Origin of the sequence: Paenibacillus sp. FSL L8-0494 (genome assembly GCF_038003695.1) — a bacterium.
GTDB classification, from domain to species: Bacteria; Bacillota; Bacilli; order Paenibacillales; family Paenibacillaceae; genus Paenibacillus_AQ; species Paenibacillus_AQ odorifer.
The window spans coordinates 2,018,502-2,133,844 of record NZ_JBBOPQ010000001.1 but is presented as its reverse complement, the minus strand read 5'-3'; the positions used below and the strand labels follow the sequence as shown (position 1 = coordinate 2,133,844).

At 44.0% G+C, this 115,343-nt stretch carries 104 protein-coding genes (2 of these 104 cut by a window edge); 33 read left to right on the top strand and 71 right to left on the bottom strand.

What is annotated here, in order from left to right:
• The 3 genes from NYE35_RS09365 to NYE35_RS09355 all read right to left on the bottom strand — a co-directional run.
• Positions 1-821: the 5' portion of a cache domain-containing sensor histidine kinase gene (locus NYE35_RS09365; RefSeq protein ID WP_036683988.1), read on the bottom strand. It extends 949 nt beyond the left edge of the window; the window shows 821 of its 1,770 coding nt (coding positions 1-821); it begins with the start codon at positions 819-821; its stop codon lies beyond the left edge, outside the window.
• Positions 822-866: 45 nt separating this feature from the next.
• Positions 867-1,685, bottom strand: coding sequence for a carbohydrate ABC transporter permease (locus tag NYE35_RS09360; protein ID WP_036684144.1), 819 nt, complete (start codon positions 1,683-1,685; stop codon positions 867-869).
• A 90-nt stretch (positions 1,686-1,775) separates the two neighbouring features.
• The gene (locus NYE35_RS09355; protein ID WP_038569654.1) at positions 1,776-2,672 is read right to left on the bottom strand and encodes a carbohydrate ABC transporter permease; all 897 of its coding nucleotides are present in this window, start codon (positions 2,670-2,672) and stop codon (positions 1,776-1,778) included.
• Between the two features lie 236 nt (positions 2,673-2,908).
• Here NYE35_RS09355 and NYE35_RS09350 point away from each other — a divergent pair, with 236 nt between their 5' ends.
• Positions 2,909-5,449 carry a heparinase II/III domain-containing protein gene (locus tag NYE35_RS09350; RefSeq protein WP_341120741.1) on the top strand — a complete coding sequence of 847 codons (2,541 nt, stop codon included), beginning with the start codon at positions 2,909-2,911 and terminating at the stop codon, positions 5,447-5,449.
• 26 nt (positions 5,450-5,475) lie between these two features.
• Positions 5,476-5,796, top strand: coding sequence for a cupin domain-containing protein (locus tag NYE35_RS09345; protein ID WP_036683993.1), 321 nt, complete (start codon positions 5,476-5,478; stop codon positions 5,794-5,796).
• A 67-nt stretch (positions 5,797-5,863) separates the two neighbouring features.
• Here the strand turns inward: NYE35_RS09345 and NYE35_RS09340 are convergent, their stop codons facing one another.
• From NYE35_RS09340 to NYE35_RS09330, 3 genes are read right to left on the bottom strand one after another with little or no spacing between them, the layout of a single operon-like run.
• Positions 5,864-6,991 carry a glycoside hydrolase family 88/105 protein gene (locus NYE35_RS09340; RefSeq protein ID WP_038569650.1) on the bottom strand — a complete coding sequence of 376 codons (1,128 nt, stop codon included), beginning with the start codon at positions 6,989-6,991 and terminating at the stop codon, positions 5,864-5,866.
• 47 nt (positions 6,992-7,038) lie between these two features.
• Complete coding sequence (locus tag NYE35_RS09335) at positions 7,039-8,061, bottom strand: alpha/beta hydrolase family protein (RefSeq protein WP_341120739.1); 1,023 nt, start codon at positions 8,059-8,061, stop codon at positions 7,039-7,041.
• 17 nt (positions 8,062-8,078) lie between these two features.
• Entirely contained in the window at positions 8,079-8,969 is an 891-nt protein-coding gene (locus NYE35_RS09330; RefSeq protein WP_036683998.1) for a pectinesterase family protein, read from the bottom strand.
• A 73-nt stretch (positions 8,970-9,042) separates the two neighbouring features.
• On the opposite strand from NYE35_RS09330, the gene NYE35_RS09325 reads away from it, so the two are divergent.
• Complete coding sequence (locus tag NYE35_RS09325) at positions 9,043-9,924, top strand: helix-turn-helix transcriptional regulator (RefSeq protein ID WP_341120737.1); 882 nt, start codon at positions 9,043-9,045, stop codon at positions 9,922-9,924.
• Between the two features lie 6 nt (positions 9,925-9,930).
• Here NYE35_RS09325 and NYE35_RS09320 read toward each other — a convergent pair whose 3' ends face one another.
• Both NYE35_RS09320 and NYE35_RS09315 read right to left on the bottom strand, forming a co-directional pair.
• Complete coding sequence (locus NYE35_RS09320) at positions 9,931-11,385, bottom strand: glycoside hydrolase family 28 protein (RefSeq protein WP_341120735.1); 1,455 nt, start codon at positions 11,383-11,385, stop codon at positions 9,931-9,933.
• 19 nt (positions 11,386-11,404) lie between these two features.
• On the bottom strand, positions 11,405-12,970 hold the full coding sequence (locus NYE35_RS09315) for a glycoside hydrolase family 43 protein (RefSeq protein WP_341120733.1): 1,566 nt from the start codon (positions 12,968-12,970) through the stop codon (positions 11,405-11,407).
• A gap of 202 nt (positions 12,971-13,172) precedes the next feature.
• On the opposite strand from NYE35_RS09315, the gene NYE35_RS09310 reads away from it, so the two are divergent.
• From NYE35_RS09310 to NYE35_RS09285, 6 genes are all read left to right on the top strand, one after another.
• Complete coding sequence (locus tag NYE35_RS09310; protein ID WP_076213892.1) at positions 13,173-15,416, top strand: AraC family transcriptional regulator; 2,244 nt, start codon at positions 13,173-13,175, stop codon at positions 15,414-15,416.
• A gap of 320 nt (positions 15,417-15,736) precedes the next feature.
• Positions 15,737-16,717, top strand: coding sequence for an ABC transporter permease (locus NYE35_RS09305; RefSeq protein ID WP_051491306.1), 981 nt, complete (start codon positions 15,737-15,739; stop codon positions 16,715-16,717).
• A 12-nt stretch (positions 16,718-16,729) separates the two neighbouring features.
• Positions 16,730-17,614, top strand: a complete 885-nt coding sequence (locus NYE35_RS09300) for a carbohydrate ABC transporter permease (RefSeq protein ID WP_038569639.1) — start codon at positions 16,730-16,732, stop codon at positions 17,612-17,614.
• Between the two features lie 140 nt (positions 17,615-17,754).
• Positions 17,755-19,287: a DUF3502 domain-containing protein gene (locus NYE35_RS09295; RefSeq protein WP_076099988.1), complete on the top strand. Its 1,533-nt coding sequence runs from the start codon at positions 17,755-17,757 to the stop codon at positions 19,285-19,287.
• Between the two features lie 164 nt (positions 19,288-19,451).
• A complete protein-coding gene (locus NYE35_RS09290) occupies positions 19,452-20,069 on the top strand; it encodes a hypothetical protein (RefSeq protein ID WP_094902492.1) in 618 nt (205 codons plus the stop codon).
• Between the two features lie 238 nt (positions 20,070-20,307).
• Positions 20,308-20,859, top strand: a complete 552-nt coding sequence (locus NYE35_RS09285) for a glutathione peroxidase (RefSeq protein WP_341122446.1) — start codon at positions 20,308-20,310, stop codon at positions 20,857-20,859.
• 135 nt (positions 20,860-20,994) lie between these two features.
• Here the strand turns inward: NYE35_RS09285 and NYE35_RS09280 are convergent, their stop codons facing one another.
• Positions 20,995-21,246 carry a hypothetical protein gene (locus NYE35_RS09280; RefSeq protein ID WP_341120731.1) on the bottom strand — a complete coding sequence of 84 codons (252 nt, stop codon included), beginning with the start codon at positions 21,244-21,246 and terminating at the stop codon, positions 20,995-20,997.
• A 197-nt stretch (positions 21,247-21,443) separates the two neighbouring features.
• Positions 21,444-22,169, bottom strand: coding sequence for an HAD family hydrolase (locus NYE35_RS09275; protein WP_445321949.1), 726 nt, complete (start codon positions 22,167-22,169; stop codon positions 21,444-21,446).
• Between the two features lie 193 nt (positions 22,170-22,362).
• Between NYE35_RS09275 and NYE35_RS09270 the strand changes: the two genes are divergently transcribed.
• Positions 22,363-23,526, top strand: a complete 1,164-nt coding sequence (locus tag NYE35_RS09270) for a YhgE/Pip domain-containing protein (RefSeq protein WP_341120729.1) — start codon at positions 22,363-22,365, stop codon at positions 23,524-23,526.
• A gap of 96 nt (positions 23,527-23,622) precedes the next feature.
• Positions 23,623-24,132 carry a PadR family transcriptional regulator gene (locus NYE35_RS09265; protein ID WP_036684013.1) on the top strand — a complete coding sequence of 170 codons (510 nt, stop codon included), beginning with the start codon at positions 23,623-23,625 and terminating at the stop codon, positions 24,130-24,132.
• A gap of 103 nt (positions 24,133-24,235) precedes the next feature.
• On the opposite strand, the gene NYE35_RS09260 is transcribed toward NYE35_RS09265, so the two are convergent.
• From NYE35_RS09260 to NYE35_RS09225, 8 genes are all read right to left on the bottom strand, one after another.
• Positions 24,236-24,493: an AbrB/MazE/SpoVT family DNA-binding domain-containing protein gene (locus NYE35_RS09260; RefSeq protein WP_036684015.1), complete on the bottom strand. Its 258-nt coding sequence runs from the start codon at positions 24,491-24,493 to the stop codon at positions 24,236-24,238.
• A 601-nt stretch (positions 24,494-25,094) separates the two neighbouring features.
• Positions 25,095-26,612: a S8 family serine peptidase gene (locus NYE35_RS09255; RefSeq protein ID WP_036684017.1), complete on the bottom strand. Its 1,518-nt coding sequence runs from the start codon at positions 26,610-26,612 to the stop codon at positions 25,095-25,097.
• A gap of 96 nt (positions 26,613-26,708) precedes the next feature.
• A complete protein-coding gene (locus NYE35_RS09250) occupies positions 26,709-27,344 on the bottom strand; it encodes a DUF6033 family protein (protein WP_036684019.1) in 636 nt (211 codons plus the stop codon).
• Position 27,345: 1 nt separating this feature from the next.
• Entirely contained in the window at positions 27,346-27,630 is a 285-nt protein-coding gene (locus tag NYE35_RS09245; RefSeq protein ID WP_036684022.1) for a hypothetical protein, read from the bottom strand.
• 16 nt (positions 27,631-27,646) lie between these two features.
• Positions 27,647-28,756 carry a TIGR04066 family peptide maturation system protein gene (locus tag NYE35_RS09240; protein ID WP_179089047.1) on the bottom strand — a complete coding sequence of 370 codons (1,110 nt, stop codon included), beginning with the start codon at positions 28,754-28,756 and terminating at the stop codon, positions 27,647-27,649.
• Between the two features lie 11 nt (positions 28,757-28,767).
• A complete protein-coding gene (gene ccpM, locus NYE35_RS09235; RefSeq protein WP_217904434.1) occupies positions 28,768-30,225 on the bottom strand; it encodes a Cys-rich peptide radical SAM maturase CcpM in 1,458 nt (485 codons plus the stop codon).
• A gap of 40 nt (positions 30,226-30,265) precedes the next feature.
• The gene (locus NYE35_RS09230) at positions 30,266-30,445 is read right to left on the bottom strand and encodes a CLI_3235 family bacteriocin precursor (RefSeq protein ID WP_036684027.1); all 180 of its coding nucleotides are present in this window, start codon (positions 30,443-30,445) and stop codon (positions 30,266-30,268) included.
• A gap of 77 nt (positions 30,446-30,522) precedes the next feature.
• Positions 30,523-32,250 (bottom strand): ABC transporter ATP-binding protein, encoded by a 1,728-nt coding sequence (locus NYE35_RS09225; protein WP_036684028.1) that lies wholly within the window; start codon positions 32,248-32,250, stop codon positions 30,523-30,525.
• Positions 32,251-32,432: 182 nt separating this feature from the next.
• Here NYE35_RS09225 and NYE35_RS09220 point away from each other — a divergent pair, with 182 nt between their 5' ends.
• Both NYE35_RS09220 and NYE35_RS09215 read left to right on the top strand, forming a co-directional pair.
• A complete protein-coding gene (locus NYE35_RS09220) occupies positions 32,433-33,182 on the top strand; it encodes a LytR/AlgR family response regulator transcription factor (RefSeq protein ID WP_076104094.1) in 750 nt (249 codons plus the stop codon).
• Positions 33,179-33,970: a sensor histidine kinase gene (locus NYE35_RS09215; RefSeq protein WP_080742445.1), complete on the top strand. Its 792-nt coding sequence runs from the start codon at positions 33,179-33,181 to the stop codon at positions 33,968-33,970. The genes NYE35_RS09220 and NYE35_RS09215 overlap by 4 nt, the downstream gene beginning before the upstream one ends.
• 76 nt (positions 33,971-34,046) lie before the next feature.
• Here NYE35_RS09215 and NYE35_RS09210 read toward each other — a convergent pair whose 3' ends face one another.
• The 4 genes from NYE35_RS09210 to NYE35_RS09195 form a co-directional block, all read right to left on the bottom strand.
• Positions 34,047-36,140, bottom strand: coding sequence for a glycoside hydrolase family 36 protein (locus NYE35_RS09210; RefSeq protein ID WP_036684032.1), 2,094 nt, complete (start codon positions 36,138-36,140; stop codon positions 34,047-34,049).
• Between the two features lie 119 nt (positions 36,141-36,259).
• A complete protein-coding gene (locus tag NYE35_RS09205) occupies positions 36,260-37,570 on the bottom strand; it encodes an ABC transporter substrate-binding protein (RefSeq protein WP_036684033.1) in 1,311 nt (436 codons plus the stop codon).
• Positions 37,571-37,692: 122 nt separating this feature from the next.
• Positions 37,693-39,339, bottom strand: coding sequence for a response regulator (locus NYE35_RS09200; RefSeq protein ID WP_341120725.1), 1,647 nt, complete (start codon positions 39,337-39,339; stop codon positions 37,693-37,695).
• Complete coding sequence (locus tag NYE35_RS09195; protein WP_052097448.1) at positions 39,332-41,194, bottom strand: sensor histidine kinase; 1,863 nt, start codon at positions 41,192-41,194, stop codon at positions 39,332-39,334. The genes NYE35_RS09200 and NYE35_RS09195 overlap by 8 nt, the downstream gene beginning before the upstream one ends.
• A 197-nt stretch (positions 41,195-41,391) precedes the next feature.
• Between NYE35_RS09195 and NYE35_RS09190 the strand changes: the two genes are divergently transcribed.
• Positions 41,392-42,282: a carbohydrate ABC transporter permease gene (locus NYE35_RS09190; protein WP_036684044.1), complete on the top strand. Its 891-nt coding sequence runs from the start codon at positions 41,392-41,394 to the stop codon at positions 42,280-42,282.
• On the top strand, positions 42,282-43,115 hold the full coding sequence (locus tag NYE35_RS09185) for a carbohydrate ABC transporter permease (RefSeq protein WP_036684045.1): 834 nt from the start codon (positions 42,282-42,284) through the stop codon (positions 43,113-43,115). The genes NYE35_RS09190 and NYE35_RS09185 overlap by 1 nt, the downstream gene beginning before the upstream one ends.
• A gap of 1,216 nt (positions 43,116-44,331) precedes the next feature.
• On the opposite strand, the gene NYE35_RS09180 is transcribed toward NYE35_RS09185, so the two are convergent.
• The 5 genes from NYE35_RS09180 to NYE35_RS09160 form a co-directional block, all read right to left on the bottom strand.
• On the bottom strand, positions 44,332-45,336 hold the full coding sequence (locus tag NYE35_RS09180) for a CapA family protein (RefSeq protein ID WP_143761219.1): 1,005 nt from the start codon (positions 45,334-45,336) through the stop codon (positions 44,332-44,334).
• A gap of 133 nt (positions 45,337-45,469) precedes the next feature.
• Positions 45,470-46,129 carry a class I SAM-dependent methyltransferase gene (locus NYE35_RS09175; RefSeq protein WP_076124835.1) on the bottom strand — a complete coding sequence of 220 codons (660 nt, stop codon included), beginning with the start codon at positions 46,127-46,129 and terminating at the stop codon, positions 45,470-45,472.
• 157 nt (positions 46,130-46,286) lie between these two features.
• Positions 46,287-47,309, bottom strand: coding sequence for an SDR family oxidoreductase (locus tag NYE35_RS09170; protein WP_076274886.1), 1,023 nt, complete (start codon positions 47,307-47,309; stop codon positions 46,287-46,289).
• A 35-nt stretch (positions 47,310-47,344) separates the two neighbouring features.
• Complete coding sequence (locus NYE35_RS09165; protein WP_036684049.1) at positions 47,345-48,193, bottom strand: NAD-dependent epimerase/dehydratase family protein; 849 nt, start codon at positions 48,191-48,193, stop codon at positions 47,345-47,347.
• Between the two features lie 31 nt (positions 48,194-48,224).
• Positions 48,225-49,157, bottom strand: a complete 933-nt coding sequence (locus NYE35_RS09160; RefSeq protein WP_341120723.1) for an aldo/keto reductase family protein — start codon at positions 49,155-49,157, stop codon at positions 48,225-48,227.
• 174 nt (positions 49,158-49,331) lie between these two features.
• Here NYE35_RS09160 and NYE35_RS09155 point away from each other — a divergent pair, with 174 nt between their 5' ends.
• Positions 49,332-49,676 carry a winged helix-turn-helix transcriptional regulator gene (locus tag NYE35_RS09155; protein WP_036684053.1) on the top strand — a complete coding sequence of 115 codons (345 nt, stop codon included), beginning with the start codon at positions 49,332-49,334 and terminating at the stop codon, positions 49,674-49,676.
• 405 nt (positions 49,677-50,081) lie between these two features.
• Here the strand turns inward: NYE35_RS09155 and NYE35_RS09150 are convergent, their stop codons facing one another.
• The 8 genes from NYE35_RS09150 to NYE35_RS09115 all read right to left on the bottom strand — a co-directional run bounded on the left by NYE35_RS09150 (position 50,082) and on the right by NYE35_RS09115 (position 56,646).
• Positions 50,082-50,213 (bottom strand): hypothetical protein, encoded by a 132-nt coding sequence (locus NYE35_RS09150; RefSeq protein ID WP_254924624.1) that lies wholly within the window; start codon positions 50,211-50,213, stop codon positions 50,082-50,084.
• Positions 50,214-50,251: 38 nt separating this feature from the next.
• The gene (locus NYE35_RS09145; RefSeq protein WP_341120721.1) at positions 50,252-51,253 is read right to left on the bottom strand and encodes an anti sigma factor C-terminal domain-containing protein; all 1,002 of its coding nucleotides are present in this window, start codon (positions 51,251-51,253) and stop codon (positions 50,252-50,254) included.
• Positions 51,250-51,741 (bottom strand): RNA polymerase sigma factor, encoded by a 492-nt coding sequence (locus NYE35_RS09140; RefSeq protein ID WP_036684055.1) that lies wholly within the window; start codon positions 51,739-51,741, stop codon positions 51,250-51,252. Before NYE35_RS09140 ends, NYE35_RS09145 begins: the two co-directional genes overlap by 4 nt.
• A gap of 143 nt (positions 51,742-51,884) precedes the next feature.
• Entirely contained in the window at positions 51,885-53,099 is a 1,215-nt protein-coding gene (locus NYE35_RS09135; RefSeq protein ID WP_341122443.1) for an S-layer homology domain-containing protein, read from the bottom strand.
• Between the two features lie 200 nt (positions 53,100-53,299).
• Positions 53,300-54,436 (bottom strand): ABC transporter permease subunit, encoded by a 1,137-nt coding sequence (locus NYE35_RS09130; protein WP_036684057.1) that lies wholly within the window; start codon positions 54,434-54,436, stop codon positions 53,300-53,302.
• A 5-nt stretch (positions 54,437-54,441) separates the two neighbouring features.
• Positions 54,442-55,305: an ABC transporter ATP-binding protein gene (locus NYE35_RS09125; protein ID WP_076214345.1), complete on the bottom strand. Its 864-nt coding sequence runs from the start codon at positions 55,303-55,305 to the stop codon at positions 54,442-54,444.
• Positions 55,295-56,119 (bottom strand): hypothetical protein, encoded by an 825-nt coding sequence (locus tag NYE35_RS09120; RefSeq protein WP_038569608.1) that lies wholly within the window; start codon positions 56,117-56,119, stop codon positions 55,295-55,297. The genes NYE35_RS09125 and NYE35_RS09120 overlap by 11 nt, the downstream gene beginning before the upstream one ends.
• Positions 56,116-56,646 (bottom strand): RNA polymerase sigma factor, encoded by a 531-nt coding sequence (locus NYE35_RS09115; protein ID WP_051491311.1) that lies wholly within the window; start codon positions 56,644-56,646, stop codon positions 56,116-56,118. The genes NYE35_RS09120 and NYE35_RS09115 overlap by 4 nt, the downstream gene beginning before the upstream one ends.
• 318 nt (positions 56,647-56,964) lie before the next feature.
• Here NYE35_RS09115 and NYE35_RS09110 point away from each other — a divergent pair, with 318 nt between their 5' ends.
• Positions 56,965-57,495, top strand: coding sequence for a hypothetical protein (locus NYE35_RS09110; RefSeq protein WP_341042571.1), 531 nt, complete (start codon positions 56,965-56,967; stop codon positions 57,493-57,495).
• A 191-nt stretch (positions 57,496-57,686) separates the two neighbouring features.
• Here NYE35_RS09110 and NYE35_RS09105 read toward each other — a convergent pair whose 3' ends face one another.
• From NYE35_RS09105 to NYE35_RS09095, 3 genes are read right to left on the bottom strand one after another with little or no spacing between them, the layout of a single operon-like run.
• Complete coding sequence (locus NYE35_RS09105) at positions 57,687-57,917, bottom strand: hypothetical protein (RefSeq protein WP_341120716.1); 231 nt, start codon at positions 57,915-57,917, stop codon at positions 57,687-57,689.
• A 41-nt stretch (positions 57,918-57,958) separates the two neighbouring features.
• Positions 57,959-58,117 carry an RNA polymerase sigma factor gene (locus NYE35_RS09100; RefSeq protein ID WP_244886447.1) on the bottom strand — a complete coding sequence of 53 codons (159 nt, stop codon included), beginning with the start codon at positions 58,115-58,117 and terminating at the stop codon, positions 57,959-57,961.
• Positions 58,053-58,364 (bottom strand): RNA polymerase sigma factor, encoded by a 312-nt coding sequence (locus NYE35_RS09095; RefSeq protein WP_052096902.1) that lies wholly within the window; start codon positions 58,362-58,364, stop codon positions 58,053-58,055. The genes NYE35_RS09100 and NYE35_RS09095 overlap by 65 nt, the downstream gene beginning before the upstream one ends.
• Positions 58,365-58,667: 303 nt before the next feature.
• Between NYE35_RS09095 and NYE35_RS09090 the strand changes: the two genes are divergently transcribed.
• The 3 genes from NYE35_RS09090 to NYE35_RS09080 all read left to right on the top strand — a co-directional run bounded on the left by NYE35_RS09090 (position 58,668) and on the right by NYE35_RS09080 (position 61,498).
• Entirely contained in the window at positions 58,668-59,576 is a 909-nt protein-coding gene (locus NYE35_RS09090; protein ID WP_051491321.1) for an ROK family protein, read from the top strand.
• Between the two features lie 38 nt (positions 59,577-59,614).
• Positions 59,615-60,232, top strand: a complete 618-nt coding sequence (locus NYE35_RS09085) for a sugar O-acetyltransferase (protein WP_038569607.1) — start codon at positions 59,615-59,617, stop codon at positions 60,230-60,232.
• A 66-nt stretch (positions 60,233-60,298) separates the two neighbouring features.
• Entirely contained in the window at positions 60,299-61,498 is a 1,200-nt protein-coding gene (locus tag NYE35_RS09080) for an MFS transporter (protein WP_051491322.1), read from the top strand.
• A gap of 311 nt (positions 61,499-61,809) precedes the next feature.
• Here NYE35_RS09080 and NYE35_RS09075 read toward each other — a convergent pair whose 3' ends face one another.
• Together NYE35_RS09075 and NYE35_RS09070 are read right to left on the bottom strand one after the other, a co-directional pair.
• The gene (locus NYE35_RS09075; protein WP_341120714.1) at positions 61,810-62,217 is read right to left on the bottom strand and encodes an HAD family hydrolase; all 408 of its coding nucleotides are present in this window, start codon (positions 62,215-62,217) and stop codon (positions 61,810-61,812) included.
• 103 nt (positions 62,218-62,320) lie between these two features.
• The gene (locus NYE35_RS09070; protein ID WP_036684064.1) at positions 62,321-62,512 is read right to left on the bottom strand and encodes a hypothetical protein; all 192 of its coding nucleotides are present in this window, start codon (positions 62,510-62,512) and stop codon (positions 62,321-62,323) included.
• Between the two features lie 218 nt (positions 62,513-62,730).
• Here NYE35_RS09070 and NYE35_RS09065 point away from each other — a divergent pair, with 218 nt between their 5' ends.
• Positions 62,731-63,066, top strand: coding sequence for a potassium channel family protein (locus tag NYE35_RS09065; RefSeq protein WP_036684066.1), 336 nt, complete (start codon positions 62,731-62,733; stop codon positions 63,064-63,066).
• Between the two features lie 327 nt (positions 63,067-63,393).
• Here NYE35_RS09065 and NYE35_RS09060 read toward each other — a convergent pair whose 3' ends face one another.
• The 13 genes from NYE35_RS09060 to NYE35_RS09000 all read right to left on the bottom strand — a co-directional run bounded on the left by NYE35_RS09060 (position 63,394) and on the right by NYE35_RS09000 (position 75,783).
• On the bottom strand, positions 63,394-63,963 hold the full coding sequence (locus tag NYE35_RS09060) for a manganese catalase family protein (RefSeq protein ID WP_341120712.1): 570 nt from the start codon (positions 63,961-63,963) through the stop codon (positions 63,394-63,396).
• A gap of 50 nt (positions 63,964-64,013) precedes the next feature.
• Complete coding sequence (locus tag NYE35_RS09055; protein WP_036684069.1) at positions 64,014-64,280, bottom strand: spore coat protein CotJB; 267 nt, start codon at positions 64,278-64,280, stop codon at positions 64,014-64,016.
• Between the two features lie 3 nt (positions 64,281-64,283).
• A complete protein-coding gene (locus NYE35_RS09050) occupies positions 64,284-64,502 on the bottom strand; it encodes a spore coat associated protein CotJA (RefSeq protein WP_036684070.1) in 219 nt (72 codons plus the stop codon).
• A 207-nt stretch (positions 64,503-64,709) separates the two neighbouring features.
• Positions 64,710-65,735, bottom strand: coding sequence for an AI-2E family transporter (locus NYE35_RS09045; RefSeq protein ID WP_341120709.1), 1,026 nt, complete (start codon positions 65,733-65,735; stop codon positions 64,710-64,712).
• A gap of 47 nt (positions 65,736-65,782) precedes the next feature.
• Complete coding sequence (locus NYE35_RS09040; protein ID WP_076100017.1) at positions 65,783-66,277, bottom strand: DedA family protein; 495 nt, start codon at positions 66,275-66,277, stop codon at positions 65,783-65,785.
• Between the two features lie 7 nt (positions 66,278-66,284).
• Positions 66,285-66,809 (bottom strand): CDP-diacylglycerol--serine O-phosphatidyltransferase, encoded by a 525-nt coding sequence (gene pssA / locus NYE35_RS09035; RefSeq protein WP_036684073.1) that lies wholly within the window; start codon positions 66,807-66,809, stop codon positions 66,285-66,287.
• A gap of 42 nt (positions 66,810-66,851) precedes the next feature.
• On the bottom strand, positions 66,852-68,606 hold the full coding sequence (locus tag NYE35_RS09030) for a sensor histidine kinase (RefSeq protein WP_076274897.1): 1,755 nt from the start codon (positions 68,604-68,606) through the stop codon (positions 66,852-66,854).
• Positions 68,603-69,283: a response regulator transcription factor gene (locus NYE35_RS09025; protein ID WP_076100020.1), complete on the bottom strand. Its 681-nt coding sequence runs from the start codon at positions 69,281-69,283 to the stop codon at positions 68,603-68,605. The genes NYE35_RS09030 and NYE35_RS09025 overlap by 4 nt, the downstream gene beginning before the upstream one ends.
• A gap of 164 nt (positions 69,284-69,447) precedes the next feature.
• Positions 69,448-70,806 (bottom strand): hemolysin family protein, encoded by a 1,359-nt coding sequence (locus NYE35_RS09020; protein ID WP_036684171.1) that lies wholly within the window; start codon positions 70,804-70,806, stop codon positions 69,448-69,450.
• Positions 70,807-70,826: 20 nt separating this feature from the next.
• Entirely contained in the window at positions 70,827-71,963 is a 1,137-nt protein-coding gene (gene yfkAB, locus NYE35_RS09015; protein WP_036684078.1) for a radical SAM/CxCxxxxC motif protein YfkAB, read from the bottom strand.
• Positions 71,964-72,184: 221 nt separating this feature from the next.
• Entirely contained in the window at positions 72,185-73,297 is a 1,113-nt protein-coding gene (locus tag NYE35_RS09010; protein WP_036684079.1) for an HD-GYP domain-containing protein, read from the bottom strand.
• Positions 73,298-73,441: 144 nt separating this feature from the next.
• Positions 73,442-74,269: an undecaprenyl-diphosphate phosphatase gene (locus NYE35_RS09005; RefSeq protein ID WP_036684081.1), complete on the bottom strand. Its 828-nt coding sequence runs from the start codon at positions 74,267-74,269 to the stop codon at positions 73,442-73,444.
• Positions 74,270-74,343: 74 nt separating this feature from the next.
• Positions 74,344-75,783, bottom strand: a complete 1,440-nt coding sequence (locus tag NYE35_RS09000) for a bifunctional metallophosphatase/5'-nucleotidase (protein ID WP_036684085.1) — start codon at positions 75,781-75,783, stop codon at positions 74,344-74,346.
• A 137-nt stretch (positions 75,784-75,920) separates the two neighbouring features.
• Between NYE35_RS09000 and NYE35_RS08995 the strand changes: the two genes are divergently transcribed.
• The 3 genes from NYE35_RS08995 (at position 75,921) to NYE35_RS08985 (ending at position 78,777) form a co-directional block, all read left to right on the top strand.
• Positions 75,921-76,634, top strand: a complete 714-nt coding sequence (locus NYE35_RS08995; protein ID WP_038569590.1) for a molybdenum cofactor biosynthesis protein — start codon at positions 75,921-75,923, stop codon at positions 76,632-76,634.
• A 77-nt stretch (positions 76,635-76,711) separates the two neighbouring features.
• On the top strand, positions 76,712-77,752 hold the full coding sequence (locus tag NYE35_RS08990; protein WP_036684091.1) for an HD-GYP domain-containing protein: 1,041 nt from the start codon (positions 76,712-76,714) through the stop codon (positions 77,750-77,752).
• Positions 77,753-78,528: 776 nt separating this feature from the next.
• Positions 78,529-78,777, top strand: a complete 249-nt coding sequence (locus NYE35_RS08985; protein ID WP_051491314.1) for a DUF7667 family protein — start codon at positions 78,529-78,531, stop codon at positions 78,775-78,777.
• Positions 78,778-78,803: 26 nt separating this feature from the next.
• On the opposite strand, the gene NYE35_RS08980 is transcribed toward NYE35_RS08985, so the two are convergent.
• The 3 genes from NYE35_RS08980 to NYE35_RS08970 all read right to left on the bottom strand — a co-directional run bounded on the left by NYE35_RS08980 (position 78,804) and on the right by NYE35_RS08970 (position 82,880).
• Complete coding sequence (locus tag NYE35_RS08980; protein ID WP_341120705.1) at positions 78,804-79,049, bottom strand: hypothetical protein; 246 nt, start codon at positions 79,047-79,049, stop codon at positions 78,804-78,806.
• 205 nt (positions 79,050-79,254) lie between these two features.
• Positions 79,255-81,093 (bottom strand): ABC transporter ATP-binding protein, encoded by a 1,839-nt coding sequence (locus NYE35_RS08975; RefSeq protein ID WP_036684176.1) that lies wholly within the window; start codon positions 81,091-81,093, stop codon positions 79,255-79,257.
• A gap of 26 nt (positions 81,094-81,119) precedes the next feature.
• On the bottom strand, positions 81,120-82,880 hold the full coding sequence (locus NYE35_RS08970) for an ABC transporter ATP-binding protein (RefSeq protein ID WP_036684103.1): 1,761 nt from the start codon (positions 82,878-82,880) through the stop codon (positions 81,120-81,122).
• A 450-nt stretch (positions 82,881-83,330) separates the two neighbouring features.
• On the opposite strand from NYE35_RS08970, the gene NYE35_RS08965 reads away from it, so the two are divergent.
• Positions 83,331-83,879, top strand: coding sequence for a hypothetical protein (locus tag NYE35_RS08965; RefSeq protein WP_249267783.1), 549 nt, complete (start codon positions 83,331-83,333; stop codon positions 83,877-83,879).
• 96 nt (positions 83,880-83,975) lie between these two features.
• Complete coding sequence (locus NYE35_RS08960) at positions 83,976-84,416, top strand: hypothetical protein (protein ID WP_076104564.1); 441 nt, start codon at positions 83,976-83,978, stop codon at positions 84,414-84,416.
• A 145-nt stretch (positions 84,417-84,561) separates the two neighbouring features.
• Here NYE35_RS08960 and sufB read toward each other — a convergent pair whose 3' ends face one another.
• The 7 genes from sufB to NYE35_RS08925 all read right to left on the bottom strand — a co-directional run bounded on the left by sufB (position 84,562) and on the right by NYE35_RS08925 (position 91,019).
• Positions 84,562-85,959 carry a Fe-S cluster assembly protein SufB gene (gene sufB, locus NYE35_RS08955; RefSeq protein WP_036684335.1) on the bottom strand — a complete coding sequence of 466 codons (1,398 nt, stop codon included), beginning with the start codon at positions 85,957-85,959 and terminating at the stop codon, positions 84,562-84,564.
• A 24-nt stretch (positions 85,960-85,983) separates the two neighbouring features.
• Positions 85,984-86,415, bottom strand: a complete 432-nt coding sequence (sufU, locus tag NYE35_RS08950) for a Fe-S cluster assembly sulfur transfer protein SufU (RefSeq protein WP_036684339.1) — start codon at positions 86,413-86,415, stop codon at positions 85,984-85,986.
• Positions 86,402-87,628 (bottom strand): cysteine desulfurase, encoded by a 1,227-nt coding sequence (locus NYE35_RS08945; RefSeq protein WP_036684342.1) that lies wholly within the window; start codon positions 87,626-87,628, stop codon positions 86,402-86,404. The genes sufU and NYE35_RS08945 overlap by 14 nt, the downstream gene beginning before the upstream one ends.
• Positions 87,625-88,926: a Fe-S cluster assembly protein SufD gene (gene sufD / locus NYE35_RS08940; RefSeq protein WP_036684344.1), complete on the bottom strand. Its 1,302-nt coding sequence runs from the start codon at positions 88,924-88,926 to the stop codon at positions 87,625-87,627. Before sufD ends, NYE35_RS08945 begins: the two co-directional genes overlap by 4 nt.
• A 26-nt stretch (positions 88,927-88,952) precedes the next feature.
• Complete coding sequence (gene sufC, locus NYE35_RS08935) at positions 88,953-89,735, bottom strand: Fe-S cluster assembly ATPase SufC (RefSeq protein WP_036684347.1); 783 nt, start codon at positions 89,733-89,735, stop codon at positions 88,953-88,955.
• A gap of 280 nt (positions 89,736-90,015) precedes the next feature.
• Positions 90,016-90,477, bottom strand: coding sequence for a Dps family protein (locus NYE35_RS08930; RefSeq protein ID WP_036684350.1), 462 nt, complete (start codon positions 90,475-90,477; stop codon positions 90,016-90,018).
• 239 nt (positions 90,478-90,716) lie between these two features.
• Positions 90,717-91,019 carry a YunC family protein gene (locus NYE35_RS08925; protein WP_036684352.1) on the bottom strand — a complete coding sequence of 101 codons (303 nt, stop codon included), beginning with the start codon at positions 91,017-91,019 and terminating at the stop codon, positions 90,717-90,719.
• Between the two features lie 214 nt (positions 91,020-91,233).
• Here NYE35_RS08925 and NYE35_RS08920 point away from each other — a divergent pair, with 214 nt between their 5' ends.
• On the top strand, positions 91,234-91,761 hold the full coding sequence (locus NYE35_RS08920) for a hypothetical protein (protein WP_036684355.1): 528 nt from the start codon (positions 91,234-91,236) through the stop codon (positions 91,759-91,761).
• A 75-nt stretch (positions 91,762-91,836) separates the two neighbouring features.
• On the opposite strand, the gene NYE35_RS08915 is transcribed toward NYE35_RS08920, so the two are convergent.
• Positions 91,837-92,220, bottom strand: a complete 384-nt coding sequence (locus tag NYE35_RS08915) for a DUF423 domain-containing protein (RefSeq protein WP_076104488.1) — start codon at positions 92,218-92,220, stop codon at positions 91,837-91,839.
• A 170-nt stretch (positions 92,221-92,390) separates the two neighbouring features.
• Between NYE35_RS08915 and NYE35_RS08910 the strand changes: the two genes are divergently transcribed.
• On the top strand, positions 92,391-92,852 hold the full coding sequence (locus tag NYE35_RS08910) for a hypothetical protein (RefSeq protein ID WP_051491333.1): 462 nt from the start codon (positions 92,391-92,393) through the stop codon (positions 92,850-92,852).
• 535 nt (positions 92,853-93,387) lie between these two features.
• On the opposite strand, the gene NYE35_RS08905 is transcribed toward NYE35_RS08910, so the two are convergent.
• Positions 93,388-93,876 carry a hypothetical protein gene (locus tag NYE35_RS08905; RefSeq protein WP_036684361.1) on the bottom strand — a complete coding sequence of 163 codons (489 nt, stop codon included), beginning with the start codon at positions 93,874-93,876 and terminating at the stop codon, positions 93,388-93,390.
• A 200-nt stretch (positions 93,877-94,076) separates the two neighbouring features.
• On the opposite strand from NYE35_RS08905, the gene NYE35_RS08900 reads away from it, so the two are divergent.
• The 4 genes from NYE35_RS08900 to yhbH all read left to right on the top strand — a co-directional run bounded on the left by NYE35_RS08900 (position 94,077) and on the right by yhbH (position 104,596).
• The gene (locus NYE35_RS08900; RefSeq protein ID WP_051491334.1) at positions 94,077-94,721 is read left to right on the top strand and encodes a methyltransferase domain-containing protein; all 645 of its coding nucleotides are present in this window, start codon (positions 94,077-94,079) and stop codon (positions 94,719-94,721) included.
• Positions 94,722-94,839: 118 nt separating this feature from the next.
• Positions 94,840-101,577 (top strand): DUF7507 domain-containing protein, encoded by a 6,738-nt coding sequence (locus NYE35_RS08895; RefSeq protein ID WP_341120703.1) that lies wholly within the window; start codon positions 94,840-94,842, stop codon positions 101,575-101,577.
• Complete coding sequence (locus NYE35_RS08890) at positions 101,574-103,259, top strand: DUF11 domain-containing protein (RefSeq protein WP_094903393.1); 1,686 nt, start codon at positions 101,574-101,576, stop codon at positions 103,257-103,259. Before NYE35_RS08895 ends, NYE35_RS08890 begins: the two co-directional genes overlap by 4 nt.
• 173 nt (positions 103,260-103,432) lie before the next feature.
• Complete coding sequence (gene yhbH / locus NYE35_RS08885) at positions 103,433-104,596, top strand: sporulation protein YhbH (RefSeq protein ID WP_036684553.1); 1,164 nt, start codon at positions 103,433-103,435, stop codon at positions 104,594-104,596.
• 775 nt (positions 104,597-105,371) lie between these two features.
• On the opposite strand, the gene NYE35_RS08880 is transcribed toward yhbH, so the two are convergent.
• The 6 genes from NYE35_RS08880 to NYE35_RS08855 all read right to left on the bottom strand — a co-directional run bounded on the left by NYE35_RS08880 (position 105,372) and on the right by NYE35_RS08855 (position 113,824).
• Complete coding sequence (locus NYE35_RS08880) at positions 105,372-106,877, bottom strand: alpha-glucosidase/alpha-galactosidase (RefSeq protein WP_076103979.1); 1,506 nt, start codon at positions 106,875-106,877, stop codon at positions 105,372-105,374.
• Between the two features lie 121 nt (positions 106,878-106,998).
• A complete protein-coding gene (locus NYE35_RS08875) occupies positions 106,999-107,928 on the bottom strand; it encodes an AraC family transcriptional regulator (RefSeq protein WP_094903395.1) in 930 nt (309 codons plus the stop codon).
• A 152-nt stretch (positions 107,929-108,080) separates the two neighbouring features.
• Positions 108,081-110,135, bottom strand: coding sequence for a methyl-accepting chemotaxis protein (locus NYE35_RS08870; RefSeq protein WP_341120697.1), 2,055 nt, complete (start codon positions 110,133-110,135; stop codon positions 108,081-108,083).
• A 97-nt stretch (positions 110,136-110,232) separates the two neighbouring features.
• Positions 110,233-111,075: a sugar ABC transporter permease gene (locus NYE35_RS08865; RefSeq protein ID WP_036684372.1), complete on the bottom strand. Its 843-nt coding sequence runs from the start codon at positions 111,073-111,075 to the stop codon at positions 110,233-110,235.
• Positions 111,072-112,385, bottom strand: coding sequence for a sugar ABC transporter permease (locus NYE35_RS08860; protein WP_036684375.1), 1,314 nt, complete (start codon positions 112,383-112,385; stop codon positions 111,072-111,074). The genes NYE35_RS08865 and NYE35_RS08860 overlap by 4 nt, the downstream gene beginning before the upstream one ends.
• Before the next feature lie 107 nt (positions 112,386-112,492).
• Positions 112,493-113,824 carry a sugar ABC transporter substrate-binding protein gene (locus tag NYE35_RS08855; protein ID WP_341120694.1) on the bottom strand — a complete coding sequence of 444 codons (1,332 nt, stop codon included), beginning with the start codon at positions 113,822-113,824 and terminating at the stop codon, positions 112,493-112,495.
• An 842-nt stretch (positions 113,825-114,666) separates the two neighbouring features.
• On the opposite strand from NYE35_RS08855, the gene NYE35_RS08850 reads away from it, so the two are divergent.
• A protein-coding gene (locus tag NYE35_RS08850) for an alpha-glycosidase (RefSeq protein WP_341120692.1) crosses the window boundary here: on the top strand, positions 114,667-115,343 show its beginning. The gene runs 1,069 nt beyond the window's last position; only the first 677 of its 1,746 coding nucleotides appear in the window; its start codon is at positions 114,667-114,669; its stop codon lies beyond the right edge, outside the window.

Below are 115,343 nucleotides of genomic sequence, written 5' to 3'. Positions count from 1 at the left end.
TCTTTTGCATACCCTGAACTGGCATAGCTGAGCAGCATTGTCCCGTCACCAGCGGAATATTCAAAATTACCCCGGTCCGCCTCCCTCAGTTTGTCTAAAAACACAGAGTCCCGAGACCATTCCGGGCGTTCCCCGTCTCCGAAGACGCTTGTTCCCTCTTTATTGATCAGTAAAAAACGCGCGGAGCCAAGACTCCCGCCTCCACTTACAGTATCTTCAAGAATGTCCTCTTTTACATTAACGATCAAAAATAGATCAGGGACATAATTGTCTGTAAGCGGCTGCAAGACTAGGGAAATAACATGATGTTTCCCGGCAAATAGCTCGTCCCGATGGCTCTCCACCCAATTGGATTCAGGTTTCTCCTTAACCCGTTGGTACAGCGAAGATTCTAGAAATGGGGTCAAGGTTCTGCGCTGATTGCTGGTAGAGTAGAAATCCCCGTCTGGCGTACTGATCAAGATAGATTCAATAGAGTTTTCCGTCAACTCTACCTGCGTGAAGGGCGCTTGCAGCATAGAAAAATTGGCAAAAAAACGTTCCATATTATGAGCTTTAATATCCCGGATGGTCTGCTGATAAGCTTCGCTCAACATCATCGTGGAGGAAGCCACAATGATTTGCTTTAACTTCTGGTCTAGGACATTGATTGACTGATTCAGCACATTTTGATTTAACTCGACAGAGTTACGCTCCATCGCCCGAGAAGCAATGGAGTAAGCCAATAAACCGGTGACTGAAATACAGAATACCGTCAGTGCGGTAAAAGATAGCCATATTCTTTTCTTCAAAGAGGTACGATAAACCCAGGCCTTCAGCATGTATTCACATCCTTCTTGAATAGCTGTCCGAAGCCCGCCCCGAATTTAGCCCTTTACAGAGCCAGCTGTCATCTGCATGAACGATTTATTAGCGAAAATATAGACAACAATCATTGGCAACATGGACAGACATGCACCCGCGAGCATCAATTGAGGTTGCGCCGCATCGCCGATACCATATTTTAGCCCCGCCAATCCTACGGTGAGTGTCTGTAATTTTGGCTGAGTCATGGTAAAAACCAGCGGCAGAATATATTCGTTCCATGCTCCGCGGAAGGTCCAGAGCGCCGTGACTCCAAGGGCGGGCGTCAGAAGCGGTAAGATAACTCGAAAGTATACGCTATAGAAATTACAGCCGTCAATAAAAGCAGCCTCATCCAGATCCTTCGGAATCGCTCGTACAAAACCAATCAACATAAAAAATGCCGTAGCATGTGCACTAATCAGAATAATAATGACACCCCATAACGATTTCTGTAGATTAAGCGCTACCATAAGGTCAAATTGCGGCCGCAGCACCACAGCACCGATCGAGATGAACAGCGTACAGGACTGAATTACAACATATATGCGTTTCCCATAAAAATCGACTCTCGCTACCGCATATGCGGCCATCGTTCCAATTAATAGAGTGCCTAAGGTGGTAAAGATACTGATAAACACACTGTTCCATGTAAAGCGGGCAAAGTTAGCCGAATTCCAAGCCTGCGCGTAGTTTCCAATCTGCCAAGATTTAGGCAGCAAGGTGGTTCCTGTCGTCAACTCCAGATTGGTCTTAAGGGATCCGAAAAAAGCCAGAATAATCGGAAACAATGCAAAAGCCGCCACTATAAGTAGAAAAATCCACAGCAAGGTCCGGGACAGCACCGCTCGGGTCTTGAAGGATCGGACAGGCTGGACCGAAGTATTCTTCGTCTCCGCATGTAATGTACTCACTGTTCATTCTCCTCTCTTTTAATAGATATCATTTAGCTTTTTAGATACATAAAAGTAGACTAAGGTAATCAGACCTACAATAACTGCTGTGGCAAAACCAACCGCACTACCGTAGCCAAATTGCTGAATGCTTGTACCTCCACTGGATACAGGGAAGAACAGCTTATACAGGTACAGGTACATAACTTCTGTCTTGCCATAAGGACCGCCTTCGGTAAGCACCATAATACTCTCATAGCCTTTTAGGGAGGCGGTAATAGCGAGCATAATGATCATTTGCAATACAGGTCCGAGCATGGGAACGGTGATGTTCCACATTTTTCTGAAGGGTCCAGCTCCATCTATAGATGCCGCCTCATAGAGATCCTCAGGAATGTTCTGTAAACCAGCGATAAAGAGCAGCATATAGTTACCGATAGCCCCCCATATCGCAATCATAATAGCTGTTAGTAAGGCATATTTCGGCCCTAGCCAATCTATCGGAGCGGAAATAATTCCAGAGCCGACCAATAGCTGGTTAACCATCCCATTGTATGAATTAAAGATAACGTAGAATACGATGGCCATAACCGAAGCACTGATTACGGTCGGCATAAAGTAAATCGCTCTTAGCAGCTGCCGCCCTTTTAGTGCACGGTTAAGGACAACCGCCAGTAAAAATGATAATGGCAAGGTGATGAGCAGCTTGCCTCCAGCGTAGATAAAGGTGTTGACCACTGACTTCCAGAATTCCTGATCCCTTAATAAGCGCTCGAAATTCTCCAGTCCGATAAACAGGGGTTCGCCGAAGCCCTGGTAATCATAGAACATGTACTTCAGAGCCCAAAAGATCGGATATACTCCAAAAACCAGCGTCAGAATCAAACTGGGAGCAACGAAGGTCCAGGCGTTAATTTGACGTTTTGATAAATTCATTTATTGTTCCTCCTGTCCATTGGACTAAGCTTATGTCCTTAATGATAATTCTATCCGTTCGTAACGGTTAGGGAGAAAGCGACTGCGCTTGGGGGAGAATTTCACTTTTTCAGTTGCTTTGTCCCCTTTCCTTCATTTGTTTATCTATCCCGCCCTTCGTAAAGCCACGTTTATACTAATTAAGAGAAAGCTCACCCACGAAATATGACAACTTTACAAGGAGGTTAGAACTACCGATGATTTCAGCATATGGTGGCGGTACACGCCCCTTCGGGTGTTATACGGAAGGAGAGCTGGAGGGCATACGCCTTAGAATCGAACAGCTTCCCAAGGTCCGGCAAGAGTACGAAAGACAACGGCAGCTATCTGAACAATTTGCCAGCCGAGAAGCTGCTGCGCCACTCCATAAACTCGGCGTGTTCCGGGTAGAACCCTTTGTTTTTAAAACCCCTCCCAGTACGGCCTTCCTGAAGCTTTCTGTACAGATTCGGGGAAAGGGCACGGCACGCATCGGGGGCTTGCGTCTGACTCATTCGCAGCTTGGCTTGCCGGTTGAACTAGCGAATGGCGGTCTAGAATCTGGGATGCTGGGGTGGAGTCAGGACCGAGAAAACGGAAGCAAAGTATATCTAGAGAAATTGGCCAGCTGGCAGCAGGGTCTTCAGCCATCTGGTGTGACTCCATCTGGCGCTAGTCTGGCAGACGATTTGCAATGTATCTGCATCAGTAATGAGGAAGTGAAGGGATTGACAATCCTTCATTATGGAGAGACCATACCTGTATACGAAGGTGATCATTACAGCGTGCAGACAGCACTCAGTCTGGAAGCTCCTCTAGACGAAGGAATCTGCATCGGGGTCCATTTTCTAAATGCTGCGGGGCAGCCGTTGGGAACCGAGCAGCTCTCCCCGCTTTTTAATCGGCCGACGCTTACCAATTGGGCCTACCTGCTGGAGGCTACGGGAGCGGACGCCAATATGTATATGATCACGGGTGAAAGTGAATTTGCGGTTCGAGCCAAGCAAAAGCTCCAGTACATGCTTGCCGATATGCGGGTAGGCATGGATATTTTCCGTAGAGACGGCTGGCATGACGATGATACTTACGGCGCGGTGCATATCGGGAGGGGGCTCGCTGCTGCTTCGGTAATCTACGATCAGATTGCTGGCAGCAGTGTATTCCTCACTGGAGAAGAAACCGAACTTCTCGCTCATTTCCGGTATATCGCAGACATGATGATGGATACCCACTACTACCGGTTTGATCTGGAGACCTTCCCAGATGAAAAGGGAGGAAAACGCAGTAATTGGAATGCCGACCGGGCAACCGGACTGGGTGTATATGCCCTCCTCTTTCCCAATGAAAAACAAAGTGAGGCATATCTTGATCATGCCCTCTCTGTCATCAACTGGCAGCTGGCAGAAGTGGTGGATTCAGACGGCGCATGGCCAGAAAATATTCGCTACCATGGCGCAGTATTGCATCGCTATTTTCTCTTCTTCGTCCTATTAAAGCGTTTGAAGGGCATTGATTATTTCAAGCATGAAAAGGTTAAGGGCATGTACCGTTTCCTAATCGGCACAGTGACTGTACCCGATATTATTCAAGGAGGCTCTTCTGGCTCCCCCATCCTGCTTACACCAGCGGTCGGCGATGCCAATGTGCAGGAACAATGGTTTCGCCTGCTTGGATACGCTGCCCCATTCTATATGGACGAAGACCCCCAGCTTGCCGGGGAAATGCTCTGGACGTGGAAGCACGGCGGAGAACCGATTGAGGATAGTGGCGCATTTCCTCTGCCTCTGGTCGCGCTGTTATATCCACAGCCCGATTTAGCAGAACAAAGGCCTGCACTCGACTCCGTACATTATCCCGATATCGGTTATGTCATCTTCCGCAACGGAGAACAGAACCTTCAGCATTATGCAATCTACGAGGCTTCACCGCTGACTTATCACGCTCATCACGATGAAGGGCACTTCTCCATCTGGGCAGATGGTGTTCCAGTAACCCTTGATTCTGGAACGGGAGGTTACTATAACGGAGACCGGCATTGGTATGTGTCCAGCGCAGCTCATAATGTTGTTCAATTTACCGATTCATTCGGAAATTTTGCCAATGGGCCACTGCAAAGCACATGCAAGGAAGTACGCTTCTCAGAAGAGTTAGATCATGCCAGCAGTCTTATTCCAGATGCTAACGCCAGGGGATATGAGCGGAATTTCTTATTCATTAAAGCAGGCTTTAACGTCTACTTGATATGGGATCGAATCGAGGGAGCATCTAACAGCGTCTGGAATCTGCATACACTCAGTACTGATGCAAGTATAATGGAGCAATCCATTGATGTAGCTTGCCTGAACGGCAAGCACCTAAGCGCTTATATCGCCGAGCCAGAACTTCCAGTGATTACAATGGGAGAAGGCGCTGTAGCCGGGAATTATCCGCTGGTAGAGCAGCAACATTTCCGTGTTTATGGTGGTACAAGCGACTACGTCATTCTGCTTCATCCCCGGACAGAAGATGCTCCTTCACTACAGCTTGAACAGCTTGATTATGAAGAGGCTGTCGAAGGAGTACGCTTGTACAGGATATCCCGTACGGATGGAAAATGGTTTATCGCCGCCATCAACGGCACCAAGGAGGAACGCCTTGTTACTGTTCCGGGTCTCGGACCGCTTAGGCTTCTCGGAGAACCTGAGTCAACGTCCGGGCAACCTGAACCAACCCAATTAAGAATTGAGGCAGGCAAAATTCACATCGCCATGCCCCGATAACTATATAGAAGGAGGAAGATTAGAACATGAGCAATCTTGGAGTATGGGAACCAGCAGAACCGGGAGTTAAACGCTGTATCTTGAATGCTGCAGCCAGTCTGATGATGATGGAGGTTCATTTCGAAAAGGGAGCCGAGGGCTATGAGCATAGCCATCCTCACGAGCAGATGAGCTACTGTCTGCGTGGAAGCTTTGAATTTCGTATTGACGGCGAGAAGCATAAGGTAACCGCGGGGCAAAGTATTGCCATACCGCCAGATGCAAAGCACGGTGTAACCGCATTGGAAGCAGACTCCGCGCTGCTCGATGTCTTTACACCAATCCGCGAGGATCTGCTGAAACGCTAATAAATATATATCTGGCAGCAAAAAAAGGCCCAATCATTCCATTTCTTAGGGAATGATTGGGCTTCTGTTATTTTTCAGCTTGGTACCGTTCCACTTCAAGTGATGCTAATAACAATGGAGCGACGCCCATAGGCACATCCGACAGTACGTCCTCAGAGATATAGTAATCGTATGAGCCATTACGGTCTTTGCTCAGACCCGCTCCATGACAAATCTGGTGCAAGTGAACACCTTGTTCATCCTCTTCAGTCAAATGCGTCAGAATGCCTTCATATCCTTGCAACATCGCCTCTATAAAAGAGGGTTCCAGATAACCTAATCTTAGTCCCTTAGCCATCGCATAAACAAACATGCACGAGCCGGAAGCTTCAAGATAATTGCCTTTTCTCCCCGCTTGATCTAACACCTGGTACCAGAGGCCAGTCTCCTTGTCTTGAACCTCCAGAAGCGCGCCGCACATCCGCTGGAAAATGCCAATGATCGTCCCCCGCTGCGGATGAGTGAGCGGAAAATGCTCCAGGCAATCAACCACAGCCATCGCATACCATCCCATCGCCCGACTCCAGAAATGAGAGGACAATCCGGTAGACGAGTCAGCCCATTCCTGCTCTTTGGATTCATCCCAGCCATGATAGAGCAGGCCGGTCCGTGGATCACGGGTCCGTCGCTCAACCAGCAGCAGCTGATGCGCCGCTTCGTCAATCAGTTCAGGTCGTTGAAAGACCTTGCCGTATTCCGCTAGGAATGGCGATGCCATGTACAGCCCGTCCAGCCACATCTGGAAAGGGTATACCTTCTTATGCCAGAATCCCCCTTCGGAGGTGCGGGGATGTCCAATAAGCTGTGCGGCCAGCAAATGGGCTGCTTCAGCATACCGTTTTTCTCCGGTTTTCTGGTATAGCAGGAACAGGTTTTTCCCCTCGTTAATCTGGTCCAGATTATATTCTTCCAGCCTGTAGGTACGGATGGAACCATCATCTCCAATAAATGTGTCCATATGCCGCTCCATAAAGGAGACATACTCAGACTGGTGGAGCTGAACACCCGCCCGGGCCATTGCCATCAGCAACATGCCCGGAACATACGCCCATCTTTCCAGCACATATTCATGCTCTCCCTGCTTGTTGCACCCTCTAAGAATCGTATTCGCAATTTTACTGGACAAGCGAACGGTTGTTGCTTCAGTTATAGACATCCTTATTCCTCCTTCGTTTGTCATCCATATGAAGTCTAATCTTATGCTCAGGTGAGCTGCTTGCGCAGCCAGGCAAAGGCTGGTTCACCATGAATCTCATGACCTCCGGTGAAGAAGTCCGCCTCTACCTGTCCGATATGATTCGCCGACCTGTAAATCGTCTGCAACTGGGTTAAAGCAAATTTTGTTCCGCGCGGGCCAAACAGATGATCGGCATCTCCCGATTCGAGGAACAGGCCACGTGGGGCAATGAGGCCCAGTAGATCAGGCATCTCCGCTTCCAGCAAAATCCCTGGAATATAATTGTCAAGGCAATGATTGCGTGTCAGAATACTGTCCACGAAAGTATTGGCATACCCGCTTACGACCGCACAAGCGATTCGTTCGTCAAGTGCAGCTGTGAAGCCAGCTACCTGTCCTCCACCGGAAATACCCATAATTCCAATCCGTTCGCTCTCAACCTCTTTTCTTGTCTGCAAATAATCCAGTGCCCGCATGGTTTCGTAGATACGGTAGCCGGCCATCGTCTTCCCAACCATCAACAATGCTGATGACAGGCGGAAGCAGGAATTACGTCCAGGCTCCCCGCTTGTTAGGTCTTCTTCCAGTCGTCTGTCGCCAAAGCCGAACAGCTCCGGAGCTGCCACTACAAAACCCTGTTTTACCAGTGAAACAGCGAAGTCCTTGTGCAGCCCGGGATCTCCCTGCCGATCCGATCCGTCCGGATTCAAGCCTACGATCTCCCGGCTTCCATAGCCATGTCCATGAATGGCAAGAACGGCAGGGGCAGGGGTAGAGAACGGCTGATCCGGGATCAAAAGATACAGCGGCATGCGCAACCCTTCATAGGTAGTTATCTCTATACGTTCACGGGTATACCCGGAGCAGACTGTACGTTCCAGCAGAACCGGTTGCAGCTCCTCAGCTATTTCTGGAAAGCCACCTAATCGCTCCGTAAATGCTGCGGTAAGCTCATCGCGCCATTGCTGAAAGGGTATATCTTTGCTGAAAGCCGAGTTGCGTTGAGCTGAACCAGATAGTTCTTTCATGTATTGTTCCAGAGGCTCCATCCGAAGTGCTCCTTCCCTTAATATCCTTCAGGATGCCAGCCATCAAGCACGGACAGCACCCTATACTCCGCAGCTTCCTGTGGAATCAGCTGCCGCGACCATGCAGCTCTGGCTTCGGGATTAGCTCCCGGTCCACTGCTGCCATATTCTTCATAGCGGCTAGTTTCCTCCCTGTCCGGCTGCCCCCAATTATGCCAGCCTTCGCCGATAATCGAACTGTCCATGACCGTGCGGATAAAAGCAACATGTGCATAAGGGCGCCAAGGTCTGCCAAGATACACTTCACTTACACCTTGACCGCCAGTAATTTCACAATCGAGGAATACATAACCAAACGATGCGTCTTCAGGCGTTGATGCGGCTGTAATATATCCTCTGGAACGTTTGTTATGCAGCCGGCAACGTTCAAACAAAGCCGTAGCCGCGCCAAAAATATAATCCACATCGCCTTCAATGTAGCATTCGTTATAATATTGCTTCCCTTGCCCTGTATACAAAGTATCCTGATCACCCAGCAGGCGTACACGCCGGAATACAGCATGACCAGCATCAACAAAAGCAGCCACCGCCTGGCCAGTGCCGGGACCTGATGCATTTCGAATGGTCAGATTTTCAGCCGTGAAATGCTCAGCGAATACATTCAAGGTGCCGGATTTGAACGTGCCAAGCGGCTCTCCGTCCGGTCCTAAAGTATGGGCGTTGTCTGACCAGGTAATGATGGTGGAATTCGTGTCTTCCCCCAATAGCAGAACCGGAGGCGTTCCCTGTTTCACTGTAATTTTTTCCTCGTAAATGCCGGGTTTGATACGAATCGTCACTTCTTCCTTGTGTTCCTGTGGAATTGAATCCAACGCTGCCTGTAGACTACTGAATCCTTCGTCGACACTCTTAGAGACTGTAATTAACATCTGCGGCTCCTTTCCTATCAACCTGAGTTTATTCTATAATAACCGTAACGCTTCGTAAGAGAAGAGGAGAATTATGACTAGCCTGACTAGCCCCAATCACAAATATCATATTGAAGAAGACCGCTACAGCATCCAGCATATGAAACGTAAAGGCATCACTGCTATGCCACGTCCCCACAGCCATGACTTAGCCGAGCTGTACTATCTGATACAAGGGGAGCGGGTATACTTTGTGGACGACCGAGTCATTACGGTTCATAAGGGTGAGCTTATTCTTATCTCCGGCCGGGAGCTTCATTCCACAGCAAGCTCGGAAGTAGCCGAATTCGAGCGGATTCTGATCAACTATGATCCTGCTCTTCTACCGCCATCCCTGCAGAATGAAGCCATCTGGTTTCATGACCGCGGGTACCGCTTGTTCAAGCTGACCCTGCGCGAGCAGGACGAAGCGGAAATCCTAATGAACCGGATGCTGGAAGAATGCCGGTTACAGCGACCGTATTACGAAACCAGCGTAATCGCTTTATTCGCCGAGCTGATGATTCTCCTTCAGCGTTCAGAGAGTATCTCACAAGCTGGAGGGACGAAACATCCGCTCCATCATCTAGTAACTGATGTAGCCACCTATATCCGTGATCACTACCGTGAGGCCCTTACTCTGGAAGAGACTGCAAGTAATTTTTACATTAGTCCTTCATACTTGAGCCGGGTATTTCACCGATTGACGGGTTTTCACTTTCGGGAATACATCGTTCATGTCCGCGTAAGGGAAGCCGAACGCCTGCTTGTCGGATCTACAGACAAAATCCAGGAGATCGCCTCCGCTGTCGGATTTGAACATCTTTCCCATTTCAATAAAACATTCAAAAAATCAACCGGTCTGACCCCGCTCCAATACCGAAAAGAAGCAAGGTCACACCCACGGAAGTTCAAGACGGATTTCCATCATCCATAGAATTTTTTATCTCTCTGTGATCATCAAATCTTCGGAATGAGTGAGCGTGACGTGGCTGCATCTATGCGCTGTTATCTTCGGCATTTCCGAAGTCTGCAACCGGATACGATCCAGCGTGAGCCCTGTAGCATGCCGCAGCACAATTCCCCGGTCACTCACTGCGTGGAATTTTTCGATGGTTAGATCAGCAAGCGGCATCTCCGGCAGCCCGTTAACCAGTAGAGCGGTTGCCGCACCATGGCACACAATGTTCTTCAGGGTAATCTTCCGAAATTGCGGAGTTTCCTCTGTAACCGAAAATAACTGCTCGTCATACCCTTCCGATCCTTCAACCCCTGCATAGAACATATGAAAGGATACAGCCTCGTGGATGATGCCGGTCATGTTGATATTCTCCATTACAATATCCTCTACCATACCGCCTCTTCCCCGGGTGCTTTTGAACCGCAGGCCGATGTCCGTGCCGATGAACAGGCAGTCACTAACTCGAACTGCATGTACACCTCCGGACATCTCGCTGCCGATTACAACGCCTCCATGTCCGTGATATACCGTGCAATTCCGGATGGTAATATATTGGCAGGACATTCCCAACCTACGACCTTCCTCATCCTTGCCTGACTTGAGACAGATGGCGTCATCACCCACATCAAAGCTGCTGTGCTCAACTAGAGCATGCGTGCAGGATTCCAAATCAAGGCCATCCCCGTTCTGCGAATACCAAGGATTACGTACCTGAACATTTCGTACGGTAATCTGTTCGCAACCAATGGGATGAAGACACCAAGCAGGTGAATTCTGGAAGGTCGGCCCTTCCAGCAGCACCCGCCGGCAATTGCGCAGGCTTAGCAACGTCGGACGCAGATACGTACGAACAGGCAGATAAGCCTCCATACTAGTTTCTCCCTTGTCCCACAGCTTCCGGCAGAAGTCCTCACCTTCCATAGCTTCCCGTGAAGGCCACCATACTTCGCCTTGCGGATCAAGCACTCCTCCAGATTCGATCAAACGCTCCCATTGCTTCTCGGTCATCTTAAACCGCTTCACTGGGCGCCAGCCTTCGCCACTGCCGTCGAATATCCCCTCACCGGTTATTGCCACATCGCTTAAACCTTCTCCATCGAGCGGAGCCTGACAGCGCCAGCCGGCATTCCCCTCATAATGGGAAGAAAGTAGCGGATACAAGGTATGATCAGGATCAAACTGCACCAATGCTCCCTTGTCTACATACAGATTAATTCGACTATGCAAAGTAAGAGGTCCTGTGCGCCAGATACCAGCGGGAATAACAACCTTTCCGCCTCCCGCTGCAGCGCAGGCGTCCAGTGCAGCCTGAATAGCAGAGGTACATAGCGTTAATCCACCCTCTTCCGCCCCATAATCCGTGATTGTAAAAGTCCGCTCGGGAATCTGGGGAAGCTCGGGAATCGGATACGTATTGGTTACAAGATTGCTGCTCATTGAATTTCACCTCCTCCTATTACTCAAGTCGTTCATAGCTAAACCAGTCAAAATCAGCATAGCTTTCGCTCTTTGCACCTTGAGAGCTTGTGTACATCCCGATGTATGCTCCTGTGAACCCTCCGGCCAGATCGGTGCTGAGCACTCTGCCATCCGTCCGTTCGCAGAAGGCTGTCCACTTGGCGGCTTCAGAAGGTCTGTAATAGAAGCTGTACTCTTGTCCTCTGGCTTCCACCTTAAGCTGTACCTGATCCTGTGGATATGGCACTGACGCCAGCAGCTGCTCGCTGCCCCCCATCCGATGAATCAGCTGTAATACACGTTCGCCTGCCTCCAGCCCCAGTTCATAACGGAAGTGGTGATCCGCATTTTGGAGGAGAACAAGACCAGCCACTTCCCCTTCTGCAGCGGGACTAAACGTCATATCAGTCGCCGCCCTGAAGCTCAAATGCTGCTGGCGTCTACCGATATAAGATGGATTGGCAATCTCCGAGAGCCGTTCTGGCTTCAGGCGAAGCCGCAGAACTCCAGGCTTGTCGGTGAGACTCCAGAATTCACCCCGCGGTGTCCGCAGGAAATTCCAGATCGGTGCCAGCTCATAACCTATAAACTCATCGCGCGCAGGCAATTCCGGCCATTTTGTCTCCGGCAAATCCGGAGCCTCCGTCTCAAATTCCAGCACCCCTTTGCCGGGATTGACCACAGGCCATTCGTTCTCCCAGATTACCGGTGTCAGGAAGGTTTCACGTCCCAGATTGCGGTAATAACCACCGCTGGTTCGTGAAGCCAAGCAGAACATCCACCAGTCACCATGCTGAGTCTCCACTAGCTCTCCATGACCCACATTAACAATAGGATACGCTCTGCCAAGATGGCGATGCGTCAGAATCGGATTGGCTTTATGGCCCTCATAAGGACCTGTCACACTCTTGCTTCTGGCAATCGTAATCGCATGAGTATGCCCGGTTCCGCCCTCGGCAATCAGCACGTAATACCAAGCGCCGATCTTATAAATATGCGGTCCCTCTTGCGCATGAGCTACCTTGAGTGCGCCTTGCCAAATACTATGCTTCGGACCGATTAGCTTCCCTTGGCTGAGATCAATCTCCTGCAGCCAGATATCCATATGCTTCGGATAATCCTGCCCTTCCGGCGGAACACGGTTGCCGGTATAATACACCTTGCCGTCTTCATCGAAGAACAAAGAGGAGTCAATACCGGGTGCATCCTCCAGCCATACAGGGTCAGACCAGTCTCCGGTCGGATCGGTTGTTGTTACATAGAAATTATGCTGGTTCTTGTCATTGTCAATAAAAGTAGTAATCATATAGAAAACTCCCTCATGATAGCGGAGCGTCGGTGCCCAAATGCCCATGGAGGGAATCGAGTGATCCAGATTGAGCTGGGACGGGCGGTCCAGTACATGGCCAAGCTGGCGCCAATTGACCAGATCCTTGCTGTGGAAGATAGGAACGCCTGGGAAAAATTCAAAGCTTGAAGTCACAAGATAATAATCTTCACCAACACGGATAGCGGAAGGGTCAGGATAAAATCCCGGCAGCACTGGATTGCGGAATGTTCTCATTAAAAGTAATCCTCCTCAAAACAATTCAAATGTAAGCACCACCAATTATAGTTCGTATAAGTTTAACTTTCTTGTATTTTCTATGTTCTATTTCTTCATTTTTATACTTTCATGCTATATTGCCCATATTTCACTCCTTGTCAGCGAATAGCCTTTCCCTCTAGAATGGGTGTAATAGGATTTACCTGAAGGGGTGAGCAGCTTGGGAAAAAGAAAGAAATTGTACTCCCGCTTTTTTATGAGCCTAACCGCGATTTCAGTTTGCTGTATTCTAGTACTGGCTGTAGTGATCTTTTATTGGTACCGGAATATTACGATAGATAATGTCAACAAGGCGAACCAAAATGTACTGGTGAATACTGAAACCGTTTTTACAAACTATGAAGAGATCGTCCAGAACTACGCTATGGACTTCTATAGGAATCCAAACATCAACGCGCTCATGATGAATGGCGATACCAGCTGGAGCGACCAGTTGTACAGTGCCCTAAGCCAAATCCGCGGAGCATTGGTTGTGAACCAATATATGGAGAATGCCTACATCATGGGAGTGGATGAGCCTGTTGCCATGTTCGAAAACCTTCCGCTAAGCCCTGAATCCAAGCTGGAGCTGTTCTCGAGAATGCGGGATAACATTATTGTTGAATCACCGTTTCTGTGGGAAGCAACCTTGAATAACGGTGCCCCCATTACCCTGCTCACCGTGTTCTATAATGACCGGGCATTTGCGGATAGCGAATATAATGGTGCGGTAGCGCTGACCGTCAATCTGGGAAAGCTGCAGAATAATCTGTTTACGCAAAAAGAAGGCGAAACCACCCGTTACGCTGTGCTTGACGGAAAAGCATCGGTGCTCATGCACAGTGCATTATCTGACATCCCTCTGGAAGAGGGCATGTTAAAGCAGGTGGTGTCATCCACCTCTGAAAGAGGCTCTTTTGTCTATAGGGGAGGTGCAGAGCCACAGCTGATTACCTATGTATATTCTGCAGCGGACAAGCTGTGGTTTGTGTCGGAGACTTCCTACAAGGATAGCATCCGTGATATCTCCAATGCCCGCAATCTGATGACTGGCCTATGCTTGGCCTTGATTGCCGCCGCATCTATAACCGCCAACCTGATCTCGCGGCGGATGTATAAGCCAATCGGCCGGCTGTTCGGCAATATCGCTCATCTATCTGGCAATGAAGAAGCGCTGAAAACCGGTGGCGATTTCGATACCGTAAGCCAGGAGCTCGAACAGATTGGCGTTAAGCTGGAGCAGCTAAAAAAAGAAAGCGATGATAGCGCCTTGATGCGGTGGCTGCTTTCCCCGCAGAGAACACCGGAGAACAGCAGGACACCCCTGATGAGTATAGCCGCTGCTGGGGGAGCATATTGTGTATGCGTGCTGACCGCTCTGGAGCCCGATCAACCTGAAGACTCCGACTTCCGGCATACCTTTGAAGAAAACATACAGCAGATTGAACATGCCTTCTGTGAACTTGCAGCCATTCAATCCTTCCGCCCGCATCAGGGCACTGCTGTGCTGATTCTGAGCGAGCTTCACAGCGGCAGCTTCGGCGATTACGCTTTGTACCGCGGTAAATGGGAAGAATTCGCGGCTCAGCTGCAGCTTTCCGGATCCTGCTGCGTCCTCGGAATCAGCGGGCTGACGGATGATTTAAACCTACTAAGGGCTAAATACAATGAGGCTGCAGACAGTCTGCAATATATTAAATTTCATGTGCAGCAGAATATCATCTTTGCCGATGATACGATCCATCTGAACAGCAGCCCAATGCCCGACAGTGCCCTTGAACCGGTACTGCAAGCCGTTAAGCAGACGGAACTCTCGAACCATATTCCACAGGCAGTGGAGAGATTGCTGGCAGTAGCCTGCAGTTACCGCGTCGAGCCTGCCACCATCGCTTTATCGAGACTGGTCTTTGAGCTCAGTCGCACGGCTGAGCTTAATGCAGACGTCCAACATTCCGGCTTTCTAGATAATTACCAGCATATCTGGCAGATCCAAAGCTATGACAAGCTATGGAATTGGATTGTAAACAGCTGTTATACCGCCCACGAGCGCATTGCCAGCATGAGTGCTGTACAGACCAAGAGCATTGCTGGTGAAGCCATTTGTTATATCAGAGATCATTATGATGACTCCAGGCTCTCCCTTAATGCCCTTGCTGACAAGCTATCGCTAAGTCCCGCTTATCTCAGTAGACTTATTGCCGACGAAGTAAACTGCAGCTTTCCCGATTTCGTTAACCTGCTGCGTCTGGAGCAGGCGCAGATGTTATTAGTCACTGAGCTTGGCTTGGATATCCGGGAAATTGCCGAGAAAGTGGGCTACAACAGCAGCACCTATTTTACAACCCAGTTCAAAAAGCGTTATGGGGTTACACCTTCCAAATGGAGAATGAATCATATTCTGCAGAAGCAGAATCTTCCTGATTGACCCGCTAAAAGTAAGGAACAAAGGGGATGTCCCGGCAGCATTTTCATAGCCGGAGACATCCCCTTTTTGACTTTCTATGAATAATCCCTCGCGTCGCATATACTATGAGATTTCCCTTTAAATCAGGCTTTTTAGCACCTAAAAAACAAAAAAGTTCTGTTTTTTTCGTTTTTTTAAGCCGTCCTTTTCCGCTTTTTTTAACTTTTTTCCGTTTATTATGATAGCGTTTACATTCCGGGTGGATTTATGATTTTCATGTAAAGCGTTCTCCTAAACAAGGGACGGAAATGACAACGCTAGTATAAAGGAGTGGACTGTTAATGATGCAAGAGGCTACATCGGAGACACAAGGAATGCCAAGTCCGGGAATCAGGACGGCCAAAGCCAAGAGCTTCCGTAAATCCCTAAGGAAGGACAGCTCGCTTTATTTGCTCGCTCTTCCGGGAATCGTCATTCTAATTCTTTTTGCTTATCTGCCGATGAGTGGTCTGATTCTCGTCTTTAAAAATTACAACTTCAACGACGGAATCTTCGGCAGCCCGTGGGCCGGCTTCTCTAATTTCGAGTTTTTCTTCTCTAGTATGGAAGATTCTCTTAGGGCTACACGCAACACGGTGATGTTAAATGCACTGTATATGCTAACCGGCACGTTTTTTTCAGTGGCCATCGCCATTATTCTAAATGAGCTGCGCAGCAAATGGTTTATCAAAATCACGCAGAGCGTCATGTTTTTCCCGTATTTTATTTCCTGGATTATTATCGGAGCCATTCTGTTCTCCCTGCTGGATTACGACAAAGGCATTATGAACCAGTTGCTCCAGACATTCGGCTTCTCTCAGGTTGACTGGTATTCCAGCCCTTGGCTGTTCGTAATCATTCTCGTGCTAGCGAATATCTGGAAAAGCGCTGGTTACGGCGCCATTATCTATTATGCGGTGCTGCAAGGCATCGACACTTCCTATTATGAAGCTGCAAGAATCGATGGTGCCTCCAGATGGCAGATTATCACCAAAATTACGGTGCCAATGCTGATTCCGTCGATCATTCTGATGACGCTGCTGGGCATCGGGGGCATGCTAAAAGGCGATCTCAGTATGATTATGGGGGTAACGTTCCTGAATCCGTTGCTTCTGCCGACTACCGACATTATCGATGTGTATGTATACCGCACAGCCATCCGTTCCGGAGAATTCGGCTTTGCTTCAGCCATCACGCTCTATCAATCCGTCTTTGGTTTCATCCTGGTGCTGGTGGCCAACAAATTAGCCGGCTGGTATGACAAAGACAGCAAACTATTTTAGGAGACTGATAAGATGCAAACTACCGAAAACAAAGGCCTGCTCATTTTCTTTTACATCTGTATTGCCGTATTTTCAGTAATCTGTCTAGCGCCGTTTATTCTGGCAGTATCCGGCTCATTATCTACCGAATCCAGAATCGCCGCGGAAGGCTATTCGTTCTGGCCCAGAGGCTTTACCTTTGAAACCTATGAATTCCTGTTTGGCTCGAAGGCACAGCAGATTCTGCGGGCGTATTCCATGTCGGTGATCGTTACGGTGCTGGGTACCGTGTCGGCCGTATTGGTGACCACCGCTTACGCTTATGTTATTTCCGTTAAAAGCTTCCGGCTCAAAAATTTCTTCGCCTTCTTCGCCTATTTTACAATGCTGTTCAGCGGAGGAACGCTGCCATGGTATCTGCTTAGCACCAAATATTATCATTTGGGCGATACGCTCATCGGTCTGTTCATCCCTTATGTGCTAAGCGTCTTTCTGATGTTTCTCATGGCTAACTATTTCCGTAGCATCCCGCATGAAATCGTGGAATCTGCGCAAATCGATGGTGCCGGACATCTGCGCATCTTCTTCAGCATTATGATTCCGCTGGGCCGCGTCGGACTGGTCACCATCTCGCTCTTTTACGCACTGCAATTCTGGAATGACTTCTATTTGCCACTAATGCTGGTATCCGATCAGGATCTCTATACGATCCAATATTTGATGTATAACATGATGGCGAACATTCAGTTCCTAGCTTCCGGCAATGCTGCTCAAGTTGGTGGAGCTATCATCGCACCGCCACTGGAGACAGCCAAAATGGCAATGACCTGTCTGACCGTTTTGCCAATCGCCATATTATATCCTTTTCTCCAGCGTTTTTTTGTCAAAGGTATTATTGTAGGTTCGGTCAAAGGATAATTCCAGCAAAGATACCAAATTATGTTCGGTTGCACCGGGTTTATGCTCCCCTACTTCTTGATGTACAATGGGACTTAAGGGAGCACGGCCTTTGCAATAGATGCCTCAAACATTATGATTCTATTTCAGGAGGGTTCATCATGAAAAAGAAAAAAGGTTGGTTAAGTTTGCTCCTAGCTGCGGTGTTCTTGGTAAGTGGCTGTGCTCAGGGCAACAATGAAAGCGCTCCCCCTAGTTCTGGGACTGGAAATGAAGGTACCTCTTCCTCTACGGATAGCGGTAGTAATGACGGCAGCGCCTTGACTCCTGCCAAATTGAAAATTGTGCTGTACGGGGATGAGTCCAACCGGATGAAGGAACTAGCGAAGACATCGTTCTACGACACTATTAAGAAAGAAATCAATGCTGAGGTTGAATTTCAGTTTCTTCCTTGGACCGAATATGGCGGCGGCAAAACTGACTTAATGCTGTCTACGGGAGAAGACTTCGCAACCTATACAGATGCCAATTACATGGTAAAATCTGTGGCAAAGGGGCTTTATGCCGACCTCACTCCGTATGCCGATGCAGCAGCTGATTTGAGTAAAAATGTGGACGAGGCCTCCTTCAAAGCCTTTCAGCTGGAAGGCAAGCAGTATGCGATCCCCGTCGGCAACAAACCGAATTCTGCGGAATTCTACAGTGCGCTAGTCAGACAGGATTTGCTTGAAGAAGCCGGGATGACACAGGTCACTTCACTGGGGGAACTAGAGCAGTTCTATGATAAGGTCCATGCCATTCATCCCGAACTGATCGGGTACGCCAACACCGATGCACGCAGACTCCTACAATATGATTACACGGACAAAAACCTCTATTGGCAAAATGATTTTATTGCCCTGGATGAGTCTGTGAAGGATGATAAAATTATTAGCTGGTTTGAAACCGAAGAGTTCAAGAGTTATGCGAACCTTATGCACGGCTGGTATGAAAAAGGAATCATTCCGAAATATGCCGCCACCAATGTTCCGCAGCTGCAGTCTGACTGGAACTCCGGTAAAGCGATGTTCTGGGCCGGCACAGCGGCACGCCCATTCGAAGGTGCGGCAACCATCTCACAAGCAGTGCCTGATGCCAAACTGGTCAACTATTTCCTCGGCAGCGGCCGTCCAAAAATCAGCCGCGGCACTTACAGCACCGCCTTTTTCGTCTCCACCGCAGCTAAAGACCCTGAACGTTACGTCATGTTCTTCAATCTGCTGCAAAAAAACCAGGAGCTGTACGACTTGTTCGCCTACGGGATAGAAGGAACAGACTATACGCTGGATGAAAACGGGCGTTTGACTAAAATAACCACTGATTCGCTGATCCCTGACTGGCTGCTGATGAACAAAAACTTCATGCGTTTCGATAACACGGTACCGGACGAATTCATTGCAGAATATAAAGCTTGGGACGATGGAGCTATCATTTCCAAAGGTGCCGGCTTCAACTTTGACAATACACCCGTCAAGAATGAAGAAACGAAGCTGAACGGCGTATTCACTGAATACCTCGCTCCGATCGGCAGCGGCTTCAGCGATTATGACACCGCCTTCCCCAAAGCGCTGGACAGACTAAAAGCAGCGGGAATAGACAAATATATCGCTGAATACCAGAAACAATTTTCCGAATGGTACGCTAAGCAGCAGTAAGCACCGCCGCGGCAATTATCATACCGGTCAACAAAGAAGCGTGCTCCTTAATGGAGACACGCTTCTTTTGGCGTCACCGAACGACGTAGCTAACAGGCAGAAAAGCGTAATAGCATGTCCGATATTATGGTACAATTTGTAATACTAAGGCGGGGTGAAAAACTTTGAGGAATATTGTTAATGATACTCAGTTTCTCAGTGAAAGAGCTACGATGATGTACTATTTTCAAGATGAATTTTACAATCCTGAGAAAACTGAAATTTTTTATTCACCATCAGGGAAGTTTAAACTTGAAATCCATCACTATAACCATGTAGAAGGTATTATTAGATATAATTATACAAAAGGAATTATTACGGATAGTGAGCATAAAACCATCGACATAATATATAGAAACTTCGGCACATTTCTATTCAGTTGGTTAGAGATAAATGGCATAGAATATCTTTTAGGTGGGTTAGATTATCAAGGGTATTCAATTGTTAATTTATCAAATAAACAAACCAAACATTATGTTCCTGAAGAGGCATATAAAGGTCATGGATTTTGCTGGGGGGAAATAATATATTTTCAACAAAAAAAATTAATAGTGATTGATGGATGCTATTGGGCATGTCCTTATGAACTTGTTTTTTATGATTTTTCTAATCCGATGAATATGCCATATAATGAATTATTTCGCGTGGAAGTTGACAGTATAACAAATTGGGATAATTGGAAAGATTACTGTAGGGTTAGATATCTTGATGGGGAAAACAACGAGAAAGAATTTGTATTTTAGAGACTACACTAACGGAAAACGATAGTGGGGGAGCTTCCTATAAGGTAGCTCTTCTTTTCTATTAAACTAACCGGTAACAACTAAGGGAATATTGGAGGAATACTTTTATTGTAATTAATGATCGAGTGTTGCCCATTATAGGTAGATACTATAAATATTATTCCTATTATATATTAGACCAATAAACGCCTATAGCGCTATTATGTTATTTATAATAATAACGTGGAGGGATGATATGATGTCTATTTATGATTTTCAAGCAAAGTCAATTCATGGCGAGCCTGTTGAATTGTCCATTTATCGTGGAAAAGTTCTGCTTATTCTGAACACTGCCAGTAGGTGCAGCTATTCTCGCCAATTACCTGATCTTCAAAAACTTTACGAAATTCACCATGAGCAAGGGTTTGAAATACTTGGTTTTCCTTGTAACCAATTCAACGAGAAGGAGCCAGAAAGCAACTCGGAAGTACATGAATATTGTGAGAGCAACTTTGGAGTTAAGTTTCCTTTATTTGAGAAAGTTGAGGTTAGGGGACCGTCTGCCCATCCTTTATTTCAATATCTAACACAGCAAGCACCATTTCAAGGATTCGATACTGAGACATCAGGCGGTAAATGGATGCAGGATTTTCTGCAGGAAAAGTATCCGGACATATATGCCGGAGATGGGGTTAAGTGGAATTTTTCGAAGTTTTTAATCGATAGAAACGGTCATGTATACGGTAGATACGAAACAACGACTAAACCTTTTGACATAGAGCCATTTATTGAATCACTTCTTTTAAATTAAATGAATCCGATTGGTAATTTAACCCACAGAGAACGATAGTTTAACATAAAGGGTTTACATATTAGGCATGCAAAACATATAGAACCCTTTATGTTATTTAAATCTCATTTCTTACTTTGATTAAATAATATAAAGTCAGATCAAATTTTTTTCAAATAGATGTTTTATAAACCATAGATAACATACAATGCACAACAAAAGAACAGCACTATAAAAAAACAAGGAATCATAATGAGTTACAAATAGGCTCCCTCCACCAATAGAAAAGACTATACCTATAACTAAAAACCACATCCCCACTCCAATCTCAGCACTTAAAGTAATAAAAAAGAAACTCATTATCATATTTATGCTCCCTTGGCTCGCTTCTCGCTTCTCGGTTTCCATATTTTCCCTCTCCATTTTTTATCGGATTACTTCCTTTATTTATGTATATATCTTTGCTGCCTGACGACGATACCGATTTCTTTCAACTGAAGCACCATCTTTTTGACTTCAATAAAAAGACAACCTTCTTCAAGAAGGTTGTCTTTTATGTGATCAAGCGCTTGCTTGTAAGCTAGCAAACTCCCCATCGTAAGTTCTTATTCACTAAACGCTGCGTTGTCGTATAAATCAACCAATTCGGCGAAGGAGGTAATAATGACATCAGAGCCCTTCAGCTCATCCTGACGTCCGAAGCCTGCATAGGCGCAGCCGATTACGGTCTGGCCATTTCCTTTACCTGCCTGAACATCAGAAGAACGATCCCCAACCATCCAGGCACTGCTGATCCCATGATTATCCAAAAGAATGCGTAGCAACTCGGTCTTAGTCGCAGTGCCTTGACCTCCCGCACTATACAATCCTTCGAACAACTCCTTAAGCTCATGTACCACAACGATGCTGTGAATGTAATCCTTCAGCCCGTTGCTAGCCACAAACAGCTTCACTCCGCGCTCTTTAAGCGCTGTCAGTGTCTCAACCACCTGTGGATACAGTAGTGTGCCTCCGGCTTCAAGCCCTTCAATCTCCAGCTGCAGGAGCAATTCATCCGCCCGGCGGTGCACGGCTTCATCTGCTTCAGGCATAACATTCTTCCAAATGTCTGCCAGCAACATCCCCAAGCAGCCTAGAATACGTTCTTCTGGTGGTGTAGGTCCTACGTATAGTCCCTCTTCCCGCAAAATATCGAACATTTTATGATATGCAGGCAATAAAAGACTTTCAGTCTGGAACAATGTTCCATCCATATCAAATACAATCGCTTCTGGCTTGTTCAGTTTCGCATGAACCACGTTTTGTTCCATTCCATGTACTTCGTTATTCATCTGTTGTTCCTCCCCATTCTGTTCTGCTTCAGGTAAGACATTCATCTGTGCGATATTTCCAGTACAAGCCCTATGATATATGAAATCGCTTTGTAATGTCCATGCTCTTAACTTTTTCTGTTGCAGTTTATATTTCGTTATGATATATTTCAATCTGTAATATTACAACTTGAAATATAAAGGAGAAATAACCATGTCAAATCCATTAATCATGCGCTTCCTCAAGCAGCCTGCTACCATCATTGGAATTATAACTGCACTGTTGTTCCAAGTTTTTTTCAGCTTAATTTGGATTACAGGGTACGATCATGTAACGGATCGGGTAGATCAGTTGCCCATTGCTATTGTTAATGAGGATGGTACAAATGCCCAGCCTATAGTCGATGGGATTGCAGGATCACTTCAGTTCGTAACCAGACAGGATCTCCAACTAGAAAATGCAAAAGAAGCACTTGAGCATAGAGAAATCCGCATGATTATCAATATTCCCCAAGGGTTCACTGGACAGATCAGCAATCCATCTGCAAAGACTGAACTCCACTACTTCTTAAATGAATCTAATCCGCAGATGGTCAGCAATGTCATGCAGACGGTAGCATTTAAAGTCACGGCTGCAATGAACACTCAAAGCAGTAGTTCAGCACTAAGCCACACCTTGGATGCTATGAATCTGCCGCAGGCACAAGCGGAGATCATCAAAAGTGCTGCAAGCAGCCGCATTTCCGCCAACGTCGAAATCATTAACCCTACAACTAATTTTGCACAAACTATGGTTCCCTTAATGATCGTTACCGCCTCATTTACCGGTGCAATGTTACTCGCGATGAATCTCCATAAAGCTTCCTCCAACTTGTCTGGACAATTTAGTAAATGGAATCGCTTTGCAGCCCGATTTGTCATTATGGGTGGAACGGCTGTGCTTATCTCACTAGTGGGAACTATCATGGTTAACTCACTCGGTATCCACTCTAATCGTGGCTTTCTGCTTATGTGGCTGTTCGAGTTCACGGTAATTCTCTCCTGCATGATCCTTGCTCAGTTTAGTCTGCTGCTCCTCGGGGATGCTGGCGGCTGGCTAAATATTGCCCTTCTCTCCATGCAAATGTTAGCGTCCGGAGCAACTATTCCACGCGATGTGCTTTCACCTTTTTATAACTGGATCGGTCCCTTCTCACCCGCTTACTATGCAGTTAATGGTATGCTCGACCTGGTTATCGGGGGTAACGGGGTATGGAAAGATATGTTCTATTTACTCTGTATTGGGGCAACAATTGCTGTATTAAGCGTACTTGTCACTTTCCTCCGTAAAGAAACTCGGATCTCACGAGAACAAGAGCCCGTGCCAGTAAATGCGTAATTATACAGTTTGCCACTCCGGCTATGCCATTTCAAATTGAGAGCGATATGCAGTTGTGATATGGTAGGAAGTGAAAGAAAGGAGCGGCAATGATTTATGAACATACAAGATGTTATTCTGGGGATTTTAAGCGAAAAACCTCATTCTGGTTACGAGATAAAACGACATTTCGAGGAATACTTCTCATTTTTCTTCGATGCCAGCTATGGCACGATCTATCCTACCCTAAGCAAGATGGAAAAGCTGAATCTGATCACTAAAGAATCTGTGCGACAGGAAGGCAAACCCGACAAAAATGTATTCACCATTACCTCTGCCGGCTTGGATCAGTTCCACGCTTATCTACAATCACCAGCCGAAAAAGATGTTCTGCGTTCTGACTTTTTTATGCACCTGTATTTTGGGGAAAAGACGGACAAAGAGAACATAGATAATCTGCTTCGGCAAGCATTGATAGAAAAGCAGGCAATGTACGACGATCTGGAACAGAAGTTGAACCAGCTAGATTACAAGTTATCTTCCTACCAGAAGTTGTGCATGGAGCTAGGCCTCGTACAATATGATGCTTTTATCAAAAAAATCCAAAGTGTGCTAGAGTCTAAATAAAACCCGCTTTCGAAAGTACCATAAAAAAAAGAACCGGTATTACAGGCACATCTTGTGCTTGTAATACCGGTTCTTTTTTTTGGAATCATATGTGGTATATGGATTATGCTCTATCAAAGCTTGCAATAAGTTCATCAAGAACATCTTTGCTTACCATTTTACCTTTGAAATTGATCAGGTTTTCTGAGCTTCCGGAGAAGATACAAGTTGGCTCATATTTTCTAAGGATAATCTTTTCAGCGTCTACAAAAATTTCGAGCGGGTCTTTTATGTCGATTCCCATTGTTCTACGCAGTTCAATAGGAATTACGATACGTCCCAATTCATCCACTTTTCTTACTATGCCTGTTGCTTTCATCATCGTACATCCTCCCTTGAAGTCACATTTATAATCATTCTTGCTAAAAGCTATGTACGCTTCTATATGATAGTAATGATTACGCTACTACCTAATTCTAAAGTTCTATTCATTTCCTGTCAATTATTTTTCTACATTATATGATATTATTCGACAAAATTTCGACAATGTATGATATCTGTTGAGCACCAAGATATGAAGCCGTGTCAGAACACAAAAAAATAGGGGCTTCTCTGGAATGTCGAAATCCACCCAGAATGTAACCCTACTTGATGACAATTCTACCCTAAAATACCTTCGTTAATCTATTTGTAAATCTTGTCACTCCGCTTATCCGCAATCACAAGTAGGAAATTGTCGAAAACTAGCAAGAACGCTACTCCGTCATTTACCCAGATGTTTAGTAAGTCAAACTTAAATAGGATCTATCATTGGAATAATAATTTCGCTATGAGTAGTGTGTGTATCGAATCCTCATGTAAATACAAGGCTGATGATATCACTGTAGTGTAAATACGATGAATCCGGAAGTCGACTAACGAGGGGCTAGCAAAGAAGTTATTAATGGAGGGTATTCTAAGTGTTTGATGTTTTTTGTCCCCCATTAAGAGAGTAAATAAACTATAGAATTATAAAGTTCTCCGATAAAGGTTTCATCAATCTGTTTAATATTGATAATACGTTCCTGGCATAAGCCATTTACAGCAAAAGTTGCTTGAAAGTAACCGTTTAATGGTTCAATGTCTATTTCAATATCCGTTTCTATTTTATCCGAAATATCATAGCCATATAAGACATATATCGCGATATCGTAAGATTTCTTATTCAGAATTAAGGAAAAATAGGAAGATGTCTGCGCTGAGTTTGTCTCAGGAACATAGTCTATTCCGTATAAAACTCCGATAGGGTGATTCGATGCAAAATAACTGTTATAGTTATTATTTTTAAATTGCCCTTTTAACCAGAGAATAACTTCAAAGTCAGTGTCAGCAGGGATGTAAATAGAAACCATTGGCTCTTCGATCAGCAACGGGGTGCTGTTAAGTGTGTAAATGTTGTGTATTTTGAATAAGCTATGCCATAACTTAATGTTAGTACACTGATTGTTAACTATCTTGTTCATATCTTTTCCTTGGTAATTGTCAATAAACACTACATTTTTATTGTATTTCGAAGCAATCCACTGTAATTCAACATAAGCATCAGGGTAAAGATCTCTGCTGATCACAACGAGAGTCTCAATATTTTCATTGTAAGCCAATAGGGCTGCATCAACAGCATCATAAGCCGACTCAGCGGGAACGACAATTTCACCGTGTATGTTAACGCAAAGATTCCGATTGTCCAATTTGCATTTTCCGTTCACATAGCATACTAATATATCACTTATCCAATCAGGGTCAGCATAGCAAATAAACAAGTGTTTATCGTCCCTATAGTTATTTGCCATTTTCGACAACATGAGTTTTATTTGCTGCAAGTTAGTTAGGTGAGATTTACCAATGAGTTCACATACTTTGGCTGTAATCATGGGCGCGGCAAAGCTGTTCGAGTTGCTGCACTCTTTACCATTCAAATGATGTCTAGCAAAAGCCGTAAATTCTATACCGTCGATGATATTATCATTGAGATAAAACTCCCCTTCGTGCAGCGTGTTGCTTACCTCTCTCTTAACGCCTATAACGTTTGAAAAAGAAGCTGGATATGTAATATAATCATGATTACTTGCGGCACTTACAATAACTAAGCCTTGACCAGCAACCTTGTTTATAACTCTCTGCGTTTCTAATAAATCCGCTGAGCAATGGCTTCCCAAGCTGATATTTACAACTTGGATATCATTTTGAACGCACCATTCTAGTGCACTATACAACTTCTGGATATTTCCCCTTAAGGTATCAGACAATATCTTCAAGCTATACATATAGATTTCCGGATAATAGTGCTTAATTATGCCTGCGCAGATGGTGCCGTGAGTTATTCTTTCGGGACTGTCTATTGTATAAGCGTCTATTGTGAAATCTTCATTGAAGATCAACTGTTGAACAACCGGTTCACCTAGCAAATATTCGTTGATACCATCATCAATCACGGCAATTTTCACTTTAGCTTCGATGTTCATCATCTCCTTTTACAGATCGACAAAAATAAAACCGCCTCATTGGTCACAAATCCATTGACCCAGGCGGTAGTCATGATTAAAAAAGTGATTAATCATTTAATTAAACAGGTTCTTTTTCCGCAGCATCGAATCCAGACTAGCTTGTAGCACACTATTTAAATACATGCTATCTTCTTCACCATTATTGGAGTTGTCAATAAATAACCCGAATTGTGATAGGCTAGAGCTGCTACTTAATTTACTCAACGAGTCTAACTGCTCCGCCTTTCTTTTTTTTTCTGCCTCTACTTCTTTATTAATCTTCTCCCGCTCGGCAGGTGTTAAATAATCACCAATCACCCAAAAAGTAGCTGTTCCATCCGGATGTATAATGACGCCACTGGCATCACCGGGTTTATCATTAGCGCTGGAAGCAAAATGATCCTGAATAATTGCTTCTACCCTTTTTTGCATTTGTGGATCTGTTGCCGACTGATTCAGTATATTTGGAGCAATGGTTACATTCCCTTTGCCAACACTACCAGAGTATACACTTTTCACTGCTTCATTGTTCTTTGGTATGGCTTGAACGTTGATTTTAATGTCGAATTTTTTTTCCAATTCCGTCAAAACCGCTTCCGAACTCGATGTCGATAGCGCGTCTTGAAATGAAATCTCTGAACTCTTATTTTTCTGGATTACCATTGCAGCCCCCGCACGATTCAGGCTACTGAGTGAAGCTACATTCAACAACTTAAACCAACTCCCTTATTCTTTTTTCCTGTAGAATGCGGCAAACTGTATTATTAATTCGATCTAGGCTGTTGAAGCATCCATTTAATATATCGGTTTCCGGAATTTGTATTTTTAGTTTTTCCTCAATATGTACAAATAGAACCAACAAATCCCGTGGTGAGAACTGCATCGCCTCGCCCAATAAATCTTCATAGAAGTAGTTTTCATTAAGCTTGATCTTGTCCATTCCCATTACGTCGAATAATATTTCGTTTATCTGTTCACGCACTTGATCCAGATCCATAAATATCACCCTTCTTTTATACGATTTGCATATTTTCCTGTAACAATAGAGCTTCACAGCATTCTGCTAATTTCAAAGTGTCTGTCCCATTTAACGAATTAAACAGAGGAACCTTTGACTCTAGCGATATTTGTGCAATTTTTTCATCAACCAACTTAGAATCAACCGTAAAAAACTTCAATTCTTTATCCTGTTTGCTTCTGCCCGTATCAAATTTATGATTTGACATATTAAAACAATCAATATCAAAACCTAATTTATGCTTTGTTGACACACATATCTTATCGAGAAACTCTCCATTAAAATCATCATAGGTCAAGTTCATAATACCGACATCCGGATGGATTGCACTAGCCGCCTCGAATGCAGTAATACCAAATCTATTGGTAAACAGATTATTATATACCATTGTCCCGCCTGGAATTCCGATAATCATTACATCAGGTCGTTCGTTCAATTCAATATATTTACAGAAGTGATTAAAAAGAAATATTTTATCTATCTCCGCTTCTTTATGATTAAACATAAAATCAGGAAAAGAATGAAATCCCATAATCTCACAATAAGATTTTGTCCCAATTTGACTTACTTTGTACCCTTCTTTCAAGAAATAATCCCTTAGGCTAAGCTGAACATCAAATTTATTGGATTTTTCCATAAGACTCGCCACGCAGATTATCGGAACATTAATATCCAGCAGTATTTTCTCAACGAGTTCTACTTTCGTTCTGTCAATGTCAATTCCAAAAAAACTTGTGAGTTCCACATTATTTTTCAGGCATACCTTCTTTACCATTTCAACTTCATGATCAGCACATCTGTTAAGCAGAACAATATCTTTCCCCATCTCTGCGGCTTTGATAATTGTCGGGAACACCACTTTTTCAAAACTGCATTCAAATTCACAAATCATTAACACATCAAATTCATCATCTGAAAGAGAATCTTTAACTTTTATACCCACATCCTCACCATAATAGCTGTACGCTGCATCTTTTTCATTCAGTCCAAAACCTAAAGGTGCCATTAATGAAACAAGCTCATAGTTGCCCAGTAAATTGGAGAATCTGACGACCGGACCGAAATCTGCATGATATGGATAAACAATTGCTCTTTTTTTCACCATTGTCTCCCCCATTACACTTTTTCTTTATCAAAGTCGTAGCCTAACTCTCTTAGTACGCAATAATCTTTAAACAAACTCTCAGTGTTTTCTTTAACTTTATTGCAGATACTTAATTTTTTGGCAGCAGAAAACTCACTGATATCATCGGCGGCCATTGCACAAGAAGTACAATATCTAAAGGCCCAGCACTCTTTGCATTCTTTCTCCGTTATTGTTCCAATGTTTAGTATGTTCCGGATATTATCCAATTCAAAGCCTGTATCTATATGCCCAATCCTCATTACACTAGATGCTTCACTAACTCTTTCACAGGGATACAGAGCACCGTCAGCATTCACAAACAATCGTTGTACTCCTGGAACACACGGTCCGGAATGATGGTCTTTTTTTACATCATAGAAAGAGATTCTAAGCCTGTTATGGACATTCTCCTGGATTTGATCAAAGCTTTCCATCACCAGCTTGGATACATCATTTTTCTTAAGCCTATCAAATTTATAAAGAAATAATTTGAAAACTTCGTAATTATACATCTTGATAAAACTGTCATTGATTAAGGACTCACTTTTTTTGTAGCTACTTGCTATATCACTTGCCATAACAGCAAAGTCTTTTACGGTCTCATAGTTTGAAAAAAAGTTTGTGGAACAGCTAAAATCTGAATTTGGATCAATTACTGCATTGAACATCACTTTATCAACATAGTCTGGTGTTTTGTTTTTGATATTTTCAATATTATCCATAATAGTCTGAAAACTGCCTTTATTATTTACCGCAAAAACTCGGTTTCTATCATGCGCGACTTCATCGCCGTCCAGGCTGATAGTTAAATTAAAATCATTAGAAGATAAGAACTCTAAGGTTTCGTCGGTAATTAAAGTTGCGTTTGTAGTAAGGTTAAACGTTAGTTCTTTGCCCGCACTTTGTTCTCTGGCATAAGCAACACAAGCTTTTATTAAGTCCATTTCCAGTAAGGGCTCTCCTCCATAAAATCCAATATTAATAATTGGAGAATCTACGGAGTGCTCAATCAAAAACTTAATTGCTTTCAAAGCAACCTCTTTTTTCATTCTCTTATTGGTATGTACTCTGTGTAAGTAGCTCCCTGAATACGCGCAATAGCTGCATCTTAAATTACAGTTTTGCGTGACCTGCAAAGTTATCGAGCCAACGCTTCTGCTTAAATTGTGCTGCAAAGAGTCGCTCATGGGATGAATCATCTCAAAATCCTGTTTCTCCGCCAAAAAACCGGAATCAAATAAGTTTTGAATCTCCGGTTCCACTTGTTCAAAGTTTGAATTTCTATAGTTCAACAAAGCCTGATAAGATCTTTCATTTAATTTAAGAAATGTATTTGCATTCGCATCGAACATATATTTTCCCGTTACCGTTTCAAATAAATGAAATACTGGCACCTGAACTCCCCCCACTCTAAAAGTGAAGCAGGACAGCTTTTTTAATAAAGCCATTTAGCCATCCTGCTCTTAGCTATACTTAAGATTGCACTTACTACCCGATTCCAATAGCAGTCATCTTCATGGAGTTACCAGTATAGGTTACTTGTTTCATGGCTGCTTTGTTTGATCCGCTGGCATTGCATGTACATGCATAACAAGGACATGCACTGCAAGCTGCATATGCCTCCAACGTTTCATAATTTGCATTTGTTCTTTTTACAAGTTGTTTCATATGCCTATTCCTCCTTTCAAATCGTATTTATCTAAATATCAATATTTGATATTTAAATCACTCGAAGGGTAAACCCATTAAACGAATTGATGCTGTTGTGTGATGAGCCGATACCTTTCATTTGTATAAGACAACTTCTCATGAAGTCCAATAGCGGAGACCTGGCCTTTTTCTAAAAAGATTACTCTATCCACATGCTTCAGAATTTCCGGCCTATGACTGACTATAATCACTGTATTGTTACTGAGTGCTGTATCTAATAGATGGTTGATGGCTTGTTCAGAGTGAAGATCAAGGTTGGAGGTCGCTTCATCAAAAATCACCATAGGCCTGCTTTTTACTAATGCTCTGGCTATCGCGATTTTTTGTTTTTGTCCACCGGACAACTTGTTCCCATTAGAACCTACGACATAATCCTCAAACCGGCTTGTATCCTTCTCTAATAATTGGGTAGCCTCAATAGCCTGTCTATACTGCTCCTCATGGTTTTCACTGTAAAGTTTTATGTTATTTTCGATGGTTGTGTCAAAAAGATATATCTCTTGACTAACAGTCGAAATTAATTCCCGATATTCATTCAAATTAATAGCCTTAATATCCACTCCGTCAAATAAAATTTTTCCTGCAAGTGGTTCGTAAAACCTCTGGATTAAATTTAGGATTGTAGACTTCCCCGAACCATTCATTCCTACAATGGCCACTTTCTCATGGCTGCCAATCGTGAAATTCACATTTGACAAGATCAGTTCAGTATCATAAGCAAAGCTTACATTTTCAAACTGAATGCTCCCAAAAGGGTTGAGTCGCTTCATACCAATGTTGGCGGATTCTACATCACAAGCTTCGATTTCTTCCTCGAGCAATGAATAATACCTTCGGGCAGAAGGCATTATTCCCGACAATAAGTATCCAATATTCAACATCGATGAGATAGGAGTGGTCACATAAGCGCTATAGGTAATAAATGCAAATATACTTCCTACCGAAAGCTTTGAATCTAATATCATCGTCGATCCAGAAGCATATATTAGAAGAACTAGTCCTCCAATTAGAAATCTCTCCACAGTAATCCGCCAATTATCCAATAAACTGATTCCCATATGGGAGGTTATTACTTGATTCTGCTTGTCTGCAAATTCTTTTTCTTTGAAAATGAATAAATTAAAAAGCCTTGTTTCCTTCACACCATTCAAACTATCCTCAAACCAATGCGAATATTCTCCATCCTTCGTGATGTATTTTTCCGCAAGAGACTTTCTTTTTTTAGCAAACGATTTCAAAATTAAATATTCTATAGGGATTAAAATAAGCACAATAAGTGTAAGTTCCCAACTTATGATAAAAAGTCCAATAACTCCTCCTACCAAACTAAAACACTGACTAACAATAAAAAGCATGCTACCATCCGTTATTTGCGAAATATTCGATATATCGGTGCTAACGCGATTTAAAATTTCACTGCAGTTTTTATCAGTGAAATATTTCACTTTCACTTTCATAAGTCGATCAAATGCAGCTTTATGCAAGGAGTAGATAATATTTGAAGCTATTTTTATTCTTCGTTTTTCTTTGAGCAAATCTAAAAAGCTACTGAACATAGACAAAAGAAAGATGTAGATTGCCGTTAAAATAATGGTTCTAACATCTGATTTCATAAATCCTTCATCAATAATAATTTTGTTGAACATCGGCAAAATGGAACTAATCAAAGTAGAAAATATTAAGAGCAGAAAAATAATACATAAATTCTTTTTATGCGCTTTAAATAATCCGATAAGTTTTTCAAGGGTATCCTTATCATTCATAGAATATATCCTCTTCTACTTTCAAGCTTCGGTTTGACATTGATAACGCTATCAATATATCATATAAAAGAATATTTGGGGTAATTTGGTAGCTAATGGTTGGAATAGGAGGCTGAATGACGTTTCGTGTCAGGTTTTGGTATCTCTGAAGATTAACAAATTTAATTATGGGGGGGATGGCTTTGTTACGCATAGCCGTATGCGATGACGAGAAAAAGGAACACGATTTGCTAAAGGAATATCTCCCAAGACTTATGAAAAGCACGGCTTACTCTTTCGAGACTCAATATTTTACCTCCGGTGAGGAATTGCTTCACTATTATAATCAACAGAGTAGTTATCCTTTTCATATACTTCTAATGGATATTGAACTGAGAGGATTAAATGGAATCGAGGTTGCAAAAAAAATCCGTGCACTTCCGGATCGGGAGGTTCAAATTATATTCTTGACAAACTATCCGCAGTACGTAATGAGCAGCTTTGATGTGCAACCCTACCATTATTTGATTAAACCAGTAAACTATGAGTGTTTTGAGGCAAAGATAATAAAGCTATGTAACTATATCATTTCTTCTGTAAATAGGTTTCTAATGATTAAAACTGAAGATGGACATATGGTGATCAAAAATTCTGACATTATTGCGATTGTTAAAATCAAACATTCCTTGGCTAAAAACCGACTAAAGATCATTACCTCTACGCAGCATTACATAATTCCAGGTACAATTTCAGAATATATAAGTAAACTAAACCGTCCATTTATGCTTATTCATCGTTCCGTTATTGTTAATCTGGAACATGTCCATAAGTTTACAGCTACTTCCGTAGTCATGCACAATCAAGAGCAGTTTCCTATTGGCCGTACTCAGGCAAAAGAGGTTAAAGAAGCCTACGCCTATTATATGATTGCACAATTCAAAGAACGAGGATGACTCTTTATCTATCAATGGTCATCATGATGTTGCTTATTCTGCTAATCAGAGAAACCATCCTTTTATTCGGTAAAATTAATGAAAACACCAAACTGACTAAAGAAAATCTGCAATTACATAAACAGATGGATTATCAACACATCAGCTATGAAAAAACCACACATTCCCTTACAAGCATCAAACAAGTTATCCATGATACGAACAAGCATTTGGTATATGTCCGGAATTGTATTCAGAACAATGAGATTCAGGAATCTATCCATCATATCAATTCAATGCTCGGTCAAATTCATCAGCCTTCTCTCAAACTATCAACAGGTAATTTGGTAATTGATTCTTTAATTGGCAACGCGCTAAATATTGCTTGTGAACACAAAATTGCTATTAAGTATGATATTCATATACACGCCGAAGCTATTGATATTGATCGGTTTGACTTATGTACCGTGATCGGGAATGTGCTGGATAATGCTCTAAACGCCGCTGCAAGAGTTCCAAAAAAAGAAGATAGATTTATTCAGCTGCTAATTTTCACTACCGATACTTCATTGTTTATCCAAGTCACCAACTCACGGAACAATTCTAGCACTATAGTGCAGCATAATTTTAAAGAGAATCCCGCTTTTCACGGATTCGGCTTAACAAATATTCAAAGTGTCACCGAAAAATACGGAGGTCATCTAGTTACTAACGCTCAAAATAATGAATTCGAAACAATCATTGTACTACCTTTTCTAAACATACTTTCAGCAGCTAAGCCAAACCTGACCGAATTAGAAAGGCAGTGAAAAAAACTATTTCCCTAGCAAGTACAGCGGCCGCTCCCCAACAGCAGACTGAAGGGGAGCAGGCCCGCCGCAAGCTTTACGAAGTAATCTCAAACAATCTCGCTGTTTTTCCTGGTGGGAGTGCCACCGTCAAAACCCCTGCCGATTGATCCCAATTCCAAGTTGAACTATGCTGCTGAGGATAGGCACAGGCGATCACTGGTTCAAATCCCTTCAGCTCTTCTATCGGCAATTGGACATTTGCAGCTTCTCCGTCAATCCGCCATACCGCGACATACCGTCGTTCGCCGCGCCGCAGGCCAAGGCTGACCCATTCGCCCTCACTGTCCGGCAGGCCGAGCGGCCAGAAAGGTGTGGCGTGTGGGATATCACTGCGAATGGTTTTGTAATAATCCAGCGCTTCTTTAACTAGACTTCTGCGGTGAGGTTCAAGCTCCGCCAAATGACCGCTCTGGTGTACACGAAGCAACAGCGCATTAACCATATTGAAGATGACTTCCTCATCGTCACCCTCGCGCAGCGGATAAGACCAAACTGCGGACTGCTCCGGTGTCAGTGCTGCCGGAGAACCTGCGGCAATGGCCGCATACTGTACATAATCCTCCTGGTCGCTAGTAGACTGGATGCTGTGTCGGCTGAGCATCGCATAATCCATGCGCATTCCCCCGCTGGAACAGTTCTCGATGACAAGGTTCGGATAACGAACAAAGATGCTGTCCAACCAAGCCAGATAAGCGCGGTTATGCTGTAGCAACCCATCTCCGAAGCTGTCCGCATCCGTTTCTGTCCCAATGCCTGCATTGATGTTGTAATCCATTTTAATGTATCCTACACCGTACTGCTTAACCAGACGCGCAATAACACCGTTTGCATGATCAATGACTTTCGGGTTGCGGTAATCTAGCTGATAGCGGCTACGGTCCTTAACCCTTTTACCATGCCGCATGAAAAACCAGCTGTCATCAGTCTCCGCAAGCTTCGGGCTGTTGATGCCCATAACCTCCAGCTCAAGCCATAGTCCGGGAATCATCCCTTTGCTGCGGATATAGTCGAGCACATATTTAATCCCTTCCGGAAACCGATCGCTGGAAGGCTCCCACTGGCCTACGCCATCCCACCACTCTCCGGGTGCATACCAGCCAGCATCAATACAGAAATATTCACAACCTACTTCTGCGGCAGCATCAATTAAAGGCAGTAGTTTCTCAGTCGTTGGGCTTCCCCATAGGCAATTCATATAGTCATTAAAAATAATCCGCAGCAGCTCATTATCCTCATTAGGTCTGCGGATCATCCGGCGATATACCGTAAGCTGTTCTGCCGCGCCCTGAAATCCTCCCTGCACAGCACCTACAGCTGCTGGCACCGAAGTAAACTCTTCACCGGGAGCTAGGTTCAGCCACCAATGGTTGTCATGTTCTGTAGGTCCGCTGACCAGCAGTGTAAGCTGATCGTATTGATCCGTCAGCTCCCAATGCCAAGAGCCGTTATGCTCAATCTGCCAGAACAAGCTTGTCCCGCTCTCCTTATTATGCAAAACCGCCATCGGTAGAAGTTCCGCTGCTGACCAAGAGCCTGTATTGCTTGCGGCAATTCGTTTGGAGCCACGGTCTGCCAAATGATACATCCCAAGCTCAGGCAGGCGGTAGGTCCGCCACTGAAGTTCACTCTGCCATCCGCTGTGGGCAAGGGTTACTTCAATCTTATCATTGCGCTCCCCGCTCCCCTCTTTGTCTACACCTGTAAGAGCAAAGGAGGAGATGTATTCCACTGCCACCTCAGCTTCTCCAGCATTCTTTAGCACTGTCCAGCTTCGAACGATTTGCACGCCCTTGTAGAACTGAAAATGCTGCACTGCCTGGATTCCTGTAATCGGATCAGCCAAGCTAAGCTCCAATTTACGCCCGAGTGCATTCACTGTATCGCTGTGTCCCACATATACCATCCGAAGACCCGGAAAGGATGCTCGGTGTGTGCGCCCGTGATATTCGGCGCGGTCTTCGCCCGATAATTGCAGCTCCAGCAGCCGGAAGCCTTGCTTGTTCTTATCCGCTATGGCTGCTTCCAAAGGTGCCGCGCCAAAATGCAATAGCCGAACATCCTGATCTTCCGTAACTTCAATCGTAAGAAATAGTCCATTTTCAATGATTTCAATCATTTTGCTATTCATAATAATGTACCTCCTGACTTTATCTCAGTATCTTCTTATGATTATATAACATATAAAAAAGGGACGGTTCTCCAGTAAGTGAATCTTACCTTGGAGCCCGCCCCCTGATCTGAACCTAGTTATTCTGCCGATCCGAATTGAATCCAAGCTTTTTGAATTTCATCGATGGCTTGATCCTTAGTTTTGCTGCCGCCGATGTAAGCCTGCATGAGCTCACCAAATTTTTGGTGGAAGGTATCCAGAGAGTAGTTCACGGACAGGTCGCCGGATTTCTCTGTTTTGAGGATTTCTTCCATTTCTTTTGGCATTTGCAGGTCAGGCATTGGAGCATCCTTAATTGGAGGAATAACCTTTGCTACTGTAGAGAACCAGTTCTTACCGTATTCAGAAGTATACAGCCAGTTGAAGAATTCAATAGTCTCACCAGCTACAGCAGAATCCTTATTGATACGCAGGGCCTGATCCGCACCCGTAATGATCTGGGACTGTTCAGCCTTGTCGCTGACTGGGTAACCCATAATGCCCAGGTCGAAGTCAGGTGTGATTTTCTTAATGGCTTCTTCATCCCATGCGCCTTTACCAGTCATGAACGCTGTTTTGCCGGATGCAAAGTCGCTGACTTCAGCATTGCTGTCCCGTTCAAGCGGTTTGTCTGTGCCATGTTTAACAGTGGTATCAACGAAGCTGAAGAAGTTATTGTACAGCACCGGGTGATCCTTGATCGTGGTTTTTCCGGCAATAAAATCATTTACTAGTGTCTTAGCATCCGTACCTGCATCTTGGGCTGCCGCATCTACGAAGTGTTGGAAGATGTGTTTCCATACCCACCACTCTTTATAGGCGTTGGCAAAAGGAGTAATGCCTTTAGCTTCAAGCTTAGTAATCGCATCGTCCATTTGGGCTGTTGTCTTAGGAACTTCCGTAATCCCAGCATCAGCCAACAGTTTCTTATTGTACATCAGGACAAATAGATTCCCTTTTACCGGAAGACCGAGCACTTTACCGTCCGTAGAACTCATGTTAGAACGCACTGCATCGGTCATCGCCGCAGCCAGTGGCTCATTAGTTAGGTCAGCACTATACTCCGCAAAGGTATCAATATCTCCACCCGCTGTGGTCTGGAATACGTCAGGTGTACTTCCCGCAGCAATCTTCGATTTGAGCACCGTATTGTAGTCAGCCTGCATAATCTCCAGATTAATCGTCACATTCGGTTTAACTTTCTTGTACTCGGCAATATAAGCGTTAAAAGCATCAGTGTACTCGGGTGATGCGGTGAACATATTAATCGTGACCGGCTTGCCAGAATCTGTGGCAGGAGTATTCCCTGTTCCGCTATTGTCAGCGGCATTGTTGTTTCCGCCGCAACCCGCCAGTAATCCGCCGACGAGCAGCAGACTCGCAGATAAAGCCATAAATCTTTTTAACATGATGTTGCCCCCTTTTCCTCATGCATCTAGTGGTCTTGAGACAATTCTAAAGAAAAAGAAAAAGGATAAGAATGTACATAAGTGAACTTATTAGGGTAAAAAAGTGTGTTCATGTAACCGCTTCACTCATCCCCGTTCAATAGCAGAACCCGATATTCAGAAGGTGAACAGTCATAATAATTCCGGAACGCCTTGCTGAAATAATTTTTGTCCTTATACCCCAACATCTCGGAAATGTCTTGGATTTTCAAGTCGGGGGTGGATAGCAGCTCCTTTGCCTTGTCCATTCTTACCTTTTGTACATACTCATGTATGCCATAACCATATTGCCCTTTAAAAAGTTTCATCAAGTATTCTCTGCTCAGGAAATATTTATCCGTGAACATCGATATTTTAATATTCTCAAAATAGTGATTATCAATGTATGCTTTAATATTTTCCAATACGCTGGGGCGATTGCCAGCAAGGCTTTTGCTGATTTCATTGCCATAGCAATCTAGAATCCCGCTCAGCACCCGCTCAAATTCGCCAAAGGAAGCAAAATCGCTCCCGATGCCTAGCCCGCGCAATCCTTTATCTTTACCGCCACGGATACGTTCGGGGATCGCATCCAGCTCCGTGGCAATATCGTTCAGCAAAATAATAAACTCCTCTATCTGCCGGTCAGCCTCGCCCAGATTAAAACGTCCGGAAGACTCCCATTTCTTCGTGAATTCGCTTAAAATACTTTTGGCATGATTGATATTCCCGCTCTCCAATGCGTTGCGAATCAAGGGCATGCGCCCCGTCAAGGAAGGATTATCTTTCCCCTGGGAAGTATCGTTGCTGCTATTTGTGACAATCGCTCCCTTCAGCGTCAGGAGGTCAATCCCGTCGAGAGAGGCTTTGGCAGTCTCATAAGATTGAGCAAGCGCCATGATGTCACCATAGGGCTGTCCAATTCCTCCGGCAACAACAATTCCGAATAGCTCTTTCAGCGTTGAGACTAACTTCTTCATATGATGTAAAGAGCGGAAAGTTGCGTCCTCCTCATAGCCGCCTTTCATCGTGAAGATGGCGATAAACTCGCGTTCTCCCTTATGGCTGGCGAAGCTGAAGGCCTGAAAATGCTCATCGCTATTCTCATTAATCACATTTGTGACGGCAAAATGCAGCAAATCCCGGTCCTCATGGAAGCGATTACGACGCACTTGTTCCAAATTGAGCACCCGCAGTACACCCGCAGCAAAATAGTTTCCGGTCGTATCAGCGCCGATCAACGGCAGAAAAGCCTCGTTGGACTGATTTTTGAAGCTACGTTCAATGATCGACAGATAAATTTTCTCCTTTAGCTTCGGCAGAGACATGTTGAGCGTAATGTTCCTGTTGATGAACTCACTTTCTTTCTTACGTTTGGCCTCCAGCACATCTATAGCTTTACGCAAGGCCGCATTCAAATCCGCCCGGTTGACCGGCTTCAGCAAATAATCAACTACCTTAGAACGGATAGCCTGGCGGGTATATTCAAAATCATTGTAGCCGCTGATTACAATCGTCAGCAGTTCCGGGAACTCCTTCTCCACGATCTGCAGCAGCTCACTTCCGTTCAGCTCCGGCATCTTCATGTCAACCAATACAAGGTCGATCTTTTGCTCACGCAGCATGGCTAGGCCCATATTTCCATCCGTAGCCTCCAGTACCTGATCGACACCTAGTCCTTTCCAGTCTCCCAGGATGTTGATCGCCTCACGCAACGGTTCCTCATCATCTATAATCAGTACTTTATACATGGTTAATCCCTCCCCGCGGTAACCGCATGTCCATCTTTGTTCCGCCAGCATCACTGGTAATGGCCAAACCCGCAGCCTCACCATACAAAAGCTTCAGCCGCGTGTTCAAATTTTTCAGTCCAATGCTTTCCGTGTCACTTTCGGCAGCGTTTTCTCCGCCCTGATCCTCCCACTGGATTTGAAGAGAATTTCTCACTTGCTCCAGCCGCTCCCCGCTAAAACCCGGCCCATCATCCGTCACTGAAATAACAGTATGGCTGGGCGTCACATGCGCTTCAATAGTAATTGTGATCGTTGTGGATACTTTTTCCAGCGCATGCTTGATGCAATTTTCTACCAAGGTCTGAATGGACAGCTTCGGAATTTCCAGCTCCAGCAAAGGGTCTTCCCACTGGTAGGCCACCTGCATTCTGTTTCCGAAACGGGCCTTCTGCAGCGCTAAATAACGTTCAATATGCTTTAATTCCTCTCTGGCATGGACCACATCTTTACCGCTAATGCAGTATCTCAACGTCATAGCAAGATTATCGACCATATCGACAATATCATCATTGTTGTTTTTCAGCGCCTTGGTGGAAATGGCTTGCAGGGCATTATATAAGAAATGCGGATTGATCTCAGCTTCCAGTGCTTTGAGTACAGCATTTTTCTCGACAATTTTCATTTTGTACCGTTCATTGATCAGCTCATTCGTCTTTTCCACCATCTTATTGAAGTGGCGAGACAGATAGGCAATTTCATCCTTTCCTTCAACCTGTGCTTCAGCGTCAAAGCTGCCTGTACTGAACCGCTTCATCTGCAGCGACAGATTCTTTAGCGGGTTCGTTATTTTGTTCGAAATAAAGCTGACCAAGATGACCGAAACGATTAAAAATAACAGTCCTATGAAATAGTTCAATTTGCGTGTTGTCGTGGCCGCTTCATAAATTTCTTTGTAGGGAATCGGCTTAATCAGCTTCCAGCCTTCTTTTTTGCTGATGTCATAAATCACTAGATACTTCTCTTCTTTATCCGACCACGTCACGCGTCCTCCTGAGGCTGGTGTCAGCTCCTTAAGCAGTCCCTCTTGTTCGCTCTGTTGATAAAACCCGGGGTCATCCACCACAAAAGGTTCATTATCGGGACTGACGTACATTAGGTGCTGCCCTTTACTGAAGGGAATATCCTTCATAATCTCGTCCGTAACCGAGGAGTTGAAATAAAGGGAGAGCACCGCCTGTGGCTCTCTGGAAACTATGGAGCGCAGCAATCGATGGTAGCCCATGAAGCTTTTATCCTTATTTATAGGGTAGTCGGAGCTATTGATCATCGAGGATTGGTTTTTTACAAAAGACTGGTAAGAACGGTTAAACGGGCTGGCCAGCGCTTTTTTATACCAGGAAAGATTCTCAATCGATGGATGCTCGGCGACCCGCACGGTAATATTGTAGTTCTCTTTGGTGACATAATAATACTTGTGCTCCTTGATCACATACAGGTAGATAGCTTCCAGATCATTGCGGGAGAAGTACAGGTTCTTCAAGTAGTCCTCCACATACATCTTCGAGGCATAATCCTCCGATTCATGCAAAATCGCATAGGTGATCTCGTCATACGATATTTGCGGCAGGGATAATTGCTCGATGCCGTCCAAATAACTCTCCAGATTCCGGCCGACAAGCAACAGATTGTTGCTCGTACTGGCGATGCTGTTATCCACCGATTCTTTTCGCAGCATGCCGTATGAAATGAACGTCAGTGAGGTCACCACCAAAACAATGATGATTGTAAACAGCAAAATAAGCTTGTTCGCCAACCTGCGTGAGACAAGCTCCAGCACGGGTTCAAACCGCTTTATGATCCACTTTTTAATAATGACCGGCAACCTCCCCCACGATTTACAGGCTTAATTATAAATATTTCAGTTCACCTTTTTACCCCTAACTGTACTCTTAAATCCATTTTTGAGTATAGGGCACTGCTCTATAATACACAATATAGACTAACCGGAATGGTTATGTGTGGCAAGCCTAGTCGATATTACCACCCAACAAATCAAGAAGAGGTGCATCCATGTTAAAATCACTCGGCAAAAGATGGCGCGAGAAAACAGAATTCGGATTATTCACTCTCCCAGTCCTCATCTGTATCGCTGTAGCATTCTACATTCCGTTTGCCATGACTATCCGCTATTCGATGACCAAATGGAACGGAATTTCGAAACACCCTAAGTTTGTCGGACTTGATAATTTCAAACAAATCTTTATGGGCGACACCAACTTCGCCAATTCAGCCTGGTTCACCATAAAGTATGCGATTCTGTACATTGTTCTCGTTAACGTGCTGGCCATTCTGCTCGCACTGGTTCTGGACATGAAGCTGAAGAGCACCCCTTGGCTGAGAGCCGCTTTCTTTATTCCTTATATCCTCAGTCTTGTCATTGTCGGTTTTATCTGGAAATTTATCTTTATGCAAGGTTTCAACTCACTCGGAGAAAGTACAGGCTGGTCCATATTTGGTCTAAGCTGGCTAGGGACGCCGGGACTTGCTTTCGTCTCCATACTGGCCGTCTCCATCTGGCAGTCGATTGGTTTTTATCTGGTCATTTATATTGCCGGTCTGCAATCTGTACCTGAGGATCTCAAAGAAGCAGCGACAGTTGATGGCGCTGGTCCCATGAGAAAATTCTTCAGTATTACACTGCCGCTGCTCGCTCCATCCATTACGATTTCTGTGTTCATGGCACTGACCAATTCGATCAAGGTGTTCGATGTCATCCTGTCCTTAACCGGGGGCGGACCTGGCGGAACTACCTACAGTATCGCTTACGATATCTACCGGGATACCTTCCAGAACAATCTGTATGGATACGGTACAGCGAAAGCGCTTATCCTGTTCCTGGCCGTCTTGGTGGTAACCATTCTCCAGTTAGCATTCTTCAAACGAAGAGAGGTTGAGGCATAATGAATACAAACCGCAAAGCAGGCCGAATCATTCTAGAAGTTGTTATGGTCATCCTCTCTCTTCTGTTTCTATATCCGCTATTTCTGACGATTATCAACTCGTTAAAAAGCTTTAGCGAAGTCATGACGGATGTCATCGCCCTGCCAAAACATCTGGTATTCGGCAACTATTCCTACGTGTGGAAGTTTATCAACTATCCGAAGCTGTTTCTGAACAACTTTGTCATTACCGGTGTAGGTCTTCTGGGTATTGTGTTCATTTCATCCATAGCAGCCTACAAGCTGGCACGGACGAAATCCAGACTGAGCGGGGTGATTTATTTCCTCTGCATTATGCCGATGCTGATTCCGTTCCAATCGATCATGCTGACCGTTCTGCAAACCGCTAAGACCTTAAATCTCTCTGAGAGTACTTGGGGACTTGGGTTGTTATATTGGGGTTTCGGTGCTCCACTCGCCGTGTTTATCTACCATGGATTCGTCAAAGGGATTCCGGTTGAAATTGATGAGAGTGCCACGATTGATGGAGCCTCCGGCTTCCGCCTGTTCTTCAGTGTCATCTTCCCACTGCTGAAATCAGTCACAACAACCATTGTCATTATCGACGTAATGTGGATCTGGAATGACTTCCTGCTCCCGCTGCTCATGGTCAACGGCTCCCCAGATACCAAAACGCTGACACTGGCTGCCTACACCTTCGTAGGCCAATATACCTCAGATTGGCAATATGCGATGACTGCTATGGTCATGGCGGTGCTGCCATCAATCGTAGTATTCATCTTCTTGCAAAAGTACATCGTTAAGGGTGTTGTTGCGGGGGCGGTGAAGGGCTGATTATCTAATTCCAAACCTAGCTTCTGCATAAAAAGGGGGAGATCCATATGGATCTCCCCCTTTATGCAGACGTTCCAATACTTTGCATACTGCTACGGTCAGCTTTTGATGCAGACGTTCCAATACTCTGCATACTGCTACAGTCAGCTTTTTATACAGACATTCCAATACTAATTAGTAGTTTAACTGTATTTTGTACAACTATAACTCTGCAACTCGCTCGGCCGATGGATATAGCTGTATTTCGTACAACTATTCTCTTGATTTAATGCCCTCTAGGCCGATTTTCTAGTTTTTAGTTGCATAGAATACACTTAAAAGCAAAATGGTCCGTTTTACATATAAAATAGGTGTATAGAATGCAGTTATTTCACAAACACAACGGTGATACTTCATGGGCACTCCATACGGACTCCATAAATACTCTCTTCATACTGCTTCAGTCAGCTTTTTATACAGACGTTCCAATACTCTCTGCATACTGCTACGGTCAGCTTTTGATGCAGACGTTCCAATACTAACTAGTAGTTTAACTGTATTTTGTACAACTATAACTCTGCAACTCGCTCGGCCGATGGATATAGCTGTATTTCGTACAACTATTCTCTTGATATATTGCCCTCTAGGTCGATTTTCTAGTTTTTAGTTGTATAGAATACACTTAAAAGCAAAATGGTCCGTTTTACATATAAAATAGGTGTATAGAATGCAGTTATTTCACAAACACAACGATGACACTTCATGGGCACTCCATACGGACTCCATAAATACTCTCTGCATACTGCTACAGTCAGCTTTTTATACAGACATTCCAATACTAATTAGTAGTTTAACTGTATTTTGTACAACTATAACTCTGCAACTCGCTCGGCCGATGGATATAGCTGTATTTCGTACAACTATTCTCTTGATATATTGCCCTCTAGGTCGATTCTCTAGTTTTTAGTTGCATAGAATACACTTAAAAGCAGAATGGTCCGTTTTACATATAAAATAGGTGTATAGAATGCAGTTATTTCACAAACACAACGGTGATACTTTATAGGCACTCCATAGGTATTCCATACGCCACACCATACGTACACCATACGTACTCCATTCGTACTCCATACGGACTCCATACATACTCCATTCGTACTCCATAAGTACTCCACACATTTCGCATTCCAACGAGATCGGGCGCGATCCGTGAATAGTTAATCAGAGTTTGTATTAATTAAAGCGCCTTCTCCGTGACCCTGCCGTTAGCGTCTATGTTGGCATTAAAAGATAGGGTATTCATCAGCTTAATCGTTTTCCTATTGTAGGAATCATCCATGAAATTAGGCTGTCCGCCAATAATTTTGACAGGTGTAATCTTGCTGGTCATCTTGGAGTCCTTAATCTCAACGTTCAATAGCATAGAATTAAGTGTCTTTTCCCCACCACGTGTGGAGCGATTAAACACAAAATTCCCAAGTGAATAATAAATGGGCTTGTGCTTATAGTATTCGATGCCCATAAGGCAGTGACTGTGTGCGCCAAGAATTAAATCCGCCCCGCTATCAATCATCTGTTTAGCTAGTGTGCGAGCGTACTTTTCAGGGAAATCCTTAAACTCTTCATTCCAGTGAATATATACGATCGTGTAATCATTCTCCTTGGACATCTTCTGAATGGCGCTAAGCATAGGCTGCGAGGTGTAAGCTGAAGCGGCTCCCGGTTTGTTTTTGCCGGCATACCACGAAGGATTTGAAAGCACACGGCTAACGCCAAGGATGGCGATCTTTTTCCCTTTTACCGTCTTAGTATAAGGCTTGAACGCTTCATCTTCATCTTTGCCAGCTCCTGTATGGCCAATCTTGTTTCGATCCAAATGGATCAGCGTGTCGAGCATAGCGTCTTTTCCATAATCCAAAATATGATTATTCGCCAAGGACACTCCATCAATCCCGGCATAGGTTAAGCCACCTAACGTTGCTGGTTTGGATCTGAAGGCAAAGGTTTTCTCTGCCGCTTTCCCTCGGATAGACACAGGCGTCTCCAGATTGGCGAAGGCGATGTCAGCCTTTTGCAGCGTAGGTGCGACCTTTACAAACGGAAAGTTCACCCCATATTTAGCAATCTGATCGCCAACAAAACCATCCAAAAGGATATCACCCGCAAAAGCAAGCTTTATAGGATCTGAAGATAGTGAAGCTGCACTGGAAGCAGATGTCACAGGAACTATTAGTGATAACATAAGTGTAATAAGTGCTATTCTACGCAAAACCTTCGATCCTAATCTCAAAAAACACAGCCTCCTCTCATCTTTTTATTAGCTATGATCCTAGCATACTGGAAAGAGGTTACTAAATTAAGAGTAGAAAGACCTGTTATTCCTTTGCTTTTTTCAGAACGGCTCTGAAGCAATTTAATCCGCCCCACGCATCCGTATGCACAGCATCCGCAGGCAACTCAAAATCTGTCTCTCCCCAATACTGAAATCCAGTTTGCAGCAGCAGGTCATTCATAAGACTCAGATTTACCGTCGGGTAATCAAATGTCAATACCAATAATCCTTCTTCGTTCAACGTCCGGTGAAATTCCCGTAAAGTACCCACTGTATCCTCAAAGCTCAAATGCTCTAATACTGATATGCAAAAGACAGTGTCAAAGCTCTCATCCTCATAAGGCAGATCCGTCAGATTAGCTTGAGCGAAATGCAGGTTGTTTGTTCTTCTAGCGATAACCTGCTTTGCCGCTTTTTCCCCAATCTCATTTTCAATACATTCTTGGATAGCTTTTGGGTAAATAACCCTACTGTCCATATCGCAGGCATAGACCTCTGCACAAACCCCTGCCAAATAAAACTTCAAGGGATGAGGAATCCCACAGGCTGCATCCAGTACAACACCATGCGGAGAAATAAAGTTAATACACCACTCATATTCAAAGGGACGGCTCCACCATGATTCCGGCAGATCATAAATTAACTTCTCACGACGTGCATCTGAATTTACGAAAAAACGCGAGACAAAGGGATGGGTTGGCATGGCCAGGACTCCTTTTTCAACGGAATTTTAGGTAGTGAGAGTATATTCATGATTTGCTGATTCATTCCATAACCTTACATTGAACGAGACAAACCCAAAAAAACGGCTGCTCCCTTAGGAACAGACCGTCTTTAAATATAACTGTATAGTATAAACCTTATGCGTAGAATGAAAGAGGTTTGGACTCAATTCCATGTCTCTCGACCATCTTATCAAGTAACGCAGACCATTCCGCATCGACTGTACATTGCTCAGGATGTGCCTCGAACCAAGCAACCGACTGCTTGATCCCTTTGGAGAAAGGCACAGTAGCCTGGAAGTCAGGCACGAAACGTTTGATTTTGCTATTATCAAAAACACTGCTTACCGCTTGATCACCGATCAAGCCATCCGCTGTCCCTGGAGGGGAAAAGGCTGTGATAAAGTCTGTGGAGATATGCACCACTTTAGGTTCCACACCTGCCGCTTGTCCGATGGCCGCATAGATCTGATTCCAATTCAATACCTCGTCGGAAGTAATATGAATGGCCTCCCCTATCGCTTCCGGATGTCCAAGCAATCCAACAAAACCTTTGGCAAAATCCGAATTATGCGTCAGTGTCCACAAAGAGGTTCCATCTCCATGTATGACTAAAGGTAAGCCGCGGCGGATACGATCGATCAGTGACCAAGGATGCTGGCCACTCGTAAGTGCCGCAGGGATGGCTGTATTTCCATAGGTATGGGAAGGACGAACAATCGTAACCGGGAATCCGTTCGCCTTGTAAGCTTCCATCAACAGCTGCTCACACGCAATTTTATTCCTCGAATACTCCCAATATGGATTCTCCAGCGGTGTCTTTTCTGTAATTACATAATTACGCTGCGGCTTCTGATAAGCAGAGGCTGAGCTGATGAAAATGTACTGCTTCGTTTTACCAGTGAACAGGTCAATGTCTGCCTGCACATGTTCCGGTGTAAAAGCAATCCAGTCTACCACTACGTCAAATTCGTAATCTCGTAATACTAATGCGGCTTCTGCCGGATTACGAATGTCTCCTTTAATTACTTTTGCACCTTCTGGAACGAATTCATCCCGCTGTCCTCTGTTGAACAAATACAGCTCGATTCCTTGAGCTACAGCCAACGGGGATACAGCCTGACTAATTAATCCCGTACCTCCAATAAATAAGACCTTCATTTTGCACGCTCCTTATAGTGAATCCGGCTCGTTATTTACTGGTTAACATAATCTCGCCATACGTGCTTCGGCTGCCAATTCAGCAGCTTTTTGGCCTTCTCATTACTGAGTAGCGACTCGTGACCCTCCAGCGGCTGGCGGAAATCCGTCACCTCTGGATAACGTGCGGCCATTAGCTCTCTGCTAGGAACAGCCATGCTGGTCTCATCTGCACATATATTAAGAGCAACCGCGCCCAATCCATCCGTTTCGATTGCCAATTGGCAAGCTGTTGCTACATCCCGTGTATCAATATAACTCCATAGAATCCGATCGCGCTGCGCTGGATCATGAATGAAGGAAGGGAAACGTTCATACGCCGATGGATCAATAACATTTCCGATTCTTAGGGAAACGACCTGTATACCCTTTCTGCGATAGAACATCTCAGCGGTTTGCTCATTCACAACCTTAGACAGACCGTAGCTGTCTTCAGGCAACTGTGGATGCTCCTCATCCATAGGCACATACTTCGGCCCCAAAGGATTAACCGCAAAACAGATTCCGTAAGAGGATTCACTGGAAGCAATCACTGCTTTTCGAATCCCGAGACCCGCTGCAGCCTCCAAAATGTTATAGGTAGATACTACATTATTTTGAAAGGTGACCTCACTCGTCTTTATATTTGCAGCTGGGATCGCAGCCAAATGTACAACTGCATCAGCGCCTGCAAGTACACCATATACTTCACCCAAATTATTCAAATCAGCAATCATCGTTGGGCACAAAGAATCTGCGGATTTTTGCGTATCTACATTCACAACCTCATACCCTTGCTCTACAAAATGCCGGACCACCCATCTGCCCAACATCCCACTGCCGCCTGTAACAACTACTTTCGCCATGAGCGTGTCTCCTTTTTTATGAAGCTAACAACTACTCCAGAATCTCCTCAATCTGCTTCAAAATCTCTTCCGAAAGCTCAAAACCCGAAGCCTTAACATTCTCTTCGACCTGCTGCGGACGGCTGGCACCCACCAGTGCACTAGCTACATTAGGTTGACGCAAAATCCAAGCCAAAGCCAAATTCCCAACAGAAATATTCAGTTCCGTGGCGATCCCACTCAATTGGCGGACTTTTTCAATCTTTTCTTCTGTAATCGAATCTTTTAATCGATCCAGCTTAGCAGCACGGCTATCCTCAGGGATGTCCGTGTTATACTTTCCAGTTAACAGCCCTTGAGCCAGCGGAGAAAATACCACCTGTCCAATCCCACGGCGCTCGCCAAGCGGAATAATTTCTTTCTCAATATAACGGTTAAACATATTATAAATCGGCTGATTAACAACAATATGATCTAGCAAATAGCGGTCTGCTACAGCTAACGCATCGGTCATTTGCGCCGCCGTCCACTCACTAACACCGACATAATATACCTTGCCTTGCCGAACCAGATCATCCAGCGCACGTAAGGTTTCTTCAATTGGAGTTTCCGGATCAAAACGGTGGCAATACATAATATCCACGTATTCTACTCCGAGACGTTTCAAGCTAGCATGACACTGTTCCGTAATATGTTTGCGGGATAGTCCACGGTCGTTAGGTCCCGAGCCCATTTCCCCGTATACTTTAGTAGCTAATACATAGGACTCACGAGAGTAGTTACGTAAAGTCTCACCTAGTACTTTCTCGGCAGCACCTTTTTCATAAACATTTGCAGTATCAAAAAAATTCACGCCTAAGTCGTAAGCGGTTTCAATGGCATTAACAGCATTATCTCTTTCCACATAGCCTCCGTATGTCAGCCAGCTTCCCAAACTAATCTCACTGACTTTTAAACCGGTTCCACCTAATCTGCGATATTTCATAATAACTGCTCCTCTCCATAGTTCCGTGTTTGATTTTGGCAGGTTGCTTAGCACTCATATTCATTCTAGAATAGTTTGTATATAATAGAAAGAAGTGAAAATTAGTTTATTATATGATCTCTAGTGTAGTTACTATACTAAAGTATAGTAGCTTCACAAACAGGAGGAGATACCTTGAAGACAGCTAAATCTACTAATAATTATATCCCCAAAACCCCTGTTACTATTGAATGTAATGTTGAAAAAACACTTGAAGTATTAGGTGGAAAATGGGCCTTTCTTGTCCTCAGAGAGCTATTCGACGGCACGCAGCGTTTTGGGGCACTGCAACGAAAAATCACTAATGTGTCTCCCCGCGCACTGACCACTACGTTGCGCCATCTGGAGGAGCATGGTGTGCTTGAACGTCACGTATTTCCAACTGTTCCTGTTACGGTAGAATATTCGCTTACTCCCAAAGGTGAGGATTTACATCAAATTTTGAAGGAAATGAAGCTGTGGTCCGCGAAATGGACTTAGCTTGAGCAGATTGTGACTGATGAAAAAAGAAGCTGTCCAAAAAGTAGAGAATTCTACTTATAGGGTAGCTTCTTTTTTATAAATTGGCTATACAATGGATTCTTACTTTAACCCATGGGATATGTGCGGTGTGCGGTGTGCGGTGTGCTGTGTGCGGTGTGCGGTGTGCTGTGTGCTGTGTGTGATGCGCCGCGGTGTGCGATGTGTGATGTGCGCTTTAGTGTAATTAGGGAAAAACTCCCTAAAAATAGCTGATATTCGCTAAAAAAGAGCATAATGAGGGAATTTCTCCCTAAAAATCGGGTTGATTCCTTTCTTTTTCACCAAATCAGGTAAATTACAGGGAGGTTTTCCCTAATTATAAGTTAGATGACCAAATATCTAAGAATTATAGGGAGAAATTCCCTAATTATAGAGTCGGAATGCGTATTTGGTTAACTGAAAACAACCGGAGATACCAGCGATTTCTGTGATCACGTCATAGACAAATTGCCGCTTGAGGTCAGCAGAGGCTGTCTTCTTTCGTAGAAAATCCACCTGTAGAACAACCCCTCCAACATTTTTACTATATTGATCTAATATTTATCCACAATCGCGCCGAGAACTGCCGTATTTACATAGGGTTTTCCTTTGAGGCTTTGCAGCTCTTTCGCAGTTCCAGTAACGACAACTCCCAATAGCTGTACATCACTGGCGTCCGGCGCCGCTTTATCCTTTTTCAAGTAATTCGAGATTCGCTCAAACTCTCCGTAATGCTTGCCCTTCATCTGAAGCCCATAGGTTAAGGATTGTAAAAAATCCTCTGGTTTCGGCTTAAATAACCCTTCCCATTCCCCACCGTAGCCATATACTTGTCTAGCAGATTCCGGTAAGGCATATTTATTCGGGCTGCTGTCATTCCTAATAAACTCAAGGTTCTTTTTATTGTCATACGTATCTACCCAATACCAAGTCTGTGTCAAACCCGCCGGCAGCATCTTCTCTACCTCTGCCTGAGTGTAGCTTTTATCAAAAGAAACTGCCATTTCTACGAGCTTAACAGGTTCCATTTGTTCGAGTGCAGGCAGGTCATTCAGCACTTTTTCGTTATAATTCACTCCAGGCACATAAAACATCATTTCCCGCTGACCATTTTGACTGTTATATCCTCGGTAGTATTCATAATTTTGCTGTGTCATTACCGGGTCAGGAACATTTATACTAGAGTATCCCCTATTAAGCAGAGAAAACCGGCTGCCCATATCGAAATACAGTTTTTTAGTATCCCATACGATGGGCACACCCTCAACAACTTTGTAAGTGCTCAGTTCAACTTTACCCGATAGAAACCCTAAATCAAGTTCAGTTCTCAACTCCTGAAGGTTAGGACTGCTAATCTTCATCATGATCCTCTCTTCATCCAGACCACGCATCGCCAACCAGCTTGTCAGATGGGCGTTACCCAGCATCCCACCGAATAGTACTATAACCGTCACCACTAGAGAAATGATTGTGTTTCGAATCATTGTTTTTCGTTTTGCCTTCTTAATTACTTTTGAAAGGTTCTGATCATCCTTTTGTTCCCATGGAGCTGTCATTCCGCTTCACCTCTATACTTTTTTTGAAATTGCTTGCGGGCACGAAACAATGCCGATTTCACTGTATCTGTCGTAATTCCCAGAAGCTCAGCTATCTCCTGATAGGACAGCTCCAGCTCATATTTCATAATAATGAGTTGTTTATGGAGCGGTAGAAGCTCATCCAACACTCTTTCGATGTCTTCCCGTTTCTCTTTTAACAGCACATGATCCTCTGGCAATTCCATATCCGGCACATCTACATAGTCAATAGGAATGACTATCCGCTTGCGTCGGCGGCACAGATCATAGTAGCGATTGATCGCTACTTTATATAACCATGCACTGAATTTGTTCTCATCAATGGAATCAATATACAAAAGAGCCTTATACACCGTATCCTGTACGATATCTTCAGCGTCGGCTGCAGGTGCCCCGAGACGAATCAAGTATTTTTGAATTTCTAACATTTTAGGTTGAAGTATCTGATGTAGCTGCCCGGGCTTCATCCTGCACCTCCCTTCGTATGTATAACGATAAAGTTCTCGGAATGTTAGCTTATGAGGTGAAAAAAATTATAAAACAAAAGACGGCTGCCTCAGAAAGACATGCCGTCACATTTTAAAGAAAGAATAAGGTTCCAGTACAATTCCTATATATCCGTAGGATTCATTGCCTGCTGAGCTGTAGATATGAGTATGGTTTGAACTTTCAGAGATTGTTTGTCAATAATGAAGCCTATATAGAACCCACCCTCCATATTATCCATTTCGAAAGGTGACAATCGGGGCTCATACACTCCACCCTTGTTCTCAAACCAGTAGCTCACTATAATCCCGTATTCGTTATCCACTGCAACGTATGTACCGTATGCCTTTAGCACATCTTCCAAAGTACTTACCCCAGGTCGAATATTGTTCAATGTACCTATGTGGATTGGATCAGTGCGCTCATTATCTGTGTCTATTTTCCAAGCGTTCAGCCGACCTTCGGTATCATAATGTACAGATACTTCTTTATACATTTCATTATTGAATACATCTTGACCTGTTGAATCCCCGTAATGTTCCTCTACTAACATTCTTGAACTCCCAAAATCAATAAAAAGATTACGTCCACTATCCGCTATTCCGAAATCACTATCAGTTACCGGAGCCGCTATAAAGTCCTTCAAACCTGTACCCTGTTCCGGTAATGACGGTAATAGACTCCGATCCGATCGTTCTTCTGGACGAGAATTTACAGTATATATTCCCTTAAGCTTGAGCATTCTCATCCATTGTATAGCCTCTGCTCTTGTAAGCGGGAGATTTCCTTTAAAACCGACTAAAGTTGGCTCCCCGGGAAGTGGAAGTAGAGAGTTACCCAGCAAATAAACGACGGAATCCGTGTCGTTGTAATTCATCCCTAGACCAGATACAACTAACCTTGCGGCGGCCATTCTGGTGATTGGAGTCGATCTTGCCACTGGATATTGTAGTCCAGTAACTGGATGATTCCACCACTTAGCCATTCTATACGGTGCTGCTGTCCATTCTTCGCCTATGCTAGTAGCCTTTGGATAGCCGAAAGAAAGATAAAATAATTTCAAAAATTCTGCTTCCGTAATCGACTGATCCGGTCGAAAGCTCCCATCATCATAACCAACCATCAATTGGTTGCCCAACGCCCAGCGCACCCAAGGCTCGGACCAGTGACCTTGAATGTCAGTGAACAGTGAAGATGCCGGATCCTCCTCACCGTCCTCTTCCACTTCTTCATATGTCCCTGTATTCTCGTACGTTGTCGTTTCAGCATGAACTCTATAACTCACGTTGCCGCATGTCACAATTGTCCCCGAGATAAGACCTAGTACCAATAGCTTCATTATCTTCAATTTAATAATCCCTTTCGTTCTTATCGGTAAGGGGTTCCTGCTCTCTTTGTCAGGTTTATCGTGATTAACCCTTTATCTTAACTATCGGGTAAAAAGTCTGATTCGTAAATATACTGCTCTCCTTTTTCACAAGAAAAGCCAAAAAAGATCGCTCCCCTTCATAGCGGGAACGATCTTAACCTACCTACTACTTAGACCTTTAATCGACGTTCGAAAGCTTTGGGGATAAGCATTATAGCAAGTATACCTATGATTATCACCGAAAGAATTGACAAGGGTAGATGTAATATAGGGATGCCAAAAATGTTATAGGATACATATTTTTCGATTAAGGATCTGCTAACCATTACACCTGACGGTAAAAAAGAGATTATTTTGCCCAACATTCCAGGCAAAGAGAAAAGGGGAAGAATAACTACGAATGCTGCCAGTCCAAGACTGCTTAAGCTACTCCGACACAAAGCGGATATCAGCGCCGTCAATAACAATAGACCACATGCAGCCAGCAAGGTTACAGCATATTTCAGGGCAAATCCCTGCAGCTGGGTTAAGGCATATGGAGTCTCATCAAAATAAAAGTAACTATTCAGCGGGGCATTCCAGCCCACGAAGCCGAACGGTAAACAGGCCAGCAATGTGCAAATTCCGTAAAAAAGAGTAACCCAGCTAAACGTAACTATAAATCCAGCTAATAGTTTTGCCGAAACAATCTTCAACCTTCCGTATCTACTAGATAGAATAAGTGCATCCATTCTATAGTTTTCCTCACCAGAGAACAAGGGTGCCAGCGCAAATACTAGAATAAGACCGATCAGAAGATCGCCGACGCCAGGCGAGCTTGAAAAAAATATATGTAATAAGTCCCAGTCCTCCGTTACATAAAACCCCCGTGGTTTTCCCTCCTCCAGCATGGAGAGCTTTTTAGTAACATCTCTTAGTGCATAAGATCCTGGTTCTTGCTTCTCTAATAAAACCTTCTGCTCTCTCAGCTCTGTTAAATTTCTGTTGAATTGATCTACCATATAAGCTGTACCAGCATAGTGTTGCTCCAGAATTCGTTTCATCTTCTCCTCTTTGGGCCAAGCGCTGTCTTCAGCATATTCTTCTTTGAGTCTAGGTGCGTATTTCAAAGCTAAATCTGGTTGAATCGTTCCTAGATGAGCGGCAATAGCTTCAGGCTTTTCCTTGTTTACAACCAATAGACTATCCGAACCGGATGGGTAGAAACTAACAAAACAAAAAATGGCTAATGCTATACTTCCAGCTATAGAAATCCAGACTCTGGGAATCATAATTTTACGTAATTCAAACATCACCAGACGGTTCATGTGTATCATCCCCTCCGAAAATAATGCATATATACATCTTCTAATGAAGGATTCACCATCACCGCATTCTCAACTGGCGAATCCTTGCTGACTATCCGAACCACTAGTCCAGTATCTGACTGCTGCACATTCACTACAGTTCCCTTCTCTTCGATTTGAGCCAGCAACCGTGCAGGGATATGAACCTCCCAAACCTCTCCTTGCAATTCATCGGTCAACTCCTTAATTGTTCCTTGACGAAGTAACTCTCCTCGCCCCATCAGTAGCACCTGTTTAGCTATATGATCAACATCAGAAACGATATGAGTAGACAAAATAACGATGCGCTCATTTGATATTTCAGAAATTAAATTTCGAAATCTTACGCGTTCCGAGGGATCAAGTCCTACTGTGGGCTCATCCAATATGAGGATGCTCGGATTATTAAGCAATGCTTGTGCGATACCGAGTCTACGCTTCATCCCGCCGGAGTACTTTCCGCATTTTTTATCCATTTCACCGGATAGATTAACCGTTTGAGCCAGAACCTCTATACGATCACTCGCCTCCTTCTTGGTCAACCCCTTTAGGGCAGCAACATAATACAAGAAATCACGAGCTGAAAAATGATTGTACATCCCCAGTTCCTGTGGTAAATAACCAATCTGAGCCCGGTACTGATCCCCCATGTCATCCTTGTTTTGTCCATCTAAAAGTACATTTCCACGAGTCGGATACAGAACATCTGCGACAATACGCATCAATGTCGTTTTTCCTGTTCCGTTAGGTCCTAGAAGACCATACACACCAGGTGACATAGAAAGGTTAATAGTATTCAAAATTCGCTTTTTGCCGAAATCATGTACGATATTACATAGTTTAAGCTCCAATCAGAAACCCTCCCTTGCTCAATACTCTGGATTGAAACCTCATGGCTAAGACAAATAACACTGCCGACAGAACACCCAATCCCATTAACCAAAATAACTCAACCGACGTCGTCCAGCTCACTGCAAATTCTCCGGAAAATAAAATCATCCAAAAGAGAGGCAAACTGAAGAGTACGGTCGTTAATTGTCTAAAATTACGTATCAGCGTAGATAATACTGACGCTACCGCCGCATTCATTAGGATTGGGATGCACCATAGCAAGGTCATACGCAGCATAAACTCCTTTCCCCCTAAAGGGGTTACCATAGCAGTAACACTAAAGTTAATCATTAGTGAGATCAGCCCTGCCATAAGGAACCGAGCTTGCACATACCGATGCAACGGGATTCTAAAACTACGTGCGAGTTCTCCCATTCCACAGAGCGTATTCCGAGCCGTATGAGAGACGACCACCAGTAAAGGAATACAACCCACGATGGACAGAATAAACATAGGGCTAACAATCTCCGTAACACTCAGAACCAAATATCCTACTACAAACAAGATCACACCAAGCACAACTTCTCTCCACCATCCCTGTGAAAAAAGAATCCTCATCTGTTCCCGTACAAATAGAGGAACTGGTGGGACTGGCGCAGGTAAAGCCCGCTTGGATCTTCTCCACCTGCTCATGGCTTCTTCTGCAAAACCGTCAAGGAGTGGCGGTTCAGGAATGCACTTGATGGAATTCACGATCTCCTCTACAGACTCTGCTGTCATCTCATCCTGTAAATTTAGATTGAGGTAATCTTGATGGTTACGTTTAACCCTCATTTCCCTGCTCCTTTCTTTAGGGGTTGGGATATATCCTCTTGCTTGGAATACCTTAGTAAATCGCGTAATTTTATCAGTGATCGACTTACCCTTGACTTCACAGTTGATTCAGGTTCATGAGTTACGGCAGCTATTTCTGTAAACGTAAATTCATATTTATACCTTAACAAGAGCGCATCCCTCTGTTCCTCTGGCAGTGAGCAAATCGCGGCGTATACCTGCTTAACCTCTTCACGAAGTAATATTCCTTCAAGAAAGTCTCCTTCGACTGTGATTTCGTCAGATAAGCTTTGATTCAACTCTGCTTGCCGAGCACTTTTGCTGCGAAAATAGTCAATGCAGACATTTTGCGCGATCGCCATCAACCAAGCTCGAAAACTCCCCTGTTTATTTTGATAGCTGCCAAGCTTGGCCCATGCTTTTTCATACACCGTCTGTGCAAGATCCCAGGCTAATTCGTCATTATGTATTTTCCATCTGATGAATCGATAAATATCGCTATAGGTATACCGAATTAATAATTCCACCGCTGCCTCATTGCCCTGCTGCGCTTCTGTGACCCATTTGTCCTCTCCGATTTAATTCCCCTCCAATCTACCAATCTACTAAATATAACGAAATCGCCTACAAAGTAGACGCATCACATTAAAAAGACCAACCAGAAGGTTCTGGCTGGCCGAATATAAATTTTCCCTAGATTATGTCCCCGGTTCAAATTATGAGTGAACATTATCAGCTTGTATCTTAGTGAATTATATAACATTGATTCTATTAATTTCCATAGTGTACACTCATTACAAGTGGTCTTTTTGTGAAACTCTTCGGAAAAGGTGGATTATTGTTCGATGAAAAAAATGATGCTGTCTATTCTTTTAATAGTTTCTTTAATAGGTATAAGTGGATGTGCAGAGAGTAATATAGGAGATCTTAAGATAAGCGCAGGAGATCAAGAAATTAAAAGTACAACATTATCTAACACTAAATTAGCTAACGCGAAGAGTGACTTATCCTCAAACGCTGAAGCAAGTGGATTTGAATTCGCCTTTGAGCAGGATGCAGTAAAGAATATTCAATATTTAAAAAATGGAGAAATCATTACTCTAGACTTTGGAGATTCTGAGCCAGATAATGTATCGCTCAAAGATAGCGTACTAAATAAGAGTGGAGCTTATCAATTTTCATCCAGAGAAACACTAGAAGTTCCAATTACAAAAGAAGACGGTAAATATTCCTTTACGATCGAAAAGCATATGGCTTCTTCATTGAGTTCGTTTTACGAAGAGAACAAAAAAGACTATAGAGGTTTTAGCATAACGGCAAGCTGGGGAGAAAAAGAATATAGATATGCTTTTGTTATACAAGCGGATGCCAATTAAAGCTAACATTCTGATTTAAACCCGCTAATCATATTAGGCATTCCATCGAAATATTCAGGGCCCAGAAGTCATCCAGATGGCTTCTGGGTTCCCTTGAATAGAAATCTAACTATCTATTTTTTAAATATACAACAAATTGTTCATGCAACTCTAGTTCGGATCGTTTCGAAATCCCAGCCCTCGGAATTTAATTATTGAAAAGTAGGAATAACAAGATTATGAATTTGCTCTGAAGTCGAATTTTTAATGAACTCATCAGGCATTTGTTTTACTTCGTATCCTGCAATCCCTTGACACAGCCATTTAGGAGCAAGTGGATTAATGTCACTGATTAACCACATTGTAAACAAGTGCAGCGTGGATTTAAGAATAGTTTCATACTTATGCTCTGACCCTGGATTCAAAGGAGAAACAATTTTCAATTTGTTTCCCTCAAAAGTGCCCATGAACCAATTAGGAGCGTCTACTTCACCAACAGCTCTTTTAGTTCACTTCTTAATTTCTCTAATGCACGGTACAATCGGTTCTTTACCGCACTTTCTCGCATTCCAACAATCTCAGAGATCTCTAACAAGGTGCAGTCTATAAAAAAGCGTAATGAAATAAAAGCCCCGATATTCATTTTCCACAATATTCTGTGCGATTTTGAAGATCCAAGTGAATAAGCTCGAATTGCCTTTAAATGTATGATTTTTTTCCATGGCCTTTAAGAAAACCTGTTGCGTTAAGTCTTCCGCGCTACCCGAGTTTACTTTCAACAAAAGATATTTATGGATTCTTTCGCGATATTGATTATAAGTGATTTCAAAGCTTTGCTTGTCTCCCTGTGCATCCGGATAAACAGTGGATTTGTCATGAGCTCCAGACATTGTAAGAACCTCCTCTTGACCTTACATTTAATTAGACACCGCAGGTTGATTAAAAGCCACATGTCATTTCAAAAAAATCCATAATAAAAAACTGTCGATTGCTAGACAATTATATAGAGCCAAGTTATAGTATTGATAATACTTTTAATAACTATTTTTAAAAGTCTAGAGGTGAATAAAATAAACCAAATCGCAAACAATTCTATTCGTGTTAAAAAGATAAATCAGGAGCTTATCAAGCAGGCCTTGAAATCGATGAAAGAAGGAACCAAATCCACGATTGCAAGTGCCACCGGATTAAGTATTGCTACCTGCGGAAATATCCTGAATGAACTTCTGGAGACTGGTGAAGTCATTGAGACTGAACTGGAGGCATCAAATGGAGGTCGACCGGCCAGACGATTTATCTATAACGCTGATTTTTCCTATATTGCATGTATCTATGCCAAAATTGAGGATGGCCAGAAATCCATAACCTATGCGGTGACCAATTCAGTTGGTGATCGTGTGGATCATGGATGGATGGAATTAGAGTACATAGATGCTGCAGCCATCGACCATCTGCTGGATACGCTTATCCAACAATATAACAACATCAAGGCAGTCGGGATTGGAATTCCCGGCCTTGCTCACCAAGGTGTCATTAATATCTGTGACATTAAAGAGTTAATTAATGCTCCCTTAGAATCACTGCTCAGAGAAAAATACGAGCTTGAAGTCACGATTGAAAATGATATGAATCTGACCGTTTACGGGTTCTATAAACAGCAGGATTATGAAGAGGATAAAACCATTGTCGTGGTGACCTTTATCAAAGGAGCTTTTCCAGGCGCCGGGATGATGATCGACGGGCATATCCACAAAGGTAATACTAGATTTGCTGGTGAAGTCTCTTTTTTACCGTTTGGAATCTCGCGTGAACAGCAATTGAGTAGCTTGGACCACACGGATACCTTCATCCCTTTGGCGGCTCACACTATATCGTCCCTGATTGCAATTATTAATCCAGAGACCATAGCTCTCACAGGAGAACAAGTCAAACAAGAGAATGTGCGGCCGATTTATCAACGTTGTCTGGAAGTGATTCCAGAGGAGCATATGCCTCACTTAATTGTGCTGGATCAACCTGATGATCATTACATGAACGGATTAATTGCGATCACACTGGAAAGCTTAACCTACTCATTGCAGTTGGTTGAGAAGCGCCGTTAAAAACATAAAACTAACATACACTTCAGGAGGAACTACGAATGGCAACAAACAAAGAAAACATGATCGCAGGAAAGCTATATATGGCAGGCGGTGAAGAATTAGCAAAGGATAACAAAAGATCCAGAATGCTCACTCGTTTATTTAACAATACGACGGAAGAACAAGGTGAATATAGAGTAGAACTACTCAAGCAATTATTTGAGTCTACAGGAGAATCATTATATGTTGAACCTCCCTTCCGTTGTGATTACGGCAGTAATATTACCGTTGGTAATAACTTCTACGCTAATTTTGACTGCATTATCCTTGATGTAGCTAAAGTAACGATTGGTAACAATGTTCTCTTTGGACCTAGAGTAGGCGTATATACTGCTGGTCACCCCATAGATGCGGACGTGCGTATTAGTATGCTTGAATTCGGTACACCGATTACCATTGGAAACAATGTGTGGGTTGGTGGAAACGCGGTAATTAATCCTGGGGTAAAAATCGGCAACAATGTAATCATCGGTGCAGGTTCAGTCGTAACTAAGGATATCCCTGACAATGTAATTGCGGTGGGTAACCCATGCAAGGTATTAAGAGCAATCACCGAAGACGATAAGCAACACTGGGAAAAACTTAAAGAAGAGTATTACAGAGACATTGAGCAATAAAGTAACCCGTTCTGGGAGGATCTTAATTTGAAAAAGCGCTTCGGGGGATTTAACAAGATTTATGCCATGCAATTGGCGACCATCTTTTTAGGATTTATAGTGTTTGGCATATCGGAAAATATTAAAGGACCCGCCATTCCGCGAATCCAATTCGACTTTAATCTGGACGAAAAACAGCTTGGCACCCTTTTATCCCTAAATGCATTAGGTTATTTGATCGCCTGCTCCTTTACAGCTGTATTGGTTCGGAAGTGGGGGATCAAGGCTGTCAGTATCATTGCTTTTGCATCCATGATATTTTCAGGAGTGTTAATCTATATCTCCCACAGCTACCCCTTTTTCTCAGCTTCTTATTTCCTGATGTACATCGGAAACGGAATGCTGGAGATTGGTCTTGCCATTTTGGGAGCACGCATCTTCGTAAAAAATACCGGGACGATGATGAACTTATCCCATTTTTTCTACGGATTTAGTTCAACCTTAGCTCCACTGCTGGCAACAGGACTCATGTCGGTAAGTATATTTGGCCATCCACTCGACTGGCGCGGAATGTATTTGATTATGCTAAGCTTATCTTTACTGCCTATTCTATCTGCCTTGCGCAGTACATTTCCGGGTGACGATCTTCCACAAGAGGACCGGATCCCATTAAAAACGCTGGTCCGCGATCCCGCTTTATGGTTGATGGTGCTTATTCTTTCTTTCGGTGTAGTGTCAGAACTTGCAGTAGGTGGATGGCTAGTGAATTTCCTAGAAAAAGCATACTTGTGGGATACAGTTACAGCTTCTGGTATGTTGTCCACCTTTTTTCTCTGCTTCTCGCTAGCAAGGCTCCTGCTGGGGCCGGTTACAGATAAGATTGGTTTCAATCTATCGCTTATCATCTTTTCAGCCTTCTCTGCCTTATGTACGTTTGCTGCTATTTTGGGTGGGGAACAGCTCGCGTTTCTATTTGCAGCAGCAGGCATAGGTATCGCTATGATTTATCCGACCGTCATGGCGTTTATCGCAAAAAGGTATCCGCATGGCAGTGACACTGCCATTACCTTTACAGTTACACTAATGGGAGTCGGTAGCGTGGTTGGCAACTATGCTATAGGTGCAGTTATCGAAGGTGTGAAGAGGCTTTACGGAGCAGAAACACAAACTGGCTTGCTACGTGGACTTCAAGCTGGGTATGGTTTTATCGGTCTATGTGCAGCTATATGCGCGATATCCGGTTGTGTTTTATATCGTTATTTAAATCGCCGCCAAGAACTTATCTAGAATAGTTATTGCACTTATTTCTGTTCTTCCAAGCAACAACCTGCTGATTTCATGGCAGGTTGTTTTGTTGCAAATAGCGACCAACCTCCCACCATCGGACTCAAATGACCTTATTGGCTTCGAAATAGGCAGAAACGAGGTTTTTCGGACCCCAGAGTCGTTATTGAGTTGTTTTTGTGCAAAAACCGCTGTCTTCTGACTTGATAACGCCTCCTGAGTCCGAACACTCCGCCTAATGAAGCTAAATCCTGAAATAGCGACTATACAGTCCGCAACAATGACCTCTGAGCTGGTGATCACCATCCCAACAATTATCGCAGCCCTCCCGCCAGCTCCATTATTGTTCTAACAATCTGCTCTTCACCGCTACTAACCTTTTCCGTTGCAACTTCTCCCAAGGTTATATGATCGCCAACACAAACCGAGTGTGCGGAATGTCTGAACATTTCTATATCATTAGCATCGTTACCAAAAGCAATAAATTGCTGCGGTTCTATGCCTAAATTTTTTAGTCCTGTCCATTTGTTTACGCCTTGGGGACTTATATCCATAATATCTTCTTGTCCATGCTGGTAGATCACAATCGGCAGATTTTGCAGCTTATGTATAAGTTGTTTCCCGTTCAGACTGCTCAAAATAACTACCTTCACAATCTCATTCAGCTCCGACGGAGTTACATTTTTGGCGCGTTGTTCTGGATCTACATTTCTCCGCACCATTCCCGCCAACCATAGACCTAAATGCCCCTCATTTAATTGAGGATAAAATGATCGATGTCATCATAACGGATATCGATCTTTTCTCCGTTTCTTTTGACAAGATTTATATACAGAGGAGCTGCATCAACACTTCCGCCACCCACCAGCACATGGTAGTTTTCAACGCCTCGCCTTGATGAGCTAGATCCTGTATTTCATCCATGGATAATATTGCAGTTTTTTTATCATTACAGGCTGAAAGTATAATCGTCAAAGCAAACAATAACAGCATTATCAAGCTACGCTTACTTCTCATTCATAAACCTCCAAACTCTATATATTGTTATTTATAGGAAAATATAAGGTAATAATAACATAGCTTAGACTTGCTTTGAATGGATTGCGACCAGTTTCTGCTCTGAGTGCTAGAAATTCAAGCTCCCCACATCCTCCTCGGTTTCTTCCTGCAAATCTATTTTAAATTTGACGTTAATTTGTTATGTATGCTCTAATATAAATGAAGGGTGGAGCTGCATGTTATCATTTTTACTAACTTTAAAACGTTTATTCTCGGGCTTATGGAAAGCGCTAAAACGTAAAAATTTTCAAGTATTATTCTTATTAGTTTTGATGACGCTGTTGTCCGGAACCATTTTTTATGTCAAACAGGAAGGTTTGTCTGTCCTGGATGCTATTTATTTCTGTGTTGCAACGCTTAGTACATTAGGTCATCCAACATTTGTTCCCCAGACAGCACTCGGAAAAATATTTACGATCGTTTACATTATTGCAGGCACAGGGTTGTTCTTGGGAATGATGGGGTATATCGCTTATGAACTGATCAAACAAACCGATAAAGATAACAATTAAATAATGGAATCCAGAACTCGTGACATTATTAATAGCCTTGTTAGCCGAAGCTGACATGGCTATTTTTTTCAAATATTCGATTATATCTGTTTCTTTTTCGCAATCACTTTCACCTTCAATCAAAGCAATGTTGATGGATTAACGTGTCTCATCTCCAATGGCTGCAAGAGCTTTACTGCTTTCACCATTACCATTGAAATGACCAAACAAGGCTTGAAAAATGGCTTTATGCATGGCTGGATTGTTGGCCGCTCCATATTTTCTAACGTAAAAAAGCCGTTCTCTTTTAAAAGAGAACGGCTTTAAATGTTATTTTCACAGAAATCCTTAGAACACCCGCTTCTGATTCCGATCATCAATAATAATCTGCACCGCTTCCTTAAACCGTAGAGCATGCACTATCTCCCGCTCCCGCAGGAACTTGAGGCTATCCTGCAGGTCCACGTCATCCGTCATGTCAATCAGCCACTGGTATGTAGCCCGGGCTTTTTCCTCAGCCGCAATGTCTTCATAAAGGTCTGCCAAAGGGTCACCCTTAGCTTGAATATAGGCTGCGGTGAATGGAACTCCGCTAGCATCCGTGTAGAACAGGGCATGATCATGCGCTACAAAATGTGGCCCTAATCCCGCTTCCTCTAATTCACATACCGAAGCATCCTTCGTCAGCTTGTAGATCATCGTGGCAATCATCTCAAGGTGAGCGAATTCCTCAGTAGAAATATCGTTCAACACGCCAATAACTTTATCTGGAATCATGTATCTTTGATTCATATAGCGTAGTGCAGCGGCGAGCTCGCCATCTGCTCCTCCGTATTGCTCACTCAAATAACGCGCCATCCGGACATCACATTTACCCACCCGTACCGGATATTGCAGTTTTTTTTCGTATATCCACATTCGGGAACTTCCCTCCTCTAGAAAAATAGTTCCTTACGGTTATACTCCTCTTACACCTGCCAAGGCCAAGGGGGTTGATTCCATTCCCATGGACATTTAGAATAAGCGCGGCCAAAATTCTGCAGCGGACCATATAACTCCTGAAAATGATTCGCTAGCTTGGTTCGTTCCAGCGTAAGCTGATTAAATTGTTCAATACTTCTCAGATCGTCAGGATGCGTATTTAGATATAAGTTCAACTCCACTAAGGCAAAATCAAGGGTCTGCAACTGTTCAAGCAATTCATAATAACGTTGGTCGCAAGGATTTGCCTCCATAGTCTATTTTCCTCCTCCTTTGCACTTGGATTCATACGGACTAAATAGTGCTGGCCAGAGCGTTCCATACTTCAGAGCCTCCTGCAAACTAAACTGTGGCAAATCGGGTGGCTGAAAGGTGATAAATTGATTGGGTGGAACTACATACGTCTTGAACGGCACCGGTGGGCAAGGATCAAACGGGCCCCTAAAGGGGGTATACCTCCGCAGCTGTGATTCCATCTTTTTTGTACCTCCTTTGTTCCTGTTCCTTCTTTAAAGACTCTGAACATTACTCCCTTAGCTAACTTATGACAGCAGGACACAATATAAAACGTTATTTACAAAAAAAGCCCATTAGCAATTTTTTTGAGCAATGTGCACGACAAATAAGCTGTCTCCGGAAAAGTACCGGAAACAGCTTATAACTTGAGTCTTTTAGTATTCAGCTTAGGGGTTCGCTCTTTTGAACGAATCTTCGTGGGTAATCTCAAGGATATCCAACATAAATACAAAGATAGGAATACCAAGAATAAGTCCCCAGACACCTATATAATGCTCAGAGAACAACAACACGCTAAAGGTGAGGAACATCGGCAAATTCATTTTTGTGGACATCAGCTTAGGATTCAAGAAATAGCCTTCGATAAAATGCAACACCGCAATAATCGCCAGCACATAAGTAACTGTTATAAGACCGCCGATGTTGTAACCAATTATTAAAAGCGGAATGAGCGAAATCAAAAAACCAACCACCGGAATGAGACTGAGCAGAAAAATCAAAATCGCCAGGGCAAATAAATACGGGAAGTTAAGCAGCCACAAGCCAATAACAGTAAGACAGGTATTGAACATGGCAATGAGAATTTGCGCTTCTATTACTTTCCCAAAGGAAACGATGAATTTTCGGCTGAAATACTCCAGATCTATATAAAACCAGGCAATCCTGCTCTCTCTCATCCTAGAAGTGAAACTGACGACCCGGTTCTTCTCCAGAATAAACACAAAGCTTAAAATGGTTGATAGAACGAAAGTTGCACCCCAGTTGCTAACCTGCAGCACATAATCGATGCCTCTTTTGATATAGGACTGATAGTTAAGGTCCCTGAGCATATCATACAAATATAATGTAATCTTGTTCTGCGGAAGATCCTCTGACTTGAGATTGGTGAGGAAGATCGCCAATTGCTTAATCTGCTCCAATACTTTAGGAAGATATTTTACAAGGGCCAGTACAATCAATGCGATTAAAGCAAGGTATAGAATGACAATAATCACCTTACTGTTAACCTTCATGAATTTACCAATTTGTTTACTGAGCACAATCTGAAAGCTGTTCATGACAAAAGCAATCAGAAACGTCAGCAGCACCAGATTAAGCATCCCACGAACCATGTACAGCAGCAACCCGATAAGTGCGAGAATAAAAAAGCGTCTGGTAGTCCTATTCGCGTAGAATCGCTTGAATACATTCATTGATCTTGCTCCATTCAATTGCGATTAATAATGTTAAACTTCAATGGCTATAAAAAGGAAAACTTAGCCCCCACAAAAAAGCCGATAGAAACAAAAAGGAGTGACCAGGTTAGCGCTCCTGCAGTCGTTATAAGTATATATTTTTTGAAAGACATAGCACTGATTCCAGAGATATAGCTCGATACATGCCTCAGACCTGGAATAAAATAAGCAATGAAAATCGCCCAGTTTCCGAACCGCAAAAACCATCTTTTCATACTGGCAAAACGCTTGGGTGTAAGGCCAACCCACTTGCCGAATTTTGCTACCACAGGCTGCCCTAGCCTTAGACCAATAGTATAGCTGATAAGCATTCCTGTGATGGATCCCATGAAACAAACCAATACAGAAAGTGAAAAATCCAAAACCATAACGGAGGATAAATAGCCTACAAACAGCATTAACACCTCATCAGGCACAGGAAGTCCGATAATCCCAAGTGCCATAAGGCCAAATATGGCTAAATATCCGTACTGTGAAATAAACTCTATAATCCAAGGCATGGGTGTATCACTTCCTGTTGAAGGATTTTTTAAGGGACGGAAATGGGATACGGCTGATCATCATTACGGACAGCAATGCCATTAATCCGATGACCAGTCCTGGTTTCATACGTTCATCTAGTAAAGAAATCATCGACAGAATGACTCCAGCAGCAGTAATCGGCATCCCCACGAACCCTTTGGAAGGCGCCGACAGATTAAATCTGGCCAAACGAAGTGCGCCACAGATCAAAAAGAAAACTGCAGCTGCAGGTCCAATCCAGTGGGCATCTTCTAACCTATACAACAAGATAAGGAAGGTAGGCGCTAAACCAAATGATATAATATCCGCCAATGAGTCCAATTGTTTACCGAATTCACTAGTACATTGCAATATTCTTGCCAGTAATCCATCCAGTACATCGCATATTGCCGCGAGCAAAATCATTAATAAAGCTAGGCTATATCGTTCTTGAATCGTAAAATACAAGGACAGTGATCCTAGTCCCAAGTTTCCTAGTGTGCACGTTGAAGGCAACCAGTTCAATTTCATACAATCTCACCCCTTTCATAGCAGTATTTCTGTTGATCCGATTTAACCTACAAAGGTCACAGTAAAGCTGACACCGTTCTCCGTATTTTTCACTGTATAAAGACAAGCGTGCATATCTAGTATTCGCTTCGCAATGGAAAGCCCCAGACCCGTACCGCCTGTCATTCGACTGCGGGATGGCTCCAACCGATAGAACCGCTCCCAGATCTGCTCCAGCTGATCTTCAGGGATTGATTCTCCTATATTTTGAATAGTGAATACAATAGTCTGGGCATGACTCTCAATATTGACGGTGATAGAACTTCTTTCTTCCGCATGCCTGATAGCATTGGTCATAAAATTTAGCATAACTTGTTCGATCCAGTTCACATCCGCATAGACCGATAATTCATTTGCAGGAATAATGATGACTTCCAAATGTTTTTCACTCAGCAAGTGGACCAGCTTGTCCGTCACCTTTTCCGTCAGTTCACTTAACATAAAGGAAGTTTTCCGAAGTTTAATCGTGCCCGACTCCAACCGCGCTAGATCTAGCATATTTTTAACAAGAAACTCCATTTTATCGGCTTCCTCAATAATTACCTTAATGTAGTGATCCTGCTTGCCGGCGCTAACGCCATCTTCCAAGCCTTCAGCAAAACCTTTGATAATACTGAGTGGTGTCTTCAATTCATGGGAGGCGTTGGCAAAAAAGTCCTGCTGCATGATCTCCATTCTTTGTTTCTGCTCCATATCCTCAACTAGCTGCTGATTGGCCTCTCTTAACTCTCGTAAAGCAGAATCCAGACTTAGTGATAAGGTGAACATGCTGTTAGAAAGGCTGCCTAACTCATCCTTCTGCCGAATCGATGTGTCCCCTGTAAAATCCAGAGAAACCATACGTTTGGCTATTTTATTTAATTTAATTAGCGGACGCGTTACCATTTTCGAGAAAAAGAGAGAAAGCACCAGAATCAGGACAAAACCACCCATTCCCAGATATAAAAAGAACCAACGCAACGCATCGTTCGAATCCTTAACTTCCTGTAATGAAGTGACTGTGAATAGTAATTCAATTTCTCCGTTACTTTGCTTCAGGGGCAGAATAACCACAGAATTGCGACTCCCACTCCAGGGAGCAATCCAGTCTTGTTTCTGTATTTTCAAATTTTTGAAGTCTTCTGCCTGCGCCGATGTCAAAGGAAACCATTCCTCTAGAGCCTCAAACAGTATTCCCTGGCGTGGATTCCATATTTTCAAATCAGGCAGTACAACTTCGGCAACAGTACCAGATGCATGAATCGTCCCAGTCTCTCCCGTCTCCCCTATTGTTCCGCCCCCTTTTTTTGTAATACTTATGGGGTAGAGTATAACGGGTGAAGCACTGTCTTCGTCCAAAAGTTCGCCTTCCACGCTCAACTGATCATCTACTTTAATGTTTGCTGCTCTTAGTGAATCTCCGTACTGATTCATGAATAGGGATAAAGAAACAACCATACTCTTCCCGTCATCATCGATTAGCTTTATATGAAATGGATCTTCTGAATTCATCTTTCCATCCAGCTTCAAAATAACCATTTGTGTTTTATTCCGCAGCATAAACCGGACAAGCTCCTGAGAGGTTCGAGTGCTTCCCCATGGCTCACTTATATATCTTGCCGCAAAGCTCTTAAGGTGTTTCTCCACGCGGTGCTCTTTTTGCTTCTGATAGAAATTGTCAAACAACAGCAATTGGCTTAGAATCACCATGCCATAGAAGCAAAGGAAAAAGATAACGGTCATCACAAACAGTTTAAAAGTAATTCCCCGTCTTCTCATGCCTCTTCCTCGAACATGTATCCTGTGCCAATTACCGTACGAATAAAACGTGATTCATAACCCAATTTACTTCGCAGCTTTTTAATATGACTGTCCACAACTCTGGAATCCCCTTCAAATTCAATTCCCCAGATCCGACTGAGGATCGTATCCCTTGAAATGACAATCCCTTTATTTCGTATTAAAAGCCATAAAAGATCATATTCCTTAGGGGTAAGCTCCACTTCCGCATCTTCTACCTCCAACCGATGAGCTAAGGTATTAAACATCGCGGAACCAAATTTTATTATGCCAGATTCAGGCTGATGGGTGCCTTCAACCCGCTTCATGAGTGCATTTGCCCGGGCTACCAGCACCTTTGGACTAAATGGTTTTGTAACATAATCATCGGCTCCTAATTCAAATCCATAGATTTTGTCGTCATCTGTAGACTTGGCGGTTAACAAAATGATGGGTACCGCTGATTTCTCACGAACTTCACGGCACACTTCAAAGCCATTCATAGCAGGCATCATGATATCCAGAATCAGCAGATCCGGCAGCAGTGAATCAAACCAAACCAATGCATCTCTTCCATTATCCGCTTCAAGTACTTCCCAATCATTCTGTAAGAAATAATCAGATACCAGTTCACGAATACGAATTTCATCCTCAACGAGAAGAAGTTTCTTTTTCAATCTAGACCCCGCTTTCAAACAATTTATAAACATTAGCATAGACGAGCGTTATGTCCTTTATGTGTCCACAAAAAACTCCCCCTGTCGTGAGCCATAAAGCTCTTACAGGAGGAGTTCATTATATCCCTGATCAAACGGAACAATACGTTACAATCTTTAATAGGTTATTCTTTATCCTCATCCAATTTTGATGAGGTTTCTTCATCCTCAACACGGGGCTCCCGGTGGATATTAATTCTAGTGATACGCAATCTTGTCGATTCCTCGACTTCAAAAATAACATCTTCAACTTTGACACGTTTTCCTTTGGTTGGATTACCTTCCAGCTCCTTAAACAACCAGCCGCCGATGGAATCCACCTCATCATCTTCAATCACAACACCCGTAAGATCGTTGACATCCTCAATCAGCATCCGGCCCTCAACAGAGATATACTCCCCGTTATGTTCCACACTTGGACGCTCATCTTCGAACTCGTCATGCAGATCTCCTACGATTTCTTCCAGAATCTCTTCTGCTGTCAGCAAACCTGCTGTGCCGCCATATTCATCGACAACCAACGTTAGCTGCGCCTTATTCTTCTGCATAAAACGAAGAGTATGACTGATCTCCATCGATTCCGGAACGTTAAGGATAGGCCGAACCAGAGTTGTAAGATCATTCTGCTGCTCCGGTGGAGCAAACAACAGGTCGGTAATATGAATAAAACCGATAATACGGTCCTTATCTTCCAGAGCAACCGGATAACGTGAATGTCTCGTTTCGGTAATAATCTTCATATTTTCTTCTAACGAAAGATTGCTGTAAAGCACATCCATATCTGTACGAGGCAGCATGACTTCACGTGCAAGCAGATCTGAGAATTCAAAGATATTATCCATTAGTTTCATTTCATCTTTGTCAATGACGCCACTCTTGGCGCTCTGATTCATCAGAATACGTATTTCCTCTTCCGAGTGTGCTGCTTCACTTTCATTTGCAGGCTCCACACCGACTAACCGAAGTAACGCGTTGGCTGAAGCATTCAGCACCCAGATAAAAGGCATGAACACATTATAGAAGAACATCAGGGGTGCAGATAACAACAGTGCCGAACCTTCTGTTCTTTGAATCGCGAGCGATTTAGGAGCAAGCTCCCCAAGTACAATATGTAAAAATGTAATGATCGAAAATCCAATAATCACAGATACAGTAGAAATCAGGGTATGATCGGTGATCCCCATCTGGTACATTAAAGGTTCGACCAACAGCTCAGAAATCGCGGGCTCTCCAACCCAACCTAAGCCCAGCGATGCAAGTGTTATCCCAAACTGAGTGGCGGATAAATAGGAGTCCAGTCTCTTATTTACTTTCAGAGCATATCCAGCCATTTTATTACCTTCACTGACAAGTTGGGTCAGGCGGGACTGCCTGACCTTAACTAATGAAAATTCCGCTGCTACAAAAATACCGTTCAATAATACGAGCACCAGAACCAGCAAAAGATTAAGCAATAATCTCCCTACTTCAAATTCCGTATGCACCACTTAACAACGCCTCATTTCTACAGATTGATCGCTTTTCTAGTTTTGAAGTCAACTTCCGGATAATACATATCCGCCACTAACAGATTAGGTCCGCAGCAGCCTGCTGCATCGCAGTGGCAGTTCACCTTTTGGTTCAGCGGGTGTTTAGTCTGCCAATCGATAAATATATCATCCAGCTTTTGGTTCTCGATGTTGCCAAAGGCTGCGATATCAGCGAAATCTGTAACAAAAACATCGCCCGTAAACATGTTTACGTTCACTCGATTCCGGCCATCCGGATCATTGCGAAGGGTAACATTCTTCTCGGCGCGCATTCTGCTTATCAGCTTCTGGTCTTCTTCCAGGAAGCTGCAAGCAAAAAACGGAAGGGTCCCAAACAGCATCCAAATCTCCGGATCACGGGTATCCAGTAGTTTATGGATTGCCGTCCGCATTTCATTCAAGGACAACACTGGCAACGCCGAAGCAAAACTGGAGTTGTACATAGGATGTACCTCATGCCGTTTGGCGCCCATGTCGAGAATCAACTTATGAATTTCAGGCAGCTTAGTATGTGTACGGTAATTAATCATAGTTTCCGCAGAAATTAGCATACCATCCTCACTTAGCCGTCGAGAATTCTCAATCATTGCATTATATAACCGATATGCACTTTCCTTTGAAACAGCATGCCCGCTGTTGGCAAAACCAACTTCATGAAAATCGTCTCCGTTCACATAATTAAAAGAAATATGCATAACGTCCAAATACGGAAGCAGCTTTTCATATCGAGCATACGGCATCGTCAGATTAGAATTAATTTGCGATCTAATCCCCCGCTCTTTGGCATATTTTAAGAGCGGCACTATGATATTATCCACCGTTCCGGCCAAAAACATAGGCTCTCCGCCGGTAATACTAATAGTCTCCAGATGCTCTACTTCATCTAAACGGTCCAACATATTTTTAAGCGGCAGCATATCCCCTTCTCTAGAGGTTAAACTATCACCTACCGCACAGTGTTCACACCGCATATTACATAAATTGGTTACTGTAAATTCCACACTCGTTAGCACATGGCGTCCATGCTTGCGTAAAGAAGTAATGGGATCCCATGGATCGTAGCTTGGCGACAGCTCCTTCGGTGAAGATGTTAATGGTCTTAAAACATTCATTTGTACTAGCTCCTTTAAATCTTATTCCTATTATTAACCCATAATCATGAAGATTGAACGGTGTCTTATCCTATATCATACCACGTTAGTCAGAAAAACTGCACTTCGGATGTCTTTCGGACTGTCCTCACAAGCTTTCTCACTGTAAAAAATAATAGCAGCGAGACGAAGAAGAGGCTTCCGCGAGTTATGCGGACAAGCCTATTCTTCTCTCTTCGCTGCTATGATAAATATTTTGGCGTTCCCACAGAATCGCCTTGATCTGCGACGTCAACGATAACAACGGAGAGGGCTTTTCCTAGATCCCTTTCGAACGGTACGACTTTCTCTCCTTCAGGCCCTGTAAGCACACGTACGATCGGTCTGTGAGGCGTACTTGGATCTATTTTGACAACAACTCCACTTTCACCCGTACTGAGCTTCACCGTAAGACCAAGTGGATAGATAGCCACACGATCTCTAAATAACTCTAGCTGCTTCTGCTCATACAATGTACCGGAACCTACATAAAGCGCCTCAACGGCTTGATGTGGCAGCATAGCCTTTTTGTAGACCCGGTTGGAGGTCATGGCATCGTAGGAATCAGCCACGCCCAACCATTTGGCATATTCATGAATTTGAGGTCCTTTTAATCCCCGCGGATATCCGGATCCGTCAATGCGTTCATGATGCTGAAGCGCACAATGAGCCGCGAGCAGCGGGATATTCGGTTCTTCCTTGAGAATCTGATACCCGATCTCGGTGTGTGCCTGCATATGCCGAAATTCATCTTCACTGAGCTTGCCGGGTTTTTGAATGATTTTTATCGGGACTTGGGTCTTGCCAATATCATGCAGCAGCGCACCCAGACCAATCACTCGAAGCTCCTCTTTGCTGTACCCATGCGCAATGCCAAGCACCAAAGTGTACAAGCAGACGTTCAGGGAATGGACGTACAAGTAGTTATCAGCAGTGTGCATATCAAGCAGCATGATCATCGGATCTTCTTGTAAAGACAAATCATCCAGGATGCTATCCATGATTTTTGAGAATTTTTTATCCAGATGGTAGAATCCCTTACTTATTCCTGAAGCGCCTGTCATTTGCTGAAACTGATTACGAATCACCTTCAGTGCCTGATTGCGCGTCTCATCTTGAAGCATACCTATAATCTCAACATCGTCCGTGACAGAGTCCTCTATGTAAATATAACCGATGTCAATTCTTGCAAGCCTCTTGATCAACGCATCAGTAAGCTCCACCCCATCCGCGAGGAGAGTTAGACCTTCATCATTATATATTTTTTTACCTAATTTCATGCCTGCTTGAAGCTGATTCACGGATACTAAACGCACTTAGCTCACTCCTGCCTTTAACGGTAAAATGCTATTCTGTTTTGAAATCCTTGGGTCACACGCTTTGTCTATACCGTTTATGTAGAGATCAGACAGGTGCACCATGAAGAACATCGGGTGTGTCTAGGTCTTTGCCTATGGGCATTAACGCATAATAAACAACCAGAATATAGCAGCAAGAATAAATCTGTAGATCGCGAAATGCGTCAATCTAATCTTTTGAATCAATTTCATAAACAAAATGACCACTACATAAGCCACTACAAAAGAAATCAGAAATCCAATTACAAAATAGCCAATCGTCTCACTAGTGAAGTTCTTATAAGAATCCAACAGTTCATATCCGGAAGCCGCACACATAATAGGAATGGCTATAAGGAAGGAGAAATCCGCAGAAGCTTTATAACTAACTCCACTTAACATCCCTCCGGAGATCGTAGATCCCGAACGAGAAAATCCTGGCCACAGCACTGAAATAATCTGATACATCCCGATAGCCAGCGCCTGTCCGTAAGAAAGATCGTCTAGCTCATGCGCTGTAACTCTAATTTTGCGTCTATTTACCCATTCTGCGATAATCATTAGAATCCCTCCGGCGACAAGCGCCCAAAGAACAGTCGTGGCCCCAAAGAGACTTTTTATAAAATCGCGGGCAAAAAATGCCACAGCTAGTGCTGGGGCAATCCCAAGTATTACATGGATTAAGTTCAAACGAGACGCCGGCATCACACCGCCTCTTCCTGAGTTCTTACGCCCAATGCCCAGCAAATTAAGCACACGCTCGCGGTAAACAAGCGCAATCGCCAATATTGCCCCTAGCTGAATAACGATTTCATAAGTCTTCATAATCGAATCCTGCTCATCAAAGCCCAGAAGCTTCGAGGTCAAAATCATGTGTCCTGTAGAAGAAACAGGAATAAATTCAGTGATCCCTTCGACAATTGCTAAAATAATAGCTGTAATCGTGTCCATAATTTCCTCCTATTTTTTTGGGAATCTAGCACTGTCTAAATGGAATCAAAAAGTAAATCTTGTAAGCTGCAGGTTTACTCAGACTTGATCTGCCAGCGAGTGAGCATGCATTCATCAAGACTGTCCGGGCGCTGCAATTCCATCCCAAGCAGGTCGCGTAAAAAATGAGGCAGCAAAAATAAAGGATCCTTCCCATTGGCGATCGTCTCATAGCCTGCACGGAAAGTAAACATGTCCAGCGTACCAACATTATACTCTTTATCATCCTCCAGCGGATTTCCTTCGACAAAAACTGCAATATTGTTATCATACGGTATCTGCTGCGGATCGTACAAGATTTTTATCCCATCTACTGCTAAGCTGCCCAGATAATTCCCGCGAAAGCCATACCCAAAAATCACCTTATTATAAAATTCTTCCGTAAGACTCTGCTCCAAAGCTATGCGAATATCTAGGCCTTTCAGCTTGATTACGCATGTATTAATGGGAGAAGGACATAGGGCGTGCAGCATTCCCGTTGTAACCTCCCCTTCAGGCAAAGGTCCTAGAAGCTGACCTGTGTTAACTATCGACAAACTGGCGCCTGTAAATCTACGTACAGCTTGGGCTAAAAGATTGCCAAAAGGGGATTCTCCCTGCAAATTCAAAGGAAGCTCACGATCTGTGATCGCAACGGTCTGCTGAAGAGCCTCACGACCACGCTCCAAATGAATAGTAGCGGCAGGACCTACAACCTCTTCCTTCAGTTCTGGGTCAATCGGAATACATTCACCTGCCACCAGACTGAATCCAGTTTGTCCCTCTCTCCGCTCAAATTGAAGCCGCCCGAGGTAACGCCCGAATTTCCCCGCTCCACATACAGCTGTTCCGTTAATCATGAGCGGCTCTTCCAGCATATGATGCGTATGTCCACCAAGAATAGCATGCACACCTTCCAGCCGCTCTGCCAGAATTCGATCTGCGGGAAGCCCCAAATGAGAAAGGATGATTAGAATATCCACCTGGGGAGCTAAAAGAAGGCATTGTTCCCGAAGGGTTGTCTCGGGATCCAGGGCATCCCAGCCCAGCAAGGAATAGAACGAACTAAATGCCGCTGTCGCTCCAGTTATTCCTATTCTGATTCCATCCTTCTCCAAGATGGCATGACGCTTCATCCAGTGGGGAGGTTCCCCTGTTGCAGTCTCCACAAAATTACAGCATACCACTGGGCACTGTAACCCGGAGAAAATAGAGGATAACATCTCCTGTGAGAATGTTAACCCCTCATTATTACCGATGGTTACAGTATCATATCCTGTTAAGTTAAGTACATCGATGTTAGCCTGACCCATAGTTCCTTCTGTCTCGACGGCTGCACGATCCATATGATCGCCAATATCCAGCAACAGCACAGGCTCTTCCCCCGCTGCAGCTCTTTGTCTCTCGATTTCTGCTGCCAATGGACTCACCATTTCGAAATGGCTATGTATATCATTGGTATGAAGTATGGTCAGTCTTTGCGGCACATGCCCCATTAGCAACATTCCTCCTACCTGTTGAGCCGCTCTTTAATGAAGCAGCCGATGCATGATCTTATAGAGCCTAGCATAACATTTTCAGGCTCATTATGGTATATTGTAGACATTACAACATATTTCAGAGGTGAATAAGTATGCATATCACAATCCGTCTGTTCGCGGGTTTGGCTGAGATTATCGGCTCATCTTCTCTGACCTTTCATGCGACAGAGAATCCCTTAACCGCTGGGAAGTTAAAAGAACTCCTTTCAACCTCTTATCCGGATGCAGCATCCCTAATTGGAACTTCTTTGGTCGCCATTGACCGGGAATATGCACCTGATGAAGCCCTCATCACCGAGTCTGCCGAAGTTGCATTAATTCCTCCCGTTTCCGGTGGAGAGAATGGTTCTTTATATGAGAGCACTTCTGACGGCCTCTATAGCATAACGGATCTGCCTTTAAATGCTGAGAAGCTTCTGGATGCCGTCCTCGACGCCAATCATGGAGCATCCCTGTTATTTGTAGGAACTACACGCGAAATGACCGGAGAACAACGTACAACAGCATTAGACTATGAAGCCTATATTCCTATGGCCTTAAGCAAGCTGAAAGAAATTGGTGACGAGGTGCAGAATCGCTGGAATGCACGCTGCGCGATTTCCCACCGCATTGGGCTTGTAGGCCTGAAGGAAGCAAGCGTTATCATTGCCGTCTCTACCCCTCATCGCGATACCTGTTACGAGGCTAGTCGTCTGGCCATTGAACTGCTGAAACAGACCGTCCCTATCTGGAAAAAAGACATCAATGAATCAGGCCAGCACTGGGTAGGCTCTGAACAAAAGGCTGCCGATTCCCTCCACAATTAATCTTCACTCCTTTTTCATTGAAAAATCTGCACTTTGTTGATATTCTGGATAAAATCGGATAAAAGGTGGCATAGGCATTGAGAGTACACGTCTCGGATCTAAAACCTGGTAATCACCTCAACTCAGACGCTTATAGTTCAAGAGGTCTGCATGTATTACCAAAGGGATCGCTGCTCCAGATAGATGATATCGCCAAGCTGATGCAGCATGGAGTTGATTATGTTGATATCCAGACGTTAGTGGAAGAACCTGCCCCATTAAGCAGACCTTCAATTATTCAGACGGTGACCACTAGTTTTGATACCATGATTGACGGCTTTGAGAATCTTTATATGGAAGCACTATTAAAAGGAAGCTTTAACCAATCCGTGGTTAACGACATTCTTCAGCCTTCGCTTCAATCGTTGGACAAGCAAAAGGATGTAGTCTCCCTGCTGCTTCTGCTCGATCGCGAAGATAATTATACCTACAATCACTCTTTGCAGGTAGGTATGCTCTCTTATTATATTGCAATCTGGCTTGGGTATTCCAAACAAGAATGCTATGAGATTGGACGAGCTGGATATTTAATTGATATTGGAAAATGTAGAATCTCACCTGCACTATTAAATAAGCCTGGGAAATTAACCGCGGAAGAATTCGAAGAAGTTAAACTACATACTAAGTACGGCTACGAAATTATCCGCAATTCGATGGATGACTCACATACAGCTTTGGCCGCCCTGCAGCATCATGAACGTGAGGACGGTTCTGGCTATCCTAATAAGCTAACCAAATCCGATATTCATCCTTATGCGCAAATTGCTGCTGTAGCTGACATCTATAGTGCGATGACTTCTAAACGCGTCTATCAGTCCAAGCAAGAGCTTATTTCTGTCCTACGTGAACTAAATGACCTCAGCTTTGGTAAGCTGAACGGTAGAACGGTTCAAGCCTTTATACAGCATTTAATGCCTAACTTTATCGGCAAGCGAGTATTACTGAACACGGGTGACACAGGTGTGATTATCATGAACAATCCAGTTGATATTTTCCGTCCGCTGGTAAAGATCGATGGATTATTTGTCGATCTAGCCCGCGAACGTAACGTTACGATTGTGGAAATCTACATGGACTAGGGCGTTTCTTGAGGTCCTGCGTTGTTTAGCAAAAGGTTCAGAGCTGCTGTTTGTACACTAAATCCCCCGGTTTGACTACGGGGGATTTTTTAGTTGTACTTTGTGCAACAAAATTCATGTCTACCAGGCTGACTTCTGATTTTGTTGTACTTTGTGCAACAGTATCCACGTCTAGCGAGCTGAATTGTGATTTAGTTGTACTTTGTGCAACAGAATTCACGTCTAGCGAGCCGATTTCTGATTTTGTTGTACTTTGTGCAACAGAATCCACGTCTAGCGAGCTGAATTGTGATTTAGTTGTACTTTGTGCAACAGTATCCACGTCTAGCGAGCTGAATTGTGATTTAGTTGTACTTTTGCAACTAAATCCACGTCTAGCGAGCTGAATTGTGATTTAGTTGTACTTTGTGCAACTAAATCCACGTCTAGCGAGCCGATTTCTGATTTAGTTGTACTTTGTGCAACTAGAATTAAGGAAAATGCCCTTAATAAGGGCATTTCTCGAAAATAGCTGCACAAAGTGCAATTAACAGTATTTTTATAACGAGAATGGCGGTTACTATTGTACAAACTGCAACTAAACGATTCGTTTCCTGATTACTCCTAAACTTCCCTCGATTTTCACCTCTACTTGTTTCCTTCTGACTTCGAAGATAGTTCCTCCTACCCTCAACATAGTAAGGCCCCTCAATTTAATTATCTGACGTAACGTTTGAATTTCTCTTCTCATGGCGAAACTAATATGTGGTTTTAAATTGCTGTAGGAGGAAAAAAGCATGCTTCCTGTCCATGAACGCCTTGCCGAGTTGTTCACCCTGAGCCGTAGACGGCAGCTTACTGCTGCTGAGGAAACGGAACAACAGCAGTGCCTGCAAATAAACGCTACCTACTGCTATGAGTTGGCCCGATTGCAAAATGAAATCCAATTAGCGGAACAGACAGCTGATCTACAATGGCATCAAGATATTTGTGCACAAATGTTTGAGCTGCGTGTGACGGGCAGGGTATCCAAACGTCCTAAGTAACTGAATAGAAATCTAACCCTGCTGTATTATGTTCTGCTGTTCTGCTGTTCTTGCATTCTTCCGTTCTTCCGTTCTTCCGTTCTGCCGTTCTGCCGTTCTGCCGTTCTTCCATTCTGCCGTTCTGCCGTTCTTCCGTGCTTCCGTGCTTCCGTTCTTCCGTTCTTCCATTCTGCCGTTCTTCCGTTCTTCCGTTCTTCCGTTCTTCCATTCTGCCGTTCTTCCGTTCTTCCCTTCTTCCCTTCTTCCCTTCTTCCCTTCTTCCCTTCTTCCATTCTGCCGTTCTTCCTTTGCCTTGTCCCGTAATACCTATATGCCATATTCCACTCTACTCTGATCCACCAAGCCCCGGCCACATTAATCACTATATCCCTATAAAAAACAGCCCACACCGCAGTTGCCTAAGCAACGGGAATGAGCTGTTGTTGTGTTCTGTTCTGTTCTGTTCTGTTCTGTTCTGTTGTGTTCTGTTCTGTCGGTCTATAGGAAGCGGAATTGCGCTTCGATCAGACCGTTGTATACCCCATCACGGGATGTCAACTCATGATGGTTTCCTTCTTCTTTTATCTCTCCGTGATCGAGGACGACTATTTTATCCGCATGGCGGATGGTAGAAAGTCTGTGCGCTACGATAAAGGAGGTTCGGCCTTGAAGCAGGATTTTGAGTGCCTCCTGGATCTTCAGCTCTGTCTCCGTATCAATGCTGGCAGTTGCCTCATCCAGGATTAGAATACGCGGATTTGCCAAGAGCGCCCGGGCGAAGGAGAGAAGCTGACGTTGTCCCATCGACAACGCGCTGCCGCGCTCTTCCACCTCTGTCTCATACCCACCGGGCAGCTTCATGATGAAGTCGTGGGCATCCACGGCTTTTGCAGCATTTTCCACTTCTTCATCTGTAGCCTCCAGACGGCCAAAACGGATATTATCCCGAATCGTTCCCGAGAAAATAAAGGTATCTTGCAGCACGATTCCGATCTGCCTTCGCAGGCTGTCTAACGTAACCCCGCGGATATCTTCACCGTCTATCGTGATTCGGCCGCTTTTGATATCATAAAACCGGCCAATCAGGTTAATGATCGTACTTTTACCAGAACCTGTATGACCTACGAGCGCGATCGACTGTCCTGCTTTTACATCCAGATCAATACCTTTTAATGCAGCCCGGCCTTTTTCATATTCAAAAATGACCTTCTCAAAGTTAATATCCCCACGAATCGTTCCCATTGGCTTAGCACCAGGATTATCTTGAACCGCAGGTTGCTCATCCAAATATTCAAAGATCCGTTCCGAGGAAGCCATTGCCACAAGCAGCTGATTGTACATCTGCCCAAGGCGATTAATCGGGTCCCAGAAGTTGCTGACATAAGAACTGAATGCTACCAGCATACCTACTGTGAGTTCTCCAGATTGGATCAGATAAGCCCCCAGCCAAAAGAGGATCATTGTTCCAAAACCACCTGTGACCTCAATAATCGGACCGAACGCCTGGTTCATCGCAGAGGCTTTGTTCCAGGATTTTTTGCTGTCGGTATTCATAACATCGAAATAATTCATATTTTCTTGTTCTTGGGTGTAGGCTTGTGTGACTCTGATTCCCTGAATCGATTCATTTAAATGAGAATTAATTCTGGAGTTCTTCATCCGCACATCCTGCCAAGCGATCCGAATCTTTTGGCGCAGCTTAGTTGAAACAAAGAACATAATCGGAACCGTAACCATTACTGCAAGACCTAGCTTCCAGTTGATCACTAGTAGAATAATGGTAATCCCCATAAGCTGCACGCAGTCGATCATCAGATTGACAACCCCGTTTGTGAACAAGTCCTGCAAAGAGTTGATATCATTGGTTACCCGCACTAATACCGAACCTGCCGGACGTTTATCAAAGAAGTTAAAGGAGAGCTTCTGAATATGCTTGAACAAATCTGAGCGCAAATCATAAATCACTCTTTGGCCGATGATGTTCGTGTATTTAATCCGGTATACTCCCGCAATCCATTGAATCAGATATAAGACGATTACCCCTGCTGTAAGCGAATATAGCAGAGATAAGCTGGGATTCCCCACCTTTGGTGCAATCGCACGGTCAATGGCTAAACTTGTTAGGAACGGGACGGTCAACTTCGTGATAGTTCCCAGAATCATCATGATGGACACCAATGGAAGCATCTGCTTTGCATAAGGCTTCATGTACCCGAACAGTCTGGTGAATTGCTTCCAGTCAAAAGCCTTATCGATGACATCATCATCTTTATATACAAAACGTTCATCCAGCTCTTGCTGCTCGGCTGCTTTATTTTTTGCTCCCGTAGCGGTCATTGGTTTGGCTTCAAGTTTCATATGCCTCACTCCTCCCCTCTTCCGGTCGCTCTGGCCAGATAATCAGCATACTGTATCCGGTATACATCCTGATAAGGACCCGGCACTTCAATTAGCTCTTTATGGGTACCACGCTGCTGTACATGACCTTCGTTCATGACGATAATCTGATCCGCATGGCGCAAGGAGGAGATCCGATGGGCAATAATAAGTGTAGTGCGCCCCTTCATGACCTCTTGGAATCCGGCTTGAATCTCGTGCTCCGTCTCCATATCGACAGCGCTGGTCGCATCATCGAGGATAAGAATCCGCGGATTCTTAAGCAGGGCTCTAGCGATGGCAATCCGTTGCTTTTGTCCACCGGAAAGACCCATTCCGCGCTCACCCACCACAGTGTCATAACCATCTTCCATCTCCATGATGAAATCATGGGCTTTGGCAAGTTGTGCAGCTCGGATAATTTCTTCCATGCTTACATTTTTCAACCCATAGGAGATGTTGTTGCGAATTGAGGAGGAGAACAGGAAGGTCTCCTGAAAGACCGTCGCGATCTGTGAACGCAAGCTGCGAACATTGTATTCTCTGATGTCCATCCCATCCAGTGTGATGCTGCCTTCATTAACGTCATAAGCACGCATCATCAGCTGTGTAATGGTCGATTTACCAGAGCCCGTTCCTCCAAGGAACCCTATAACCGCACCAGATTTAGCCTCAAAATCAATGTCTGTAACCGCAGGCATTTTGTTTCCATAAGCAAATGTGACGTGATTAAACGCTACATCTCCCTTAACCTCAGAAGGTACCAGTTCACGGGCGTTCTCTTTATCCTTCACATCAATATTCTGATTAAGTACTTCCAATACACGTTCTCCCGATGCTTTGGACTGTGTATAGTTATTAATATGGAATCCAAGACCCCAAATCGGTCCAATGATGTACCAAATTAAGCTGAAAAAAGCAACCAGTTCGCCCAGTGACATTTTCCCCTTAATAACTAACGTTCCGCCTACTCCAAGCAGAATAGCTGCACTGATCGATGCTAAAAACTCCATCGCTGGAAAAAACTTACTCCAGAGCTCAGCAGCAAAAATCTGGTTATTCTTATAACGTTCGTTACGGTGCGAGAATTTCTCTACTTCATGAGCCTCTCTCGCAAACGATTTGACGGTGCGCACACCCGTGATATTCTCCTGTACAGCCGTAGTCAGAGAACTGAGCGCAAGGCGCATCTCTTGAAAGGCCGGGTGAATCTTAGACTCAAATTTTAGCGCAATAAACGCCAGGATTGGCATCGTAATCAAAGTTACTAGAGTAAGCTGCCAATTGAGTGAGAACATCATAATCGAACCAAAAATGACCATAAAAAAGACATTAAGCAACTGAGCAAAACCGAAACCGATAAAGTTACGAATCGCTTCCAAATCTCCGGTTAGTCGGGACATCAAATCCCCAGTTTTCGCGGTATCATAATAACGGAAAGATAGGAATTGCAGCTTCTCATAACAAGCATTACGCAGCCGGTATGCAAGAAAGTTACCTAGCCGTCCTCCAAAAAAACCATGTGCAAACTGCAGGCATGCTTTTACTATTACTACAGCTAACACGCTCAATGCGAGCACTGGCACCTCTGTAAACTTAAGTGGCACAATAACATCATCGATCAGCTTTCTTAACAAATTGGGGGTAATCAGCCCCACTGCAGTTGCAGCGGCCAAACATATAATCGAAAGAATCAGAAAATGCAGCTTCTCTCGATAATAACCGCGCAGTTGCCTGAGAACATCCATATCTCTCCTCCTTAAGGCTTACTAGTAAGCGTTTTTTTGTATAAAGCAAATGTTACATCGTAAGCTAGCTTTTTTAGCGCTTACAATTTAGTGACTTTATGCAGTGTATCATCCATAATTTAATGCGGCAAAGGGGAGAATTGCGCGTTTTTGCGGTTATTTCGGAAAAAAGCAGCATCTACATGATATAAAGGACCCTCGTTATCTTAAAATGCTCGTGTTTCCTCCTTAATCCTGATGAATGAAGAATCTACATGAATATTGTAATCATCGTGTAATATTAGGAGGACCTTTATTCGGTTTTTTGCATAATTATTGGAATTTATTCCAGGTTTCGAAGAGTTCACTTTTTCGCCGTCTTAAATTTGCCTCAGATGTAAAACTTTTACCACAATTTACCGTAATATAGTAATACAACACTTTTTACTTATATTATGGAGGGGAACTATATTGAAAAAGCAGCTTATTTTATATTGTATTATCGCCATTATCCTTCTCTCAGGGTGTAGCAATACAAATAACAATAACCCTACGGACGCAAACACAGCGATCAACGAATCTAAAAACTTGTTTAATTTCGGGGAAATTTCCTCAAAAGCAGATACAGCAGCACCCTCACCTGAAAAAACGCTAAGAGAAATAAGCAATTTTGTTATTGCCGACATTTGGAATGTAGGGTTTGTAGATGTTATCTCATACACTAGAAGTGGTACAAGCAGTACAGGAGCGAGCATGGACATAGACTTTACGGTCGAACAGCTTGGCAAAGCCATGGAAGAGAAAAAAGAATACGATACATATATGAACAAGTTAGATACTAAGTATGATTCTATTAAGAAAATATGGGCCAAGCTTTCACCAGAAATTGATCTTTTATATAAGCAGATCCAGGAGACACCTCCAAAAGCAAACGATGACAGCTTAACACTTGATGCAGGTAAATTTAATCAATATTCAGAGGCTTTTAATAAAGAAGTGAATGATCTGGCAAAACAGTAGCCTTTACTATATAAAAAACCCCGCCAATGATTTGGCGCCATTCTATTCTTTCTCTCATAAAATATAAAATCAACAATGAGAGGTTAGGTGAATAGGATGAGTATACAGTTTCTTGATATGCGGATTTCACAGGGCAGCACTATGGATGCGCAAAATCTTAATTTAGTTCGTTCAGGTGCAATTTTCGGTGACATTGGACTTCAGACAGTAAATGTTACACCTGCAAATGCAGGCTTAGTGAGAGTCACATTGAATGCTTTTGCCAGACTTAGTGTTGATGTTAGCATTATAGTTCAGAATGATGTTACTTTTAGTATTTACCGCAATAATATATTAATTTTTAGTACAACGTACCCCGGAAACATCAATAATACAACGACCCAATATGAAATGGTTGGAATCACCGCTGTCGACTATCCGCCTTCGACCGATGTGCTTACCGGCCAGATTCAATACACCATTGTAGCATCAGCGATTAGAACGGCATCTCTGGGAGCCAGATCCTTCAGTGGAATTGCCGTTGCCGGAAATGGATAGTTGAAAATATTAAAGGTGTGTCCCCGGAGCATTCGGGGATTTTTTCAATTGTGCCCATAAAAAAGCATCCGCAGAAAAATATCTACGGATGCTTTGAAGAAATATAAGCGTTAGGAGGACAAGCCTCCATTCATAAGCGCTCTTATTAACCGATTGAACCTTCCATCTCGAACTTGATCAGACGGTTCATTTCGACCGCATATTCCATCGGCAGTTCTTTTGTGAACGGCTCGATGAAGCCCATGATGATCATTTGAGTCGCTTCTGCTTCTGTGAGGCCACGGCTCATCAGGTAGAACAGTTGCTCCTCAGAAACTTTAGACACGGTTGCTTCATGCTCAAGAACGATGTTATCGTTCATGATTTCATTGTAAGGAATAGTATCCGAAGTGGACTCATTATCCAAAATCAGCGTATCACATTTAATGTTCGATTTCGCACCTTCTGCTTGACGGCCGAAGGAAGCTAGACCACGGTAAGTTACTTTACCGCCATGTTTACTGATGGATTTCGATACAATGGTGGATGTTGTATCTGGAGCCAAATGGATCATCTTGGCACCCGCATCCTGATGCTGGTCTTTACCTGCTACCGCGATGGATAGTACTGAACCTTTAGCACCACGGCCTTTAAGAACAACCGCAGGATATTTCATGGTCAGCTTGGAACCGATGTTACCATCGACCCATTCCATGGTAGCATTCTCTTCTGCAACCGCACGTTTCGTAACGAGGTTGTAGATGTTTGGAGCCCAGTTCTGGATTGTGGTATAACGAACGCGGGCGTTCTTCATACACAAGATTTCAACAACCGCACTGTGCAGAGAGTTCGTGCTATAGATTGGAGCAGTACATCCTTCTACGTAGTGCACGAAGCTGTCTTCATCAGCAAGGATCAAAGTACGTTCGAATTGTCCCATGTTCTCGGAGTTAATACGGAAGTAAGCCTGCAAAGGAACTTCACATTTCACACCTTTAGGAACATAGATGAAGCTGCCGCCTGACCAAACTGCACTGTTAAGTGCGGCAAACTTATTATCGGTTGGAGGGATGATCGTCCCGAAATATTTTTTCAGAAGCTCTGGGTGCTCACGCAATGCAGTGTCGGTATCTGTAAAAATAACCCCTTGATCTTCAAGGCTCTTCTGCATGCTGTGATAGACTACCTCAGATTCATATTGTGCCGATACGCCGGCGAGGAACTTCTGTTCCGCTTCCGGAATCCCCAGCTTGTCAAAGGTTTCTTTGATTTCGGAAGGAACTTCTTCCCAAGTCTTCCCTTGCTTCTCTGAAGGTCTTACATAATATTGAATATCCTCGAAGTCCAAATCATCCATATTGCCGCCCCATGTAGGCATTGGCATTTTACGGAACTGCTCCAAAGATTTCAAGCGGAAGTCAAGCATCCACTGTGGTTCATTTTTGATCGCTGAAATTTCTTTAACAATTTCGGCCGTCAAACCTTTACCAGACTGGAATATCGACTTATGCTCATCACGGAACCCGTACTGGTATTCTTCCATATCAGGCGCTTTCTTAGCCATGGTGTCAGCCTCCTTGTTCTACTGTTATTTATGTTGCTCTTCTTCGTCAATTCCTTTACGAAGTGCGTTCCAAGCCAGTGTTGCGCATTTGATCCGCGCAGGGAATTTATTCACACCCGAAAGGGCTTCAATGTCTTCGTAATCTCCAAAATCCACGTCTTCACCCTTCATCAGTAAGGAGAAGTTATCGGCCAGTTCAAGCGCACGTTCAACCGTTTGTCCTTTGATCGCCTCAGTCATCATCGAAGCCGATGACATACTGATCGAACAGCCTTCACCATTATAACGGGCATCCTTTACAATTCCATCCTCTACCTTAAGCTGAAGAGTAATACGGTCACCACAGGTTGGATTATTCAGTTCGATTTTTAGAGCATCATCTTCAAATGAACCGCGATTCCGAGGACTTTTATAATGATCCATAATTACGCGTCTGTATAAGTCATCCAAGTTCATAGCTGAAGTACTCCTTTGTCTTGATTAAAGCGTCCACCAGTCGATCTACATCCTGCTCAGTATTATACAGATAAAAGCTTGCACGTGCTGTAGAGCTGGCTTCCAGCCAGCGCATCAGCGGCTGACAGCAGTGATGACCAGCGCGGATGGCAATACCTTCCGCATCTAGCACTGTAGCGACATCATGCGGGTGAACGTCACCCAGATTAAAGGTGACAACGCCGACTTCACGATTCCGAGGACCATAAATGTTCAGACCCTCGATCTCTGACAGACGTTGCTCTGCATACGCTGCAAGAGCTTTCTCATGGCGGTGTATCTCATCCAATCCGATTTCTTGTAAGAAATCAATGGCTGCACCTAAACCAACAGCACCAGCTATGATCGGCGTACCGCCTTCAAACTTCCAAGGCAGTTCTTTCCATGTGGATTCATAAAGACCCACATCATCAATCATCTCGCCACCGAATTCGACGGGCTCCATGGCTTCGAGAAGTGCTCTCTTGCCATACAAAGCGCCAATTCCGGTTGGTGCAAGCATTTTATGACCAGATAGTGCATAGAAATCACAATCCAGATCCTGCACATCGACCTTCATATGTGGTGTGCTTTGTGCACCATCTACGACAATTACTGCACCATGACGATGAGCAATAGCCGCAAGCTCTTTAATAGGATGAGTTACTCCCATAACGTTGGATACATAAGCGATAGCAACGATCTTGGTTTTATCCGTAATCGTCTGCTCGGCAGCTTCCAACGTAACCGTTCCATCAGGTTGCAACGGTATATATTTTAATGTAGCACCTGTCTTCTTAGCGAGCTGCTGCCATGGAATCAGATTACTATGATGCTCCATTAAGGTGATGACGATTTCGTCGCCTTCACCCACAGCAGAGGGTCCGTAAGAAGAGGCCACAATATTTAATGCTGTAGTCGTTCCGCGTGTAAAGATAATTTCTTTAGTGCTGCGGGCGTTAATAAACTTAGCTAGCTTCTCCCGGGCTCCCTCGTAGGCATCGGTTGCTCGGCTGCCTAAAGTATGGACGCCACGGTGTACGTTGGCGTTATCCCACTCATAATACGACTTGACCGCCTCAATCACTTTCCGAGGCTTCTGTGAAGTAGCAGCACTGTCCAGATAGACTAGTGGATGTCCGTTCACATTTTGGTTCAGTATGGGAAATTGCTCCCGGATGGCGTTGCTAATCATTGAACTAACTTCCTTTCCACAAGAGATTGGAGCTGATTGCGCAGTCCCTCCAGTGGAATTTGTGACACAACAGGAGCCAAGAAGCCGTAGATGATCAGAGTCTCTGCATCATGCCGTGTAATTCCGCGGGACATTAGGTAAAAGACTTGCTCGTGATTGACCTGTCCTACGGAAGCGGCATGGCCGGCTGTAACATCATCTTCATCAATAAGCAGGATCGGATTGGCGTCACCACGGGCTTTTGGACTCAGCATCAATACTTTTTCCGTTTGCTGGCCATCCGCTCTAGTAGCACCTTTCTCAATCTTGGTGATTCCGTTGATGATAGAAGTAGCAGAATCACGCATAACTGCACGAGTGATCATGTCACTTGGTGTGCTTTTGCCAAAATGCTGAGCTTGAGTGGTGTAATTCAGTTTCTGTGATCCCGTACCTACTGCAATTACTTTAGCATCGGAGCTAGAACCGTTGCCTTTAAGCACAGACTTGGTATCACTCGCAGTATCTCCGTAGTTCATCTCACCAACGATCCATTCGATAACTCCGTCATTCTCAACAACAGCCCGGCGATAAGTTACATCTGTAGTATCTACACCAAGCTGATGCACTGTAGCATAACGAACTTTAGCGCCAGCGCCCACGAATACCTCTACCGCACCATTGTGTAGTCCAGCTTCTTCTTTATCCGATACGTAGTTGTCTACATAGGTTACGGAACTGTTAGTATCAGCTACGACCAGAATGTGTGGAACAAAAGTAGCTTCCGCATCATCCGTTAACAGCACTGCTTGAAGCGGAGTTTCAATAACAACATTCTTAGGAACATAGAGGAATACTCCACCATTCCACAATGCAGCATGAAGCGCTGCGATAGAATGCTCGTCTGGCTGAATGGCTTTATGCAGGTAACGTTGAACCAAATCTCCGTGTTCTTTAACAGCTGTCTGTAGATCTGTAAAAATAACACCCTGTTCTGCAAGCTCAGGAGCGATACGTGTATATACTGCACCAGAGTTGCGTTGAATAATCAGGCTGCCTTCCTCCTGATCCTTGATCAAGGAAGAAATAGATGCAGGTGCATCACTTAGCGAAGCAAAAGGTTCACTTGCTTTATAGCTACCATAATTATTGACATTCCAACGATCAATCCGTGTCTTCTCTAATTTAGGCAGTGTCAGAGTAGCTGCCAATTCTAGTGCCTTCAAGCGGCTTTCTTTCAGCCAACCCGGTTCGCCGCTGCTGTGCGATAATTCGCTCAAGCGTTCGGCATCCACCGGAAGAATGGTCTGTGTCGTCATAGTGGTCTCCTCCTTCCTGGCGTTTCTTACGCTTCTTGCCCTACAGTTTCATCTTCAATTCCAAGTTCTTCTTTAATCCATTCATAACCCTCTGCTTCCAGACGCTGTGCAAGCTCTGGACCACCGGATTTCACGATTCTACCTTGCATCATAACGTGAACATAATCAGGTTTGATGTAGTTCAAAAGACGTTGATAGTGGGTAATAACTAAGAAGCCGCGTTCTTCGCTCCGCATGGAGTTTACGCCTTCAGCTACAATTTTCAAAGCATCAATATCAAGACCGGAGTCAATTTCGTCCAAGATCACGATTTTTGGATCCAACATCATCATTTGTAGAATTTCATTACGTTTCTTCTCACCACCGGAGAAGCCTTCGTTCAAGTAACGGTGTAAAAACTCAGGGTTCATATCTAGTTCTTTCATCTTTGCTTCCATTTGGCGAATAAAACGAATCAACGAGATTTCGCTTCCCTCTTCACGACGGGAATTAATGGCAGAACGCAAGAAGTCGGAGTTAGTTACTCCAGAGATTTCGCTTGGATATTGCATTGCAAGGAAAAGACCTGCACGTGCGCGTTCATCAACAGCCATCTCCAGAAGATCTTCACCATCAAGAGTTGCAGTTCCATCAGTTACTTCGTATTTAGGATGACCCATTAGCGCCGAAGCCAAAGTACTTTTACCTGTACCGTTTGGTCCCATGATGGCGTGAATTTCGCCACCTTTCATTTGAAGGTTAATCCCCTTCAAAATTTCTTTTCCCTCAATCGTCGCTTTAAGACCCTCAATGACAAATTCTGCTGCCATAATATTATTCCCTCCATTGATCGATTTGCGAAATCAAAAGTTGTATTGAAACAGGATAATCCTGATTCCCAGCACAATTAGATTTTCTATCACATTATAATTATTATAAATTGAATCACAATGATTATCAATGATTCTCACTAATTTTATATCAAACCTTGTTTTTTTACAAATTTCTCTTTAGCTAATCACTTGTGACTCAGAGAAGATTTTCATTAAGTATAAGACTAACGCAAAAATAAGACTTCCCGCAGGAAGTCTTATTCAAACTGCTTAATGATTAGCTAAGAAATGAACGTAGCATCCATTGGTGTTTCTCCAGATCACTACGGATTTTAATGAACATATCTGAGGTTGGCTGATCCTTGGTTTCTTCGGCAAGCTCGATGCCTTCTGTCAGCTCTTCAGAGATGGTGGCGAAGTCTTCAATCAGAGACTGAACCATTCCCCGTGTATCTTCCTTACCTGTAGCTTCTTGAATTGTAGCTAATTCCAAATATTCTTTCAATGTTGCTGCCGGACTGCCTTTGATGGTTAGCAAGCGTTCTGCTACTTCATCCATGTGAAGGGTTACTTCATTATATAATTCCTCAAATTTCACATGAAGGGAGAAAAACTGTTCTCCTTTGACGTACCAATGAAAGTTATGAATTTTTACGTACAGGACATTTAAGTTAGCAACCTGACGATTCATGATCTGTTCCAGTGAAGTTGTATTTACTTTATTCGATGCTTTAGCCATGAGATGATCCCTACCTTATCCATTATATTTACCGGTTACTATTTCCTTCGTCCGGTAGTAACTTGTCTATTCTTAATTTACCCTTTTACCTGTAATACGAAACAAGGAGAAGCCTTCCATAACCCCTTTATTTGTACTAGCATGAGCAAAGACACACCCGATTATGCTTAAATGTGAATACTTGCACACAAACAAAAAGGGCCTAAGCCCCGTTTGTTTGGAATTGTTAAATTTTCCGGTCAGACCATAAGAAGTAACGCTTCCGCACCCGTCATACCTGGTACGATGCCAAGACTCTCTGCTTCTATCGTTACAGACTCCAACGGGGCAGCTAAAAGCTGGGCAAGTGTCCGTACACCCACCGCACGAGCCGCGATGATATGCCGATCACTAAGTGTTTCATTAAGGAGACCGACATCCAGTGCACCGCACATAATATAACCTCGGTTCGTGCTGATGGAGAGCAGTGTAGTTTTGGGAAGCTTAACCTCTACCCCGATCAGCGTATGTTCACCTACTGTAATAGGCTCCATAGTAACCAATAGCAGCACCTCCTTTTTTTCACTATCCACGTTGTATATGTATGCTAATTTTCCCGTGGGTGTGCTGACGGTAGTCCTATGCCTAGTATAAAATACAGTATAATAGTCCCTATTCCAGTAGTCCTGGGTATATGAATATTGCATGTTTAATGTTATAGTTAATTACATTCCTGTAACCATTCAGAGATGTTCTAAACGAAAAGCTGGGGGATTTATGGACGAGAAACTACAACGCACAGACGGCAATTATTTATTTAACGTCGACATCCTGATTAATGCCCGTACCAACCCGCTTGCACTGCAATTTCTGCTCGAAATGTTGAACAATAATGACCATATCACAGATTTCAACATTAACTCCGGTCTTGAATTAGGGAGAACCATTGACAGCTTGCTACGCTCCGCTAAACTAGCTTTGAATCAAAACTCTGCTCCTCCCATTTCATTAAAGCTGCCTCCAAAATCCACAAAGAAGCAGCTGGATACACCGATAAAAAAACAGGCAGAAACGCCTGCACAGCAAACGGCAATTGAAACGCCAGCTGATGCATACGGGAAGATTCGTCAGTATATTCAGAATAATCAATTGGTACGTTTACGAGCGAACCGGTACGGGAAACAAGTGTCCATGCCCTGTCGTATTTTAAACTTTGATGAAGCAGCCAACTCTATAAGTGTCTACCATGTGGATGAGAAGCAGGTGTACAGCTTTAATCTAAATGAAATCGACGAGTTTCTGTAAGCGCATGCGTTACAAGCAAATAAGCACCCTCCCTCTTTGGGAATAGGTGCTTATTGGTCTTTCTTTTCCTAACAACTAAGACGACGTTTTACGTGAAAATCCTTCTATCGCAAGGCATAACCAGCCAATTATAAAGCATACCCCACCGATAGGTGTAATCGCTCCTAGCACCTTAATTCCGGAGATACTCAGAACATACAAACTGCCAGAGAACAAAATGGTACCTGCAATTAACAATCGACCCGCCCAACGTAATCGGGCACTTTCGCCCCATTGGCCCACAGCCAGTGCGATGAGAATTATCCCCAGCGCATGTACCAAGTGATACTGCACGCCAGTCTCATATACCTTCATATAGTCTTCACTGATAACTGGTTTTAGTAGATGGGCACCGAAAGCACCAATTCCTACTGCCAGCATTGCTAGCACAGCCCCCCAGGCCATAAATTTCCTTTGCAAATGATTACACCCCCTTAATTTTAGACTCATTCTATCATAACGTAATGCCAGCTCCTATTTCCAGCAGTCATTTTTTAATTTGCCTCATTCAGGGGTTGCTTTTTTAGCATCAATATGAAAAAGTGGATATTAACAACATTTTCATTCTAATCTCTCAAGGAGTGCAAACCATGGACTTAAATTCTCTGTCAAAATCAGACGTACCTGCGGCAGAGGTAGGAAATCCCAGCCCTCATCCGGATTACCCAAGCGCTGATTTATCGTCTACGCATCAAAAAGTAGAACATGATCTTCAACATTCTGGACCTGGTATTGCTTCATTCATTATCTGTCTCGTGTCGATCATCGGCTACGCAGCCATCTTTATCTCTATTATAATGAAGTCTTCTTCACTGGTTAATGAGAATTCCGAACTATTAAGCCAGTCCTCGCAATTCATAATGCTTCTAGGATTAACGGTTATTATTTTAGCTGCTCTTAATGTAATCGGAGTAGTCATCGGCATCATTGGGCTTTCCATTCGGAAACGTCGCAAGGTGTTTGGCATTATTGGCACGATTGTTAATGGTGTTATTATCTTACTCTTTATGTTGCTTATTACAACCTTCCTAGTCAATGCTGGAACGCTTTAAGCTTATTTTAAACATGTTAACTTCATTAAAAAGGGTATCCCAACAACTTTGAGCTGTTGTGGGGATACCTTCATTTTATGTATGAAGCTAAAATCTGCATCGGGGAGTCCTCATCGTCATCCGCGGCTTGCGGACTCAGATGGCGTTATTTACGTTTTTTACGCCTTTGGAGCACAGTTTCGGACCCCAGTGACGCTATTGCATCGAAAAAGGATCCTATTGGGCGCTTTTCATGGCAATAGCTGCTATGGGGTCCGATAGTAATTCAAATATCGGAAAAAGCTGCGTATAAGGGCCGCTGGGTCCGATGATGCTGAGTCCAATATAGGGGCTACCAGTTCCGTTAGTGGGGCTGCTAGATCCATAGTGGTGCTGCTAGATCCATAGCGGTGCTGCTAGGTATGCGTACTGTGATCGACCAAACAAAGTTTAGTGTTTTGAGCAAGAACTATGCTTAAAAAATACGAGGGTGTCCCAGCAACCACTATATGATTGCTGAGACACCCTCTATTAATTTGCAAATCAATACATTCAATTATTTTGCTAGAGCCAGCTTTGTCAGCACACGCTGCTTGACGGACGGATCGCCCTCCACTGCTTTTTCCACATATTCAATAACTACGGAATCATCCGAATTCAAAGTGTCGAGTATGCTCTCCATTCCAGCTGAAATCTCAAAAGCGGTTGGACCTTCTTTTGTCGCAATCTCAACGGAATGACTATCAATTTGTCCGATATAAACGGCTGTCATTTTTATTGTTTTACCTTCAGCTTTTGGAGTAGAACTAGGTTTAGCTGTGCTCGGATTTTCGGTTGGTGTGGCTGTACTTGGGTTCTCAGTGGGTACGGGAGTGCTTGGAGCTTCTGTAGGCTCAGCAGTGCTTGCGCTCTCGGTTGGTGTTGGAGAAGGTGTTGCAGTCGGTTCTCCTGAAGTCTGTGCCGAATTATTCCCACCGCAAGCGGTTAAGGCAAATGTTAAGGCAGCAATCGCTGCTATGGCGGGTAATGAACGTTGTTTTTTCATGTTGAGTGCCTCCTCTATGTGGCGATTATTTTCAAAGTCATCTTCATAAGTATACTCCTATAACGTTAACCACTCTATGAAAGTTTCATATGAAGTAATTTTAGATAACTTCCAGCTTCTATTAGGCATCCGTCGGATGCAGGCTACAGCGGTATTAATACAATAGTGTGAGCCTGATTTATCCCAAAGGAGTGAGCCCCTTGAGAATCGATATCGGCTGTGGATCTAATAAGGAAGCAGGTTATCTCGGGATCGATCGGATCGCGGGTCCTGATGTAGATATTGTCTGTGACATTTGCCAAGAGATTCCTCTCCCTGACAATAGTGCTGAGTTTGTTATGGCTAGCCGTGTACTGCCTTATGTGGACAATTTATTCGCAGCCCTGTCGGAAATTCACAGAATTAGCATCCATAAAGCAGTTGTTTGCATCCTAGCACCCTATGCCCACAGCTTTGCCCATATGTCCAACCCTGCCTTCAAGCAGAAGTTTGACGAATATACCCCCCGGCATTTTACAGGATCCTTCTTCCAGCCTCCATCCGGTCCAGTTTGCCCAGCTATTCCAGACTACCCTGTACCCGCACCACCCTTCGATTATCGGTTGCTGCGGATGGAGTTATTCTATCAGCATCCTTATGAAGATCCGCTTTACGAAACTGAAGAACTAGAAATACTAAAGACCCTTCAAGCAAATGTAGTGCATGAAATCATGTACCATTTTGTCGTAGTCAAGCACAATATCAACGATCAGGAGTTAGAGCTGATGAGCAGAAGCCATTATCCTGAACCTCATGTTCTTGTCGAACGAAGACTTAAATCACAAAACAGACATTTTTTTCTATAATTTTAAGATGGGACATACACTAATACCCATTTTGTGTCATAGGCTAACATACAGGTATTAACTGTGCCGTCCTAGTTATAGGACGGCACACTTTTGATCAAAACCAACCTCGAAGGAGGTGAGAATCATTCCACTAGTCGTACGGGCAACGATCAATGCGACCGGTGCTATCACATTTACCGGCAACACGCTTGGACTTAGCCGCTCCGATACGATCGGAGTGCCAGGAACACTAGACAGCATCGGTGGCTTTACTACTGTTAATACTTCATCAACATTTGGTACCTATCCTAGCGGAACTACTAGTCTTTATACAAGCAACAGTTCAGCAGCCATACTGGTCCTACCCTCAGGCAGTACCGTACTGTATGCGGAGCTAATCTGGGGCGGTACCTATATTAACGGAAATGTAAACCTTAGTTCGGCCATTAACAACCCTGTCTCCTTCATAACCCCTGCCGGCACTACATTCAGTGTTACTCCTGATTCAGCAACGAGCAACGTAGTCGATTTGGGAGGTGGTGCATCGGCATATGTTCGTTCCGCCAACGTGACCAGCATTATCCAACAAGGCGGTGCCGGCACCTACACCACTGGCGGTGTAGTGGGTACGATTGTTATTCCTAGTGATTCCACGGCCAACCATGCAGGCTGGACATTAGGAGTAATCTACCAAAATACAGCCTTACCTTTTCGCAATATGTCCCTTCGGGCAGGTGCAATACTTGTACAGGCAAACTCAGCTCCGGTATCCACTACAATAACTGGATTTGCCACACCCATTACTGGTGCGCTTGGCGGCAGAGCGTTATTCAGCGCGCAGGAGGGGGATGCCAACCGTTCGGGGGATCAGGCATTATTTGGTCCAACCTCTGCTACACTTGTTGCTTTATCGGGACCTAATAACTTTGCCAACAACTTTTTTGCATCGCAGATTAACAATGATGCAGGTAACCTAAACACAACGGGTACCTTTGGAAACCGCAACCAAATAAACGGAAATCCAGGAACCAACATTATCGGTGGTCGCCAAGGCTGGGATATTACCAATGTTGACGTCTCCGCACGGCTGATAAACAATCAATCTTCAGCCGTATTACAATTAACCACCTCAGGCGATGCTTATGTACTCAACGGTAATGCCATACAGGTTGATATCAATGCTCCAAAAATAAACCTCACTAAAAGCGCTAATGTAGCCGGCCCCATAGTCGGTGATACGGTAACTTATACGGTGACTGTCAGTAATACAGGAACAGCGGGAGCAGCAAGTGTCGTTTTATCAGATGCGCTGCCGGCAGGATCCACTTTTGTAACTGGAAGCGTAGTTGTTGCTGGTGTCTCCAGACCTACTTTTGATATTACAGCAGGAATCTCACTAGGCTCATTAGCTTTAAGCAGTTCAATAACTGTTACATATCAAGCCAAAGTCACTTCATTACCACCAAGTCCGCAAAATATCGCTAATACCGCTAATGCTGCCTTTACATTTCAAAGTGTAGCCGGAGGCCCTATCATGACTGGGGTCATTCCATCTAATACAGTAACCTTACCTGTATATTCACCCGTCCTTAACATTGTGAAATCAGCCAGTACTACCAATGCTACGGTTGGAGATCAGATCACCTATACCCTTCAAATCACTAACACAGGAAATATCGGCGCGGTAACAACACTTACTGATAATATTCCTTCAGGCAGCTCTTATGTCGCAGGTAGCTTCACCGTCAATGGAAATCCTATCGCCGGTAACCCTGCCACAGGGATTGCTATCGGTACGGTTGCCGCCGGTGGCAGTTCTACTGTTCAATTTCGGGTCATCGTGAATAGCCTACCTTCTCCGCCACAGCTGGTCGACCAAGCAAGCGCCGCTTATACGTTTCAAGTTCCAGATGGGCGAACAGTAGCTGGATCTGCCTCGTCCAACATTTTGTCTATTCCAGTTAGAACACCTAATGTTACCGTAGTCAAAAGCGCTGGATTCGCCGACGTAACTGTCGGAGATATACTACTCTACACCTCTGTAATCAGCAACAACGGAATTGCAGCAATTACCAACGTGTCACTCTCAGATACCATCCCTGCGGGTACATCGCTGGTCCCCGGAAGTGTTACCGTCGCCGGTGTGTCACAACCCTCAGCTAATCCTGGAACAGGGATTTCTGTCGGTACCATCGCTCCAGGAAGCTCCGTCGCCGTCACTTTTCAGGTCAACGTTATCTCATTACCCAGCCCCGCTCAGCTATTGAATAAATCTAGCGCCTCTTTTAGCTCGGGTGCTTTTACTGGCATTTCAGTCTCAAACACGACTATAACTCCCGCGTATCAGCCTGTAATCCAAATTGCAAAAAGCTCGAACGTTTCCAGTGCAACTGTAGGCGGCAATATTCTTTATACGTTAAATGTTCAGAATTCTGGAAATATCGGGGCGGCTGTAACCCTGAGCGACAATATTCCTTCAGGAAGCACCTTTGTCTCGGGAAGTGTAACTGTTAACGGTGTTGCTAGGCCTGCTGACTCTCCACTTACAGGAATTAACTTAGGTACTTTAGCTTCAGGGGCAGCTGTTCCTGTGACCTTCCTTGTCTCTGTGCAATCTCTACCTGCTCCACCTGTTCTGAATAACCAAGGCAGCAGCAATTACACCTACCAACTGCCAAGTGGAAGATCATTCTCCGGGACCAGTCTATCCAATACCCTAACCATTCCGGTCTCCGCTCCAAACATTACACTAACCAAAACTGCAAATCTAACTAATATAGCGGTTGGAGAAAATCTGACTTATTCAGTCGTAGTGTCCAACCCAAGCAGCGTCACTGTCACTAACGTTGTTGTCTCTGACCCTATTCCTACGGGGGGAGCATTTGTAGCAGGCAGTGTGACTGTCAACGGTTCGACGGTAGCAGCGCCTAACCCAAGTACAGGTATAGCAATCGGAAGTATCGCCGCGGGCAGCTCTGTCACGGTGTCTTTTAGAGTAAATGTTGCTTTCTTGCCAAGTCCAGCACAGTTTACAAACAGAGCCAGCGCCTCCTTCACCTCTGGAGCGTTTACCGGTTCTTCGCTCTCAAACACGATAGTAACACCAGTATTTCAACCCATCCTTAGTATGGTCAAAAGCGCTAATGCAGCTCAGGCATCTGTAGGGGGATCTCTCTCATACTCCATCCTGATCAGCAACACCGGGAATATTGCAGCTACTCTATTAGTAACTGATATCCTGCCACCCCAAGCTGTGTTTGACACGAATAGTGTAATTATTGGCGGAACACCTTTGCCCGGATATAATCCGGCAACTGGCATTCCAGTTGGACCGCTCGCTCCTGGTGACAGTGTCACCGTAAGTTTTCTGGTCACAATCACAGCCCTGCCTCCATCACAAGTATTGCTGAACTCTGCTTCAGCGACATATAATTTCACCCTTCCAGACGGGCGTCAGCTCGGTGGAAATGTAGTGTCCAATACGCTCTCTGTCCCAGTGTCTGCCCCTAACGTCAGTGTTGTAAAAAGCGTAAACGCTGCTACTGCTGTTACTGGTGATATCCTTACCTTTACCTCTGTATTGACCAACAACAGTATTGCAACAGTAAGCAATATCATTCTCAGCGATCCTCTGCCTGAGAATGTAGCTTTCATTCCCGGAACCGTAATTGTAAGTGGCACTCCCCTGCCGCTAGCAGTTCCGTCCGCCGGCATTCCAATCGGTAGTTTGAGCCCTGGCGCCACAGCTACCGTAACATTCGAGGTGAGGATAACAATGCCGATACCATCACAGATTAACAATCAGTCGTCTGTCAGTTTTACATCCGGTGTATTCTCCGGTTCTTCTTCATCTAATATCACAACTACACCAGTTATTCAGCCCCAAATCTCCTTAGTAAAAAGTGCCGCTGATGGAGACGGCGATTTCGATGCTCTAGTCGTCGGTGATTCTGTCATCTACACAGTGATTGTTAGCAACGCAGGTAATTTGGCTGCAAATTTAACACTAACTGATAACATCCCAGCAGGTACTGTCTTCGTTCCTAATAGTGTCATAGTGGGTGGTATGCCTCAACCTGGTTCAGCCCCAGATACAGGGATAGCTGTAGGAAATGTCGCTCCTGGTGCCAGTATTGCTGTCAGCTTCACCGTTGATATCATCTCCTTACCTACACCTCAGCAGATTAGTAATCAGGCTTCCGCAAGCTTTACCTTTACTCCGCCTGACGGTAGACCGTTATCTGGGACTGCTGTGTCTAACACTGTCACATTACAAGTCTCTGCTCCTAACATTGTCGTTACCAAGAGCACCACTTCAACATCAGTTGCTGTTGGTGAAACGGTCACTTACAACGTCAATATAACTAATAATGGTATAGAATCTGTTACTAGCGTCTTGCTGAGTGATCCTACACCGGCAGGGAGTGCTTTTGTAACAGGCAGCGTATCGGTCAACGGAGTTCCATTCCCGAACTTGAGTCCTGCTTCGGGGATATCTATCGGCACTCTAGCAGCCGGTGCTTCAGCGCTGGTTACTTACAGTGTTACTGTTACCTCTGTCCCTCCTACAGCTTCACTCATCAATCAGGCATCCGTTACCTTCACTTCAGGCGTTATTTCAAGCTCCACTTTTTCTAATACTGTTACAGTCCCTGTGTTCCAGCCGAACATTGCCGTAGTCAAGAGTGCTAGTACAGCCAATGCCACGGTTGGCGATTCAGTTAGCTACACACTGACAGTGAGTAACACAGGAAACTATGCTGCTAATTTAACACTGACGGATAATATTCCCGCAGGTACGGCTTTCGTTCCGAATAGTGTGCTCATCAACGGCCTCCCTTTAGCGCAAGCGGATCCTTCCACCGGAATTGCAGCTGGAATAATACAACCTGGAGGAACCACCGTAGTCATTTTCACGGTTGACATCACTTCATTGCCTAGTCCTCAGCAACTGGTCAATCAAGGAACCGCAGCATTCAGCTTCACCTTACCCGACGGACGTACACTTAATGGGTCTGCACTCTCTAACACCGTCACTATTCCTGTCTCCTCACCTAATATTGCTGTAGTTAAAACTACAACCACAACATCAACTACGGTCGGTGACACTATCACCTATTCCATAGCTTTAACTAATAACGGTATTGCCACTGTAAATAATGTGGTCTTCACAGACGCACTTCCTGCTGGTACTACATTTGTGACAGGCAGCGTGCTTGTGGACGGTGTGCCTCGTACAGGAGTTAGCCCATCTACTGGAGTAACCTTAGGCAGCATAGCACCTGGTGTAACCGTAACTGTTGCTTTTACCGTAAATGTAGTTTCACTGCCGGCTACCGGATTGTTAAACAATCAGTCAACGGTCAGTTTCACCTCAGGTGTTGTCTCGAATGTAGCTTTCTCAAATATCGTCTCCACACCTGTCTATCTGCCTATCCTTGCAGCAGTAAAAAGCTCCAATTCAGTCAATGCTACCGTTGGGGATACGATTACTTATACTATCAATGTGACCAACACAGGTAACTACGGTGCTTTAGCAACCCTGAGTGATACCATTCCTGCGGGTACAACGTTTATTCCAAACAGTGTACTCATTCAAGGCGCTCCTGCTCCAGGAGCAGACCCGGCTGCTGGCATACCACTGGGTGTAATCTCCGCGAACGGAAGCCTGTCTGTGATCTTCTCAGTTCTTATCACAACATTGCCGGCAAGCCAACAGCTGCTCAATCAAGCTTCGGTCGCGTTTGCATACACGCTTCCGGATGGACGGACATTTAACAGTTCGATCAATTCCAATACGACAACAATATCAGTATCCTCACCGAACGTTGTCATCACTAAATCTTCGACAGCTACCGATGCCGTTGTTGGCGATACCATCACTTATAATCTCACTGTTACCAACAGTGGAATAGCAAATATCAGTAATGTTAACCTCAGTGATCCAATACCTGCGGGCTCTACCTTTGTCGCTGGTAGTGTGACCGTAGATGGCACTCCACGCCCTAGCGCCAATCCAGCGAGCGGCATCTCGCTCGGCACGCTTGCGCCAGGCGCATCTTTCCAAGTCTCATTCAACACAATTGTCAATGTGCTCCCTAATCCTGCAACGCTTAGTAATCAGGCCTCTGTCAGTTTCACCTCTGGCGCATTCTCAGGCTCCTCATTCTCAAATACACTAGTAATTCCGGTATATCAACCTATTATTTTAGTTGTCAAAGGGGCGGACAGAACCGCCGCAACTGTCGGAGATACGATTACTTACTCCTTGAATGTGACGAATACTGGTAACCTCATCGCAAATGTAGTTATCACCGATACCATCCCTAACGGAGCTGTCTTTGTTCCAAACAGCGTGCTCGTGAATGGGGTACCACAACCAGGATCAGATCCGTCTACTGGCTTAAGTATTGGGTCGGTAGCTCCGGGAAGTACAGTAACAGTAACGATTACCTTACAGGTTACTATTGCGTCCCTGCCTTCACCGCAGCAGTTGGTCAATCAAGCTACAGCAAATTTCACATTCACACCGCCAGATGGACGTTCACTCACGGGCTCCTCTGTCTCAAACGTCCTCATTATCCCTGTATCTTCTCCGGACGTAAGTGTTGTTAAGAGCACTACTTCTATTGATGCGGTTGTTGGCGATATCATTACCTATACGATAGTTGTCACCAACTTAGGGATTTCACCAGTCAATAACGTCATCATGGTTGACCCTATTCCAGCTGGCAGCCAGTTCGTAACGGGAAGCATTACCGTAGATGGAGCCCCTCGTCCTAGTGGCAGTCCGGCTTCGGGAATCGCAATTGGTACAATTGCTGCAGGTGCTTCTTCAACCATTACCTTCCAGGTTCAGGTAGTAGCGTTATGATTCCCGGCTCACGTACCCAACCTGTCGTAACCAATCAATCCATGGTACTCTTCAATTCGGCAGCGGGTGTTGATGGAATTGTCTATTCCAATACCGTTAACACCCCGGTCGTGGGCCCCGTGCTTTCATTGCTGAAGAGTACAGATAAACTCCACGCCTCTTTAGGCGACACTTTGGTGTATACCATTAAAGCCAGTAATAATGGAAATACAGATGCTTTTTTGACGGTGTTTGACATTCTTCCAGAAGGTGTATCCTTTATTTCCAACAGTGTGCTCAGAGACGGTGTGCCTCTTCCGGGGGCTACACCGTCTTCAGGCATCCCCCTTGGTTCTATTGCACCGCAGAGTCAAGTGAGCATCGCCTTTCAAGTCGTCATCATTTCGCTGCCGTCTTCCCTAGTGCTGCAAAATAAAGCGCTAGGCCGTTTTTCTTTTTCCACTCCGGAGGGAAGAACCGTTAAGGGTGAGCTTGCGTCTAACTCTGTACTGGTTTCTTTACGCTCCTACCAGCTCTCGACCTCTTTGTCTGCAAGTACTCCGACTTCTTTTATTGGGGATGTAGTAACTTACACCTTGCGACTTACAAATGAAGGCAACAGCCTCTTAACTCAAATCAGTGCAACAATTTCTATTCCGGACGGGACAGTGTTTATTCCAGGCAGTGTCATTGCAGGTGGGATTTATTACCCAGAAGCAGACCCGGCGAAAGGAATATTACTCGGTTCGCTGGACACAGACCTAAGCGTTGATATTACTTTTCGTGTCCGGGTAACAGAGTTTTCTCCCTCGTTAGCCTTGACCAATAGTGCAATTGTCACCTATTCAGTTGATGAGCATACAATTACGACCGAAAGTAACACTGCGGTTGTCTCACTTGTCCAAGCGGGGGTCACCATTAGTAAAAAAGTGGATCATGTTACAGCAGCTCCGGGCGACAATTTGAGATATGAGCTTACGGTAACCAACAACGGGAATCTGGCTGTAAATGCAGTCCTAACAGATGCTATACCTTCAGGTGCTCTTTTCGTATGGGATAGTGTTCTCTTAAATGGAGTGTTGCAAAAAGGTGCACGACCAGCGGAAGGCATCCAGTTAGGTTCTTTAAGAGGCGGAACTACAGCAGTTGTAGTTTTTCAAGTGAGTATACCTGCAGCCATTAACATACATGAAATCGCAGCCGTACAAAACCATGCTAGCGTTCAGTATACCTTTGTGCTTCCAGACGGACGGACCGTACGACAAACCTCTCGTTCCAATACAGTTACCACCCTAGTAGTCACACCTGTCATTTCACTGGTAGTCCATGCAAAACCAACTATTGTAGAAGCAGGTGAGCGAGTCCAATGCTGGATCTCACTAACCAATAACGGAAATTGGCCTGCGGAAATATCTCTGAATCGTCTAACCCCGGAAAAATGTTTTCTTGATCCCAACAGCATTGTAATTGATGGAGTTCCGAATCCACAATCTTCATTTACCGGCACCTTGCCGCTGGGAATAGTTAATGCTGCATCTATGGTTAACATTCATTATTTTATCCAGGTGAGTGAACAGGTAATGGGTCGTTTACTTAAGGGCTCCGTGAATGCTCAATACTCTTTCAATATGGATGGACGTGACTACTCTGGCGAAAGTCAATCTAACAGTTATGTGCTGACCGTAGATGAGATCAGTGAATAAGAAATCACATATCCCTCATCCCCATGAATATACTTTAGTTACAACCCCAAAACATCCCCACAAGGTGAGGCTTTGCTCTCTATGCGTACTCAGGTACTTTGCGGGGGATCCAAATATATACTTTGCAAAAGATTCCTTCAAACAACATTCATATTCCATGGGAGGTGGTCATCCTGTCGCAATCATCCGGTCCCTTTTCCTTCGTAGTCTCAAAAGAAGATTGGTCCCTTCATCGTAAAGGTCATCAGGATCAGGAACGCCATCAGCAAAAGGTCAGAGAAGCCATCAAGGATAATTTGCCTGACCTCGTTACCGAAGAGAATATTATTTTGTCAGGCGGTAAGCAGATTGTGAAGGTTCCGATTCGCAGTCTGGATGAATACCGGATTATTTATAACTTCCGTAAACAGAAGCATGTAGGACAGGGGGACGGAGAAAGCCAGGTCGGAGATGTGCTTGGGCGCGATTCACAATCGGCACAGCCAGGCAAAGGAGAAAAAGCAGGCGATCAGCCCGGTCAAGACACCGTGGAAGCAGAGGTCAATCTGGAAGACCTGGAGGACATTCTATTTCAGGATATGGAATTACCACATTTGAAGCCTAAGAATAAGGAAGAGATCGAGGTCAAATCCATTATTTTTAACGATATTCGTAAAAAAGGGATGATGTCCAACATCGATAAAAAACGTACGCTGCTGGAGAATCTTCGGCGCAATGCAAGCAGCGGCAATCCCGGCATCCACAGTATCAGCCCAGATGATCTGCGCTACAAAACATGGGATGATATTAGAACCCCTCATTCCAATGCGGTCATTATTGCCATGATGGATACGTCAGGTTCGATGGGTTCTTTTGAAAAATACTGCGCCCGCAGCTTCTTCTTCTGGATGACCCGTTTTCTGCGCCGCCAGTATGAGAAGGTAGAGATTGTCTTTCTCGCCCACCATACGGAGGCTAAGGAAGTCAGTGAGCATGATTTCTTCACCCGTGGCGAAAGCGGGGGAACGATTTGTTCCTCAGCATATCAGCGAGCGATTGAAATTATCGATAGCCGCTACCCGCCAGCACAGTACAATATTTATCCATTTCACTTCTCCGATGGTGATAATCTCACCTCCGACAACGAACGTTGTGTGAAGCTGATCGGAGAACTGCTGAAACGAAGCAATATGTTCGGCTACGGTGAGGTGAATCAATACAATCGTAGCAGTACCTTAATGTCAGCTTATCGCCACCTGAAACATGAACAATTCATGCATTATGTCATTAAAGACAAAAAAGAAGTGTATCAGGCGCTGAAGACCTTCTTTAGTCCAAAGGGTACGGTTAATTCTTAATGCCCCACTCCAAAACGCGGGTGTCCCAAAAGCCAAGAATGGCTGATGGGACATCCGCGTTTTTGGCGTTGCTCCTTCTTGAACAAAACAACAAACTTCGTAAATTGCGTCATCTGGGTCCGTAGGCATCGGGGATGGGCAAATAGCGTCATCTGGGTCCGCAAGATCAGGGGATACGCAGAATAGTATGTAGGGCAACTTTGGAATTACTGGGGGATCGGCGCATTCGGACACAGATGACCTTATAAGTAGCTTTAGCGCACATTTGGATTGCTATCGGACCCCATAGCTACTATTAGCACGAAAAACACCAAAAACGAGCTTCATTCTGAGCAATAGCTGCACTGGAGTCCGATAATACGCTCCAAAGGCGATAAATTTGCAAATAGGGTCATCTGGGTCCGCAAGTATCGGGGATGGGCAAATTGCTCATCTGAGTCCGTAAATATCAAAAAATGCGTCAGAATAGTATGTAGGGCAACTGTGTGGGATTACTGTAGCGCTCGGCGCTACGGTATAGATTAAAAAATAAGCCAGTGAAATTAAACTAACTTTCTTTTTTCAGTTACATAATAACTCCTACTATACACCTAATTTCACAATTTGGATCGGTACCGATAAACTTGTACTCCCCACCCATGTCAGCTTGTTTTCGTAAGCTATGACTGCTGTTTTGTTTTTCCCCCGCTTAGATTTCCACCATGCAAATAACCTCCAATCCCAAACTCTGGAATGTGGAGGTTATTTATATTTAAAAAGCGTTCACCTCTACACCCTAATGAACCTTCTCTCTATCCTTGCCTTTATCAGACTCACCAGCATTTTTGTTCGCTGCTTCCCGGTCCTGCATCATCTCATCCACCGTCTTCACCTTCAGGCGAGCAGCGCCCTCGTTGTTAGCGTTCGTTGGGATAAGCTCTCCTGAAGCCAAACGTTCCTTGGCCTTAGCAATAGCTTCGCTGTATTGAGGCAGCCACTGTTCCCCTGCGACGAGCATCTCATCGACCATCTGCCAGATTTCTTTTGGATTACATACGGCACCAACGAGTGGGTCCATCATAAATGCCTGACGCAACAGCTTATCATCGCCGTGTACAGCTGCTTCAACCGCCAGACGTTGTACTGAAATACTAACGTTGCATACGGCGGCAGGTCCAAGCGGCAATTCGCCTACCAGCGGCATGGAGATCCCGTTCCGGTCTACATATCCCGGTGCTTCGATAATAGCGTCATCTGGCAGATTAGAAATCACGCCATTGTTCACTGTATTAAAATGCCCCCGGTACACTCGTCCCGTTTCCAAGCCTTCTATAATATAAGAGCCGTGCTCTTCCCCGCGATTCTCCTTCGTATACTCCAGTGCCGCGTCTTTCATCCAGTTTGGAAAATCTGTCTCGAACCAATTTCGACCTTCCGTGCAGACACGCAGATAACCACCAGTTTCTCCGTTAATCCAGCTCCCCAGATCGATCCAATCCATAATTTCATCACTGCGTTTACGGTACCATGGCACGTACTCACTTAAGTGTCCATTGGATTCTGTACTATAGTAGCCAAAGCGACGTAACATATCAATGCGCACTTTTTCCGTACGGCTGAATTCCGGATGTTTCTCAAAAGCCTCTAAAAGACCTTCGGTCAGATCCTTCCCCTCATGACTTGCTGAAATATACCAGGTCTGGTGATTGATGCCCGCACAGATAATATCAACTTCGGATTTCTTAAGCCCATACACATCCGCAATTTGTTGGTGCCCATGCTGTACACCATGACATAGACCGATGGTCCGAACACCACCATATTTATTGCAGGCCCAGGTCAGCATAGCCATCGGGTTCGAATAGTTAAGCAAAAGCACATCCGGTGCTGCCATCTCCCTAATATCACGGCAAATATTCAGCATCTCCGCAATTCCGCGTTGCCCGTACATAATACCTCCCGCACACAGAGTATCTCCCACACACTGATCGACTCCGTATTTTAAGGGAATGTCCACATCCGTAGCAAAGGCTTCAAGCCCACCCATCCGAATAGTACAAAATACGTACTTAGCATCCTTCAGTGCTTCTCTGCGATCCGTTGTGGCCTGAATTTGTATATTTAAACCATTCTCCTTAATATCACGCTGGCATAGCTCCGTGACCATCTCCAGATTGTGGCTGTTAATATCCATAAATGAGACTTCGATATTTTTAAATTCCGGTACAGTTAGTAAGTCCCGCAACAATCCACGGGTAAATCCAATGCTGCCTGCCCCTATAAAAGACACTTTAAATGACATGGTTATCATCCTCCGGTAATGAATTGGTTGTTCCTGTCCATTGTAGCAAGGGACCTGAGGAAAGCGTAACCAATATCATGACCTCTTTTGAAAGAAGGTGTCAAAAATCCTAACCTATCTACTAAAAATCATGCTCTTCATAACTCCAGGCGTGACGCTCAATGGAATTGCGGAATTCTACAGGCGTGCAATCGGCGTATTTTTTAAAAAGAAGGTGAAAATATTGCCTGCTGCTAATTCCTACGTAATCTGCAATTTCAGCAATCGGGATGTCGCTCTGCCCAAGCAGCATCTTCGCCTTCTCCATTCGCAGCATATTCAAGTAATCGCTGAGTGTCCGACCCGTATGGCTCTTAAAAATTCGATGTAAATATCCGGGATGCAGATTAACTGCGGCTGCGATGTCCTTAACCTGAATGTTCTGGTCATAGTTCTGATGCAGAAATTCGATGCTCCGGCGCACATAAAGCTGCGAGGGCTGTTGGCTGGTATGAAGCTGCTCTTGCCGAAGTCTGGATAATCGCAACAGAAGCTCACAAAATAATAAATCAACCATACTTCCCCCCTTCCCGCCGCTCTGATCAAGCTCTAACACAAGTCCCTTTAGAACATGATAGATTTCCTCCGGATCAGGCATTACTAAACTGGAAAAAGGAAGCTGCAGCATTTCTGCGAGCGCCGTTTCTTCACGGGCTAGCTTGCCGACAGAGGGTGCAACCCCTCTATATTCCATGAAGCCAAATTCCACATTTAGCATCCGACAAGGTGCCCCCTCTTCAACAATCAGCCTATGCGGAACATTCGCGTCTAGGATGATCAATTCTCCCCGCTTCAGCCGAACTCTCTCTTCTCCTCCTGAGCTTGGACGGACATCTACGATACAACTCCCTGAGATCAAATACATGATTTCCGTTGAATTATGCTGATGGTAAGACATATTGTAGTTATTCCACTGTTTATAATAGTAAGCAAAAAAATGAGGACTATAATCTCCCTCGATTAAAACCTGCTGAAAAAGACTCCCGCTAGGACTCAGATTTAAGTTCGTCAATGGATCACTACTTTCTTCATTTATTACTTAATACAAGTGTATCCCTTTAGCCACTTCGAAGACAAGATAACCTCCGATAGCGATCAAATCAACAAAAACGAGCAACTCTCCACTATACTGGAAAATTGCTCGTCTCTATTAGAATATTATTGTCATACTTGAAAAGAAACCAAAGAGTGCTTGAGATCCGCTGCCAAGCCCTCCAGCTTTTCCGATAAGGCAACCAATTCCTCACTAACCGTAAATTGCTGAGATGACATAGAAGCTACCTCCTCCGTCGAAGCTGTGGTCTGCTGGACAATGGAGCTGACGCTGGCCATGGATTCACCAAGTTGACGCTGGAACTCAATCAATTCGAGGACAGAAGCAGAAGATTCACTAATATGTCTCATGAAATGTTCCATTTCCTCTTTGACACTCGCAAATATCGTTGACGACTCTCTTACAGAAGAGATTTGTTCACGGAACTTAGGAGCGGCTTCATTGATATCCTTAACGGTGTTCTCGATATGTAGACCAATCTCTTCCGTGATCTTGGAGACCGATTGAATCGACTCATTCGACTGGTTAGCGAGCTGCCTGATTTCATCAGCAATCACTATGAACCCTCTTCCGGCCGCACCTGCCCTAACTGCTTCTATGGTAGCATTTAGCGCCAAAATATTGGTTTGCTTATTCACGGCAATCATAGGGCTGAGAATACTGCGAATTAAATGGGTGCTTTCTCTGAGCTTAGTAGAATTATCTTGAATTCGATTGATCATCTCTACCGTAGACTCACTTTGTTCTACTAGCAGCTTCATCAGCTCTGTACCTTGATTGCTAACCTCAATGACCCGTTCTGCTGAATGGTCCATCACTGTATTTATTTCCGTCACTTCACTCATTTTGCTGCCGATAATCTCAACATTGTGATAACTGCGTTCGGCTTCAACAGCGAGGCTGGCTGACCCCGCTGCAATCTCACCGGTAGCGGTCGCAACCTCTCTGGCATGGAGGGAGATTGTACTTGATGCTTGTACTAATTGTTCCGAAGTAAGGAGGACTTCATCTGCCGAATTCCCGCTCTGCCTTGCAAGCAAAGAGATCTGCTCCATCATTTTGTTGAAGCTGTGACCCAAGCGGCCAATCTCGTCCTTGCCCTTAAAATGGGTTCGTACCTGTAGGTTCCCATGCTCTCCTTCTTCCATCAAGACTGCCAGCTTACCCAGCGGACGCCCTACCAAACGAACAAGAATATAACCGATTAGTAGTGCTATTAAGGCTGCCGCTAGCACCACAGAAAATGTAATATATAAAAGCTTGTCCGCAGACTTGGTAAAATCACTGACGGGAGCATACCCCATAAGCGTCCACTTGGCAGTAGCCAAGGGCTGGTATACAACAAGCTGAGAACTTCCGTTCTCATCCTCCGCTGTAAATGAATGATTCTGCTCTTTACCTTGTTCTTCTGAAACTTTTATGTAAGAGGGTTGACCCAGCTTAGCTTGATCCACACCATACACAATGCTGCCATCCGCACTCAAGATACGAATTTCACCGGTCATCCCAATCTGAAGGTTAGACAGCATTTCAGTCATGGCCTTCCCTTTCACTTCGATTAGCATGTAATACTCCGCTTCGGGATGTACAAGATTACGCAGCAATCTCCCCATAGTTAAGGATGGCTCAGTATAAGCATCAAAAAAGCCTTTCTCACGAACGGGAAACCAGACTGGCTCTCCTTTAGCTGCGGCAATTTGCTCTAATCTTGCGGAAATGCCTTCATCACTACGAATCCCACTTATACCGGTAGATTTATAAGATTCTGATTCTACCAAGCTCTTGGATACCAGCCTGACACCATACATCCGCTCATCAGACCCTTTTACCAAGTCCAGCTTTCTGCGAATCCGTTCTTCAGCACCCGCTTTGGCCACAGTTGTAAGCTCGCCACTATTTATTTTTTCTAAATCACCCTTTAACACAGAGTCGAGTGCAAACTGCCTTGATAGTGCCTCATACTCTGCCAGCACAAAATCCAGCTTGTCCGCTGCCTGAACTACAGATTGTGTGGAGGCTGCAGCAACCTCATTCGTAATGATATTTTTGGCGGCAAAATAGGAAGTTAATCCTAGCACAGAGGATAAGAGAACTATAGAACTAAATAAAATAACGAACAGTTTAACTCCAACAGATTTAAAATATAGAGTCCAGGACTTTTTCATTAAGTTCACTCCCCATGACGAAATAAGGGTACAGCCCTCCATTTCTGTATAAAGGCTGTACCCTGATTATTTATTAGCATGAAGCGAGCGAATGGGTTTACCCCTTACTAGCTCCTGCTGTCAAGCCATCTACTAGCAGACGTTGCAAGAATACAAACAAAATCATAATTGGAATGGAGATCAAAACCGCACCCGCAGAGAACAAGGTAAAGTTCGTGTTTTGGTTCGTGTTAACCATATCCCACATTCCGACTGCGACCGTCCAGTTCTCCTTCGTCCGCAAAATAAGTCTGGCGAAAATGAAATCCACCCAAGGACCAACAAACTGAGTCAGCGCCATGTAAGTGATCATAGGACGTGACAAGGGTAAGATGATCCGCATAAATATCCCGAAATTACTCGCCCCATCTATTCGAGCCGCCTCATCCAAAGAACGAGGAATCGTATCCAGGAACCCTTTAGCGATAAAGGTCCCACCCAGCGGTGCCCCAGCCGCATAAACGATAATTAACGCAATATGTGTATCCAGCAAATTAAACTCTTTAAGCAGCATATAAATAGCGATCATACTCATAAAACCAGGGAACATACCAAGAATCAATACGGTGGATAACGCTGTTTTACGCGCTTTAAACCGGAATCTGGATACGGCATAACTGGTTAACAAAGTAAGAACTACCCCGATAAGCATCGAGAACACAGCTATTTTCAAGGTATTGGCATACCAAGTCCCAAACATATAGCTGGGTGATGTGAACAATTCTCTGTAATGTGATAAAGTGAATTGCTCGGGAATAAACGTTTTGCTGTACAATGATTTACCAGGTCGGAAGGAAGCTAAGAGAATCCAAAGGGCAGGATAGAGTGCAGCTATCGACAAAGCAATCAAGATAATATAACTACCTGCTAAGCGAATAATGTTCGCGACTTTTCTGCTCATTGGATCATATCCTCCTCTTTAAATGACTTCGTCCGGCGGTAATTGTACAGGGAGAATGAAGCGACAATGATAAAGATAATAATCCCTATTGCCGAAGCCATGTTGTTTTTATTCTGATCAAGCGTTAATTTGTATAACCAGGTTACTAGCAAGTCCGTAGAACCGGCATATTGATAGTCACCATTTACCGGACTACCCCCAGTTAATAGGAAGATTGCGTTAAAGTTGTTGATGTTACCTGCAAACTGCGTAATCAAGGTTGGTGCTGTGGAGAACAATACCATCGGCAACGTTACGATACGGAACTTTTGATAACCCGATGCTCCATCCACCTCAGCAGCTTCATACATATCCCGTGGGATAGTAGTCAGAACGCCCATGATAAGCAGCATAGAAACAGGAATACCTACCCACATATTAACGATAATTACGGTAACCTTAGCCCAGAATGGGTCAGTCAGCCACGGTAATCCATCCAATCCAAAATACCCCATGTATTGATTGATAGGCCCGAATTGACCGTTAAATAAGTTGCGCATGAGCAGAAGCGAGATTAACTGTGGCACCGCGTAAGGCACAATCAGAATTACTCTCCACATTCCTTTGAAGCGAATGCCCTTCTGACTCACCAGCAAAGCGACCAACAGTCCTCCGAAGTATGTAGTAATGGTTGAAAGAACTGCCCATATAATTGTCCATGTTAATACACCATAAAAAGTGTGGCTCCATGTCTTAAGGACCAATAAATTACGAAAGGTCTGAAATCCAACCCAGTCCACCAATTTGGCGGGTGGAAGATGATCAGGTGCGGAATAGTTCGTAAAGGCCAACAGGATCATGAAGATAATTGGCATAATCGTAAAGAATAGAACACCAATGCCCGGCAAGACTAGAAACGCTTGAGCAAACTTGTAATCCAGGATATAACGAACACTTTGTTTAAAAGTGTTTGCCTGAAGACCGTTATCACGTTTTTCTCCAATCTTGTAAGCATCTCTGATATTCAAATACCACGCGATAATCAATAGAATAAGAATAAGGATGGTGATCAAGCTTTGGATCATAATATAAATCGAGTGATCACCGGTAACCATCTTGGCGATCCCCTTCACTTTAACCAGACGACTCGGATTCTCTCCTAGTGTTACAATGCCCCATAAGGAGTTGGCAAGATTCTCAATAAAATAAAAAACGGCTACAGCTTCTACGGCTAAATATAATATTCCTTTAACGAATTGGCGGTTATATATTTGTCCCAATCCCATAAAAATCGTCGACAGTATTGCGGCCCTCGTGCGATGTCGTTGCATTTCGCTTCCGTTCTCCTCTCCGAGTGAAAATAAGAAGCTGCCAGCCGCTAAACATGCGGCGGGCAGCTTGATTCACTGTATGCTGTTAAGACAGTGAATTATGATCCTTATTGAGATGCACTGTTATTCAAATCTTTGATTTGTTGTACAGCTTTGTCCATTGCTGCTTTTGGATCCCCATTTTTATCCCAAATTTCTGGAAGGGCAGCATTTACTGGACTCCATACGTTACCCATTTCAGGGATAGAAGGCATCGGTTGGGAGTTCTTAGCTTGTTCTGCAAAAACGGACACATAAGGATCGCTAGAGATCTGTGGATCAAGAAGCGCCTCGTTGTTTGTAGGAACCGAACCAATCGTTTTGTTCAGTAACAGCTGAGCGTCTTTGCTTGAAGCAAAATTCGCATACAATTTAGCAGCATTCGGATATTGAGTAAACGAGTTAACTGCGAAAATTTTAATACCAGAGAATGTAATTGCTGTTTTGCCATTCACTGTAGGGATTGGAGCAATACCAAGGTTGTCACCAAGAGCTTCTTTGTATCCTCCAAGCTCCCATGGACCTGTGATATCCATAGCTACATCACCAGAGTTGAACAAGCTGCGTTTGATATCACTGTTGATATCACCACTCTTAATTGGCAATGCTTCCTTCAATTTCACAAATTCTTTAAGTCCTGCAATTGCGCCATCGTTAGCAAGACCGATATCATCTTTATCCGTACCATCCTTACCGAAGAGGTATCCGCCATCGGATGCGATAAACATGTAGTTGAAGTACAAGTTTCCTACTTCCCACATAATTCCATATCTATTTTTCGATTTATCCGTGAATGTTTTGCTGAATGCAAGAACATCATCGAATGATTTAGGTGCTTCTTTAACAAGCGATTTATTGTAGAACAATGCATAAGTTTCTGCTGCTCTTGGGTAACCATACAATTCGCCTTCGTACGAAGATCCGATAATCGAAGCTTCAGTATTGTTAGCTTTTGTTTCTTCACCGAAAACATCGTTAGGAAGAACCAAGCTCGCGCTTGCCGCTTTACCTAAGTTATCGTGAGGGATAAGAATAACGTCTGCCGCTAATCCTGAAGGACCATCTTGAGTAAGCTTAGTTACTTGATCCGGGGGTGCCAATTCTTCAACCTTGACTGGAACGTTATATTTTGCTGTGAACTGTTTAGCAATCTCATCTGCAAAAGGTCTTTCTTCTTTACTTTCCCATACCACTAGAGTTGCGCCATCTTCAGGTACGATTTCATCTGTTACTGCTGCATCTGTGCTCTCTGGCGCTGCAGTCTCTGTTGTAGCGTTGTTAGTAGCTTTTGCTGCGTTGTTGCCCCCGTTATTCGTACTGTTGTTGTTCGAACCGCATGCTGTAACGGACAGAGCCATTGAGAAAGCTGCGGTGATAACCATCATTTTTTTCAATTTCATTACTTTAACCCCTCCCAATTTTTAAAAACGTAAGATGGAAAATAGTAGTGCTGCAATCTGCGCAAACGATTTCAGAAAGGCTAAAAAAAAAGTTCTTCTTTTAGCTTGCTCCTTCTGTATCTGCATTTCACAGGTAAGAAAGCGCTTCATTCATGAGTACATCATACAACAGTAACGATTGTTTTTAAAAACGTTTGCATATACTGTATTGGGTCATTTTCCATTAATTGATATACATTATAGGCATATATCTCCATTTTTCACATGATATCTTTTAATTAGTCGATAATTCATGTGTTTAATATTGGAATATCTATTTTATTTGCCCCTAATATGCCACATTTTCTCTATTTCAAGAGATTTCTCATAAATTAACGTTCACAATGCTCGTTTACTTTAGTGAAATTTAGTGCAATGGTTTGAACAAGAGTATTGAAAGCCCTTTTATTCCATGCTATAATCCAAAACGTTAAGAGGCTGTCCAGCATGAAGCACAACATCTCTTGTCTGCCTCCTGTTCTATACAATTAAAAGGCAATGTTACTAATCAAAGGTACAACCTCGGGCAAGCTACTTCGCGGTGGCTGTGCCTCTTTGTTATGTGCTACTCTGCTACTGATTTAGTGCATGTTGCATAAAAAACTGTGCAACCAATAACAATAGCGACATTCTACATTCCACGCGCTCTGTGGAGTATCGTCCGGGAATAGTTTATGCTTTCGATGCGGTTTTGCCGAAGTGTCCGAGGAAGTAGCGCTAACAAAACTTAGCCTATGCTTTCGATGTGGTTTTGCCGAAGTGTTCGAGGAAGTAACGCTAACAAAACTTTAGGAGGATTTATCATGTTACTGGAAGCAGTGTATCATCGTCCGCGGTTAAATTGGTCTTATGCCTATAATGAAAGTACGATTCACCTGCGTCTGCGCGCTAAAAAAGGGGATTTAACCGAAGTGTTCGCCTTTGCTGGAGATAAATACGCTTGGGATACCACAAAAGAACTAATTCCCATGACCCTCTTCACCTCCGATGCTATGTTTGACTATTGGGAATGTGCTTCAGTACCTCTCTACCGCCGCTTGAAATACGGCTTCTTACTTCAAAAAGATAACGAACGAATTTGGATGACCGAAAGTGACTTTCAAACGGTGCGGCCGGAAAACCCAAACAAGCTGTTCGAATTCCCCTTCATTAACCGCGTTGATGTATTCGCTCCGCCTGCCTGGGTAAAGGACGCTGTTTTTTATCAGATCTTCCCAGAACGCTTTGCAAATGGTGACCCGAGCCTTGATCCGGAAAATGTTCAGCCATGGGGCTCCGAACCAACACCAACCAATTTTTTTGGCGGCGACCTGCAAGGGGTTATTGATCATTTAGATCATCTTAACGAGCTTGGGATCACTGCTATTTATTTCACACCTATCTTTGATGCAACTACTAATCACAAATACGATACAGAAGACTATATGAAAGTCGATCCGCATTTTGGAGATATTGAGACTTTAAAAAAGCTCGTCGATAG

Excerpts from the sequence above, each read along its gene's own strand:
- NYE35_RS09355 (WP_038569654.1), bottom strand. The coding sequence starts at position 2,672 with ATGAATTTATCAAAACGTCAAATTAACGCCTGGACCTTCGTTGCTCCC.
- NYE35_RS09350 (WP_341120741.1), top strand. The coding sequence starts at position 2,909 with ATGATTTCAGCATATGGTGGCGGTACACGCCCCTTCGGGTGTTATACG.
- NYE35_RS09345 (WP_036683993.1), top strand. The coding sequence starts at position 5,476 with ATGAGCAATCTTGGAGTATGGGAACCAGCAGAACCGGGAGTTAAACGC.
- NYE35_RS09340 (WP_038569650.1), bottom strand. The coding sequence starts at position 6,991 with ATGTCTATAACTGAAGCAACAACCGTTCGCTTGTCCAGTAAAATTGCG.
- NYE35_RS09335 (WP_341120739.1), bottom strand. The coding sequence starts at position 8,061 with ATGGAGCCTCTGGAACAATACATGAAAGAACTATCTGGTTCAGCTCAA.
- NYE35_RS09330 (WP_036683998.1), bottom strand. The coding sequence starts at position 8,969 with ATGTTAATTACAGTCTCTAAGAGTGTCGACGAAGGATTCAGTAGTCTA.
- NYE35_RS09325 (WP_341120737.1), top strand. The coding sequence starts at position 9,043 with ATGACTAGCCTGACTAGCCCCAATCACAAATATCATATTGAAGAAGAC.
- NYE35_RS09320 (WP_341120735.1), bottom strand. The coding sequence starts at position 11,385 with ATGAGCAGCAATCTTGTAACCAATACGTATCCGATTCCCGAGCTTCCC.
- NYE35_RS09315 (WP_341120733.1), bottom strand. The coding sequence starts at position 12,970 with ATGAGAACATTCCGCAATCCAGTGCTGCCGGGATTTTATCCTGACCCT.
- NYE35_RS09305 (WP_051491306.1), top strand. The coding sequence starts at position 15,737 with ATGATGCAAGAGGCTACATCGGAGACACAAGGAATGCCAAGTCCGGGA.
- NYE35_RS09300 (WP_038569639.1), top strand. The coding sequence starts at position 16,730 with ATGCAAACTACCGAAAACAAAGGCCTGCTCATTTTCTTTTACATCTGT.
- NYE35_RS09295 (WP_076099988.1), top strand. The coding sequence starts at position 17,755 with ATGAAAAAGAAAAAAGGTTGGTTAAGTTTGCTCCTAGCTGCGGTGTTC.
- NYE35_RS09285 (WP_341122446.1), top strand. The coding sequence starts at position 20,308 with ATGTCTATTTATGATTTTCAAGCAAAGTCAATTCATGGCGAGCCTGTT.
- NYE35_RS09280 (WP_341120731.1), bottom strand. The coding sequence starts at position 21,246 with ATGGAAACCGAGAAGCGAGAAGCGAGCCAAGGGAGCATAAATATGATA.
- NYE35_RS09275 (WP_445321949.1), bottom strand. The coding sequence starts at position 22,169 with ATGAATAACGAAGTACATGGAATGGAACAAAACGTGGTTCATGCGAAA.
- NYE35_RS09270 (WP_341120729.1), top strand. The coding sequence starts at position 22,363 with ATGTCAAATCCATTAATCATGCGCTTCCTCAAGCAGCCTGCTACCATC.
- NYE35_RS09265 (WP_036684013.1), top strand. The coding sequence starts at position 23,623 with ATGAACATACAAGATGTTATTCTGGGGATTTTAAGCGAAAAACCTCAT.
- NYE35_RS09260 (WP_036684015.1), bottom strand. The coding sequence starts at position 24,493 with ATGATGAAAGCAACAGGCATAGTAAGAAAAGTGGATGAATTGGGACGT.
- NYE35_RS09255 (WP_036684017.1), bottom strand. The coding sequence starts at position 26,612 with ATGAACATCGAAGCTAAAGTGAAAATTGCCGTGATTGATGATGGTATC.
- NYE35_RS09245 (WP_036684022.1), bottom strand. The coding sequence starts at position 27,630 with ATGGATCTGGATCAAGTGCGTGAACAGATAAACGAAATATTATTCGAC.
- NYE35_RS09240 (WP_179089047.1), bottom strand. The coding sequence starts at position 28,756 with ATGGTGAAAAAAAGAGCAATTGTTTATCCATATCATGCAGATTTCGGT.
- ccpM (WP_217904434.1), bottom strand. The coding sequence starts at position 30,225 with ATGGCTTTATTAAAAAAGCTGTCCTGCTTCACTTTTAGAGTGGGGGGA.
- NYE35_RS09230 (WP_036684027.1), bottom strand. The coding sequence starts at position 30,445 with ATGAAACAACTTGTAAAAAGAACAAATGCAAATTATGAAACGTTGGAG.
- NYE35_RS09225 (WP_036684028.1), bottom strand. The coding sequence starts at position 32,250 with ATGAATGATAAGGATACCCTTGAAAAACTTATCGGATTATTTAAAGCG.
- NYE35_RS09215 (WP_080742445.1), top strand. The coding sequence starts at position 33,179 with ATGACTCTTTATCTATCAATGGTCATCATGATGTTGCTTATTCTGCTA.
- NYE35_RS09210 (WP_036684032.1), bottom strand. The coding sequence starts at position 36,140 with ATGAATAGCAAAATGATTGAAATCATTGAAAATGGACTATTTCTTACG.
- NYE35_RS09205 (WP_036684033.1), bottom strand. The coding sequence starts at position 37,570 with ATGTTAAAAAGATTTATGGCTTTATCTGCGAGTCTGCTGCTCGTCGGC.
- NYE35_RS09200 (WP_341120725.1), bottom strand. The coding sequence starts at position 39,339 with ATGTATAAAGTACTGATTATAGATGATGAGGAACCGTTGCGTGAGGCG.
- NYE35_RS09190 (WP_036684044.1), top strand. The coding sequence starts at position 41,392 with ATGTTAAAATCACTCGGCAAAAGATGGCGCGAGAAAACAGAATTCGGA.
- NYE35_RS09185 (WP_036684045.1), top strand. The coding sequence starts at position 42,282 with ATGAATACAAACCGCAAAGCAGGCCGAATCATTCTAGAAGTTGTTATG.
- NYE35_RS09180 (WP_143761219.1), bottom strand. The coding sequence starts at position 45,336 with ATGTTATCACTAATAGTTCCTGTGACATCTGCTTCCAGTGCAGCTTCA.
- NYE35_RS09175 (WP_076124835.1), bottom strand. The coding sequence starts at position 46,129 with ATGCCAACCCATCCCTTTGTCTCGCGTTTTTTCGTAAATTCAGATGCA.
- NYE35_RS09170 (WP_076274886.1), bottom strand. The coding sequence starts at position 47,309 with ATGAAGGTCTTATTTATTGGAGGTACGGGATTAATTAGTCAGGCTGTA.
- NYE35_RS09165 (WP_036684049.1), bottom strand. The coding sequence starts at position 48,193 with ATGGCGAAAGTAGTTGTTACAGGCGGCAGTGGGATGTTGGGCAGATGG.
- NYE35_RS09160 (WP_341120723.1), bottom strand. The coding sequence starts at position 49,157 with ATGAAATATCGCAGATTAGGTGGAACCGGTTTAAAAGTCAGTGAGATT.
- NYE35_RS09145 (WP_341120721.1), bottom strand. The coding sequence starts at position 51,253 with ATGACAGCTCCATGGGAACAAAAGGATGATCAGAACCTTTCAAAAGTA.
- NYE35_RS09140 (WP_036684055.1), bottom strand. The coding sequence starts at position 51,741 with ATGAAGCCCGGGCAGCTACATCAGATACTTCAACCTAAAATGTTAGAA.
- NYE35_RS09135 (WP_341122443.1), bottom strand. The coding sequence starts at position 53,099 with ATGAAGCTATTGGTACTAGGTCTTATCTCGGGGACAATTGTGACATGC.
- NYE35_RS09130 (WP_036684057.1), bottom strand. The coding sequence starts at position 54,436 with ATGAACCGTCTGGTGATGTTTGAATTACGTAAAATTATGATTCCCAGA.
- NYE35_RS09120 (WP_038569608.1), bottom strand. The coding sequence starts at position 56,119 with ATGAGGGTTAAACGTAACCATCAAGATTACCTCAATCTAAATTTACAG.
- NYE35_RS09110 (WP_341042571.1), top strand. The coding sequence starts at position 56,965 with ATGAAAAAAATGATGCTGTCTATTCTTTTAATAGTTTCTTTAATAGGT.
- NYE35_RS09100 (WP_244886447.1), bottom strand. The coding sequence starts at position 58,117 with ATGAATATCGGGGCTTTTATTTCATTACGCTTTTTTATAGACTGCACC.
- NYE35_RS09095 (WP_052096902.1), bottom strand. The coding sequence starts at position 58,364 with ATGTCTGGAGCTCATGACAAATCCACTGTTTATCCGGATGCACAGGGA.
- NYE35_RS09085 (WP_038569607.1), top strand. The coding sequence starts at position 59,615 with ATGGCAACAAACAAAGAAAACATGATCGCAGGAAAGCTATATATGGCA.
- NYE35_RS09080 (WP_051491322.1), top strand. The coding sequence starts at position 60,299 with ATGCAATTGGCGACCATCTTTTTAGGATTTATAGTGTTTGGCATATCG.
- NYE35_RS09075 (WP_341120714.1), bottom strand. The coding sequence starts at position 62,217 with ATGGTGCGGAGAAATGTAGATCCAGAACAACGCGCCAAAAATGTAACT.
- NYE35_RS09070 (WP_036684064.1), bottom strand. The coding sequence starts at position 62,512 with ATGAGAAGTAAGCGTAGCTTGATAATGCTGTTATTGTTTGCTTTGACG.
- NYE35_RS09065 (WP_036684066.1), top strand. The coding sequence starts at position 62,731 with ATGTTATCATTTTTACTAACTTTAAAACGTTTATTCTCGGGCTTATGG.
- NYE35_RS09060 (WP_341120712.1), bottom strand. The coding sequence starts at position 63,963 with ATGTGGATATACGAAAAAAAACTGCAATATCCGGTACGGGTGGGTAAA.
- NYE35_RS09055 (WP_036684069.1), bottom strand. The coding sequence starts at position 64,280 with ATGGAGGCAAATCCTTGCGACCAACGTTATTATGAATTGCTTGAACAG.
- NYE35_RS09050 (WP_036684070.1), bottom strand. The coding sequence starts at position 64,502 with ATGGAATCACAGCTGCGGAGGTATACCCCCTTTAGGGGCCCGTTTGAT.
- NYE35_RS09045 (WP_341120709.1), bottom strand. The coding sequence starts at position 65,735 with ATGAATGTATTCAAGCGATTCTACGCGAATAGGACTACCAGACGCTTT.
- NYE35_RS09040 (WP_076100017.1), bottom strand. The coding sequence starts at position 66,277 with ATGCCTTGGATTATAGAGTTTATTTCACAGTACGGATATTTAGCCATA.
- pssA (WP_036684073.1), bottom strand. The coding sequence starts at position 66,809 with ATGAAATTGAACTGGTTGCCTTCAACGTGCACACTAGGAAACTTGGGA.
- NYE35_RS09030 (WP_076274897.1), bottom strand. The coding sequence starts at position 68,606 with ATGAGAAGACGGGGAATTACTTTTAAACTGTTTGTGATGACCGTTATC.
- yfkAB (WP_036684078.1), bottom strand. The coding sequence starts at position 71,963 with ATGAATGTTTTAAGACCATTAACATCTTCACCGAAGGAGCTGTCGCCA.
- NYE35_RS09005 (WP_036684081.1), bottom strand. The coding sequence starts at position 74,269 with ATGGACACGATTACAGCTATTATTTTAGCAATTGTCGAAGGGATCACT.
- NYE35_RS09000 (WP_036684085.1), bottom strand. The coding sequence starts at position 75,783 with ATGGGGCATGTGCCGCAAAGACTGACCATACTTCATACCAATGATATA.
- NYE35_RS08995 (WP_038569590.1), top strand. The coding sequence starts at position 75,921 with ATGCATATCACAATCCGTCTGTTCGCGGGTTTGGCTGAGATTATCGGC.
- NYE35_RS08985 (WP_051491314.1), top strand. The coding sequence starts at position 78,529 with ATGCTTCCTGTCCATGAACGCCTTGCCGAGTTGTTCACCCTGAGCCGT.
- NYE35_RS08980 (WP_341120705.1), bottom strand. The coding sequence starts at position 79,049 with ATGGAAGAAGGGAAGAAGGGAAGAAGGGAAGAAGGGAAGAAGGGAAGA.
- NYE35_RS08975 (WP_036684176.1), bottom strand. The coding sequence starts at position 81,093 with ATGACCGCTACGGGAGCAAAAAATAAAGCAGCCGAGCAGCAAGAGCTG.
- NYE35_RS08970 (WP_036684103.1), bottom strand. The coding sequence starts at position 82,880 with ATGGATGTTCTCAGGCAACTGCGCGGTTATTATCGAGAGAAGCTGCAT.
- NYE35_RS08960 (WP_076104564.1), top strand. The coding sequence starts at position 83,976 with ATGAGTATACAGTTTCTTGATATGCGGATTTCACAGGGCAGCACTATG.
- sufB (WP_036684335.1), bottom strand. The coding sequence starts at position 85,959 with ATGGCTAAGAAAGCGCCTGATATGGAAGAATACCAGTACGGGTTCCGT.
- sufU (WP_036684339.1), bottom strand. The coding sequence starts at position 86,415 with ATGAACTTGGATGACTTATACAGACGCGTAATTATGGATCATTATAAA.
- NYE35_RS08945 (WP_036684342.1), bottom strand. The coding sequence starts at position 87,628 with ATGATTAGCAACGCCATCCGGGAGCAATTTCCCATACTGAACCAAAAT.
- sufD (WP_036684344.1), bottom strand. The coding sequence starts at position 88,926 with ATGACGACACAGACCATTCTTCCGGTGGATGCCGAACGCTTGAGCGAA.
- sufC (WP_036684347.1), bottom strand. The coding sequence starts at position 89,735 with ATGGCAGCAGAATTTGTCATTGAGGGTCTTAAAGCGACGATTGAGGGA.
- NYE35_RS08930 (WP_036684350.1), bottom strand. The coding sequence starts at position 90,477 with ATGGCTAAAGCATCGAATAAAGTAAATACAACTTCACTGGAACAGATC.
- NYE35_RS08920 (WP_036684355.1), top strand. The coding sequence starts at position 91,234 with ATGGACGAGAAACTACAACGCACAGACGGCAATTATTTATTTAACGTC.
- NYE35_RS08910 (WP_051491333.1), top strand. The coding sequence starts at position 92,391 with ATGGACTTAAATTCTCTGTCAAAATCAGACGTACCTGCGGCAGAGGTA.
- NYE35_RS08905 (WP_036684361.1), bottom strand. The coding sequence starts at position 93,876 with ATGAAAAAACAACGTTCATTACCCGCCATAGCAGCGATTGCTGCCTTA.
- NYE35_RS08890 (WP_094903393.1), top strand. The coding sequence starts at position 101,574 with ATGATTCCCGGCTCACGTACCCAACCTGTCGTAACCAATCAATCCATG.
- NYE35_RS08880 (WP_076103979.1), bottom strand. The coding sequence starts at position 106,877 with ATGTCATTTAAAGTGTCTTTTATAGGGGCAGGCAGCATTGGATTTACC.
- NYE35_RS08870 (WP_341120697.1), bottom strand. The coding sequence starts at position 110,135 with ATGAAAAAGTCCTGGACTCTATATTTTAAATCTGTTGGAGTTAAACTG.
- NYE35_RS08865 (WP_036684372.1), bottom strand. The coding sequence starts at position 111,075 with ATGAGCAGAAAAGTCGCGAACATTATTCGCTTAGCAGGTAGTTATATT.
- NYE35_RS08860 (WP_036684375.1), bottom strand. The coding sequence starts at position 112,385 with ATGCAACGACATCGCACGAGGGCCGCAATACTGTCGACGATTTTTATG.
- NYE35_RS08855 (WP_341120694.1), bottom strand. The coding sequence starts at position 113,824 with ATGAAATTGAAAAAAATGATGGTTATCACCGCAGCTTTCTCAATGGCT.